The following is an 89,454-nucleotide window of genomic DNA, read 5'->3' as shown; positions in this document are numbered from 1 at the left end:
CAGAAGTGCACTAATGATTCTCAGTTCATGAAGCCTCTTATGGTATATATACTGTAAAATATTAAATTTTCAAGGTTCATGCGGAGATTCAAACATAGAAAACACTATGTTTTGACCCCGACATCATAATAATTATAATAAAGACTTCTCTGAAAGCTGTAAAAATCTACGTTGAATTTTACAGCTTTTTTGCATATAATACATATAATATAAGTAGCAGAAATAATATGAGATCAAGGAAGGAGCTGAAAGAATATGGCCAATATTTTACCAGTATCTGATTTGAGAAATTATAATGAAGTCCTGAAGAACTGCCGCAAAGGGGAACCAGTGTATTTGACCAAGAATGGCAGAGGGCGTTTTGTGGTTATGGATATTGAAGATTATGAGCGTGATCGTGCAGAGAAAAAACTTCTGATAAAACTGCAGGAAGCTGAAGAAGAAGTGAAAGATGGCGAAGGCTGGCTGGATCTGGATGAATTGAAAGCACTTGTGGAGGAATAAGATGTTAAAACTGCGGATCAATCCGATTGTTGCAGAGGATCTAAAGAATATCCGAGATTACATTGCTGAAGATAATGAGGAATATGCTGTAAAGACTATAAACGAAATTTACGGTAAATTTGAAAATCTCCGGATGTTTCCGGGAATGGGATCAGATCTTTCTAAGAGAGTCAGCTTTCGGACAGACTATAAATATGCGATATGGGAAGATTACGTGATCATCTACAAGGTAAGCAATGAGTATTTAGATATTTATCGTGTGGTCAACAGATATCAGGATATTACAAGAATTTTTGAGTGATAGCAAATGGAAAAGAGCAAAAATGACTATTCTGAATAAGAAACAAACAGAGGTCCTGGATTTTGGTTTAGCAGCCAAAGTCCGGGGCCTCTGTTTTGCCTAAAAATGATTAGAAAACTTGGAAATACGCTGGTGTTAGATGGCAGTACTGGCAGCAGGAACAGGAGATGTAAAGGATGAAACAAAAATCCTCTGGAGGACTAAAGTCCAATTTATAACCCACATGTCCTGCTATAATTTGTTTATAAAATGTAAAAAGAAGAACAGATTATGGGAAATTGTGGTGTTAGCAACTGAGAGAATCCGGGAAGGGAGAATGCAGAGCTCACTTTGGTTGTGCGAGGCTGTGGCGAGATATTCAGGTGGAAACGGGGATTAAGGACAAACAGGTATGGAATACACCTCGACTTCAATATCGTCAAAACTGATAAAATGACGAGGTTAAAATTGATTATGGCGATGCTCTGTGATAAGATGAAAATAAGTTAAGTTTGAGACCTTGCAAGGAGATTTCATGAGAACTTTTGATTACAAGAAGAGATATGAAAAGTTATTGCAACCCGATATAGTTGCCTTAGTGGCCCAGATTCATGAGTATAAAGGGAAGCAGATGTCATTTGGAGAAGCAAAAGCAGATGCGCTTAGTCAGTTGCTGGAAGTTGCTAAAATTCAGAGTACGGAGTCTTCCAATAAAATTGAGGGTATTTATACTTCAGAGGATCGTCTGAAAAAAATCGTCCGTGACAAGACGATGCCGAAAACGAGAAGTGAGAAGGAAATTGCGGGGTATCGGGATGTGTTAAATACGATACATCAAAACTATGATTATATACCCGTGAAATCATCAATCTTCCTTCAGCTTCACCGCGAGTTGTATAAATTCGCAGGGAGTGCGGGAGGCGGTTTTAAGTCGGCAGATAATGTGACCGTGCAGGAGGATGGACTGGGGAATAAAATGATACGTGTTCAGTCGATTCCGGCATGGGAAACACCGGTATATATCGATACAATCTGTGATGCATTCCAGGAAGCCTGTCAGGATCCACAATATGATCCGCTGATTCTGATTTCTATGTTCATTTTGGATTTTTTATGTATTCATCCATTTGACGATGGAAATGGACGTATGAGCCGCTTGCTGACTTTGCTTTTGTTATACCGGGCGGGATATATTGTGGGAATGTATATCAGTATAGAAAAACTGATCGAACAGACAAAAGAAACGTATTATGAAACTTTACAGGAAAGTTCTTTTCACTGGCATGAAGAGGAAAATGATGATGCGCCCTTTGTTCGTTATATGTTGGGGGTGATTGTCGAAGCTTACCGTGATTTTTCCACCAAGGTACAGTTTTTAGCCGCCAGTGGTATGTCGAAACCGGAGCGTGTCCGTGAGATTGTCCGGAGCTCCATGGGAAAGATGACAAGGGCACAGATTATGGAGAAATGTCCGGATATCAGTCGTGTGACGGTAGAGCGGGCTTTGACAGATATGGTGAAAAAAGGTGAAGTATTAAAAATCGGAGGCGGTCGCTATACCGCCTATGCATGGAACAGGGAGAACGAATAAGATGATTACAGGTGAATTAAAAAATAAAATCGATGGTTTATGGGAAATCTTCTGGACCGGAGGAATTACTAATCCTCTGGATGTGATTGAGCAGATGACATATCTGATGTTTATCCGGGATCTGGATGACACAGATAATCTGCACATCAAAGAAAGTGCAATGCTTGGACTTCCGTATGAGAGTATCTTTGCAGAAGAAGTCCAGATTGGAGAGCGGAGCATAGCCGGAAATCAGTTGAAATGGAGTGTGTTCCACGATTTCCCTGCTCAGAAAATGTACAGTACTGTGCAGGAATGGGTGTTCCCGTTTATTAAAAATCTTCATGGGAACAAAGAGAGCGCCTATGCGAAATATATGGATGATGCAATCTTTAAAATACCGACACCGCTGATGCTGGATAAAATTGTGACTGCCATGGACGAAATATATGATCAGATGGCGCAGTTGAAAAAGGCGGATACAAGAGGCGATGTCTATGAGTATTTACTGTCAAAGTTAGCAACAGCAGGGGTAAACGGGCAGTTCCGCACCCCGAGACATATTATTAAGATGATGGTGGAACTGATGGATCCGAAACCAAATGAAGTGATCTGCGATCCGGCCTGTGGAACATCTGGCTTTCTTGTGGCTGCCAGCGAATACCTGAAAGAAAACAAAAAAGAAGAAGTATTTTTTGATCGAAAAAATAAAGAGCATTATATGAATCATATGTTCCACGGTTTTGATATGGACCGGACTATGCTGCGTATCGGAGCCATGAATATGATGGCGCATGGAGTGGACAATCCTTATATTGAGTACAGGGACAGCCTTTCTGATCAGAATCCGGACAGGGAAAAGTACAGTTTGATTCTGGCAAATCCCCCATTTAAGGGAAGCCTTGATTATGATATTGTATCTCAGGATTTGCTGAAAGTTGCCAAAACGAAGAAAACGGAACTTCTGTTTTTAGTACTGTTTTTGAAAATGCTGGAAACAGGCGGAAGATGTGCCTGCATCGTACCGGATGGCGTTTTGTTTGGCTCTTCGAAAGCTCATAAAGCAGTTCGAAGAGAACTGGTGGAAGAAAACTGTCTGGAGGCGGTGATCTCCATGCCTTCCGGTGTGTTTAAGCCTTATGCCGGGGTATCCACAGCAATCCTGATTTTTACGAAAACAGGACACGGCGGAACGGATAAAGTGTGGTTCTATGACATGAAGGCGGATGGCTTCAGCCTGGATGATAAACGGAATCCGGTCAGTGAAAATGACATACCGGATATTATTCAGAGGTTCCGGAACCGGGAGCAGGAAACAGAACGGAAAAGGACGGAACAGTCTTTCTTTGTGGGCAAACAGGACATCGTTGATAATGAGTATGATCTCTCCATTAACAAGTACAAGGAAGTGGAATATGTGCCGGTAGAGTATCCGTCTACACAGGAGATTATGGTGAATCTGCATGAGCTGGAAATGGAAATTACGAAAAATCTGGCGGAGTTGGATGAAATGTTAGGAGATTAGAATCTATAAGGGGATGAAACAAACTTTTGAAGACATATCTGATATACTTTGATGAAACTGGTGATGATGGAATTACAACAGCTTCAAGTGATCATTTTATTTTGACAAGTATTTACATGCCTGCTGAAAATTGGCAGAATAATTTTGATATAATTAGAAAATTAAGAAAAGATTTGAAAGAGCAGTATGGATTTCATGCAAGTGAGGAGATGCATACAAAACATTTTTTGACAGACAAAAATCCATACAGAAAGTATAATTGGACTAAAGAGGAAAAGCAAGAAATCATCATTGCATTTACAAAAATGATTGGTGAATTAAATTTGAAGATCATAAATGTGATAATTGATAAAACCAAAATAAAAAAGGAAGATTATCCTGTGTTGGAAAATGCTTTGAAATATAATATTCAGAGAATAGAGAATGACTGCAAAGGAGAGTGGAATTATCTCATTATTACAGACAAAGGCAGAACTGCTCCGATGAGAAAGACAGCAAGAGCTATTCGAGTATATAATCCTATACAATCACAGTATTCATATGGATATAGAAACCAACCGATCAAAAATTTGATCGAGGATATCATGGAAAAAGATTCTTCAGAGTCTTATTTTATACAGATATGTGATTTTATATCGTTTTTCGTTCATTTGTATTATTCGTGCTATGAAAAGAATAAAGAACTTCCAAAGCGTGTGGCAAATGTGATTGACAAAAATTTTGTGGGAAGAGTCATGGCAACATTGAAACAGACAGAAAAGATCAATCTAAAAGCGAATGAAAAGCATACATATGGTTTTGTGATTTACCCAAAATAAAACACCACCTACATCGCATTCGCGGTTTCAGTGGTTCAACAATATTATATGAAATAATCATCATTTAGTCAAGAAATTATAAAAACAAATTCAGGCTTGTGGAGATAAAGCATGGAAAAATGTAAAATAGGAGATATCTGTAAAATTGTATCTGGAAGTACTCCGAAAACTAACATAGAAGAGTACTGGGATGGAGACGTAAATTGGATAACACCAGCAGAACTCAATGAAAATACGTACATCATTAATGAAAGTGCTCGTAAAATCACTGAACTGGGTGTGCAAAAAACGGGACTTACACCTTTGCCAGAAGGAACTGTAATACTTTCCTCGCGTGCCCCAATTGGTAAGGTTGCAATCACAGGATGTGAAATGTATTGTAATCAAGGATTTAAAAACCTTATATGTTCCGAGAAAATTAATAACAGATATTTATTTTGGTTTTTAAAAAGCAAAACGGATTTCCTAAATTCCTTGGGACGGGGAGCCACATTTAAAGAGCTCTCAAAACAGATAGTAGCATCCATTGAAATAAATTTACCGAATATGGAAGAACAACTGAATATAGTAAAAAGAATGGAGAAAATATCTGAAATTATTCAACTACGCACACAAGAGGTAAAACAGTTGGATAATCTTGTGAAATCCCGATTTATCGAGATGTTTGGGGATCCAGAACAGAATCCGATGGGATGGCCGGTCACTAGTATTACAGAGATTATTGGCGGTAAGGTTAGCAATGGGTTCTTTGCAAAAAGAGATGAATATCAGGCTGATGGCAATGTGCAAGTGCTTGGTGTAGCTAACATTGTTAATAGAATGTACTCCAACCTTGAAAACCTGCCCAGAACTGATGCAACACAAATTGAGGAAGAAAAATATGGGGTAAAATATGGCGACATGCTTTTCTGTAGATCATCGCTTGTAGCAGAGGGAATTGGAAAGGCATCAATAGTTCCAAAAGATGCACCAAATAATGTGCTTTTTGAGTGTCATGTAATTCGACTGCCTCTAGATCTTAAGAAATGTGTTCCTGAATTTGTACAAGTGTTATCTACCACTGGTTTTTTCAGACGGCAGATTATTGCACAATCTAAAACTGCGACAATGACTACAATTGGGCAGGATGGGGTACTGAAAACAACAATTATTCTGCCCCCCATTGAGTATCAGCGGGAGTTTTTACGATTCGTTGAACAGACCGACAAATCAAAATCACTTATACAAAAGAGCCTTAATGAATTGGAGACTTTGCAGAAGGCTTTAATGCAAAAATATTTTGGCGGAAATTAGATGTTGCTGTAAGAATACGAGGACAGACCATGAAAAATTTTGAACAGACGGGCATTAAACCAGTTGTATTTGAAGAAATTAAAAAGATCGCAGAGAAATATGAGGTAAAAAAAGTAATTCTGTTTGGTTCAAGAGCCAGAGGGGATTACCATAGAGCAAGTGATATTGATCTGGCGGTTGAGGGCGGCAGAATTACAGACTTTATACTTGACGTAAAAGAGACGACCTCTACGCTGCTTAATTTTGATATTGTGGATCTGAAGGAAACGGCTCCGGGAGAATTTCTGGAAGCGATTGAAAAAGAAGGGGTGATTCTTTATGAAAAAATTTGATAACTTTTCTTCAAATCTTCAAGTTCTGCAGAAGGCGGAGCAAGAAGATCTTGAGAATGAATTTATTATAAGTGGAATTATTGATAAGTTTTTTATTCAGTTTGAATTGAGCTGGAAAGTGCTGAAAGAATTGCTTCGATATGAAGGGAAAACTGCAGCAAATTCCGGTTCGCCGAGAGAAATATTGAAAGCTGCATATGAAGTATATGATTTTATAGATGAAGATATCTGGCTCGATATGCTGAAATCAAGAAATGATATGACTCACATATATGATGGAAATGCGGCAAAAAGACTTGTCGACAGTATTCTGCACAGGTATATTCCGGAATTTGTAAAACTACGTGTGAATATTATGGAGCGATACCGAGATGTGCTGCCTCTAATTTGAGATACTTTCTTCGAAAATGGAGAAGTTTTCGGGAGACCCTGGAGCAATGGCAGAAGAGTTACAATAGAAGTAAACCAGAAGATAAAGAGAAATGAGGTGATTTTCATGACCAACTTTGATTTCCTTAAGAAAGAACCACAATTTGATTCTTTCGCCGATGTAGCTATTTCGGCTGAAAAAATATTGCATATTGATATGGAAGCCAGTGTTCTTAACTGTCGCCGGGCCATGGAGTTCGCTATCAAGTGGATGTATTCCGTAGACGGTTCCCTTGTTATGCCGTATCAGGATACGTTGGTCAGCTTGATGAGCACGGAAGAGTTTCGGGATATTGTGGATCCGGATCTTTGGAAAAGAATGGATTTTATCCGCAGACTGGGAAACAATGCGGCTCATAATGGGAAGAAGATCACCCTGGATAAAGCAAAATTGTGTCTGGAAAACCTGTATATCTTTCTGGATTTTGTGGCGTATTGTTACGCGGAAGATTATACAGAAGGGGAGTTCCATGCAGAGCTTCTTGAAGAACATAAACAGCCTGTTTTAGAAGAAGTGCCGCGAATTTCGGACATTGATCTGAAAGCGCTCATTGCAGAAAATCAGGCATTGAAAGAGCAACTGACTGCAAGACGTGAAGAGCAGAAACAGACTTATGTGCCGAAACCTCTTGATTTGTCCGAGTATAAGACCAGAAAGATTTACATCGATACCATGCTGATGGATGCGGGATGGACGGAAGGAAAAAACTGGATCAATGAAGTGGAACTGCAAGGCATGCCGAATAAATCTGAGGTAGGTCATGCGGATTATGTGCTGTATGACGATGCCCACAGACCGCTTGCGGTAATTGAGGCAAAGCGTACCTGTGTAGATGTGGCAAAGGGGCGGCAGCAGGCAAAGCTCTATGCGGATCTGTTGGAAAAACAGTATGGCAGAAGACCGGCTATTTTCATGACGAATGGATTTGATACAAGGATTACTGACGGGCAGTATCCGGAACGAAAAGTATCCATGATCTATTCCAAACGGGATCTGGAAAAATGGTTCAATCTGCAGTCTATGAAAACAAGTCTGAAGTATATTACTGTGAATAGGAACATTGCGGGAAGATATTATCAGGAAGGTGCGGTCAAGGCGGTTTGTGACAGCTTGGGAAAGAATCGCAGGAAAGCCCTGCTGGTTATGGCTACGGGCTCCGGGAAAACAAGAACGGTTATCTCTTTGTGTGATGTGTTGCTGCAGCATGGCTGGGTAAAAAATATTCTGTTTCTTGCAGATCGTAATTCTCTGGTCACACAGGCAAAAAGAAGTTTCGTGAACCTTCTCCCGGATTTATCGGTGACAAATCTGTGCGAGGAAAAGGATAATTATCAGGCGCATTGTGTTTTTTCTACTTATCAGACCATGATGAACTGCATTGATTCTGTAAAGGATGAAGAGGGAAAACTGTTCACATGCGGGCATTTTGACCTGGTAATCTGTGATGAAGCCCACCGATCTATTTATAATAAGTATAAGGATATTTTCACCTACTTTGATGCTCCGCTGGTAGGTTTGACAGCTACACCAAAGGATGAAATTGATAAGAATACTTACAATATTTTTGAGTTGGAAAATGGTGTGCCTACGTATGGATATGAACTGGCGCAGGCCGTCAGGGACGGTTATCTGGTTGATTTCCTTTCTGTAGAATCTTCTCTGAAATTTATTGAACGGGGAATTGTGTATGATGAATTGTCAGAAGAAGATAGGGAAGAGTACGAAGCTACGTTTAAAGATGAGAATGGGAAACTTCCGGAAAAAATTGATTCTTCTGCGTTGAATTCCTGGCTGTTCAATGAAGATACGATAAAAAAGGCACTGCATATTCTTATGACAGAAGGAATTCGTATCAACTATGGTGAAACTTTGGGAAAAACCATTATCTTTGCCAAGAATCACGACCATGCAGAAAAAATTCTGGAGGTTTTCGGGAAAGAATATCCGAATCTGCCGGGATATGCAAAGGTCATCGATAATTATATGACTTATGCGCAGAGCGCCATTGATGAATTTTCGGAACCGGACAAGCTTCCTCAGATCGCTATTTCTGTAGATATGCTGGACACAGGAATCGATGTACCGGAAGTATTGAATCTTGTCTTTTTCAAGAAAGTCATGAGTAAAGCGAAATTCTGGCAGATGATCGGACGAGGGACCCGTCTGTGTCCCGGTCTGCTGGATGGAGAGGACAAGCAGAAGTTTTATATTTTTGATTTTTGTGGAAATTTTGAATTTTTCCGGATGAACAAAGGAAAAGCAACAGCCAATATGATGGCGCTGCAGGGAGCAATTTTTAATCTGGAATTTCAGATCACTTACAAACTGCAGGATATGGAATACCAGATAGAACGATTGATTGCCTATCGAAATTCATTGATACAGCATATGAGTAAGAAGGTGCAGGAGCTGAACCGGGAAAATTTTGCAGTCCGGCAGCACTTAAAATATGTGGAGTTGTATTCGGATCAGTCCAACTATCAGAATCTGAGCTATGAGGATACGCTGCTTGTAAGGGAAGAACTGGCTCCACTGATCCTGCCGGATGGAGATGAGGCAAGTGCAGTACGGTTTGATGCATTGATGTATGGAATAGAGCTGGCATATCTGATTGGAAAAAAATATGGAAAAGCCCGAAGTGATCTGCTGAAAAAAGTAAGCGCTATTTCTACAGTGGCAAACATACCGGAAATTATGGTACAGGCAGAGCTGATCAATCAGATCCTCCATACGGATTATCTGGATCGTGCAGGGATCAGCGAATTTGAGCATATCCGGGAAAGCCTTCGTGGCCTGATGAAATATCTTCCTAAAAAGAAAGTGCGTTATGATACAAACTTTGAAGATGATCTTCTGTCTATCGAATGGAAAGAGTCAGAACTTGAGAATGATGATCTGAAGAATTATAAGGCAAAGGCAGAATATTATGTCCGTCAGCACCAGGATAATCTTGTCATTGCGAAATTGAGAAAGAACAAGCCAATGACTCAGGATGATATCAAGGCATTGGAAAAAATTCTGTGGAGTGATCTGGGGACGAAGGATGAATATGAGGCGGAATATGGGGACAAGCCTCTTGGAGAATTTGTTCGTGAAATTGTGGGGCTGGATATGAACGCAGCAAAAGAAGCATTTTCTGAATACCTGAATGGGGCGAATCTGGACAGCAGGCAGATTTATTTTGTGAATCAGATTGTGGAATATATCGTGCATAATGGATTGATGAAGGATTTGTCCGTGCTTCAGGAATCTCCGTTTACAGATCAGGGAAGTGTTGTGGATATCTTTACAGATCTGAATGTATGGATGGGGATAAGGATGGTTATTGATGAGATTAATGCTAATGCGAAGGTGGCTTGACAGAACAGTTAAAGGCAATGTATTTATGAAAACAGTAAAAGTAGTTGCAGCGATCATTATAAACAACAACCAGATCTTTGCCACCCAGCGTGGCTACGGAGACTATAAGGGCGGCTGGGAATTCCCAGGAGGGAAGATCGAAGCAGGAGAGACGCCGCAGGAGGCGCTTATTCGCGAGATAAGGGAAGAGCTGGATTTGGAAATCAAAGTCGGAGAATTTCTCGAGAAAATAGAGTATGATTATCCCGGTTTTCATCTGTCTATGGACTGCTTTATCTGTACAATTAAGTCAGGGAAACCTGTGCTGCGCGAACATAAGGCGGCAAAATGGCTGACAGTAGAGACAATAGATAGCGTATCCTGGCTGCCGGCGGATCAGAACTTAATCGAGACAATCAAAAAATACAGAAACAATCAACTATAATATCAACTGCCATTACATACTATCCTGAGGAGAACACGCCATGATTGAAGTTGAAATCAAACTCCCGCTTATAGATCCTGAAGAGATTAAGAGCCGCCTCTTAGAATCCGGCTTTCAGGAACTCCGGTATATCGAAGAGAGGGATACTTATTTTGATAATGAAAAGGGCGATATCCGGGCAAATGATGAGGCGCTTCGTGTCCGCGAGACGAAAGACCACCGTACAGGAGAGGTACGGGCGCAGATCAACTTCAAGGGAAAGAAGCTGGACGCCCGGACGATGACCCGGAAAGAGCTGGAGACCGGAGTGGAGGACGGCGCAGTCTGCAGAGAGATTCTGAGGGAAATCGGGTATGAACCGGTGGCTCCGGAAGTGGTTAAGAACCGGCTCATGCTGAAGAAAGAGTCTGTGATGGCAGTGACGGCCTGTTTGGATTCGGTGTGCGGGCTGGGGGATTTTCTGGAACTGGAGATTCTGGTTGAGGGAGAATCAGAGAAGGATGACGCGCTCGCACAGATTGAGACGATTTTGAACGAACTGGGCTGTCAGGTGTCTGACACAGTACGCACATCTTATCTGTCAATGCTGCAGAAGAGGATTGCGCAAACGGCGCAGGAAAGGAACGGTTATGGCCGGGGATAAAAGGATGTAAGCGGATCTGGAGATTATGTGGGACTGGCTGCATGCGTATAAAGTGGTTTTTTATGATACGTTCTGGCAGGTTCAGGGGCTGAAAGAGTACGAGCGGATTTACGGAATTACTTTTCGGTAGGAACTTGTGAAAAGAGAAATCAGCTCTGAGGATATGGAGGAGATAACCGGGATTTTCCGTATGATTCTCAAGGAATATGATAAGAGACACGGCAGGATGACTGAAAAAAATGTAAAGCCGTATGTCAATGCTATGGAATATTGGTGAATTTTCATCTATAATGAGCCTAACGGACAGTATTATAAAATTCTACAGAAAAGGAGAAAAAGCGATGGATAATAACAAACGTCCGGATGATATGATCCGTATTACAACAAATGAGCTGGCTGAGGCTTTCATTGAAGAGCAGGTCAGCGCCATTCAGGAGCAGGTGGGAGAAAAGAAGGTTCTTCTGGCGTTATCCGGAGGAGTGGATTCCTCTGTCGTGGCTGCGCTTTTAATCAAAGCGATCGGTAAGCAGCTTGTATGTGTCCACGTGAACCATGGGCTTCTGCGAAAAGGAGAGCCGGAGCAGGTTGTTGAAGTGTTCCGCAACCAGATGGATGCCAACCTTGTGTATGTGGATGCCATTGACCGTTTCCTTGACAAACTGGAAGGCGTGGAGGAGCCGGAGAAAAAGCGCAAGATTATCGGCGCCGAGTTTATCCGCGTGTTTGAGGAAGAGGCAAGGAAGCTGGAAGGGATCGAGTTCCTGGCTCAGGGAACGATTTATCCCGATATCCTGGAGAGCGACGGCGTGAAAGCGCACCACAATGTGGGCGGCCTTCCGGAAGATCTGCAGTTCAGCCTGGTAGAGCCGCTGAGACTGCTGTTTAAAGATGAAGTGCGGGTTGTGGGAACAGCGCTGGGACTGCCGGACAGCATGGTTTACCGTCAGCCGTTCCCGGGCCCCGGACTTGGCGTAAGATGCCTGGGCGCTATCACAAGGGACCGTCTCGAGGCAGTTCGCGAGTCGGACGCGATTCTCCGTGAGGAGTTCGCGAAGAATGGTCTGGAAGGCAAAGTATGGCAGTATTTCACTGTGATTCCTGACTTCAAGTCCGTGGGCGTGAAAGACGGAAAGAGATCATTTGAATGGCCGGTGATCTTAAGAGCCGTAAATACGAGGGACGCGATGACGGCCACAGTGGAAGATGTACCGTTCTCTCTGCTTCAGCACATTACGGACCGTATCACAAAGGAAGTGCCGGGAGTCAACCGTGTCTGCTTCGATCTGACGCCGAAGCCGACCGGAACGATTGAGTGGGAGTAAAATATAATCTCCTTGTAAATCCCCTTGAAAGCCTTACGTTACAGGGCTTTCGAGGGGATTTTCCCGTATTACAGTGACATCGCCATCAAACCGGCAAACGTTTTATAAACTACCGGGGCATATGCACCCAGAAATTTTCTGGGATATGGATTGGCATAGTAATCCGTGGTCAGAAACTCCTGTTTATCAATTTCGGATTTTACTTTCTGAAATACGGCAGTACCCTTCTGAACCCTGTCTTTCACATAATCGAGAATCTGTTCTTTTTCAGGAGCGCTTAAGGATTCCATGTGCTCGAAGTCTTTCCGGAAGGTGAATGTATCGAAACCGCCGTTATAGTTTATGATCGCCAGAGCGTCGTCAAAAGCATCCTGGAGCTGCTGTTTAGTAAACATGATTATTGATCCTCCCCGCTGTTCTGTTCTCTGTATTCTGCGATGGCCCTTCTCATGAGTTCGTTCAGTTTCGCCGTAGGCGTGGTTCTCATCTCATGGCAGATCGCCTTGAATGTATCGTATTCGTCCTTCCAGGCACGAAATCCAACCAGCTGTTTTTCACGTTCTTTTTTCTCGCGTTCTTTCATAAATCTGATCTCCTTTTCTGATACGGGATAAAAGCTGATCCGGCGCAGTGGACTCTGTACACTGACGTCAGATTAAACTGAGAGTTAACATGTATATCTTTTATATAGCATAAAGTTAACTTTATGTCAACAACTGCTGAGGCTGAAAGTGAATGAAACGGTACACTGGCGAAACGTCCTCCACTGACATATATTATACGGAATGCTAAAATAGCAGGATATGCACAGGAATGACAGAATATATCAGAACATCTTTAGAAACGAATTTGTTTTTCGGAAGAATTATGAAGGAACACGCACTATTTCTTCAGGCCGCATTTCCGGCGGGAGAGACGGGATACAGCAGCACGGCGGACCGCTACCGCAGCGAATTTGAAAAGGTTCTGTGGCAGACAGTACATCTCGCGGGCGGGCTGCGGAAACTGCGCGGACGGCAGACTGGAAAGGCAGGTCGGTCAGCTGAATCGGCGGGTTATACAAATGTTAAGCGGGCTGATCATGTTTAAAAAGCGGGTTCTGAGGGAAGTCCTCTCGTGCAGGCTTTACACAGCCAATTATCTGCTTATGATTGAGTATATTATCCGGAAAGCGAACCATTACCTTCGGATTCTGGAAGAGAAAAAGAATCTGAAAAAGGGCGCCTCACGAAAGTGAGAGCCCTTTTTCCTGCCACTGAAACATACAGCGTACGGTTTCTCTGTCCTTTTCCTTCTCTTCTTCTGACAAAGCGGAATACGGGATCAGCGAGTGATGAATCCGCAGAACGGGATCTTTTGCTTTTCCGTCTGCGGGAACGCCGTAACTCCAGTCGTTTAAAAAGTGATATCTGCACCAGCGGATATGTTCAAGCTCTGCAAACAGCTCAAGGTAAGGAAGATAGGTTTCCTCTTTCGTACTGTCGGATCCGGTGAATTTCTGAAGCATCTGCATTCGGATTTCGTGATAATCCATAGAGCTGACGTTGGAGTATTTCGTGAATGCATTCAGTTTCCTCCATTCCCTCTCCCGGGATTCTTCATCGGGGGAAGCTGATCCGTACAGAACCGCATAGTTTAAATTCAGCTGTTTTGCCTGCGAGAAAAGCTCCTCGTTCAGGACGTTTTCAAGCTTCCGGCCCTCTTCTTCAGCGTCGAGCACGCGGATATTGCCGCTGCGGAACAGCTGCTTTAAAAGCGCGCCTTCCCTGCTGAAAATATCGATCTGTGCCTGAGGGACAAGCGCCAGAAGGTCATTGAGAAATTCAACTTCGTTTTCCCGGTCAGTAACCAGAATGCGGTCCGCCTGCCTCAGACATTCCGGCGCCTGATACCATTCTTCACCGTGGAAAAGGACGGGATCACCCATTTTCTTAAGACCGGGATGACAGGCTGCAAATTTTTCCCCGGCATAGAACATGTGATACTCGATCTCCTGATCCGGGTGGAAGATGTTCTTCTGGAGTCCTTCGGTCAGAAGAGACTGTCCGAGTTTCCCGCCGCCGATCAGCACAACTTTAAGCCGGTTGTCTTTGCGCTCTGCTTCTTCAAGGAGAGAATACTTTTTCCAGTAGACTCTTGCCTCCGCCTCCTCATACTGGAAGAAATGAAGATTTTCATAATCGATATCCTGCGGGCGCAGGGAGGAGGACTTTATGTATACCTGTTTTTCTGCCAGTTCATCCGGATATTTCCGGTAGAAATCATAATTTTTCTTTTCATCTTCAAACATGAGAATATATCTGTCCGCGTGAACAAGCCGCCCTTCGGGGCCGCGTATTCCTTTCCTTTTCAGCTGGGCCAGCATATCGTCTGCATCCGGGCCGTCTCCGTAGACCGCGATGCTTCCGCCGCGCAGATACCGCAGTTCGTTGCGCATCTTCTCGCGCAAAGTCATAAACGCGAGGATCACTCCGCTTGCGGTTGCAAGAGGCGCAAGCCAGCGGGCAATTTCGACATAAAGATTCGGCGGTGTGTCGCCGTAGCCCATGACATACATGGCGACGCCTTTAAAGGCTGCATTTAAAAAGGTCTCTTCGCCGCTTATCAGATAACCGTAAATGGTCAGCCCGAGAGGCAGAAGAAAAACAACTGCCTTAACCAGTTTCTTTACACTCTCTTTTTTCATTTGCTTTTTTATAACAGTTCTATAGGCTTTGCGAATGGCGCGGACTGAACTGTTACGTTTCCCCCGTCATATGTTTCTGTATCCCCGGCGGGATCAGTTCAATCTCATTATACCATAAGGGAATCCTTAATTTACACAGAAAAACAGGTATGTTAAAATAATTTTATCAAGTACATACTGTGTGGGATCAGGAGGTGTGTTATGCATCGCGATGTATTTATCAGTTATCACAGAAATTCTTCCGCAGAGCTGGTCGAAAATATTGTATCTGCGCTGGAAGAGAGGGGGATCAGATGCTGGTATGCGCCCCGTGATGTGGAATCAAAATATGCCGGAGATATCGTCCGGGCAATTGAAGACTGCCAGATTTTTCTACTTATCATGAATGAGTATTCGACCCATTCTGAGCATGTGCTTAATGAAATTAATTATGCTTTCAACCGGTTCCATCAGAAGGAGAACATCCGGCTTCTTCCGTTTCGCACAGACAAAAATGAACTCTCGGATGATGTGAAATACTATCTCGGCCGGATTCACTGTCTGGACGGTTCGGAGCCGCCCGAGGAAGACCGGATTGAAGCGCTTATCTCCCGGATCTCCTACTGGCTCCAGAGCGGAGACCGGGATGACGTTGAGCGTGGCGACGGGCATGGCGAGGAGCGGAATCTGTCTTCCGGGGAGGAGGCGTTCCCTGCGGTACGGAATATCCGAAGCACGTCTCTCGTCCACAACACTAATTTTGTCGGAAGAACGGAAGAAATTGAGGAAATATACAAACTTCTTCATACGGGAAACAACAAGCTGTTTCTGTCCGGCCCGGGAGGAATCGGAAAAAGCGAGCTCTCCAGACAGTATGCGCTTAAATTCGGCGGCGAGTACAAGACCATTGTGTGGTTTACTTATAATACAGGGATTGAAGATATGGTGGTTTCCGACCAGTTCCTCTTTATCCGCGGGCTGGAGAACGAAAACCAGGATCTGACGACGCCGGAGGCAAGAGAGGCCTGTTACTTTAAAAAGATGAATTATCTGAAAGATCACTGTGGCAGAGATACGCTTCTGATCGTCGATAACTTTGATTCGGAAGATGAAAGGCTTGATGAATTTCTGGCAGGGGAATACTCTGTGATTTTTTCCACCAGGATCAGCAGGGAGAAGGAAGGGTATCAGGAACTGGCCATACGCCCCTTCAACCGCCGGGAGGATCAGCTGGCGCTCTTTCAGAAATTTTATAAAAGACCGTTAAGAGACGGTGAGGAGGAGATCCTTTTCCGCCTTTTTGAAAAGATCGGCTTTCACACTTACGGAATTGAGCTGCTTGCGAAGCAGATGCAGGCATCCCGTACATCACCGGAAAATATGCTCGATTATTTTGAAGGAAAGTCAGCGCCCTCCGGAAAGCGTTCCAGGCTGGTGATGGAACACATTATGGATGTGATGACACAGATTTTCCGGCTGAGCAATCTCTCGGATGAAAAGTTTTCCATTCTGAAAAATATGGTGCTGCTTCCGGTGGAGGGAATCGATACAGAACTGTTCTTTGATCTGACAGAGCTTGAAGATTTTATGCTTATTGATGAACTGATTGACAGCAGTTTTATACAGTACAATTACATTACGGACGTTATTTCCCTCCATCCGCTTATCGCAAATACGATTTGCAGAACCTGTCCGGATTTTGCCGCTGAATGTCAGATATATATCCGAAATCTGACGGAAAGGCTCTCTTCGTTTACTCATTTTAAATACAGTGAAAAGCAGATCCTTCTGTCTCTTGCGGAAAATTATTATCTGAAGTGGTGCGATCCGAAAGCATCCGGCAGTATACCGTTTATGGAAAGGCTGGCTGAGGCATACGCGGAGTATTTTATGCGGGACAAGAGCATCGCAATTATGGAAAGGCTGCTTACTCTCGATCCGGATCCGATCCGTGCGAGCTGGTATCATTATTATATTTCCAATCAGAGGCGGTGTCTCGGACAGTATGAGGAGCTGTCAAAGGAGGCGGCACGGTCGCTTGAAATCATAGAAAAGGTTCCGGAATCGCCGGAAATGAGACAGCAGCTCTCCCTGTCATACTCTATGATGGGATGGGCGAAATATCATGAAAACCGTCTGGAAGAATCTGCGGATTATTTTGAAAAATCACTGCAGCTTCGCAGAGAAATCCTGCCGGACAGCGATGTGCTGATCGCATGGGCTTACTACAACAGCGCCAGCGTCCTGTGCAGAACGGAGGAGATACAGAAGGCGGTTCAGTATTACGAAGAGGCGATCCGGCGCTTCCTTCTCATCGATGAGACCGGCATCTGCGTTCCTGCATATATCGGAATTGCGGAGGCATATCTTTCCCAGGGCGACTGCGGGAAAGCAGAAGAGGCGCTTGAGCAGGCTTTCACTTGTGAATATGAGTATTACGGGGAGGAAAACTGCCGGAAATACTGGCTCTATGAGGTGAAATCCAAGATTCTTGAAAAACAGGGCAAAAAAGAACAGGCGGAAGAATACGCAAGGCTTTCCAAAGAGGAATACGCGAAAATGGTATCCGTTTAACTGTCCGGGGGTAAGTGCGGGTTATCTTTCCCTGCTTTTTTCAAAGGAGACAGGGATGCCTGTCTCGGAATATATTCAGAGAGAAAAGATTCGGTTATCCTGTAATTTGTTGAAATAATCGGGAAAATCAGTTCATTTTCAACAAGGAGCAGCCATATCAGTGAGCATATCACAGATGCGGCCGCTCCTTATTATGGCTCAAATAATATAAATTTACAAGAGAAAAACGGTATGGTAAGATAAAGAAAGCAGCCGGCAGGATGTTACATTAACAGGAGGCAAATTTACTATGAAATTTATGATTGCGTCAGACATTCACGGGTCTGCTCTGTACTGTGAGCAGATGATAAATGCGTACAGAAAGGAGGGGGCGGAGAGGCTTCTTGTTCTCGGAGATATTCTGTATCACGGACCGAGGAACGATCTTCCTGAAGGGTATGCGCCGAAGGAAGTGATTGCGATGCTTAATCCGCTGCGTGACGAGCTGCTCTGCGTGCGGGGAAACTGTGATACGGAGGTTGACCAGATGGTTCTGGAGTTTCCGATTCTTTCGGACTACTGCTTTCTGGCGCTTCCGCAGGAGTCATCTGAAAGTGACATATGCACGGTTCTTGCCACACATGGACATGTCTGGCATCAGAAGCATCTCCCTCCGATGAAACAGGGCGATATCCTCCTGACAGGGCATACGCATATTCCGGCATGTGATGAAATCACAGGTCCGGACGGCAGAAAATACCGTTACTTAAATCCGGGATCCGTCTCGATTCCGAAGGAGGGATCGGCGCACAGCTATATGATTTATGAGAACGGTACATTTTACTGGAAGAATCTGCAGGGGGAGGAATACATGACATGGAAGACAGATTCGCGCTTCTGATCGATGCGGACAACGTCTCCGCAAAATATATCAATCCGATACTGGATGAGCTGTCAAAGTACGGCAACGTGACGTACAAGAGGATTTACGGAGACTGGACGCGCCCAAACAATGCAAGCTGGAAGGAGGAACTCCTTCAGAATTCGATTACGCCGATTCAGCAGTTCAGTTATACCCACGGAAAGAATGCGACGGATTCGGCTATGATTATCGATGCTATGGATATGCTCTATACAAGTGAGCTGGAAGGGTTCTGCCTTGTGTCAAGTGACAGTGATTTTACAAGGCTTGCCAGCCGTTTAAGAGAGAGCGGGAAAACGGTGATAGGTATGGGAGAGGACAAGACGCCGCTTCCGTTCCGCAAGGCGTGCGATATCTTTACGGAGCTGGAGCTTCTGCTGGAGGACAATACGGACAAGGATGTCCGGGAGGAGAAGTCAGCGGCCCATCACAGCCACGGAAGGGAACAGAAGAAAGCGACCGCTGTGTCGAAGGATCAGATAGAGGAATCTGTAGTCAAGATCATTACGGAGAATCAGAATGACGACAGAGAAACCGGTCTTGGCGAGGTGGGGAGCCGTCTTGTCAAACTGTATCCGGACTTTGACGTCCGCCGGTATGGGTACAGTCTTCTGTCCAAGTTCCTGGAGACGCTGCCGAAACTGAAGCTTACGCAGGAAGGGACGAAGGTGACGGTCACTCTGTATGAAGACAAGAGCAGGAAGGAGATGTTGGAAGAGTATATTCTGCAGCAGATTCAGAGCGGCGGACGGTACGGGATCGCGCTGAGTTCTCTCGGAAACCGGATCCGCATGAAATTCGGAGACTTCAAGGTGAGGGATTATGGTTTTTCTCAGTTCAAGCAGTACATCCAGAGTTTCCCGGATGTGGAGCTGGTGGACGACGGAGAGCGGACGAGAGCTGTATATAGTAAGAGAGAACAGTAAACAAAGAGCGGTAAAATCAGAGCAGTTAAAAACAGTGAAGGAAGTACAAACGAAAGAAGACCGGTCAAAAGAGCGGGAGAATAAGCATGGACGCAGGAAGGGCAGATGCAAAGAAGGAAGGAAATTCTATTTGCACCTGTCCTTTTTGCTCGAACCCTCTTGCAATCTGACTGAAAAAAAGGAGTGTACTGTAAATTTTTTGTAAATTCATCTGTCTTGTCACATGTGCTGTCAGGTGATATAATTGGCTTCATAAGTGCGGTCCGGGAATATTCGCTGTACCGGTGCGGGCTGCACGGAAAAAGAGGTATACATATGACAGTCAGAGAAGAGATTGAGCGGTTGAAAAAAGAGAAAGATGCGGTAATCCTCGCTCACTACTATGTGAGTCCGGAAGTGCAGGAACTGGCAGATTATACAGGGGATTCGTTTTATCTGAGCCGGGTTGCAGTCGGATTAAAGGAGAAGACGATCGTCTTCTGCGGAGTGTCCTTTATGGGAGAGAGCGCGAAGATACTGAATCCGGAAAAGACGGTTCTCATGCCGGATATGCGGGCGGACTGCGCGATGGCTCATATGGCGGATGCCGAGACGATCCGGAAAGTTCGCGGAGAGTACGCAGACCTTGCCGTGGTGTGCTATATCAACTCGACGGCAGAGCTGAAGCGGCTTTCGGATGTATGTGTCACATCGGCAAACGCTGTGCAGATCGTAAAGGCGCTTCCGAACCGGAATATTTACTTTATTCCGGATAAAAATCTGGCGCGCCATGTGGCAGAGATGGTTCCCGAAAAGCATTTTATTTTTAATGAAGGATTCTGCCCGGTGCATGAGCAGATCAGCGCGGATGAAGTGAGGAAGGCGAAGAAAGAGCATCCCAAAGCCGAAGTGCTTGCCCATCCCGAGTGCCCGAAGGCTGTGCTTGAGCTTGCCGATTACACGGGGAGTACGTCGGGGATTATCACGCAGGCGCAGAAAAGAAGCGCGGAAGAATTTATCATCTGTACGGAACAGGGCGTTCTCTTTGAACTTGAAAAGAAATGTCCGGAAAAGAAGTTTTATTTTACTGATACAGTACCGGTGTGCCGGGATATGAAATTTATCACGCCGGAAAAGATTCTCCATGTGCTGAAAACGGGGGAGAATGAAGTGACAGTGGAAGATCAGAAGAGCGGGGAGGCAAAAAGGCCTCTGGAAAAAATGCTTGCGCTGGCGCAGTGAAGAAGGTGACGGAAATGAGAAACGAATATGCGGATGTGGTGATTGTCGGGACGGGAGTGGCCGGTCTGTTTGCGGCGCTCAATCTCCCCGAAGACCGGAACATCCTTATGATAACAAAATCTGATACAGAGAGCAGCGACTCTTTTCTGGCCCAGGGCGGAATCTGCGTGCTGCGGGATGAGAGCGATTATGACAGCTATTTTGAGGATACAATGCGTGCGGGCCATTACGAGAACCGTGAGGAATCGGTGGACATTATGATCCGGAGCTCACGTGAGGTAATCCGGGATCTGATCGGGTACGGAGTACAGTTTGAACGGAGGGCGGCGGATGAGCGGCCTGTACCGGGTGTGCCGTCTGCGCCGGGAGAACGGTCTGTACCGGGTGTGCCGTCTGCAGCGGGGAAAACATCTGTACAGGATGCAGCCGGAGAAGGATTTTTAAAGGACTATGCGTTTACAAGGGAGGGAGCCCACTCCAGGCCGAGGATCCTTTTTCATGAGGACATTACCGGAAAGGAGATTACAAGCCGGCTGCTTGCCAGAGTAAAAGAGCTTGGAAATGTCACAATCCGGGAGTATACTGTTATGACGGATATCATTGAGGAAAACGGACGGTGCTGCGGAATTGTGGCGAAAAACAGCGACGGCAGCATCAGCAGAATCAGAGCGCAGGATACCATTCTGGCATCGGGCGGAATCGGCGGGCTGTATCAGCACTCTACCAACTTTCCGCATCTGACGGGGGATGCGCTGCGAATTGCGAAAGAACACGGTGTCCGGCTGGAACATCTGGATTATGTGCAGATTCATCCGACGACACTGTATTCGTCAAAACCGGGACGAAGATTCCTTATCTCAGAATCTGTGCGGGGCGAGGGCGCTGTTCTTCTCGACAGAGACGGAAACAGGTTTGTGGACGAGCTTCTGCCCCGGGATGTGGTGACGGAGGCGATCCGGAAGCAGATGGAAAAAGACGGAACCGATCATGTATGGCTGTCCATGAAACCTATACCGGAAGAGAAGATACGGAAGCATTTCCCCAATATTTACAGGCACTGTCTGGAAGAAGGGTATGATGTGACAAAGGAGTGGATTCCCGTTGTGCCGGCCCAGCACTATTTTATGGGGGGAATCTGGGTGGACAGTGACAGCCGTACATCAATGGAGCATCTGTATGCGGCGGGTGAAACGAGCTGCAACGGTGTCCATGGCGCGAACCGGCTGGCCAGCAACTCCCTGCTTGAGAGTCTTGTGTTTGCAAAGCGGGCGGCCGGGAAGATTGCGGAGGAGCAGTGTGCTGCGTGCAGGACAGCGTAAGTGTGCAGGACAGGTAAGCGTGCAGGACAGCGTAAGTGTGCAGGACAGGTAAGCGTGCAGGACAGCGTAAGTGTGCAGGACAGGTAAGCGTGCAGGACAGCGTAAGTGTGCAGGACAGTGTAAGCGTGCAGGACAGCATAAGCATGCAGGGCGGTATAAGCGGACAGGAAGAAAATGACGGGGCACAGAATCAGGAATCGTACAGACTGTGCGGTGAAAATATAGAAAGGGAAGCGTGATAAGAGATGAATAAGATTACAATGACACTTCAGGCAGATCATCTGATACTGGAGGCTTTAAAGGAAGATATATCGAGTGAGGATGTGAGCACAAATGCCGTTATGAAGCAGGCGGTGAAAGGCGAGGTTGAGCTGATCTGCAAACAGGACGGAGTCGTAGCCGGACTGGATGTATTCCGCAGAGTGTTTGAGCTGCTGGACGCGAAGACGGAGGCGGTATTTTACTGTCAGGACGGGGATGAAGTGAAGGCAGGACAGCTCATGGGAAAAGTGACCGGGGATATTCGCGTGCTTCTCTCGGGAGAGCGCGTGGCGCTCAACTATCTTCAGCGGATGAGCGGGATCGCCACGTACACGCATTCGGTCGCGGAGCTGTTAAAGGGCAGCAGGACAAAGCTTCTCGATACGAGGAAAACCACGCCGAATATGAGAATCTTCGAGAAATACGCGGTCCGTGTGGGCGGCGGATATAACCACAGATATAACCTGTCAGACGGAGTCCTTTTAAAGGACAATCACATCGGGGCAGCGGGCGGCGTCGTGCAGGCGGTCAGAATGGCGAAAGAGTATGCGCCGTTTGTACGTAAGATTGAGGTAGAAGTGGAAAATCTGGATATGGTCCGCGAGGCGGTGGAAGCGGGCGCGGATATTATTATGCTCGACAATATGTCCACAGATGAGATGCGGGAGGCGGTTCGTATTATCGCAGGAAGGGCGCAGACAGAGTGCTCGGGAAACGTTACGAAAGAGAATATCGGACGGCTGACAGAGCTGGGAGTGGATTATATTTCGAGCGGAGCTCTGACGCATTCCGCATCCATACTTGACATTTCAATGAAAAACCTTCATGCTGTAGAGTGAGAAGGGCAGAACTGCAGGGCGGATGCGCATGACAGGTAAAAACTATTCTGCGTGTCTGCTTTTTTGATACTTCCGTTGATTTTATCAGGAAAGGAGGAGAGCCGATGACTGGTTCGGACAGAAGAGACGCAATCGTGGCGAAGATTAAGGAAAGCGATGCGCCGGTGGCGGGGAAAGATCTTGCAGCGTCGTTTCATGTGAGCCGCCAGGTGATCGTGCAGGATATTGCGTTGATTCGCGCGGCAGGACATGATATTATATCCACGAACAGGGGCTACATTATCAATGAGCCTTCCTCGGTAAGCCGCGTCTTTAAAGTAAGACATACAGATACACAGCTCGAAGACGAATTAAACTCTATAGTAGATTTGGGCGGTATAGTTTGTAATGTCATAGTAAACCATAAAGTTTACGGAAGGCTGGAGGCTGACCTCAATATCACATCGCGGAGAAAAGTGGCTGAGTTTGTATCGGATATACACAGCGGAAAGTCCAGTCCTCTTAAAAATATTACATCCGGTTATCACTACCACCGGGTGGAGGCGGACAGCGAGAAGACGCTGGATCTGATTGAGGAAATGCTCAGGGAGAAGGGGTATCTTGTGCAGCAGGAAGTTTCTGTACAACATAGGGACAACGGAGATGCAGAATGGAAGAAATGACGAATTTGAGCGGACTGCTTGAGTCAGTCCTGAATATAGATTTTATCCGTGCGGTTATGAGTAATCCGCGCGGAAAAGAGGGGATAATAAAGGTGAAAATCAGGCCGCTTGAGAAAAGGGGCGAATTGTATTTTCAGCTGGAATCATTTACAAAGACACAGGCGTTTCATGAAAACCTGAAAGCGGACAGGGCGCGTGAGAAGATCCTTGAATATATGGGAGAGTTCCGGCAGATGCAGATCGAGACCAGGGGGGGAAGAGTACACGGTTCTTGTCAGCAAAAAGGGAAAAGTGACAGTAAAGCGCAGGAAAAGAAAGTGTGAGGTCTGCGCGGCTGACCGTTCTCATGACAGGAAGAAACGCTATATTCTTGAAGAAGGCGTGCCAGTGCCGTTCCTTCGGGATCTGGGGGTTATGACAGAGGAGGGAAAAATCGTCCGGACCAAGACGGACAAATTCCGGCAGATCAACCGGTTTCTGGAATTTATCGAAGATATTCTGCCGAAGCTTGACAGGGGGCGCGAGCTTCAGATCATTGATTTTGGCTGCGGAAAATCTTATCTGACGTTTGCCATGTATCATTACCTTCATAATTTGAAGAGGTATGACATACGGATTACAGGGCTGGACCTGAAAGAAGAGGTGATCAGGCACTGTCAGAAACTTGCCGATGAGTACGGGTATGAGAAGCTGAAGTTTCTCGTCGGGGATATCGCAGACTATGACGGCGCAGGTAAAGTCGACATGGTGGTCACTCTCCATGCCTGCGATACGGCGACAGATTACGCGCTTGCGAAGGCGGCGGGCTGGGGCGCGGAAGTGATCCTTTCCGTTCCGTGCTGCCAGCACGAGCTGAATGCACAGCTTCAGCCGGAAAGCGGGAAAACGCAGCCGTGCAGTAGGGAGTCACAGTCAGACAGAAGGCAGGCTGCCGCGTGGGAGACTCTTGCGCCTGTGCTTGAGTACGGGCTTCTGAAAGAACGGTTTGCGGCTCTTGTGACAGACGGACTCAGGGCGAAATATCTGGAAAGCCTGGGATATGAAACGCAGGTCCTCGAATTCATAGATATGGAACACACACCGAAAAACATTCTCATCCGAGCGGTGAAAAGCAATAAAAGAAACGAAAAAAGCTCTATTGAAATTGATAAATGCAAAGAATTCCTGCGTGTAGATCCTGCGCTTGGGAGACTGCTCGCAGATAAAGCGGATAAATCGAACAAAGGGGAGACTATAACAGAATGAAAAGAAGAATCATCAAGGCGGGGGTGCTGTTTGTTATTTTTATTGCTGCGCTCGTGGTCAGCAGCCTGGTGATCAACAGGGGAACGGCCGACGAGATTGTGGACATGGGATCGCCGACGCTGCCGCGGATTTCCTTTACAACGGGAGGTGTGAAGGTGAACCCGCTTTTTGGCTACACGCAGGACATGGATATTACGGCGATGCGTGACACGATCACTCCGCTGGAAGCGGACGGCTCGCTTCTTATGAATATAGAGGAGGGGACGGACCAGGTCAGCTCGATCCGGTATGAAGTGTACTCTCTTGACGGGGAGGAGAAGTATAAAGAAGGTGATGCGGAGATGACCGGGGACGGCTCGGCTGTTGCACTCGCCCTCGGAAATATCCTGTCTGATGATGTACAGGAAGCTGTGCTCAAAGTGATTCTCACAACGGAGGATGAGACAGTCAGCTATTATACGAGAATCGAGAGGCCGGATGATATTGCAACTTCAGAGTGCCTTTCGTTCGCGCAGGATTTCCACACCAAGGCGATAAGCGGTGACACGTCCGCGGATCTCGGCACCTATCTGGAACCCGGCGAGGAGAGTGATAACACGACGTATCAGACAGTCAACATCCATTCCGACATCACGCATATTCTGTGGGGGGATCTTGCTCCGGAGCTTGTAGATGAGGCTGAGTGGAGCATTAAGGAAAGCAATTCGGTCTATACATCCCTTCTGGCAAGATATCAGGTGTCCTGCCAGGATGAAAACGGGGAGACAGACCTCTACAATATAAAGGAATTCTTCCGGGTGAGGTATGTAGAAGGGACGATCTACCTGCTTGACTACAACCGGAATATGGAGAAAGTATTCCAGGGAACGGGAAGCGATTTCGATGAGGACGGCATTCTCTTCGGCATTTCTTCGGATGATATCCAGTATGAAACAGAGGGGGATGGCGCTGTCACCGCGTTTGTCAAAGAGCGTGAGCTGTGGCTTTATGACAGGGACACGGATGAGCTCACGCTGGTGTTCAGTTTCGCGGATCAGGAAGGGAGAGATGAGCGCAGCAAAAATGACCAGCATGCTGTGCGTGTCCTGGATCTGGACGAGGACGGAAATATTGTATTTGCAGTCTATGGGTATATGAACCGCGGTTTCCATGAGGGCGAGGTAGGCGTAGGAATTTATTACTTTAACAAGGATAGCAATCTCGTGGAGGAGCAGGCGTTTATTCCGAGTACAAAGTCGTTCGCCATAGCGGAAGCTGAGCTTGGCCGGATGGTATATTACAATCACGGAAGTTCCATGCTGTATGTGCTTGCGGACGGCACGCTCTACCAGATTGATCTGGAACATGACGAGCAGACGGTTCTTGCGGAAGGACTTACGGAAGAGCAGTATGCGGTGTCGGACGACGGAAGCTGCATGGCATACCTGACAGCCGCTGCGGAGGATGCGCCGGAGCAGATTACGGTTATGGATCTGAGCAGCGGGGAGCAGTATGCTGTGGAAGCTCCGGAAGGCATGACGGTGCGTCCGCTTGGGTTTGTAAACGGAGATTTTGTGTACGGAAAAGTCAATCCGGACGACACCGGGACATCGGCTGCTGGGGAGGAGATCACTCCCATGTATGAGATTGAGATACGGAATTCGAAAAATGAAGTGGAAGCGTCCTACAATTTCACGGAGCAGAATATTTACACAACGGATATTCTTATTGAAAATAACCTTCTGACATTTGAGAGAGTTGTCCGTGACGGCTCATCCTACAGCGCGGCGGCGCAGGAGTACGTGACGAACAATCAGGAGAGAGCGGAGACGGCCGTAACGCTGGAAACATACAGCACGGATACAATGCAGACACAGATGATGCTTGTATTTGAAGACGGAATAGAAAATACGGAACCGACCATACTGAAGCCGGAACAGATTGCGTCCGGCGAACCGATCACGATCACGCTCGGGGATACAGACAGCGGACGGAAGTTCTATGTCTATGGAATGGGTGAGCTGGTCGATATTTATGACCGTGCCGGAAGCGCGGTTCAGAGAGCGGCGCAGGTATCCGGAGTGGTGATCTCCTCGGATCAGGCATATGTCTGGGAGAGCGGAAACAGGGATCTTGTCTATTCTGCAGAAGCGTCTGCCTTCTCGAAAGAAGGAGACGAGACATCACTGGCAGCGTGCGAGCGGTATATGGAGCAGTACGATGCTGTACAGGTAGACCTGACCGGATGTACGCTTGACCAGGTGCTTTACGTCATCAACCGGGGCTGCCCGATGATCGCGTTTATCAGTTCGGACCATGCGGTGCTCCTGACAGGATATACGATGACAGATATCACGTATATCGATCCGGACACCGGCGGAGAATACACGGTAGGACAGGGCGAGATGTCCGTGATGACAGAGGCGGCCGGGAATATGTTCCTTGGATATATCAGATAATAATACGCCGGGAATGGCTTTTGGCTGTTTCTTTATCCTTTCAGCAGTCCGTCAATCAGCCGGGACGCCTCGCTCCGGCTGATTGTGTCCGGGTCCCAGGCGATGTCCGCGCCCTTTTTGCGGATAAGATTTGTGAGAAATGCGATCTGCTTGGGGGTGGCGGGCTGTTCTTTCTTTATTCTGTATGTAAGCTGGACCGGCTGAAAGAGTTTCGGGTAGTCCGCTTCAAAATAGTGTGCGAGTGTCTGATAGAGCTTGGCTGTGGCGAGCGCGTCGTGGTAGGCTCTGTGTGCGGATTTGTTTTCAATGTGGTAGTGCTCGCACAGACTTCCCAGGCTCTTTGAGCTCAGGCTGCTGTGAACCTTCTGCGCGATCTTCAGCGTATCGATTCCCATTTTTTCAAAGGGCAGTCCGTCAGCCGCGGCGCTGCATTTCATAAAACTGTAGTCGAATGTCACATTGTGTCCGATCAGGACGTCATCTCCGCAGAAGTCGAGAAAGTCCGGGACAACCTGGCAGCGGGGACGCGCTCCTTCGACCATCTCGTTTGTGATTCCCGTCAGATTGGTGATGGCGGCGGAAATCGGGAAACGGGGGCGGATAAATTCCATGAACCGCTCCGCGACTTTCCCGTCCCGCACTTTCAGGGCGCCGATTTCTATGATTTCATTTTCCCGGGGATTCAGCCCGGTTGTCTCTACGTCAAATGCAATGTATGATTTCAAGCTCATTTCTGCTCCTCTTTCTGAATTTGTTTTCGATATTCACTGGGAGACATGCCATACAGCTCCTTAAACGCCCGGGAAAGGTAGTCTGCTGACTGGTATCCCACCAACTCTGCTATCTGAGAGATTTTATAGTCCGTATTCAAAAGGTAATTCCGGGCATGCTGCAGCTTAATATTGCGAAGAGCCCATCTTGCTGTCATATAAATGAATTGTATTTCCAAAGTTTCTGAGCAGCCTTCCGAAAAATACATGGATCATATGGATGGCAATTTCATTGGCAAAATTATCTTCGATATTTGTCTCGTCAAAAATCTTCTGAATCATCTCTTCCCATTCCTGCCGGTTTTCTATCTTAAACGAAATGTAGTTTCCGTGCTTCTCTCCATAAAGCGCATTGATAAAAAAGGCCGAAAGAAGTGTTTTCGTATCCAGCAGAGAAGAAGACACCTGATCAAATGTTGTTGTCCGAATGTTGATACTGAGAATCAGACTGTTTTCCCCTGCCAAAATGCTGTGCTTAGAATGAGGTGCGATGATTTTCAGATCACCTTCTTCAAGCTTCTCGTTTTCTCCCGCAAAATTCAATATCCCGTTTCCGCAATATACATATACAACTTCAAAAAAATTGTGAAAATGCATATAAGGATTGATATAGGGAAGGTTCACCACGGTAAATACATCTTTGGACACGGGAATGATATTGGTTTCCTGGATAATGTCATGTTCGGGCCCGGACAATACAAGATCCACGTGAACGATCTGAGAATAAGCATGCCCCATGAATGCTTCCTTTTCCAATCGCCGGAATGAGGGACGGAATTTTAAAGGAACAGTAGACAGCTTTTTCTGATCGTACAACCGTTTTAAAACATCCGGAAAGTCAAGACGGGTATGATATTTTTTAAAATAATCAGCCGCACACTCTGCCACCATATCCAGACGGGCATTTACAATATGCCCCATCATTTTTCCTCAATTATCTTTATCTCGCAAATATTATCACAAATATTTTGACAAATTATAACACGGTATGCCTGACAAGACAAGAACAGCCTTTGCATAGCTGTTTAAATAAAGTCGGATTCAGGGAATATAAAGTCATTCTTTCGCCGACATCCATATGCTATCTTATTTGCAGTGTTAAGAATCTGAAACAGAAAGGAGACAATAACAATGAAAACTGCTGAAATTAAAGTGCGCGATCCCTATATTCTGCCATATAAAGGCAAATATTATCTGTTTGGCACCAGAAGCATGACGGCCTGGGGTCCCGCCGACGGTTTTGACTGCTATATCAGCGAGGATCTGCAGGAATGGAGCGATCCCATAGAAGTCTTTCGCAAACCGGAAGATTTTTTTGCCACAGAAAAATACTGGGCGCCAGAATGCTTCTGCTACCGGGACGCATTTTATCTATTTGCCACTTTTGCGTCAGAGTCCGTGAGAACCTGCATGTATATTTTGAAAGCCGAGCGGCCGGAAGGACCTTACTCCGTTTACAGCGAACAGGTCACACCGCCGGGATGGGCAAGCATAGATGGAACACTTTACGTGGAGGAAGGCGTACCTTATCTTGTATTCTCCCGTACCTTTGAGGATGTGCCGGACGGTCAGTTCTGGTATGTGCGTCTGACTCCCGATCTGAAGAAAGCTGACGGCGAACCTCAACTTCTTTTTAAAGGAACAGATGCCCCCTGGGTGACACCAATCCCCTTTGCCAAGTCTGATCTGGGGATTGACGGAGATGTGTATCTGACCGACGGCCCCTGCATGATCCGCCTGGCAGATGGATCTCTTGGTATGGCCTGGTCCGCATGGGGAGAACAGGGATACGCCGTAGGGCTCGCCATCTCCGAATCCGGCTCTCTTTCAGGCCCGTGGCATCAACAGGCTGAGCCTGTGTACCCGGAAAATGGAGGGCACGGCATGTTTTTCAAGACTACAGAGGGCAAACTTCTTTTTGTGATGCACTCACCCAACATACACTACCAGGAGACGCCTGTTTTTAAAAAAGTGGAACTCACTGGAAATACTGTCCGGTTCTTAACGGACTAATACTGGGAGGCCGATATGAATAAAGAATTTGAGGGGAAAAATGTATTGATCACCGAAACCATCCGGTCCATTATCCTTGATTTTGGAAAAATTGATGTCCTTGTTCAGGCAGCAGGGCTTCTTCAAGGTAAACCGGCGCTGGAAATTACAGAAAATGAATGGGACCGAATGCTGAATGTCAACGCAAAGGGCATGTTTTTTATCATGCGGGAAACAGTACGGTATTCCATGCAGTTTCATGGCGGAGCTGTTATTAACCTGTCCTCAATGGCCGGAATCCGCGGCATGCGTAAAGGGATGGAAGCCGCCCATTACAGCGCTTCCAAAGGCGCGGTAACGGCGCTCACTATGCAGGCAGCCACAGAATGGGCGGATAAAGGCGTGCGGGTCAACTGCATCGCTCCCGGAGGAATCAAAACAAAAGCGATGGAGGAACTGAAATTTGAAGGTGCGCTTAATCCGGTTCCGCTTGGAAGACTGTCGGATCCTGAGGACATTGCCCACGCTGTCCTTTTCCTTTCCGGGGAAAAATCAGCCATGATCACGGGGCAGACTCTTATCATCGATGGAGGAAGTTCCAGCGTCGGATATTGATGTAAGGAGAAGATTAAATGAGAAGATGTAAGATTACTGTATTAAAAACATTATTGTTTGAAGAACTTTCAGCCCGATACGGCGATCATCCTGTAACCGAAAAATGTCCCGTATTTAAAGAAGGGCAGACTTTTATCACCGGAGGCATTTTCGGCAACGAAATGCCGGAAGGGTTCTGTGCGATGGCCTGGCAGGCTCTCGTTATGCCGGTAAATGTACTGGTGGGAGGCGGTAAGGTTCTGGGCCTGGACGAACGGCATATCGCCTGCTGTGCCGATGGCGTACGCCCCGCCATTTTCCTTCTGGAAAGAGTAGAGGACAGGGAGGAAGAAAAATGAAGACGATCGTAATCGGAGGCGGAGGACGGCTTGGCCAGAAAATCGTAAAACGTCTGCTTGATGGCGGTCATCAGGTTACTGCCGTCGTAAGGTCAGGGAACTCTCCGGACTTCAGAGCCCGGGTTCTTAAAAAAGACCTGTTTCTTTTGGATAAAAAGGATCTGGAAGAAGCTGATGTCGTCATCAGCGCTTACGGGAGCGGCTTTCAGGCTGATCCCGCAGAGAACAGACGGGCTATCTCTCATCTGGCCCGTCTCACCCGGGGATCCGGTATCCACCTGATCATCGTAGGCGGTGCCGGTAGTCTGTTTGCCGATAAGACTCACCGGGTTTACATTTATGAGACTCCTTCTTTTCCGGACTTTCTTCGGGAGATTTCAAGGAATCTTAAGGAAGGGCTGGACGAACTGTACCGCTCAGAGGATGTGCTCTGGACTATGTGCTGCCCTTCTGAAATATTCGATTATGAAGGATCCTACACCGGTCAGTATCTGATCGGAGAGAGTGATGAACCTCTTATAAATAAAGACGGACAGAGCTATATCTCCTATGAGGATTTTGCCAAAGTAGTCGTGGATATCGCGGAAAAAGGGCTTTATAAAAAGAAACGGAACCCGGCTGTTCGGCACAATCAGTTTTGCAGCCACTGCCATCGGAACTTTCCTGGTAGGTATTTCCTATAATCTTCCGGACTCCGCATATATGGTATTCTTTGCAGGCATTTTTATCACAAAGCTTGCCACCTATGGTATTCAGATGCTTTGCTTTCAGCTCTGCGCCACCTGGTTTAACAAAAGCCGGGGACGGGTTCTTGGTATCGTCACCATTGCTGCGCCTTTGAACTCAGCTACATCTACGACTCTGCTCACTCTGGGGCAGAATGCGCTGGGCTTTCAGTTTACCTATTTTATCGTAGGCGCTATCCTCGTAGCAGCTACTGTTCTGACTTTTATCTTCGCCGTGACCACTCCTGAAGAAAAGGGATTGACTGTAGACGGTCTTCTGGACGGCGTGAAAAAGGAAGAAAATACCGTTACCCGCCAAAAGCCCCGGCTGACTATGAAGGATATCCTCACAAATCCCAATACCTGGAGACTGACAATTACATTTGGCATTTTCTCCGGAACTATTGGCCCGGTCATGGGATTCTTTATCTCCCGTATGAACGAGGTAAACGTGGCCACTCCCACCGCCCTTACCATCCTGACTTTTGCGTCCCTTCTGGGTATCGTACTGAGTTATGTTTATGGATGGATCGATGATAAAGTAGGCACCTTTTTCTCCTGCCGTATTTTGAGTATCGGTTACGTCCTTATGATGGTCTGCTTCTATTTTGGCAGTGCGGACAACTTTATTCTCATCATCCTGGCGGGCGTATGCATGGCTTCCATGACCGGCGGAACACCGAATCTGCATCCTTCCGCCATTATGAAAACTTTCGGCGCGAGAGAATACCAGAACGCCAACTGTTACATCACCATCGGCGTATCCTTAATTTCCTCTTTCGGAATGCAGCTTATGAGTGTTGTCACCGATGCCACCGGATCTCTGGATATGAGTTATGTAATCTTTGGCGTCCTTGCCACCGTTGCCACTATAAGCATCTGGAATACAAAAATCGTAGTTAAAGAATAAAGTTTTCATCAATACTCCTCAGCAGGGGCGGCTCCATTTCCTGTTTGGCAGACCAGACAGCGATGCGGGCCTCCCCTGCGTTTGCAACCGCGGCTTCAATCTTGATCTTTTTTAATGGAGAAATATTATATAATTGTAAAGAAAATAAAAATTTTATAAAAATAAATCATTTACATGTCGGGGCGGGATGATTATACTATATTCGTATGTTAAATAATTTCCTTATCAAAGGAAAAGGAGGGCAAAACATATGATTACATTCATTATCGGCCTCGTGATCCTTTTTGTGGGCGCTGCGCTCTACGGAAAGTTCTGCGAGAAAGTATTCGGTCCTGATGACAGGAAAACTCCTGCCTACGAAAAACAGGACGGCGTGGACTATGTCCCTATGAGGGGCTGGAAGAACAGCCTGATCAACCTGCTTAACATCGCAGGTACAGGTCCGATCCTCGGACCGATTCAGGGTATCCTGTTCGGACCGATTGCATTTATCACGATTCCGATCGGAAACATTATAGGCGGAGCAATGCACGATTATTTTTCAGGAATGATCTGCCTGCGCGACGGCGGTACGCAGATGCCGGATATGATCCGCAGGTACAGCAACAAGGGTGTGTACACGTTTTATCAGATCTTCTGCAGTCTTCTGCTTCTTCTTGTAGGCGCGGTGTTTATCTACACGCCGGGAGATATTGCGGCGACGCAGGTGTTCGGGTTTGACGGCGCTGTGGATTCGGTGTCCACATGGGTGATCTACGGCGTTATTTTTGTATATTACCTGATTGCTACAGTATTTCCGATTGACAAGATCATCGGACGGATCTACCCGATCTTCGGAGCGATTCTTCTCTTCTCCGCAATCGGCGTATTTATCGGAATCTTTGTTAAAGGATATCCCCTTATAGATCTCTGGGATGACTGGAACGCAGGCGCTGTTCTGTATGGCGACTACTTCAGCGCAAACCACTTTATCCCGATCTTCTTTATCACGGTTGCCTGCGGTATCCTTTCCGGTTTCCACTCCACACAGACGGCGATCATTTCCCGTACAATGAAGAGTGAGAAGCAGGGACGCATGACATTCTACAACATGATGGTAATCGAAGGATTTATCGCTATGGTATGGGCTGCAGGCGCAATGGGCGTTTACAACCTGGGACTTCAGGAAGCGAACGCATCACTTGCAACAGCGACGATCGGTGTTGTATGTAAAAATATCCTCGGCCCGGTTGGCGGAATTATCGCACTGCTCGGCGTTATTGTGCTTCCGATTACATCGGGTGATACCGCGCTGCGTGCGCTGCGTCTGACTATCGCTGACTCCTTCCATCTGGATCAGAAGTCTGTGAAGAAAAGACTGGGACTTGCGGCAGTAATCTTTGTCCTTGTGGCAGTGATTCTCGTATTTGCAAAGAGCAACGCAGACGGATTCAACATCCTCTGGAGATACTTCGCATGGTCCAATCAGAGTCTGTCTCTGTTCGCATTCCTGGCGATTACGGTATGGATGTTTGAGACAGGAAGGGCGAAGTACGCATGGATGCCGCTTATCCCGGGAACATGGTATGCGTTTGTCACGGTTACATATATCGCGAACGCGCAGATCGGATTCAACATTCCGTGGTTCGGTGCTTATATCATCGGTATCGTTGCGGCTGTTGCTTACGCGGCTGTTCTGATCTGGTACGGTAAGAAGCGTTCGGAAATGAAAGCAAAGAAACAGTAATCAGAAAAACAGAGAGAGAAATACCGTAAAAATACAAGAAAAAACGGCCCTGCACCGCTTTCAGAAGAAGAGCGGTACGGGGCTGTTTTGCTGAGGGACAGATAAAACGCAGCCGGGAATCAGAAAAAAGAATCAGAAAAAGAAATCAGAGAAATTCTTTCAGCTTTTTCATCAGATCCTCCTCTGTCCGGATGATCCTCTGCGCCAGTCCGGAGACGCTTTTCTCCGCGTCGTCAAACCGGTTCGCCTTCTCGCCCAGCGTTTTGATTCCCATGCTGCAGCCGTCGATCAGAAGTTTTGCGATCTGAGTGTTGCTGCTGTCCGCAGTCAGCTTGATTTCTGTCGTAAACCAGGATAACGTGCTGGCCATAATCCCCGGAGATTTTTCGGGATTTCCGGAACTTTCAAGAAGCGCGGCGGCCTCTTCTTCCAGACACCTGTGTTTCTCTGTGTAATCGTCAACCAGGTTCTGAAGCTCTGAATCCCGGATGAATCCGGACACCTGCTCAAAGGCGGCGGCCGCCATCTGGCAGCCCAGACTGCATTCTTCCAGAAGCTTTCTTGTAGATTCGTTCATTTTGATGTACTCCTTTTTTGTCAGAAGATGTGTGTGTTACGGTTTAAAGTTTCTGCGTTTTTTCGCAAAATATGCGGATTTCCGTGAAATGTGTACATTGATTTTTCCCTTGTTTTACAATATAATGAACCAGAACCGGAGCAATCCCGACAAAACTGCGGGATGTTCACAAAAGATCGGATAACGGTTCGCAAAAGTAAAAAAGGGGGTAAGAACCAAAATGCTGAAGGGAAAGACAGTCCTGCTCGGCGTGACAGGCAGCATTGCGGCGTATAAAACCGCGTATCTGGCAAGCGCACTGAAGAAGCTGAACGCAGACGTCCACGTCCTGATGACAGAGAATGCGACCAACTTTATCAACCCGGTCACATTTGAGACGCTCACCGGCAATAAATGTCTGATCGACACATTTGACCGGAACTTTGAGTTCAGCGTGGAGCATGTTTCTCTCGCGAAAAAGGCCGATGTGGTCATGATTGCGCCGGCCAGCGCAAATGTGATCGGGAAGCTGGCACACGGGATCGCGGACGACATGCTGACGACGACGGTTATGGCGTGCAGATGCAAAAAGCTGATCGCACCGGCCATGAATACGGCCATGTATGAGAACCCGGTCGTACAGGACAACCTGAAGATCCTGAAGAACTATGGATACGGAATGGTCAGCCCTGCTGTGGGCTACCTGGCCTGCGGCGACACAGGGGCCGGAAAGATGGCGGAGCCGGAGCTTCTGCTTGAGTACATTCTTCAGGAGATTGCGTGCGAGAAGGATATGAAAGGCCTGAAGGTGCTTGTGACGGCAGGGCCGACGCAGGAATCTATTGATCCGGTGCGCTATATCACGAATCATTCTACCGGAAAGATGGGCTATGCGATTGCACGCGTATGTGCGCGGCGCGGCGCATGTGTGACGCTTGTGACAGGTCCGTCGGCGCTGAAGCCGCCGGAGTTTGTGGAAGCGGTGGCGGTAAAATCTGCCCGGGACATGTTTGAGGCGGTTACGCAGAGGTCCGCTCATCAGGATATTATCATCAAGGCTGCGGCTGTAGCGGATTACCGGCCGAAGCACGTGAGCGGCGAAAAGATGAAGAAAAAAGACTCGGAGCTCTCGATTGAACTGGAACGTACAGATGATATTCTGGCATATCTGGGAGCGGAAAAGCGGGAGGGACAGTTCCTCTGCGGCTTTGCCATGGAGACAGAGAATCTGCTGGAAAATTCCAGACAGAAACTGAAGAAAAAGAACCTGGACATGATTGTCGCCAACAGTTTGAGGGTTGACGGAGCCGGGTTCGGAGGAGACACAAACGTAGTGACGATCATAACGGAGAAAGAGGAAGTTTCACTCGGGAAAATGTCAAAAGAGGAGACAGCCTCGCAGATCATTGATCGGATTATGGCAATGAGATAAGAATTTCATTTCTGCGCCAAAAGTATTGTATCCCCAAAGGGGAATGATAACAGGGAGGCATCATCATGAACAATTCAATAACGAAGAAACCTGCAGGAAGCAGATACAGCACGATCAGTATGGTCCAGGTGGCTATATTCGGTGCAGTCATATGCATCATGGCCTTTACCCCCAATCTGGGCTATATCTATCTTGGATTCACAAGGGCGACGATCCTTCACGTGCCTGTGATTGTCGCTTCACTGCTCATGGGGCCGAAGAAAGGAGCTGTTCTCGGATTCCTTTTCGGTCTGACAAGCTTTATCAACAACACGATAAACCCGACCCCCGCGTCCTTTGTGTTCACGCCGTTTTACAGTATCGGTGAAGTCAGCGGCGGAATCGGCAGCATCATTATCTGCTTTGTCCCGCGTATTCTGGTGGGCGTAGTACCGTATTTTGTATATAAACTGGTTATGAAGTTCGCGAAAGAAGAGACGCGCAGAAAAGGCGTGTCCAATATCGGACTCATCCTTTCGGGCGTGCTGGGCTCTCTTGTCAATACGCTGCTCGTCATGAATCTGATCTTCGTGTTTTTCGGCGAGGCGTATGCTTCGGCCAACGATGTGGCGGCGACGGGCGTGTCGGCAGTGTATATGTATATTCTGTCGATTATTGCGATCAACGGAGTGCCGGAGTCGATCGTGGCGGGCGTGCTTACGCTCTGCATCGGCAAGGTTCTCCTCAGAAAAAATGTAAAGGAAAGGCTGGGCTTTAGATCATGATTCTGGCGATAGACATCGGAAACACAAATATCGTACTCGGGTGCATGGACGGTCCGAACTGCGTCTTTGTTGAACGTCTCTCCACGGTCAGGACTAAGACGGAGCTTGAATATGCGCTCGATCTGAAAAACGTGCTTGATCTCTACCATATTAAGCGGTCGGATATTGAGGGCGGCATCATCTCATCCGTGGTGCCCCAGATTACGACTGTGGCGAAGATTGCGGTGGAGAAGATTATAAGAAAAGAAGTCCTTGTTGTGGGCGCGGGAATCAAGACCGGACTTAATATCCGGATCGACAATCCGGCACAGCTCGGCAGTGACCTTGTGGTGGACTCTGTGGCGGGAATTGCAGAGTACCCGGTGCCGCTTCTGATCTTTGATCTGGGTACGGCCAATACGGTGTGCGTAATTGATGAGAACAAGAACTATATCGGCGGAATGATCTACCCGGGGATCGGCGTGTCGCTGGATTCTCTGACAGCCAACGCTTCGCAGCTTGGCGGCATCAGCCTGGAGGCGCCGGAGCATATCATCGGGAAAAATACTGCGGAGTGCATGAAGAGCGGGACGATCTACAGCTCGGCCGCCGCGATTGACGGGATCATTGACCGGCTTTCCGAAGAGCTTCATGGAGATGTGACCGTAGTCGCAACAGGAGGGCTGGCCGAGAAAATCGTGCTCCACTGCCGGCGGAAGATTGTGCTGGATAATGATCTGCTGCTGAAAGGGCTGGCGGTGATTTATCGGAAGAACAGAAGATGATAATGCCGGGCGATTTGGCAGAAAAATGAAAGCCCTCACATGACAGAGGATATCCCTCGGGGACACACTTGCGTTCGGGACACAGCGCAGCGGTACTAAGCGCGCAGAGGACGCGCGCCAAGTGCCGGCGCTGTTTTACGGTCCCCTGCGGGACATCCTCTGTCATGTGCCGGATATTTCCAATCGGAGGTTTCACCTGGCAAATCGACAGTAAAAATGAAGAGAGATCGGAGCGTTAACCAACCGGGCAAAACGTCGGTGTACAGTGGTTAAGGCTCCGATCTCTTTTTATGTCAGATGCTGTTCAGCCATCCTTTTACAATGCTGATATCCCGGTCTACTGCCTGTGCAATCTGTTCTTCTGACATTCCCATTTTCTTCAGACTGAGGGCGGTGCGTTTCTTTTCCTGTTCAATACCACGTTCGATTCCGTCTTCGTATAATTCTTCCAACGCTTCACACATGTCAAGTTTTTCCTCCTTCCCTGATGCAATATCCTGCTACGCCTTTTTCAGCAGCCGATCTGATCTTAGAAAGGCGCTGACAGCGTAATAACTTTCACTGTCCAGATTTGAAAAATATGCCTTATGCTCCAGCATATATTTTTGAAGATCGTTTTTGTCTTTCCTGTATTTTAACATACCGAATACCTGCTGTAAATCGGTCCGGAACTGATCGGTATTTTCCAGTTTCCCGGCATCTGCATCATTCCATACAGATCCTGCGCACCGTTCCACTCCTTTACATCATAATAGAAGATCAGTGTGATAACCGGTAAAATCCTGTCGTCTTTATGAAATCCGGACAGGAATTCTTCTTTGGATATTTTCTGATTTTCCTGTCGGTTTCTGTGCAGGCGGCCGATTCGGCGAACCTGCTCCGCGTAGCTGAAACTGTCATATACCATGTTTCGCACCGGCATGGCATAGTGGATTTTATCCTGGCTTTCTACTGCCAGTACGGCAAGATCCGCTCCGGCATTCCATCTCATGGTGATATCCCGATATCTTCCGGAGGAGATGGACTTTTTGTCTTTGTCCAGAAGGATTACAGAAGACTCTCCTTTGAGCTGATCGAGATCGTCAGGGCGGACTGCCTGTTTGCCTCCAAAAACAGTTCCGTTAAATAAATCTGCAAATCTTTCTTTGCTGCTCAGCCATTGATTGACTGCAACGTTTGCATTTCCCATAAGCATTTCCTCCCATTTTTAATTGCTGCAGTTTCATGATACATTCATTGTCGGGTAAATGCCTCGATGTGAAGCTCCGAAAATGAGAATTCATCAGAATGAAAATAATAGTGATAAGATCCTCTGAGTAGATAGAGAATAACACAAAGAAGAGGGAAATACAACAGTGAATTGACAGTCAAAAACAAAAAGAGACCGAAACTTTAACGACTGCGGAAACGGACAGGATGATTAAGGTAATCAATCATCTGTACTTATAGCGTTAAAGTTCCGATCTCTTTTTTATATTTTCCTTCCGATTTGGCGGTGAAAACTTCTGATTGGAAGCACCCAGCGCGGGACAATGGGTATGCGAGTGATACCCGTTGTCCCGCGCGGCCTCTTGCACATGTTTTTATCCGTCAAATCAGGAGAACTCTCTTTACAGCGCGTCCCCTCTCTTGATATATCCGGGTTTTTCCGGCGCTGCGATCACTCTCTTGCCGCGGACAAGTCTTGCATGTTTGTCGATCACAAGATTCTCAGCGTGAACGCCTCTTCCGATGGTAACGTCAGCAGAAACAACACAGTTTCTTACGACAGCTCCCGGTTTGATCGTGCATCCGCGTCCGAGGATGGAGTTCTCTACGGTTCCCTCGATCAGACATCCGTTTGAGATGACGGAGGATGTTACCTTGCTGCCCTCGAAATACTGAGTCGGGCAGGAGTCGTTCGTGCGTGTGTAGATCGGCCACTTATCATCGAACAGGTCAGATGCATGCTTGAGGTCGATCAGATCCATGTTTGCCTGGTAATAGCTGTTGAAATCCGCGATTGCCGCGAAGTAGCCTCTGTGAGACATGGCGCGGATATCAAGCTCTGTACACTCCTCGTTGATAATATCGAAGAAGGTGTACATGGAGGACATCTTGTGAGCCTTCTTTACAAGATCAATGAACAGCTCTTTGGACATAACGTATGTATCCATAAAGATGTTTCTGTTCTTTGCGTTTCCGTGGTTTGGCTCAATGGAAAGAACACCTTTCTGCTTGTTGATGTTCAGCGTATTGCAGTTTAAGAACGCCTCTTTTGCGTTGTCAACCGAGTGATACATCATCGTGATGTCTGCGCCGGACTCGATGTGGTCTTTTAAGAACTCACTGTAGTCTGCGGTGTAGATCATATAGCTCGGAGCGATGACAACGTACGGGAACGCAATGTCCTCGATGCAGTCCATGTTTTCCATGTAAGCGGCGATATCTGTGCTGTATACGTCGCCGATCTGGTTGTGCTCAGCGTAGAGGATCTGAAGATTGCCGCGCTTGGAGTTGATGTTATAGTGGCGGCCTGTTCCCAGGTGCTCTGTCAGGGAACGGGGTTTCTGCCGTACATAAACCTGAATGTAGTCAATTCCGCTGTTGCTCATATTTGAGATCGGAAAATCAATCGTGCGGTATCTTCCGAGGAAGGAGAATGCTCCTACCGGACGGAAGCTCTGAAGACCGTCTACCCGGATGTGATTTCCGGCAAAATTTATAATTCCAAATGCCTTGCTCATCTTATTCATCCCCCTTTACACGTTTTGCGACAAGTTCAATGTTCTCGCTGCCGGCGCTTCCGACAACTGCGTTTTTGCCGATCTTGATTCCGTCAGCGACAAGCGCTCTGGTTACGACGGCACCTTCTGCGACCTCTGCGCCGGGCATAAGCACGCTGTCAATTACCTTTGCGCCGGGAGCAACCTTTGATCCGGTAAACAGAACAGAATTTTTCACCTCGCCGTCGATTACGCAGCCCTGCGTGATAAATGCGCGGTCGATCACTGCAGCGGCTCCCACATACTGCGGCAGGGCAGTTACGTCCTCGGTGTAGATCTTCCATGTAGAATCATTTAAGTCAAGCTCATTGTTTTTGTCGAGAAGATCCATATTGGCTTCCCAGAGAGAATCGATTGTTCCCACGTCTTTCCAGTACCCTTTGAACTTGTACGCGTACAGGTTTCCGCCGTTGTTTAACATGGTCGGAATGATATCCTTTCCGAAGTCGTGGCTGGAATCCGGATTCTTCATATCTGCTGTCAGCATTTTGCGGAGCTGTTTCCAGTTGAAGATGTAGATGCCCATGGATGCGAGATTGCTCTTCGGGTGCTCCGGTTTCTCTTCAAACTCAACGATACGGCCGGTAGACTCGTCCGTGTTCATGATACCGAAACGGCTTGCTTCCTTCATGGGCACTTCGATGACGGCGATGGTTGCGTCTGCGTTGCACTCTTTATGGTAGGCAAGCATCTTGGCATAATTCATTTTATAGATGTGGTCACCGGAGAGAACAAGAAGATATTCCGGTGAATATGTATCGATGAAATCGATATTCTGTGAGATGGCGTCCGCTGTGCCTCTGTACACATCCAGATTTGCGTCAGATTTCTCACGCGGCGGCAGAACATAGACGCCGCTGTCTTTTGCATCCAGACCCCAGCGCCGACCCGCTGCAACATAGCTGTTCAGAAGAATGGATTCATACTGTGTCAGAACTCCGACTACATCGATTCCGCTGTTAGCACAGTTGCTGAGGGGAAAATCAATAATGCGGTATTTTCCGCCGTATGAAACAGCCGGTTTCGCGACTTTCTTTGTCAGGTCATGCAGACGAGATCCGCGGCCGCCGGCTAAGATCATAGCTAACATGTTATTTTGTTTCATAAAATGAGCCCTCTCTTTCATTAATACTACTATTTCTTTATTATACAATTTTTTGTTGAATATTGCTACAATTTTGTGCTAAAAAGGTGAGAAATACAGGAAAAATATATGATAATCTGAAAGGGGCGGACGTGTTCGCAAAAAAATGCATAAAGTTATGATTGACAATAAAAAAGAAAGCCTTATACTATATTGTTAGTTACCGAACAAATTAAAGTGAGGAGAGAGTATGCGGTATGGAAATTCAGGATGCACGCAGCTCTGCCCATGATGTGGGCAGGCTGATCAGCAGGATTTCACACCAGCTTAAGCGTCAGATGTGCGCGCCGGAAGAGGAGGACAGTCTGCGGACGAATATGCAGCGGGTTGTCCTTCATTATATCTTATTTCAATCTATGAAGAAGGAAGTCTATCAGAGGGATGTGGAGAGGGAGTTTCAGATCAGACGTTCCACCGCCACAGGTATTTTGCAGCTGCTGGAGAAGCACGGGTTTATTATGCGGGAACCGGTGAAGCGGGATGCGCGGCTTAAAAAGCTTGTTCCTACAGATAAGGCGGAGGCGGTAAGGGAACATATCCTTGGAAATATCCGATATGTAGAGAATCTTCTGAAAAGCGGGATAGAGGAGGAGAGGCTGCTCGTCTGTGTTGAAGTACTGGAACAGATGTCCGAAAATTTGTCAGGTGATGAGAAAAGAAGAGAGGAGATAACAGACCATGAATAAGAAATTACTCCGTTCTGTGCGGGAGTACAAACGGCAATCATTTCTGACTCCGGTGCTTGTGGCGCTGGAAGTGCTGATGGAAGTTCTGATTCCGCTTCTGATGGCGAATATCATCGATGTGGGAATTATGAACGGGGATATGTCTTACATTATGAAAATGGGTCTTCTGCTTGTTCTGATGGCAATGGTGGCATTGTTCTTCGGAGCAAAGGCCGGTCAGCTTGCGGCGATTGCATCAGCGGGGTATGCGAAAAACCTCCGGCATGACATTTTTTACAAGATACAGGATTTTTCTTTTGGAAATATCGACCATTTTTCGACGCCGGGACTTGTCACCAGGCTCACAACAGATATTACCAATGTGCAGATGGCGTATATGTTCACGATCCGTCTGCTTGCCAGAGCGCCGATCATGATTGTGCTGTCGCTGATTATGACGATGACGATCAGTATGCCGATTGCCATTATGATGCTGATCACGATCCCGATTCTGGGGGGCGCGCTTATTTTTATCGCGAAGAAGGCGCATCCGCATTTTATTCAGGTGTTTGACGAGTATGATATACTGAACAATTCCGTTCAGGAAAATGTGAATGCGGCGAGAGTGGTGAAGGCTTATGTGCGGGAAGATTATGAGAATGAGAAATTCGGAAAGATATCAACCGTTGTTTTCAACCTCTTTACGCGCGCCGAAAAGATTGTAGCGTGGAACTCCCCGGTAATGCAGTTTACGGTGTACACGGTTGTCATCGTTATGGTGCTGATCGGCGGCGAGAGCATTATCCGGGGGACGATGCTCACAGGAGAGCTGACCAGCGTTATTGTATATGCGCTTCAGATTCTGATGTCACTGATGATGGTGTCCTTTGTGTTTGTCATGATTATGATCGCAGAGGCGTCTACGGACCGTATAAGCGAAGTGCTTGATGAGGTTCCCGAGATGGTGGATGTTGAGACTGCCGAGAAAGAAGTGGCAAACGGAGACATTGATTTTGAGCATGTGAATTTCAGCTATTCGGGGAAAGGCGGAAATCTGTCGCTTAAAGATGTGAATCTTCATATTAAAAGCGGACAGATCATCGGAGTTATCGGAGGTACGGGAAGCGCCAAGTCAACGCTCGTACAGCTTATCCCGAGACTATATGATGTCACGGAGGGCTGTGTGAAGGTGGGCGGAGTTGACGTGCGCGATTATAACCTGAAAGCGCTGCGCGACCAGGTTTCCATGGTACTCCAGAAAAACGTGCTATTTACGGGAAGCATATATGAGAACATCCGCTGGGGAGACGAGAACGCGACCGATGAAGAGGTGCAGAGAGTCTGCCGTCTTGCCCAGGCGGACAGCTTCATACAGGAATTTCCGGCAAAATATGACACAATGATCGTGGAGGGCGGAAATAATGTGTCGGGCGGCCAGAAACAGAGGCTTTGTATCGCGAGGGCGCTGCTCAAGAAACCGAAGATCCTGATCCTTGACGACTCTACCAGCGCGGTAGACACGAAGACGGACGCGCTTATCCGTCAGGCATTCAGAGAGGAGATTCCCGATACTACCAAGATCATCATTGCTCAGAGAATTTCATCGGTTGAGGATGCAGATATGATTATTGTTATGGACGACGGTGAGATTAACGGCATCGGTACATCTGAGGAGCTTCTTAAGACGAATGATATCTACAGAGAAGTTTATGAATCACAGATGAAGGGAGGCGCTGACAATGAGTAAGCAGGAAAAGCCCCGCATCAACGCCGGGACAATAAAGACAGCGAAGCGCCTGCTCCGGTATGTGACCGGTACATATAAAGTACAGTTTATCGTTGTAATTTTCTGTATTCTTATGAGCTCGGTTGCGTCGATTTCAGTGTCGCTTTCGCTGAAGTACCTTCTTGACGATTATATTATTCCCCTGATCGGTCAGGAAAATCCGAATTACAGCGAACTGTATATGGCGCTTACCGTGCTGGGAATTATATTCCTTCTGGGCGTAATTGCTACATTTGTATACAGCAGGATGATGGTGGTGATCGGACAGGGTGTGTTAAAGCGTGTCAGGGACGAAATGTTTGAACACATGCAGAAGCTTCCGATCCGTTACTTTGACCAGAATACAACGGGCTCTATCATGAGTCTTTATACCAATGATACGGATACGCTGCGGCAGATGATTAACCAGTCGATTCCGCAGGTGCTGATGTCAGCTTTTACGATTGTCGTTACATTTATTTCCATGCTGATGTTAAGCCCTATTCTTACGGCACTGGCGGTTCTGATGATCGTTGTGATGACTTTTGTGTCAAAAGTTGTTGCGGGAAACAGCGGGAAATATTTTATCCGGCAGCAGGTCGATCTGGCGGCAGTTACAGGATTCGCGGAAGAGCGGATGAACGGGCAGAGAGTTGTCAAGGTGTTTAACCATGAGAAGATATCGGAAAAGGAATTTGATGAACTCAATGAGAAGCTTTTTGAGAGCGCTGCAAATGCTCATACATTCGCGAGTATTATGGGACCGATTATCGGAAACCTGGGGAATCTTCAGTTTGTGCTCACGGCAGTACTGGGCGGTTTTCTCTCGGTGGCCGGAATCGGAAACATGACGCTTGGAACGATCGCTTCCTACCTTCAGTTCACGAAGAGTTTCACGCAGCCGTTTATGCAGATTGCGCAGCAGTTTAACTCCATTATCATGGCCCTGGCCGGTGCGGAGCGTATCTTCAATATGATGGATGAAGAGCCGGAGAAAGACGAGGGCTATGTCACTCTTGTCAATGCGAAGAAAGACGCGGACGGGAATATCGTGGAGTGCAGAGAGCGCACGGGTATGTGGGCGTGGAAGCATCCGCATCAGGCAGACGGCACGATCACATATACAGAGCTTAAGGGCGATGTGCGGTTCTACGATATGACATTTGGCTATACGCCGGACCATATGGTGCTGCATGACCTGACGCTGTACGCGAAGCCGGGACAGAAACTTGCGTTTGTCGGTTCCACCGGAGCCGGGAAAACGACAATCACCAATCTGATCAACCGTTTCTATGATGTAGATGATGGAAAGATCCGTTATGATGATATCAATATTAACAAGATTAAGAAAGCAGATCTTAGAAGATCGCTTGGGATCGTGCTTCAGGATACGCATCTGTTTACGGGTACAATTAAAGAAAATATCCGTTACGGAAAGCTTGACGCTACGGATGAGGAAGTAGTGAACGCGGCGAAACTGGCGCATGCGGACGGATTTATCCGGATGCTTCCGAACGGGTATGACACTCACTTGAGCGGTGACGGCGAGGAGCTGTCCCAGGGGCAGAGACAGCTGCTGGCGATTGCCAGGGCTGCGATTGCGGACCCGCCGGTTCTGATTCTGGATGAAGCGACATCCTCTATTGATACAAGGACGGAGAGCATTGTTCAGAAAGGAATGGATAACCTGATGAAGGGGCGGACGGTGTTTGTTATCGCCCACAGGCTTTCAACGATCCGCAACAGTGATGCGATCATGGTGCTTGAGCATGGACGTATCATTGAGAGAGGAACCCATGAGGAGCTGCTGGCGCTGAAGGGGACGTATTATCAATTATATACCGGAAAGCTGGAACTTTCATAAGTTTTGGGGACGTAGTAAAGTTAAATTCTGCTACGTCCCCAATTGAATTTTACTGTGTCCCCAAATGAAGATACCCCTGTCCCTTTTTGGTGTATAGCATGTCCCAAAGTCTGCATTTGTTCTGCAATTGTCTGCGTTTTCACGGTTAATTCTGCTCGTTTTGCTCGTGTTTTGAATCAGCATCTTTAGAAGGGGTAGAAATTAGAAGAGGAAATATGTTGATTTTACGAGGTTTCTTTTTGTGCGATTGATGAAGATGTGAAGAAATGCTAGAATAGGGACAGGCCTAATGTGAAAAAGGGACAGGGTGAAGTTGAATTGGGGACGTAGCAGAATTTAACTTTACTACGTCCCCGATCAAAGGAGGAGACATGCTCAGAATATTATTTGTAATACCTTATGTGGAGGTTGAACAGCAGGTAGAGCTGGCTTTTCGGGAGATTGAAACTCTGAAAGAAGAAAAGATCAGCTATGAGATACGCCAGGCAGAAATCAGCGGTGAAGTGGAGGTTGAAGAAGGGGCGGCGGATATCGTGATAGTCAGAGGCTTTGCAGCAGAGCGGATACGGACGAGTATCCCGAAAATCGAGCTGCTTGTCTCGCCTTTTGACATGATGAGGGCGGTCAGAGAGTGTGTGAAACTTTATCACGCGAGAAAAATTGCTTTTGTCGGCACTTCAAGTATGATCTACGGAGCGGATTCCCTGGACGAACTTATGGATGATGTACAGGTAAGCACTTTTTGCGTGCGCTCATCCGATGAACTGGAGAACGCAATAGATATGCTGCAGGCCGACGGTGTGGAAGCTGTCATCGGAGGACGGACACTGGGATTTGTGGCGGGGCAGAGAAATGTGCCTTACATTCTTTTGAGATCCGGGAAGGAGAGTATCTACCAGGCGGTGGAAGAGGCGGTAACTGCCACAAAGATTTCCCGAAGGGAGAAGGAAAAAAGAGAGTATCTCCAGGCGATTATGGATTACTCTTTTGAAGGAATTATTTCCACGGATCTGGACGGTGTGATTCTGTCGGCCAACCGGTATGCGTGCGAACACCTCGGCAGAGAAACGGGAACAGGCAGCAGGGATACGGCGTTCCCGATGATCGGGAGAAGGCTGGATCAGTTCCTGCCGGATCTGTCTCTTAAAGACCGGAACAGCGACGTCCTCTCAAAGCTGATTACGGTTGGAAAAAGCCGGTATATGGTCAACTGCGTGCGGCTGGCCGGTAAATTTGGAGTGGGGGGGGGGGTAGAAGCAACTAACGGCTTTATCGTCACTTTCCGGGATATTGAAAAGATTCAGGAGGATGAGGGGCGGATCAGAAAGCAGCTCCACAGCAAGGGGCTGTTTGCCAAATACCAGTTTGACAATATTATCGGCTCCAGCGTGGTGATGAAAAAGACGATCCGGATCGCGGAAAAATATGCGCGTTCGGAATCCAACGTATTTATTCACGGGGAAACCGGAACCGGCAAGGAGCTTTTTGCCCAGAGTATCCACAATGCAAGCAGCAGGCGCAACAATCCTTTTGTCGCGGTCAACTGCGCGGCGCTTCCGGAAGCTTTGCTCGAGAGTGAGCTGTTCGGATATGTGGAAGGCGCGTTCACCGGCGCGGTGAAAGGCGGAAGGGCAGGACTTTTTGAGCTGGCGCACAACGGAACGCTCTTTCTGGACGAGATCGGGGAGATGGCGCCCAATCTTCAGGTCAGACTTCTGCGTGTGATTCAGGAGAAGGAGATCATGCGGCTTGGCGGAAATCAGGTGATTCCCGTTGACGTGCGCATTATTGCGGCTTCAAACCGGGATATGCAGGCCGCTGTCCGCGACGGGCTTTTCCGGCAGGATCTGCTTTACCGGATTGATGTGCTGCGGCTGGAGCTTCCCCCGTTAAGAAAACGGGGAAGAGACATTCTGGAGCTCATGGAGTACTATATCCGGTATGAACAGAACCGGACATACTGTACGCTTAAGGATCTGGATGAGGAGGCAAAAGCACTGATGCTGTCCTGCCCCTGGCGGGGAAATGTCCGGGAGCTTCGCAACTTCTGTGAGCGTCTGTGTGTGCTCTGCGAGCATCCGGTGGCAGAAGCGGAGGACATCGCCCTGGCGGGTGGAGTGCAGATGAAACAGGGGCTGAGCGGAACAGGAAGAGACGGGGATCTGGCTGGCGGAACCGCATACCGGAAGAAGAACAAAGACGTCGAGGAGGCGGAGCGGATCCGTCAGGCTCTGAAAGAACACGGAGGAAGCAAAAAGGACACAGCGGCGGCCCTGAATATCGATACGAGCACCCTTTGGAGGAAAATCAAAAAGTACGGGCTGTAGTATTGCCGATATAAGGCAAATATACCGTATAAGGCAAATATACCGCGGATATGCGGAAAACATATGGAAGGTGCAATGCATGATGCAATGCGTTGCACCTTCTTTTTGTCCATTTTTAACAAAAAAACCGCGAAAAACCGGGAATTTTTGACCTGGCACACTTTTTGCTTTTGCTTTAGGCATATAACAAATTCTGACAGGAGGATCAGTAGACTATGGACTACACAAATTTATTTGCAGGTGCAGCGGGAAAAAAATCCAGAGTCGGCGTTATCGGCGCGACACGGGGATATGGCTATACACTGCTGGCGCAGATCCTGCATGTGGAGCTTATGGAACTGCGCGCCGTGTGCTCCAGACACCCGGAAGAGTGTGTGGATGTCCTGAAGGAAATCGGATATGACACAGACAAGGTCGCGGTGTGTGAGAATGTGGAGCAGATCCGGGCCGCGGCAGAAGATGCGATTATCATTGTTGCCGATTACCGGATGGTCATGGACTGCGGCGTGACGGGCATTGTAGAGTGTACCGGAAACACGGCGGTCAGCTGTGACGCGGCGGTGACAGCGCTGAAAAAAGGCATCAATGTCTACATGGTTTCGAAGGAGACGGACAGCGTATGCGGACCTGCGCTTCATCAGCTTGCGGCAAAGAACCACGCGGTATACGCGCTTGTCAACGGAGACCAGCCACGCAATCTTGTTGATCTGATATCCTGGGCAAAGGTGCTCGGGCTGGAGATCATAGCGGCAGGCAAATCAAGCGAGTATGACTTTGTATGGGACAGGGAGACGGGAAAGCTTTCTTATACAGACGGAAGTGTCGAAGGAGAGGATATGCCTGAGCTTCTCGGCTGCTGGCGTTATGCCGGAGTACAGACTCTGGAGGAGAGAAAAAATCTGCTCGGCAAATATACGGAAGTGGTTTGCGCCGACCTGTGCGAAATGAATCTTGTATCAAATGTGACAGGGCTTGTCCCTGCGGCGGCCAGCCTGGACTATCCGATCGCGAAACCGAGTGAACTGGCAGATATCTTCATTCCCGAGGAGGACGGAGGAATACTGAAAAAGACCGGTGTGGTAGATGTATTCCACAATTTAAGAGGCACGGATGAAGCCAGTTTTGCGGGAGGCGAATATATCATTGTCAAGTGCGAAAACGAAAAGATGTGGGAGCTTCTGGAAGGCAAAGGACATGTGATAGGGAGAAACAGGAAATATGCCTGCATCTACTGGCCGTATCACCTGATGGGGCTGGAGAGCCCGATTACAATTCTTCTTGGAGACCTTCTGGGAATCGGAACCCGCGCGGACTGCAGACAGGTATCGGTACTCTCGGGAGTGGCAAGAGAAGACTTAAAGGCAGGGACGGAATTTAAGGTAGAAGGACATCACCACGAAATCGTATGCCTGGAGCCGGAACTTCTGGAGACCGGAAAAATACAGCAGAAACTGGCCCCCTATTATCTGCTGGGCGGTACGAAGCTGGTGCGGGATGTGAAGAAGGGACAGCCTGTGACGATCGAGGATGTGGATCTTACGGGGCTCGCGATTTATGAACTTTATGTACAGGGACTGAGCCTGTAATTATAAAGTAACAAAAAACAAAAGGAACGGAGGAGTAGCAATGAAAAAGAGATTGGTAGGACTTATGATGGCGGCAGTGATGGGAAGCGCGATGGTGCTGGGAGGATGCTCGGGTTCTTCGGGGAGTTCCGGATCAGATTCACAGGACAGCGGGACTTCCGGAGAGGAAGAGGCTTCCGGATGGACGCTTGACCAGCCGGTAACGATCATCTGCCCGTACGGCGCAGGCGGCGGACAGGATATCGCGGCCAGACTGTTTGCGAAATACGCGGCAGAATACGCGGGTGTGAACTTTGTGGTCGACAACCAGACAGGAGGTTCGGGAACAATCGGAAATACTGCCATCTCCATGGCAGAGCCGGATGGCTATACGCTGGGCATGTTCTGTAATGTAAATCTGTACGACCAGTTCCTCGTGGACGGCGTGACATATACGGAGGATTCCTTTATCCAGGAAGCGATTTTCTCACAGGATCCGACCGTAATTGTGGCGAATGCGAGCCTCGGCGTGTCCACAATGGACGAGCTTGTAGCGCTGGCGGAGGAAAATCCGGGCGAAATCACATGGGGCGGACCGGAGTTTACAGCCCAGACATATCCGAGAATCTATGTTGAAAACGCGACAGGGGTTGAATTTGGAAAAATGATCTTTGACGGCGGAAATGAGTCTCTTGTAGCAGTAGCGGGCGGCAACTGTGACGTGACAAGCCTTTTCGCGTCTGAGTTTGCGGCTATGTCAGATAATGAGGATCTTGTTGTCCTGGCCACAACCGGTGAAGAGCGTCTGGATTCCATGTCAGACGTACCGACGATGATCGAGCAGGGCGTAGACGCTACCTTTACACAGTGGAGAAGCATTGTGCTTCCGGCAGGCGCTTCTGATGAAGTGATCGCTTATTATGATGACCTCTGCGCGCAGGTGCTTGCAGATGAGGACTTCCAGAAAGAGATGGCAGACAGCGGATTTAACTTTGTAAACTACTCAGGACATGAAGACTGCACAGAATTTATGGAAGCAGATTTTGAAGCAAGCAAGGATACTATTATCGCAGCAGCCGGCTAATAAAAATCACTGCCGGTCTGAGGGGGCGGAAGCATTTAAATGAGAGGTGAAATCATATGAAACTGAAAAAATGGGACCTGCTTGTTTGTATTGGATTTGCGCTTGTCCTGATGATCTTCGTATCGGATCTCGGGAACACAAACGAGGCAGCCCGTACATATCCGATGGTTATGATCATCGCCAGCTTTGTCTGCATTGCGTTTCTCATTATACAGTGGATCAGAAAGAGAAAGACGATCCTTGAAGAAGACGCGGGCGGGATGGAGAAAAAAAGGGTGCTGTATATTGTTGTCTACTGTGTGGCGGTACTGCTTTATATCCTGCTGATTGACAAGCTGGGCTATGTGGTGTCTACGGTGCTCTTTGGAATTTATTCCCTGATTTATCTCGGGAACCGGAATAAACTGGCTATTATTGTTATTCCACTGGCGGCGGCTGTGGTGCTGTATCTGATGTTTTCGAATATCCTGTTTGTACAGCTCCCGTCAGGAATACTGATATAAAGGAGGGGATCGTGTGAATGAGATTTTAATTGGGCTGACTACTGTGCTTCAGCCGTTTAACCTGGTCCTTTGCGTCGTGGGGACCATGGTGGGAATTGTGTTCGGAGCCCTGCCGGGATTCTCGGCAACTATGGCCGTTGCGGTGTTTATCCCGTTCTCCTATGTGCTGGAGCCGTCGGGAGCGCTGCTTCTTCTCTCGGGACTGTACTGCGGCGCGGTCTACGGGGGCTCTATCCCGGCGATCCTGCTGGGAATCCCGGGAACGCCGGCGTCTGCGCCGACGGCTATGGAAGGCCGTGCCATGGTGAGAAAAGGAGAGAGCGGCCGTGCTCTGGCGGTTTGTACTACTGCTTCATCTTTTGGTGGAGTTGCCAGCTCTCTGGCACTGCTTTTCCTGGCCCCGGTGCTGACCGTGATCGCCCTGAGAGTAGGGCCGCCGGAGCAGATGATGATCGCCATCTTCGGATTGAGCGTGGTGTGTCTTCTCGTGGAAGGAAACGCGGCAAAAGGGCTTTTGGTCGGATTCTTCGCCCTGCTTCTGGCGACGATCGGCCAGGATCCGCAGGTCGGATACCAGAGATTTACTTTTGGCAACCTGAACCTGTATGCGGGCGTTTCCCTTGTGCCGATCCTGATCGGCCTGTTCTCCTTCCCGGAGGTTTTGGGGATGCTGGAGTCGGACGGCCAGGGCTACAATGAAGTCAATAAAGCCGGGAAGCTGATCGTGGATTTTAAAGATTACTGGAACAACAAGTTCTGTCTGGTCCGCTCGACGATTATCGGTATTATTATCGGCATTATCCCGGCGGCGGGGCCGGATATCGCGGCATTCCTCTCCTACAACCAGGCAAAGAAAGCGTCCAAGCATCCGGAAGAGTTCGGCAAAGGTACAGTTGAGGGTATTATCGGTTCCGAGGCCGCGAACAACGGCGTTACCGGCGGATCTCTGATCCCGCTTCTGTCTCTGGGTATTCCGGGAAGCGCGCCGGCTGCGCTGTTCTTAAGCGCAATGTACATACACGGACTGCAGCCGGGCTCCCAGCTGTTTACAACGAACGCGGATACGGCATATTCGCTGATGGTAGGATTTGTGATTATCAACATAGTGATGTTTTTCCTGGGGCTGCTCTTCTGTAAGGTCGCGAATTTTATTCTTGTGATTCCGAAGAGCGTGCTTGCGACACTGATCGTTATTCTTGCGACGGTAGGCGCCTACGCGACGAACAAGAGCATGTTCGATGTGATTCAGTTCTATATCGCAGGAGTTGTAGGGTACATTATGGTGAAGAACGACTACCCGCTGTCGCCTGTGGCGCTGGCTCTGCTGCTTGGAAGCATGCTGGAGACATCCATCAGCCAGACAATAGTTATGTACCCGAACAATATTCTTGAGATGTTTACAAGGCCATACACAATTGTGTTTACACTGCTTGTAGTCGTATCCCTGTTGTGGCCGGTTGTGAGAAAACAGATCAGTAAGAAGGGGGCAAAGACAATATGAAATATCTGCTGAGCGCGGACCGGGTGCTGGCCGGTTCCAGGCTTGATGAGATCAGAAACGGGGCGGTTGTGACAGAGGATGAGAAGATTCTCTTTGCCGGGGATCTGGAGATCGCCCGGGAACAGTATCATGACGCGAAGGAGATGCGTTTCCCCGGAAAGACGCTGATGCCCGGACTCTTTGAGTGCCACGGCCATCTGGCGATGGATGCCAGAGTAGAAGGCCACCTTGCCATGATGGAGCTCGGCGCCTGCGAACATACGGTGATGGCGATTAAGAACTTAAAAGACGATCTGATGGCCGGAATCACAACAGAGAGGTGCCTCGGTGACCGCCATTACATCGATGTGACACTGAAAGAGCAGGTAAAAGAGGGCAAAGTGGAAGGTCCGGACCTGCTTGTGTGCGGAATCGGCATGAGAGGCGTTCACGGACACGGGTTTGTGGGTGTGCCTCACTCCGGTGTGGAGGAGTTCCGCAGAACTGCCAGAGAAAACATGCACCGCGGTGTGGATGTGCTGAAAATCTTTGTGACACCGGGAGCGCCGGCGCCCACACCGGAATCCTTTATCCCCTGCTTCCTCTCTTATGATGAGATCAGCACGGTTGTGGAGGAGGCGCACCGGATGGGAATCCGGACTGCGGCTCACTGCATCGGCGGACTCGGACTGGACTACTGCGTAAAGGCAGGGGTGGATGTAATCGAGCATGTGTACAGCATCACGCCGGAGCAGGTGAAGATGGTGGAAGAAGAGCATAAAGGCTGGATCGACATGACGTCGGGAATTGTGCTGGACGCAGAGCGCGAGCCGTATCTTCCGGATTCGCAGGTTCAGAAGATGCGAAGCGCGAGAGAATATTCCCGCCAGTGCTTAAATCTTGTTTACCAGAGCGGGAAGATCCCTTATACCATCGGAACCGATGCGAACCACGCGCTGCTCTGGAGAGAGCTGGTCTACGCAGTTGAAGGCGGATCACCGGCGCTGGATGCGCTGAAAGCGGTTACTGTGACTGCGGCTCAGATGTGCGGCGTGGAGAAACAGAAAGGACAGCTCACTGCCGGATGGAATGCGGATGTAATCGCCGTGGAAGGCAATCCGCTGGATGACGTGACAGTGTTAAAGGATGTGTCCTTTGTGATGAAGGCCGGAAAGATCTGCAGAAACGACAGCGGTCAGGCGGCCGGACCGAGAAGCACAATTATTGATTAATCTAAAATACTTTTGAAATATTGAAAATTCCTTCTGTATCAGTTATAGTTGATGTGACTTTTACAGGAGGAATTTTTTTATGGGTGGTTTGGAATTAAGACAGCTGTCTTACGGACAAGTGACCGTGAGGGAGCCGTTTCTTATGAAAAGTATGAAACTTGAGAGGGAATATCTGCTCTCTCTGGATGCGGACAGGCTCCTCGCGGGATTTCGGGAGACGGCGGGGAGAAAGGCGGCTGCGATGCGCTATCCCGGCTGGGAGAGCACGGAGATCCAGGGTCACACGATGGGACATTACCTGACGGCGCTCTCGCAGCTGTGGGCGTACGGACGTGATCCGGAGGTCTTAAGCCGGGTTAAAAAAATCGTAAATGAACTGGCATTATGCCAGAGGGAGGACGGATATCTGTGTGCGTTCCCGGAGTCGCTGTTTGACAGAGTGGAGAGAAAAGAGCCGGCCTGGGTGCCCTGGTATACAATGCACAAGATCATTTCCGGTGTGACGGCTGCTTACTGTCTCTGCGGGATTCAGAAAGCGTATGATGTGATGCGGCCGCTGGCAGACTGGGTGGCGGGGCGTGCGCTCTCCTGGAGCGCGGAAGTCCGTGATACGGTTCTGGCTGTTGAGTACGGCGGCATGAACGACTGCATGTACGAAGTATACAGACTTACCGGAGATCCCCGCCATGCACAGGCAGCGCACCAGTTTGACGAGATGCCGCTTTTTGAGGCGATGGAAGAAGGAAGAGATATTCTGGACGGACTTCATGCGAACACGACGATTCCAAAGATACTCGGAGGACTGAAGCGGTATGAAGTGACCGGAGGAAAAGAGCCGTTTTATCTTAAGATGGCGCAGCGGTTCTGGGATATGGTGACAGAGCACCACACATATATCACAGGCGGAAACAGTGAGTGGGAGCATTTCGGAAAGCCGGATATCCTGGACGGGGAGCGGACAGCCTGCAACTGCGAAACGTGCAACACCTACAATATGCTGAAGCTTACTTCTCTTCTCTTCCGGCTCACCGGAGAGAAAAAGTATGCAGACTATGACGAGCGCGCGTACCTCAACGCCATCCTTTCCTCCCAGAATCACGAAACCGGCATGACAACTTATTTTCAGCCCATGGCAGCAGGATATTTCAAAGTGTATTCGCGTCCATATGACAATTTCTGGTGCTGTACGGGAACCGGCATGGAAAACTTTACAAAACAGTGTGAGGGGATCTGCTATGCCGGGGAAGATACGCTGTATATCAACCGTTTCCTCTCCGCGGATATCGAGTGGAAAGAAAAAGGCATCCGGCTTGAAATGCGCTCGGATCTTCTGAGTGAACAGTCGGTGTCTATCCGCGTGACCGAGAGAAATGGCAGCCTGGAAGCAGAGAAAACAGAAAGCGGGAAGGCAGAAAGCGGGAAGCAGGAAGAATCAAACGCAGAAGCCGGGGGGCCAGGAATAGCGGCGGCAGACAGCAGAAAGCCTTGGAAACTGGCGGTAAGGGTGCCTGCATGGACTGCGGGAGAGCCTGAGATAAAAATCAGCGGGAATACTTCTGCCATGGCAACTGTGCGGGAACAGGGCGGATATCTTCTGATCGAGGGGCTTGAGAGTGCGGAGGATGAGGTTGAACTTTCGTTTCCGATGCGCGTGAGCGCCCATACGCTCCCGGACAATCCGCACGCTGCGGCGTTCACTTACGGCCCTTACGTGCTGAGCGCAGATCTGGGGACGGAGGATATGGAAGAGACGACGACAGGTGTGGATGTGACGGTTCCGGCGGGGAAAACGGGGATCAAAGACTGTCTTCTGTACGATTGCACAGACTTCTGCGGCATCGGAAAGATAAAAGATGCCGCTGAGGAAGACCTGGCAGCTGCTGCATCCTGCATGGCAGAAAAGATGAAACGGCGTCCCAAAGCGAAGCGCGCTGAAAAAGCAGACAGCCAGCCGGCAGAGCAGGGGCTTCACGAAATGGAGTTTACGCTTACGGACGCGTCGGGAGAGGAGCTTGTGTTTGCGCCGCATTTCCTGAAAAACCGGGTGCGGTACGGCATTTACTTCTATCTCTTTGAAAAGGGAAGCTGGGCATACGGAGAGTACCGGACGGAAAAAGCGCGGAAAGAGTATATCATGAGTCACCGGGCGGAGGTGATCCCCCTCGGAAACGACCAGTACGAACTGGCGCATGGAATCAGGGGAAATGCCACGGAGGCGGTAAACGAATCCGGAAAGAGGGGGCGCAGCGCAAAGCCGGGAGGATGGTTCTCGTATGAGATGCAGATACCGGAGAAAGCCTGTGTTCTTCACATGACTCCCGGGGAAGGCGCATCCTTTGAGGTGACAGCGGACGGGGAACTCTTAAGCCTCATCAGGCTGGGAGAGATGCAGAAATCGGAAGATCCGGAAGGCGCGGAAAGCATGAAAAGCAAGGGAGATCCGGAAAGCGCGGAAAGCATGAAAAGCAAGGGAGATCCGGAAGGCGCGGAAAGCGTGCAAAGTCCGGAGATGGAAATTGCGGTCCCTGCAAAATACGCGGGACAGAGAGTGAGAATCGAATTTCGAAATACAGATCCGGAGAAAGATATGCAGCTCTTTAACGAGCTGAGCCTTTCTGTGAAGGAATAAAGCAACAGGGCAGCGGTCCGCTGCCCTATTATTATGAACTATGATTATGAACGATGAACTACTCAAAGTGTTCTCCGGAAGCTTCCAGGTCGTTCTCCAGCTCGTCGGGCACATATTTCCGGAAAATATATACGAAAATATTGGAAGTCAGGTAGCCGATCAGCCCCGCTCCGCAGCAGAGAAGAAGCCCTGCCAGAGGCGGGAAGGTGAACAGAAGAAGGAAAATCGTCACATAGATTGCGATGAGAAGCAGGGAACACGGAAAATGCCGGATTGACATAATCAGTGCGTTTTTGATATTCTCAAACACAGGGTTTTCAAACTTCGCCTGCACGGGGAAGATGTAAACCGCAAGAAGCAGCAGCGGAATGAGAAACACGGAGCAGCTTGCAAGCATAACGCTTCCCATCGTGCCGCCGACCGCCATGCCGATGCGCAGATCGCAGAAAAACACGGCTGCCGTTACAAGCAGGATGAGCCAGATGATGGTGGACTGGCGGAAATTCTCACGGAACGACTTGCGGAAGTTCCGCGTTACATAGCCTTCGCCGGTGCGGATACGCTTCATGCAGCTGTAGTAGAGCGCTGTGGTGGACGCGCCGATCGTGACGATCGGGAGGCTGTGTATCAGCCACAGGAAATGCAGCGTTACAATGTCGGCGACAAAATATAAGAAACGTGAAAACATACTGTCATAGGAAAACAGGTTCATATCAGACTCCTCTCTGGCGGATTATTCTGTACTGACGTTACAATACATTATAACTGCTTCGGGCGGAAAAACCAGATGTAATTATAGACAAAAATATTTAGATAAAACTGTAATATTTTAATAAAAACTAAAATAACTCTTGCCTTGAGGCCGGTCATAGTGTAGACTTGGGGTCAGCACAGCGCCATGTGCGTATGGCCAGCACATGTGCCGGATAAGGAGGAGAAAGATGAATAACAGCAATTATCGAAAGACATCCTGGAATGAACCGTTTATCGCGCAGCGGGCGGATCCGTATGTCTATCGCCACACGGACGGGACGTACTATTTTACGGCGTCGGTCCCGGATTATGACAGAATCGTTCTGCGGAGCGCAGAGACGGTGGAAGGGCTCAGAGACGCGGAGGAAGTCACGCTCTGGCACAAACATGAGAGCGGAGAGCAGAGCATCCATATATGGGCTCCGGAGATTCACTGTCTGGACGGAAACTGGTATATCTACTATGCGGCCGGGGACAAAGACAATGTGTGGGAGATCAGGCCGTATGTGCTTCGCTGCACGGGAACTGACCCGATGAAAGACACATGGGAAGAGATGGGAATGATGCGCGCGGCGGACGGAGACGAGTTTTCTTTCCATGCATTTTCGCTTGATGCCACCGTGTTTGAGCACAAAGGCGGGCATTATTATATATGGGCGGAGAAAACGGGAGTCGGCAGGCAGGTGTCAAACCTTTACATTGCCCGTATGGAAAGCCCGAATAAACTTGCGACAGCGCAGGTGCTTCTCACGACGCCCGACTATGACTGGGAGAGAGTGGACTTCTGGGTTGATGAGGGGCCGGCAGTGTTAAAGCACGACGGAAAGATCTTCATGACTTTTTCGGCGAGCGCAACCGGCGCGTGCTACTGCATGGGTATGATGTATATCGATGAGGATAAAGATGTGCTTGATCCCCACGCGTGGACAAAGATGAGATATCCGGTGCTTAAGACGGATGAGGAGAAGGGAATCTACGGACCGGGACACAACTCTTTTGTGAAAGCGGAAGACGGTGTGACTGATCTGTGCGTGTATCACGCCAGGCCATATGACGAGATCGTGGGAGATCCGCTCTATGATCCGAACAGACATGCCATGGTGATGAAGGTATGCTATGACGAGAATGGATTCCCGGTATTTTCCTATGACAACAAATTTATTAAATAAAGTATTTTAGATAAAACTAAAAGAAGTTAAAATATATTGTGATATATGCACAAAAATAATGCGAGAAAATTGTGAATAACATTGAAAATAGATGTTATATTTAGAAAAAAATAAAATATATTGATTAATCTAAACGATGATGCTATTATGTACCCACAACATCCAATGTGTCGATAAAGGCATGAAGAAAAAAGGAGGAAAAATTTATGAAACTGAAAAAACTCATTTCAGTCGGCGTTGTTGCGGCTACACTGGCGACCACTGTTCTTACAGGGTGCGGAAGTTCTGATTCCAGTGAGGCGGAAGACGGAAGAAAGAACCTGTCGGTGTTTATCTTTGCGAACGACCACGAGTCCGCGGTGTACAAGGATATGATCGCGAAGTTCCAGGAAGACCACAAGGATACGATCGCGAATATTGATATCCAGATCACAACACAGGAAGAGTATTCCAAGACTCTGACCGGTATGATGACAGCGGGAGACCTTCCGGATGTGTTCTATGTAGGACCGGAGTCGGTAGAGCAGTTTGTTGAGAACGGCTACATCGCAAACCTTCAGCCGATCCTGGATGAGAAGGGAATCTCCACAGACGGGCTTGTTGCCCAGGAGGCGCTGGACAGCTACCGTTATGACGGCGAGAAGGCAGGTTCAGGAGACCTTTACGCTCTGCCGAAAGATGCTTCCGTGTTTGCATATGCTTACAACAAAGACATGTTTGATGAAGCCGGAATCCCGTATCCGGATCCGGAGAACCCGTATACATATGAAGAGTTCGTTGAAGTGTGCAAGCAGTTCACAAAAGATACGGACGGTGACGGCGAGATCGACCAGTGGGGATGCGGTATGGCGAATGCCTTCATGCTTCAGCCGTTTGTATGGTCCAACGGAGCTACATATCTGACAGACGATTACAAGACCGTGAATATCGACACACCTGAGTTTAAAGAAGCGCTTCAGAAATATGTAGATCTTACACTTGAGTACGAAGTAACACCGACGGTTGAGCAGGATGCTTCCCTTGGTGTATATCAGAGATGGCTGGCCGGACAGGAAGCGTTCTATGCATGCGGTACATGGGATGTGGCAGCGTTCATGGACAAAGAGACATTCCCGTTTGAGTGGGATCTGTGTGCATATCCGACACTGTCAAGCGGAAAATCCATGACATGGCTCGGAACAGTAGGCTTCTGCGTATCTGCAAACAGCAAGAACCAGGAAGAGGCAACAGAGCTGATCTCCTACCTGTGTACAAATGAAGAGGGACAGAAAGAGCTCTCCGGAATCACAGGCGGACAGTCCATTCAGCTTCCGAACATCAAGTCTCTTGCAGAGGGCGAGTTCGTAACAGCAATCAGCGACGGAACACTTGCATTCCCGTCAAATGTAGATGTGTTCTTCAACTATCTGAACGGAACAGATAAGTATGAAGGAAGATTCCAGGAGACAACATACACTCCGAACGCAGAGTGGCACGATATCTTCCTGGAGGGACTTGACAATGTCAAGAACGGCTCTATGACAGTGGATGAATACATTGCGGAAGTACAGCCGAAGATGCAGGAATCTCTTGACGAGGCGTGGGAAAGCGTAGAGTAAGTTGTAACTGAGAGCCGGCGGAAAAGCCGGCTCTCTTGAAGAGAGGCGGGGAGAGAAGTCCGGTCATGGCTTTCCGGAATTTCTTCCTTTCTCTGTCAGGAGGTATAGGGTATGAGCGAGACAAAAGTGAAACCAGTAAAGAAAAAGATGAATAAAGCCCAATTTAAGGAGCACTGCTGGGGACTGGCATTCGTGTCGCCCCCGTTCATCGGATTTCTGATCTTTATGGCCTTCCCTATCGTGTTTGCGTTCGTTGCCAGTCTGACCAAGTGGAACGGCATGAACGACATGATGGCCAATTTCGTGGGAGCGGAAAACTATATCAAACTTCTCGGCGATGAGAAATTCTGGAAAGTGCTTTTCAACACAGTGATTTACATGATCGGTATTCCGATCGGAATGATCCTTGCGCTTATCATCGCGGTGGGAATGAACAGGAAGATCCGGGGAATCAAAGTTCTCCGTACATTATATTATGTACCGGTTGTGTCATCCCTTGTCGCGGTTGCAATTCTGTGGATGTGGGTGTTCAACTATGATTACGGTCTGCTGAACAGCATTATCAAGGCGCTGACAGGCGCGCATGGCCCGAACTGGCTGGGAGATGAATTCTGGGTAAAAGTGTCCCTGATTATCTTCATGGTCTGGAAAGGTCTCGGAGGATCGATCATCCTCTATCTGTCAGGACTGCAGAGTATCCCGAGAGACTACTATGAGGCGGCGAAGATCGACGGCGCCAGCGGATTCAACCTGTTCAGGCATATTACGATACCGCTTGTTTCTCCGGTTACATTCTACCTGCTTATCACAGGTCTGATCGGCGGATTCCAGGTGTTTGTGGAAGTCCTTGTCATGGTTCCGAACGGAGGTCTGAATTACAGTGCGGCGACAGTTGTCTTCTATCTGTATGACAAAGCGTTTGGCAACAACCAGATGGGTTATGGTTCAGCGATGGCATTTATCCTTGCGATCTTTATCTTTATCGTGACTGCGATAAACTTCAAGGTACAGGATAAATGGGTGAAAACGATCGAGTAGGAGGTGGAAATATGGCTAATCTTGACGAAAAGAGTTCAGAGGTTAAAACGAAAAAGGCCAAAATAGTGGATGGAGTCATCTTTACACTCCTTCTGATCGGCGCGATTATAATGGTATTTCCCCTGATCTACATGTTTTTGAGTTCATTCATGACAAAAAACCAGATACTGTCGGCAAACTTCAGCATTATCCCGGATCCGTGGAAATTCGGAAAATACGCGGAAGTACTTCAGAAGCCGGAGTTTTTAAGAGGTCTTAGGAATACATTGACCGTGGCCTTCCCGGTGCTGATCGTGGGCGGATTTACTTCTTCCCTTGCGGCATTCTCCTTCAGCAAGCTGAAGTTTAAGGGAAAGAACGGCATCTTCCTGGGGCTGCTGGCTACGATGATGATTCCTTTCGCGGTCGTAATGATCCCGCAGTACGTGATGTTCACGAAGATGGGCTGGACGAACAGTCTTCTGCCGCTGATCATCCCGGGACTGTTCGGAAACGTCAGTATTATCTTCTTCCTGAGACAGAATCTGACGAGTGTTCCGGACTCCATCGTGGAGGCTGCGAAGATCGACGGATGCAGCTATTTCAAGATGTACCGCAGCATATTCCTTCCCCTTATGAAGGGAGCGCTGATGACTCAGCTGGTACTGTGGTTTATGGGAATCTGGAATGATTATCTTGCACCGACGATTTTTATTCAGGATGAAGAGTGGTTCACCCTGCAGGTCGTAATCCGGTCCTTTAACGCATATTACGCCGTTAACAGTGATTACCCGCTTATCATGGCGGCGTCGGTGCTTGCAATCCTGCCGACCCTGCTCCTGTTCTTTTTCTTCCAGAGATACATTATTGAATCTATGGCTGTTTCCGGAGTCAAGGGCTAACGGCGCACGGGGCTGCTGTTCAGACTGACTGACAGCAGCCCCTTTTTGTACAGGCGACGAGCCAAAGTCCGAGACCTTGGCGACCGCTTACAATCCCGGAATGTGCCTTTTGGCACTTCCGGTGATTGTCTGGAGAAAAGGAGGATGAAAATGAAATGGAGAGGACACTTCGGCTGAACGACACAGACGTAAGCGAAAATCCGGCTGTGTGGTCCCATGATCCGTCCATGATGTGGGACCCGGAAAGCCGCAGGTACTATTCTTACAGTACCGATGTGTACCGTCCGGAGTCAGGGCTCTGTGAAAAGAGAGGTATTCCGGTCCGGAGTTCGGACGATCTGGTACATTTTAAATATGAAGGAACTGTGCTCTCGCAGAAGGCTGCGGAAGAAGGCGCAGACAATGGAGATTACCCGGAGACGGAAGGATTCTGGGCACCGTTCGCGGAGTATGTACATGGAGAATACAGGCTGTACTATTCCGCAACAAAGGCATTCGGAAGCTCGGAGTCGAGGATCTGGCTTGCCGTGGCGGACGGCCCGCTGGGACCTTTCGAGAACAGGGGCGTCGTGGTCGATACATGGGGCACGGACGATACGTATCCGAACGGGATTGACCCGCACATTGTGCGGGACGGAGGAAAATGTTTCCTTGTTTACGGTTCCTTTTTCGGAGGGATCTATATAAAAGAGCTGGATGAGAAGACCGGGCTTCCGGCGGATAAAGATCCCCGCAGCCTGGGAAAATGTATCTCCCGGAAACCGGATGACGCGACGTCGGACGGACCCGAAGGGGCGGCAGTGATCTATGTGCCGGAGACGGGGTACTTCTACCTGTTCCAGTCCTACGGGTGGCTGGGAGACGACTACGATATCCGGGTGGGGCGCAGCCGGCATGCCGAAGGCCCTTATACGGACGTGGACGGAGCGGACCTTCGAGGAGAGTCCATGGGACTCAAACTCGCGGGAAGCTACTGCTTCCGGGCAGAAAATCCCTGTGTAAAAACAGATGAAAACGCAGACGGAAACGCAGATAGAAATGCAGATGGAAATGCAGACAGAAACACGGACGAAAACGGCTGGGAGTGGGGAGGAATCAGAGGCCCCGGACACGGAGTGCCCTTTTATGATCCGGTGTCGAAGAGGTACTTTTTCGTCCATCATTTCCGCGACGGAGCTTCTGTGAACCGCGTCTATGACGAGGAAGAACAGCGCGCGAGCTATACGGTGCACTATATGATGGTGCGTCCTATGTTTTTTGTGGATGGATGGCCGGTATTCGGGCCGGAGCCTTACCAGGGGGAAAAGTTTGAGCCGCTTTCCCCGGAGGAGGCAAAAGGCACCGGAGAGGGACTGACATTCGCCGCGGCTGACAACCGCATGACGTTTTCCGGCGAGACGGAGATGGAAGACGCAGAAGGATGCACAGGAAACTGTGTCATATACAGATGCCCGGATTTTGAAAACGGAGGAACCGTGACGGTGGTTACGGGAATTGATAATTCGGGTCTTGCATATTGGAAAAAATTCATGTATAGTATTGTTTAGGTTAATCTAAAATAGTAAGGTTATCCGGAAAGTAGGAAGTAGCGATGTTGCACATTAAGAGTTTGGATGAAGGGCTTCCGGTCTTTAAAGCGCTGGGTTCTGAACTGAGAATCAATCTTGTGAAGCTGCTCCTGGAGAACCGCGAGATGAACATGAATGAGCTGGCCTCCGCTCTTGGGATTACGAACGGCGCACTTACCAGCCACGTTAAGAAGCTGGAGGAGAGCGGCATTATCCAGGTTTTGGCGGAGCGCGGCGGCCATGGCAATCAGAAACTCTGCAGGGTTGCGGTAGACAAGATCCTGTTTGAGGTAGAAGATGATGAGTTCGAGGATGAGAATAATATTTACAACACAGAGGTAAGCATCGGGCATTATTCGAATTACGAAGTATATCCAACATGCGGACTGGCGACAGACCGGGCGATTGTCGGAGAGGTGGACGACCCGAGATATTTTGCTCATCCGGACAGGATCAAGGCGCGGATTCTCTGGTTTACAAAAGGGTATATCGAATATCTTATTCCGAATCTGCTCCCGAGCGCGACGAAAATCGACCAGATTACGCTCTCGCTTGAGATCAGTTCGGAGGCGCCGGGCATAAACAACGACTGGCCGTCAGACATCTCGTTTTTTCTCAATGACGTGAAAATCGGGACATGGACGAGCCCGGGAGACTATGGCGATGTACAGGGGATTTTTACCCCGGACTGGTGGTTCCCGAACTGGAACCAGTACGGACTTCTGAAGATGATCGTCATCAACAGGAAGGGAACCTTTGTGGACGGACTGAAAATATCTGATGTAAATATCAGACAGTTCAATCTGGACTACAAGAGTACAATACGGTTTAAATTCCAGGTCGAGGAAGACGCGAAAAACGTCGGAGGACTGACGATCTTCGGCAGCGGTTTTGGAAACTATAATCAGGATATCAAAGTCCGGATTGCCTACAGTCCGATGTAAATGGCCGGAAGTGCCTGACGGCATATTCCGGAATTGCAGGCGGACTGCCAAAAGGCGGCCGGACAAACGGAAAAATGTGAATACGGCGGCTCAATACCTGCGGGAAACTGCGGGATTGAGCCGTCTTTTTGGTTTCGGAGGTAAAAGTGAAGAAATTATCGGTATGTGCGCTTTTGCTCCTGTCTCTGACGATGACGGCGTGCGCAAAACAGGAAAAATTAAAAGCCGGCGAACCGGTGGAAAAGGAGTTTTCCGAGGTGTCGGTGCACGACCCGTCTGTCGTAGAGGGAGAGGACGGAAGTTATTACATTTTCGGATCACATCTGGCAGTGGCAAAGTCAGATGATCTTATGAACTGGACATATGTAAACCAGGGAGTAAAGGATGACAATGAGATTATTCCGGATGTGTATTCTGTAATGAAAGACGCTTTTGAGTGGTCTCACAGCAATACGTTCTGGGCGCCCGATGTGGTGAAGTTAAACGATGGGAACTATCATCTCTATTACTGCAACTGCCAGGGTGACACGCCGGTCTCCTGTCTGGGAACCGCGGTTTCGGACAGTGTGGCAGGGCCCTATGAAAATGAAGGGCTCATGCTCAAATCCGGAATGGACGCCTCGGAAGAGGACGAGGACGGCAACCTGTATCAGGCGGCGACAGACCCGAATACGGTGGACCCCAACGTGTTTTATGACGCGGAAGGACGGCTGTGGATGATCTACGGCTCCTACTCGGGCGGTATTTTCATAAAGGAGATGGACCCGGAGACCGGGCTTGAACTGGAGAGCGGTTACGGGGAGAAGCTTCTGGGCGGAAATCACTTAAGGATCGAGGCGCCCTATGTTATCTATAATGAAGATACAGGGTACTATTATCTGTTCCTGTCTTTTGGCGGGCTTGACTCTGACGGAGGATACAATATCCGTGTGTGCCGGTCTGAAAATCCGAACGGCCCGTATGTGGATTCCATGGGACAGGAGATGACCGACTGCAAGGGACCGTCGGGCTCCACTTTCAGCGATGTGACGGCGGAACAGTACGGAACAAAGCTGATGGGCGGCTACCGGTTCGAGTGGAAAGAAGGCGAGGAGGGAGAAGAGCGGAACGGTTATCTCTCGCCGGGACATAACTCCTGTCTGTACGATGAGGAGTCGGGCAAATATTTTATTATTTATCACACCCGGTTTGAAAACAGCGGCGAGGAACATCAGGTGAGAGTGCATCAGATGTTCTTCAACGAGGACGGCTGGCCGGTGATCGCTCCGTACCGGTACGCGGAAGAGACAGCGGAGCCGTGTGAGGAAGACAGCCTGACAGGAACATACAAGCTGATCAACCATGGAAGAGATATCTCGGCCGAGGCGAAGGTGTCGGAAGAGATTGTGCTTAAGAAAAACGGAGAGATCAGCGGAGCGGCTGAAGGAACATGGAAGCTCACCGGGGATTACGGCGCGGAGATCACCATAGACGGAGACACTTACAAAGGTGTATTTCTGAAACAGTGGGATGAAGACGGAAAGAAATACGTGATGACATTTACCGCACTCTGCTCCGAGACCGGAGTCTCCATATGGGGAAGCGGCCTGAACGCGATATAACGGGCGGGCTTTCAATGTGACAAAAAATGTGACAAACAGGGGAATGCCCGCTGCATCGGCGGGCGGAAAAAAAGAAGCAGCAGGAGGCATACAGCAATGACAAAAATGGTAATCAACCCGAACAGAAAATTAAGCAGGATCAACAAGGAGATATACGGACACTTTTCCGAGCATCTCGGAAGATGTATCTATGAAGGAATCTACGTGGGAGAAAATTCACCCATCGAAAATGTAAACGGTATGCGTACCGACGTGGTGGAGGCGTTAAAGGCGATCCGCGTGCCGATTCTGCGCTGGCCCGGAGGATGCTTTGCGGACGAGTATCACTGGAAGGACGGAATCGGCCCGAAGGAAAACCGGAAGAAAATCGTCAACACGCACTGGGGCGGCGTTGTGGAGGACAACAGCTTCGGAACCCATGAGTTCTTTGAACTGTGCCGTCAGCTCGGATGCGAGACTTATATCAACGGAAACCTCGGAAGCGGCACAGTGCAGGAGATGCAGGAGTGGGTCGAGTACATGACGTTCGAAGGCGTTTCGCCCATGGCAGAGCTGAGGGAGAAAAACGGAAGCAAAGAGCCGTGGAAAGTGGATTTCTTCGGCGTGGGAAATGAGAACTGGGGCTGCGGCGGAAACATGAATCCGGATTTCTACGCAAATGAATACCGCAGATATCAGACATATGTGCGCGATTATAAGGCGGATCACCACATTCAGAAAATCTGCTGCGGAGCCAATGTAGATGACTACGAGTGGACAAAAGATGTTCTGGCTACATGCTACAGACATTCGCTTCCGGCACAGCACGGATTCATGGACGGTCTTTCCCTTCATTATTATGTGCATCCGGAAGGATGGGAGATCAAGGGAAGCGCTACGGACTTTGACGAAAAAGTATGGTACAAGACGCTGTACAAAGCGCTGTTTATGGATGAGCTTATCCGCCGCCACGGGGCAATCATGGATGAATATGATCCGGAGAAGAAGGTCGGCATGATCGTGGATGAGTGGGGAACATGGTTTACATGCGAGCCGGGAACAAATCCGGGATTCCTCTATCAGCAGAACACGATGAGGGATGCGCTCGTTGCCGGAATCACTCTGAATATCTTCAACAAACACAGCGACCGTGTGAAGATGGCGAACCTTGCGCAGATCGTAAACGTGCTGCAGGCCGTGATCCTGACAGAGGGCGACAAGATGATTAAGACGCCGACATATCACGTATTTGACATGTACAAATACCATCAGGATTCGGATCTGGTTGACAGCAGCATTGAGACAGAGACAATCGGTGTGGACGATGAGTGGAGAGTGCCGAACCTTACAGAATCTGTATCCGTTGACGCGGACGGCGTAATGCACATCACGGTGACAAACCTTTCCCTGGAGGAGAGCTACAGCGTGGACGCGCATATGGTGGACTGGAATGTGAATGAAGTGAAAGGCGAGATCGTGACAGATGAGATGCGTGCGATGAATACCTTTGAAGATCCGGAGCACGTTACGGTGAAAAAATATGACGGAGCTGAGGTGACGGAGAGCGGTGTGAAGTTCACCATTCCGCCGTGCAGCGTTCTTCATCTGGAACTGAGGTAAGAGACGAAGAGAGGTTGAAAAGAATGCCGGACACACAGAGAATATGCCGGAAATGCCTCCTGCGGGACATGCCGGAGGAGGCGTATTTCCAGAACATGTACACATATATTGCAAATCTTTCCGAGGATGACAGAGCCTCTGACGCAGAATATGAGCGAAGGCTGGTTCTGTGCAGGGAGTGTGATCAGCTCCTTAACGGAATGTGCCGGGTGTGCGGGTGCTTTGTGGAGATGCGCGCGGCGATTGCCGTGCGGCACTGCCCGGGTGTGGAAAAGAGATGGTAGAGCCGGCAGGAACTTTATAAAATGAAAATTTGCGGACGTGCTGTAAGAATCTGGCGCGTCCGTTTTCTTTTCCGGGTATTGCTTTACGGCGTCAGAGGGCTGCCTTGAAAAAGCACGGCAGCATGTACTATAATTAATAGCGTATAAGCTGTCCCGCTGTGTTTCAGGCACACAGGGAGCTAAAGGAGACGGTCTGCCATGAAAAAAATTTTGAAAGAATGCTATGGAAAGCTCTCGCTTGCGAAAAAGATTACGTTTCTGAATATCGGGATGATTGCTTTTGTCCTGGTTTCTTTTACTCTGATTCTGCAGGTATTTTTTGAAAAGGCGGTTTTGGACATAGTAACGGAATCTTATGTGCAGAGATTTGAAACTGTGTCTGATAATTGTGCGGATATTCTCCTTGACGCGGAAAGGATAACAAAGGTGCTTTTTACAGATGAGGATGTGGAAAACTGGTTCCAGAACGGCAGGGAGACTGGAATAGCACAGAGGCTTCAGCAGAGGATGAAGGTAGAAAGCCGCCTTGACTATCTGGAGGCCCTGTATCCGGAGAATCAGTTCAGCAGCATTTCTGTCTATACGACAGGCGGAGAAATGGTCAACACAAATTCTATCCGGTCCCGTGCGGCGGCTTATTTGAATCTGCTTGAGGAAATTCAAAAGATGCCCGAGAAACCTGCATGGCTGGATTTATATGAATATGAGGACGAGGAAGGCCCCGGAGACGGCATTGCCTATATGCGGCCGTACAGGGAATACTCATCGGGACAGGTGAAAGGATATATAGTGGTTGAATATAATTCCGAACTGCTTCAGAAGATTTTTACTCCTTTAAAATATCAGGCGGAAGGACAGTATCTGATTACGGATACGAGCGGGAACGTAAAGCTTGCGTCTGAAAATACGGAACAGACGGCGCAGAATATTGCTGACAGAGATTTTTTTCAGTGGGTGCTCCAAAAGAATAACGATGAAGGAAAGTCGTTCCAGATCGGAGGGGAACGGTGCCTGGTTACGGCAGCAGAGATTGGAACGCTGGACTGGATGATGATCGGCGTCACGCCGGTCAGTATGCTTCTGGAACCGGGAAAAATCATGACGGTTGTACTTTATGTGGTCGGGGTTTTTGCGGTGGCTGCTGCCGCGCTGCTCAGCTTTTTTGTCGCGCATACGGTGGCCAGGCCGCTTTCGGAACTGGCGGATACAATGAAGCGTTTCGGGAAAGGAGATCTCCATGTCAGTGTTCCGGTGCGCTCCGGTGATGAAACCGGCGTGCTGGCGGATGCATTCAACAAAATGACAGTGCAGATTGAGACGCTCGTACAGCAGGTTTACCGGGAGCAGCGAGATAAACGCAAATACGAGTTCGCTGTTCTCCAGGCACAGATTAACCCCCATTTTCTTTATAATACGCTCAGCAGCGTCAGCGCGCTGATCAAGATGAACCGGCCGGATGACGCGTTCCAGATGATCCACGCTATCGGGCAGTTCTACCGGACAGCATTAAGCAGCGGGAAAAATCTGATCTCGCTTCGGACGGAAGTGGAAAATATAGAGAGTTATATTCAGATACAGAAGATGCGGTACAGGGACAAAATTATTTTTCAGATTGAGTTTGACGAAGCAATTATGGATGTCCCGATTGTAAAGCTGACACTTCAGCCGATTGTCGAGAATGCGATCTATCATGGTGTAAAGAATGTCCCTCATCAGGGAAAAATTTCTGTTTGCGGAGCGGGAAACGGGGCGGACGTGGTAATTCGAATCTCAGACAACGGAGCCGGGATGAGTGCGGAGCGGGCAGAAGAAATTTTGTCCGAAGAAGAAAAATCCAGGGAAAAATCATTCGGGCTGTACAGTATACGCCAGAGGCTCCGACTCTATTTCGGAGAGGAGGCTGGCATTTCAATCCAAAGTAAACCCGGGGAGGGAACGGAAGTGATTGTAAAAATACCGGGACAGGGAAAGGCGGGACACAATGAGATCAGTACTGATCGTTGATGATGAATATCTGCAGAGAGAACTGGTAAAAAGCACGGTTTCATGGGAACAGCTTAATTTGTACATAGCGGGAGAAGCGGAGGATGGGCAGGAGGCCCTGGAAAAAGTACAGTCCATAAGGCCGGACATCATTATTATGGACATTAATATTCCGTTCTTAAACGGAATTGAGGTTTCCAGAGCGGTAAAGGAAATGGATCCGGATATACAGATCATTATTTTGACCGCATACGGCGAGTTTGATTATGCCAGAGAAGCGCTCAGATTCGGAGCGGTAAATTTCCTTCTGAAGCCGCTGGATCCAAAGGAGCTGGAAAAAGAACTCCTGAATGCCTGTGCCAGAATCGATGATATTCGAAAGCAGTTTTTCATAGAGAGTTTTGCGGGCATTGCAGAGCGGACGGCAGAAATGCACTGGGAAAAATACGGGTACAGAGACGATGAAAACATCTGCCTGTTCTTTGTGCGTTTCGCTGACCAGCAGGCAGTGGAAACATATGCTCAGGATATCGCGGATCTGATCGAAGAACAATTTGAAAAAACAGAGATGATCGACATGCAGACGGACAGACTCTTCCTTACCGCAGGACGGGAAGGGGCGGAGGAGTTCCGTTTTAAAGTTCAGGCAGCGTGTGCGTGTATTGAGGAGGAGATCGGCGGGAGCGGAAGCTTTTTCGGAAGCACCAGCAATATCCACAAAGGCATTCTGCAGCTTCATGAAGCATATAAGGAGGCATATGAGGGGCTTGCTGACGGCAGAAGGCTCGGGAAAATCTGTCCTTATGAATCAGGGAGCGTGACAGAGTGTCTTGGAAGAATCCCCTACCGGGCGCATGACTTCAGGTTTCTTTTAAGAAGCAGAAAATATGAGGAGGCGCAAAAACAGGTTGAAGACTGCTTTGAAAGCTTTGCGTCGGAGAATATCCCGAGACAGGTAATCGCATATGTCACGACGGACATTCTCGTAAATTTTTTTATGTATCTTGTCGAAACGGGGGAAGATATTGTGGAAGAGAATGAGCGGGAAAAACAGATTCTGACTGAACTTGAGCATCTGACAGATATCCGGGAACTGAGGGAACAGGTGACCGGAATGATAAAGAGAAGTGTCAGCCAGATGGGGGAGCGGCTGGTTCCTTCCGGAAAGAAGAAAGTTGACGAAGCGAAAAAATATATTGATGAAAATTACTGGCAGAATAATCTGACACTGAATCTGATTGCCGAAAAGACGGAAGTAAACCCCAGCTATTTAAGCAGCATTTTCAAAAAGGAATATGGATATTCGTTAAGCAGATATCTGATTATGGTGAGGATGGAAAAGGCACGGCAGATGATGGAAGAAGACCCGAATATTACGGTTACTCAGGCTTCAGAGCTTTCAGGTTATTCGGACGCCTATTATTTCAGCCGTTCCTTTAAACAGCAGTATGGAATGAGTCCGTCAGCATATCTGGAGAAACTGAAATGCAGATAGTTTCTGTACACTGACGCTGCTGTTGACAATTACGCAGAGAAAATGAACACCAGGCCGATGTATTCGACACATCAGGCCTGGTGTTTGCTTATCCAAAAAAATTCAGGGTCATCCAAAAAATCTTCATTCACAGAGCGGACGAAACTTTCTATAATGAACCCATCAAAACGAGCAGGGGGAAGAAAACAATGGATAAAAGTAAAATCCCGTTCCGGCAGATTCATCTTGATTTTCACACAAGCGAAAAAATTGAAGGTGTCTGCGCTGATTTTGATGCGGAAAAATTTGCCCGAACTCTTGAGGAAGCCCATGTAGATTCCATTACACTGTTTAGCTGCTGCCATCACGGAATGCTTTATTATGATTCGAAAAAATATCCGCAGATGGTTCATCCGCATCTTGTCCACAGAGATCTTTTGAGAGAGCAGGCAGAAGCGTGCCACAGACATAATATCCAGGTAAATCTCTATACGACAATCCGGTGGAATAAGCCTGCCGCAGACGCGCATCCGGAATGGGTGTGCATTGATGAGAACGGAGCGCTTCAGGACTATAAGGGAAAAGGATTTTTTGAGGCCGGATTTTACAAAAATCTGTGTGTAAATACGGGATACAGAGACTTTCTGAAAGATCAGTTCAGCGAAGTACTTTCCTCCATTCCCGCGGAAGGAGTATGGTATGACGCCGCGTTTGTGACAGAGTGCTGCTGCCCTGCATGTCAGAAGAAAATGAGGAAGCTTGGGATGAACCCGGCGGAAAAAGAAGACAGGAAAAAGTTTGCCCTCATGACGTACTATGACATGGTGGAAGATCTTACCGCTTTTGCAAAGTCCTTCAACCCGGATTTCCGTGTGTGCTATAACAAAGGGCATGTGGGTTATCTGGACAAGCCGGTTTTAAAGGATTATTCCTATTTTTCCTTTGAATCGCTGCCGGGAGCCGATTGGGGCTATCTGGATTTCCCGGTATCTGCCAAATATATGAGGAATTTCGGAAATGAATGTCTGGGTCTGACAAGCCGGTTTCACACGGAATGGGGAGACTTCCATGCGTACCGCAACAGGGCGGCGATGGAATACGAGGTCTTTTCCATGCTGGCTAACGGCTGTAAGTGTACAATAGGTGATCAGATGGATTACTGGGGCGAGCTGAACCCTTTTATGTACAGGCAGATCGGAGAGGTATATGCATCGGTAGAGGAGAAAGAACCCTGGTGTGAGGGTGCGGTGCCTGTCACGGAAATCGGCGTGTTTACCGCGGAGGAATTTTATGCGACGGGCAAAGCGGGGGAGATCCCCGGATCTTCGGAAGGCGCGGCCCGTATGCTGATGGAATTAAGCCAGCAGTTTGACTTTATTGACAGTGAATCCGATTTTGACAGATACACATTGCTCATCCTCCCGGATGTCATCCCGGTGGATGAATGCTTTGCGCGAAAACTCAGAAAATATATAGCGGGCGGCGGCAGAGTGATCTGTACATTTGAGTCCGGGCTGGATAGAGACAAAACCGGATTCATGGTGCCGGAACTGGAAGCGGTTTATCTGGGAACAGCGCCGTACAGTCCGGATTTTATCAGCCCACGGGAGCATCTTGCGGAAGGGCTGGCAAGTTCCGAACATGTCATGTATGACTGCGGAACATATGTGAAGGCCGGTGAAAAGGCAGTGTTTGTCCAGGATGCGGTCCGTCCGGTCTTTAACAGGACCTATGAGCATTTCTGTTCGCATCTGCACTCACCGTCTTCAAGGGAGGCGGCTTATCCGGCTGTTATAGAAACGGAGAATACGGCATATTTTATTCATCCGATTTTCAGGACGTATCAGACATCTGCTCCGCACTGGTACAAGATTTTGTTCAGGAATGAACTGAAGAGGCTTCTTCCGCTGCCGCTTGTGCAGCATGACGGGCCGTCAGGGGTGATAACAAACCTTCTGGAACAGAAAGAACAGAATCGTCTGATTCTTCACGTACTGTATTATATACCGGAGAAAAAATGCAGCAAACTGGAAATTGTAGAGGATATCGTGCCGATTTACAATTTGAAAGTGGCGCTGCGGTGTGAAGGAAAAGTAAAAAGTGTGAAATGTGTTCCATCACAGAATGAAATAGAGTTCAGAAGGGAGGGAAAAACGATCATATTCAATATTCCGAAGATAGAAGGACATCAGATGTGTGCGGTGGAACTGGATAATAACTAAGATGAAAGGGAGAAAAGTATGAAAAAAAGAATTATCAGCGTATTACTTGCAGGAGTTATGGTGTGTTCGATGGCAGGTTGTTCGGGCAGCAGCGGCAGCGGTTCAGACAGCGGAGAGAGCTCGGATTCGTCTGAGAGCAGCGGCAAAGTGAAAATCACATTTATGAGCCGCGACAGCGGAGATACGCCTATCGCAAAGGTGTATGAGGATCAGATCGCCAGATTTATGGAAGAGAATCCGGACATTGAAGTGCAGAATGATTCTATATATGAAGAAGCTGCGTACAACAATAAGCTGAAAGTCGCAATTTCCACAGGAGAGACGCCGAACATTTTCTACTATCCTGCGATCGCGGGCTTAAAAGAATGGGCGGAGAGCGGAGTGCTTCTTGACCTGACAGATGCTCTGGAGGCAGATCCGGAATGGAGGGACAGCTTCCTTGACGGAGCGCTCGATACTTACCGTTTGGATGATTATGGTGTGGAAGGTATTTATGCGCTTCCAAATGAGCTGAACGTGGATGCAATCTTCTATAATAAGGCACTGTTTGAACAGGCCGGAATCACTGAAACGCCCGAGACAATGGATGAGCTGTATGACGCGATAGACAAGCTGAATGCCGCGGGGATTACGCCTTTTGGAGTGGGAGGCAAAGATACCTGGGTAATGGGGCATATATTTAATAATATTCTTGCAAAGAGGATCGGCGGAGACGGCATCCGGGCTTTGGGTACCGGAGAAAAGTCATGGACAGACTCCGACGTGCTGGAATGCCTGCAGATTACCAAAGATCTGAAAGATGAGAAAAATGCTTTCATGGAAGGATTCGAGGGGATTGATGTGAACACGCAGATGAGTCAGTTCCTTTCCGGTGAAGTCGCAATGATCTCTCACAGCAGCCCGATTATTCCGGAGATGTTTGCGAGCGATTCACAGATTCTGGACGATATTTCCTTCTTCCCGTTCCCGTATTTTACAGACAAGGAAGAGTATAAGGATACACGCGTTGTATATACATCCGGCTGGATGCTGTCAGGAACAATGTCAGAAGAAGAGGAGGAAGCGACTCTGAAACTGGTGAAGTATATGACAACCCCGGAAGCGATTCAGGAACGTATGGATGCGGCAATGAGAGTTGCCCCGTATAAAAATATTACAGCTCCGGAAGACGCGCCGCAGATTTTCAAGGATATGGTTGCCTACACAGATACAATCACAGATTCTATTGGTGAATACTTTGATTATGATACATGCTCTACGCTTGTTGATGTCTCCAGAAACGGGATTCTGAATATGATGCTTGGAACGTCGGCGGAAGATACCGCGGCGGCAATACAGGCGGATATTGATGCCAACAGGCCGCAGTAGTCTGACAGAAAAATGGGGCCGCTTAAGACAGAGCGGCCCCATCATGTTGAGGAGTGATTTATATGGAAAAAATCAGAAGAAATAAAAAATATATCTGCATATTTCTATTTCCCGCACTGGCAGTCTATCTGTGTTTTGAAGTGATTCCGGTTATAATGTCCATTTATTTTTCTTTTCATGAATGGCCGGGAATCCAGTCGGTTCCGTTGGAATTTGTAGGGCTTGACAATTTTGTTAACCTGTTTCAGAATCCGGTATTTTTAAAATCGCTTCAGAATGTACTGATTTATGCGGCAATAAGCGTGGTTCTCCAGGTGCCTATCGGTTTTGCCCTCGGGTTTCTTGTTCATAAATTTATGCATTTCAAGCGGTTTTTTAAGGCATCGTTTTTTATTCCTATGATCCTTTCGGTATCGGCGGTATCACTGCTTTGGAATTTTATCTATTTTCCGACGGATAAGGGGATACTGAATACAATTCTTATTCATCTCGGACTGGAAAATATGACGCAGCAGTGGCTGGTAAACCCGGATACTGCTCTGATTGCGTTGATTGCGGTCAGTACATGGACCAGTGTCGGCTACTATATGATTATCTGCCTGGCAGGACTTACGGCAGTGCCCGAGTCAATTATAGAGGCGGGGGAGATAGACGGAGCGACGGGACTTAAGAAGATTGGATATCTGTACATACCGATGCTCTGGGACTCAGTAAAAATGTCTGTCATCATGGTAATTACAGGTGTATTGAAAATCTTCGATACCGTATATATACTTACGCCTTCCGGAGGCACAGACAATTCAACGATTGTGCCGGCACTCCTCATGTACAACGAAGCGTACCGGTACGGGCACTATGGTACGGGAAGCGCTATCGCCACTGTTATTTTTGTGCTGAGCGCGGTTGTCTCTGTTGCCAGCCTGAAACTCATGAACCGGCGGGAAAGCGTGGAGTATTAGGAGGAAGAGTGTATGAACAGGGCAAAAAAGAGATATTCTATCGGACATATAATCGGGTTTATTGTTTTTCTGGCCATAGCAGTGATTAATGTATATCCGCTTGTGTTTTCTATTTTCTGTTCACTGAAAGGAAATCTGGAAATTTTTGAATCTTTTGTATCACTGCCGAAGGAGTTCAGATATGAAAACTATATTACCGCCTGGAATGTGGGCAATATCGGAAGATACTTTCTGAATACGATTATACTGGCAGCAGGTACAATTATATTGACAGGTGTTTTTGGCGCTATGGCGTCCTATATTTTGTCAAAATTTCATTTCAAAATAAAATCGGGCATTTATCTGCTTTTTATTTCAGGAATGATGATACCGATTCAGGCTGTTTTAATCCCGCTGTCGTATGTGTTCGGAAAGTTCGGCATGATGAATAATTATGGGATGCTGATTCTTTTATATTCTGCGTTCTGTTTCCCTATGACTGTCCTGATTCTGACCGGATTTATGAACAGCATACCGACAGAACTGGAAGAGGCGATGATTATAGACGGCGCAGGGATACATCAGGTGTTTTTCAGGATGATTATGCCATTGTCCATGCCGGGTATCATAAGTGCGTCGATATTTAATTTTATCCAGGTTTGGAATAACCTTCTCTTTCCGCTTATTTTTATCACGGATAAGGAAAAAGGAACGATTTCTATGGGGCTTCTGTCCTTTTTCGGAGAATACAGTACAGACTACAGCGCATCGATGGCAGGAATCTGTCTGACCACAATTCCTGTGATCATCGCATATGTACTGTTCCAGGACAGAATTGAGAACGGACTCATGAGCGGAGCTGTCAAAGGGTAATTCCGACGGCAGGACCTTTGCAAAATAAGCGGTATTTCGCAGGGCGGCATGGCTTTTCGGCCATGCCGCCCTGTCTGCTACTATACATTCCTGAAATTATCTATTATAATAGATGAATGTAAAATGAATCACCGGAAGGCAGGCCGGAGAAATACGAAAGATGGGCAGGGAGAATACAGATGGCAATTATTAAAGAATACAGAGGACATATCCGGAACTGGGAAGAACTTTGCGAAAGACTCGGGATCAGGACAGATCTGACCCGGGAGGAGAGGGAGAACGAGATTCTGCTCCGCGCGTATGAGACGTGGGGGCATGAGATGGCGGATCACATGCATGGCATGTTTGCGTTTGCAATCTGGGATGAGGAGAAGGAGGAGCTGTTCTGCTTAAGAGACCAGTTCGGAACGAAACCGTTTTATTACTATGAGACGGCGGACGGCCGGCTTCTTTACGGCACGACGATTCGCGGCATTATGGAGCAGCCGGGATTTGTCAAAGAGCTGAATGAAGAAATGCTTCAGATCTATCTGAGCCTGACTTATGCGGCCGGGGAGAATACGTTTTTCAGAGGACTTAAGAAACTGATGCCCGGCAGATATCTTGTGTGGAAGGATGGAAAGCTTAAAATTACGCGGTACTGGACGCCCACGTTTAAACCGGATCACAGCAGGACACTGGAAGATTGGGCGGATGAGATTCACGAGACATTAAAGGAGATCATGCCTGAGGTGAAGACTCCGGACGAGACGGCAGAGTCGTTCCTCTCCGGCGGCGTGGACTCTTCGTATGTGCTTGCCATGTCGGATGTGGAGATGACAGATTCCTGCGGATATGAGGAGGCGAGATTCGACGAGTCAGGGCTTGCGAAGCAGACGGCGGATATTCTCGGCCGGAAAAATTCCCGGTGTCTGATCACGCCGGAAGAGTATTTTGAGATCGTTCCGTATGTGATGTACAATATGGAGCTCCCCCTTGCGGATGCGTCGGCGATTGCCTTTGCCATCGCATGCCGGGAGACTGCGAAGCACACAAAGCTGTGTTATTCCGGAGAAGGAGCGGACGAGTTCTTCGGCGGATACAACATGTACCGCAACGCGGAGCGCTACGGGGAGAACTTAAAGACGTTCTATGTGGGAAATACGAACATCATGAAAGAGGATGAGAAAAAGCGCATCCTGAAAAAATATGATCCGGACGTGCTCCCCATCGAAGTGGCGCGGAGCATCTACGAGGAGACGGAAGGGCTGGATCCTCTCACAAAGATGTCGGATGTGGATATTCAGATCTGGCTTGAGGGAGATATCTATCTGAACGTAGATAAGATGAGCCTGGCAGCAGGGCTTGAGATCCGCATGCCTCTGACCGACCGGAGAATTTTCGGCATTGCTTCGAGAATGCCTTCGGAATACAAGGTAAATGAGGAGCAGAACAAGGTGGCGCTGCGCACGGCGGCGGCGAAAGTGCTTCCGGAGGAGATTGCATTCCGCAAAAAGCTCGGATTTATCGTGCCGATCCGTATCTGGATGGCAGATGACAGATATAATCAGGATGTCCGTGCAAAATTCAGAAGTGATATGGCGGAAAAGTTCTTCAATGTGGATGAGATTAACGCCATCTTTGACGATTATGTGGGCGGAAACTCTGACAACTGGAGAAAAGTGTGGACAATCTATACGTTCCTTGTATGGTATGAGGAATATTTTGTAAAGAGGTAATATCCGGGAAAAGAACTGAAAGAAAGGCGGCAGCAGGATGATTATAGACACACATGCACATTATGACGACGAACAGTTTGACACGGACAGAGAAGCGCTCCTGTCCGATATGGAAGCCGGGGGAATCGGCCTGATTGTAAACGCCGGTTCCACGGTGGAATCCTGGGGGAAGATACAGAAGCTGACAGAGCGCTGGCCTTTCGTTTACGGCGCTGTCGGCATCCACCCGGATGAGGCGGGGACGCTTGATGAGGAGCGCATGGCAGAGATGGAACGGCTCCTTGACCTGGAGAAGATCGTGGCTGTGGGAGAGATCGGCCTCGATTACTACTGGGACAAGGAGAGTCATGAGCTTCAGAAGAAATGGTTTATCCGCCAGCTTGAACTGGCCCGGGCGAAAAATATGCCCGTGATCATTCACAGCAGGGAAGCGGCGGCGGACACGATGGAGATCATGAAAGAACACGCCCGGGGGATGAGGGCGGTGATACACTGCTACTCCTACTCTCCGGAGATGGCCTGCGAGTATGTAAAGATGGGATACTATATCGGAGTGGGCGGAGTTGTCACTTTTAAGAATGCAAAGAAACTAAAACAGGTCGTAGAAGCGATTCCTCTTTCGTCTATTGTGCTGGAAACGGATTGCCCGTATCTGGCGCCGGAACCGTACAGGGGGAAGCGCAACAGTTCGCTTTATCTGCCGTACGTGGCGGAGAAGATCGCAGAGATCAAAGGAGTGACCCTTGAGGAAGTGATCCGCCGGACGGAAGAAAACGCGCGTGCGCTGTATGTCCTGCCGGTGTAGGACGGACGCAGAGCAGAGAGAAAAAGGAGAAGGAAGAAGATTATATGAAAGAGCCTACGCTTGGAAATCCACAGAATACAATCGCCGTTCTGCAGAAATACAATTTTGTGTTTCAGAAGAAATTCGGACAGAATTTTCTTATCGACACCCATGTGCTTGACAAGATTATCCGTGCGGCCGGAATCGGTCCGGATGACTGTGTGCTCGAGATCGGCCCGGGCATCGGCACGATGACGCAGTACCTTGCGTGCGCTGCCCGGAAAGTGGTGGCGGTGGAGATTGACCGTGCGCTGATTCCGATTCTGGAGGATACTCTGGAGGGATATGACAATGTGACGGTGATCAATGACGATGTTCTGAAAGTGGACGTTGCAGAGCTGGCAAAGCGCGAGAATGACGGGAAGCCGGTAAAAGTTGTGGCGAATCTGCCGTACTATATCACCACGCCGATTATCATGGGGCTGTTTGAGAACCATGTGCCGGTGGAAAGCATTACTGTGATGGTACAGAAAGAAGTGGCTGACCGGATGCAGGTGGGGCCGGGAACAAAGGACTACGGAGCCCTCTCTCTTGCGGTGCAGTACTATGCCAGGCCGTATATTGTGGCAAATGTGCCGCCGAACTGCTTTATGCCCAGGCCAAAAGTCGGCTCTGCTGTGATCCGGCTGGACCGTTATGAGGAACCTCCGGTGAGGGTGGACGATGAGAAACTCATGTTCCGGATCATACGTGCCTCCTTCAACCAGAGGAGAAAGACGCTTTCCAACGGGTTGAAAAATTCTCCGGAGCTTGCTTTCTCGAAAGAGGAGATCGACGCGGCGATTGAAAGCCTCGGAAAAGGCCCTTCTGTGCGCGGGGAGGCACTGGCGCTGGAAGAGTTTGCGGCGCTGTCAAACATACTCGGAGCAGGAGGAAACGACAGAGATAAAACGGTCTGAAAGCCGGAGAAAGGAGCAGGGTATTGTGCCGGAGAATTGTGCAAAATGGCGGTTCGCAGGCTCGTTAATAAATATTTAATATACAATTTATTGTATAATGTGTAAATTTTTAGTATAATAAAAAGGTCATACAGAGAAAAAAGATAATAGGAAAGAGAAGGAGGAGACGCCTATGGTGAGAAACATCGACAATATTTTTTACGACATTACTCCACAGATCGAAGAACTGGCGCTCAAATGTGAAACGAATAATGCCATAGACAAGGAACTGTACACGAAGTACGAGGTGAAACGCGGACTGCGTGACCTGAATGGGCGGGGGGTACTGGCAGGGCTGACAAATATTTCAGATGTCTGTGCTTCCAAAGTGGTTGATGGAAAGACAGTTCCATGCGAAGGCAATCTTTATTACCGGGGATACAACATAAAAGATCTGGTCAAGGGATTTCTGGATGCAAAGCACCCCGGCTTTGAGGAAACGGCATATCTGTTGCTTTTCGGAGAACTTCCAAACAAAACGGAATTAAGAAATTTTCAGGAAATGCTTGCGGAACGTCGGCTGCTTCCGCCGAATTTCGTGCGCGATGTCATCATGAAGGCCCCGAGCCGCGATATGATGAACAGTATCACGAGAAGTATTCTGCAGCTTTATTCCTATGATGATAAAGCGGACGATACGAGTATACCCAATGTACTGCGTCAGTGTCTGAATCTGATCAGTCAGTTCCCGATGCTGATGGTTTACGGATATCATGCATATAACTACAGAAGGGGCGAGGATCTTTTCATCTACGCTCCAAAGCCGGAGCTGTCGATGGCGGAGAATATTCTGATGATGCTTCGCGAAGACCGCAAATATACGAAACTGGAAGCGAAGATTCTTGATATGGCACTTGTGCTTCATATGGACCACGGCGGCGGAAATAACTCTACCTTTACAACGCACGTGGTAACATCTTCCGGAACAGACACGTATTCTACAATGGCTGCGGCTATGGCGTCTCTGAAGGGACCGAAGCACGGCGGAGCGAACATCAAGGTTACGCAGATGTTTGAGGATATGAAGAAGAATCTGACGGACTGGAATGACGATGATCAGATCCGTGCGTATCTGGAGGCGCTTCTCGACAAGAAGGCATTTGACAAAAAAGGGCTCATCTACGGTATGGGACATGCAGTTTACTCGATTTCTGACCCGCGTGCAGATATCTTCAAGCGTTTCGTAAAACAGCTTGCCAGAGAAAAAGGACATGAAGATGAGTACGCTCTCTATGAGAAGGTGGAGCATATGGCCCCCGAGATCATCGGCGAGAAACGCCGCATGTACAAGGGTGTAAACGCAAATGTAGACTTTTACAGCGGCCTTGTGTACAGTATGCTGGATCTTCCGCAGTCACTTTACACGCCGATTTTCGCGGCTGCGCGTATTGTCGGCTGGAGTGCGCACAGACTGGAAGAACTTGAAAATGTAGACAAAATCATCCGTCCGGCGTACAAGCCGCTTGCTCCTTACAGAGAGTACATAAAATTAGATGACAGGTAGTGAGTAACATGAGAGATGAGTTTTATTTCCCGTCAAAGGACGGCAACACAGAAATCCATACAATGGAGTGGAAGCCGGAAGGCGAAGTGAAAGCAGTCCTTCAGATATGCCATGGGATGGTGGAATATATCGGGCGTTACGATGAGTTTGCGCAGTTCCTGTGTGAACGGGGATACTACGTCGTGGGAAATGATCATCTCGGACATGGCAAGTCCGTGCAGGCGAAGTCAGAGTATGGGTTTTTCAGTGAAAAATACGGAAATGCATGTGTGCTCGGCGATATACACACCCTGCGCCAGCGGATTATGAAGAAGTATCCGGATGTTCCGTATTTCATGCTGGGGCACAGTATGGGGTCTTCCCTTCTGCGGCAGTATATTCAGATGTACGGAAACGGGCTGAGCGGTGTTATCCTGATGGGGACAGTGACGGATCACATGAAGTTAACGCTTCTTTTCGGGAAAAGGCTCTGCCGGTTGATGGCTGTCTTCCGCGGATGGCATTACCGGAGCGGACTCGTAGACCGGATGGCGATGGGGGCTTTCAACAGAAAGTTCAAACCGGCGCGCACGAGGGCGGACTGGGTTACGAGCGACAGGGAACGCCTGGATGCGTATGTGGCAGATCCGCTATGTTCCTTTATGTTTACGGTAAACGCCTATTACAATATGTTTGCCGGCATGATCAGTATGCAGCGGAAAGAGGGAGTTTACATGATTCCCAAAGGGCTGCCCGTGCTGTTCGTGTCAGGTGCAGACGATCCGGTGGGCGGTTTCGGAAAAGGAGTCCGCAAGGTCTTTGAGAAATATCAGAGGGCCGGGATTCAGGATGTGTCGCTCCGACTCTATACGAGGGACCGGCATGAAATACTCAATGAGACAGACAGAGAGCAGGTGTTTGAGGATCTGCTGAACTGGCTGGAGGCTCACGGACAGAAAAAAGAATAATATGCTGTATGAAAAACAGCTGAGAAAATTAAAATGGCTGCCCGGCAGAATTTCTGCAGGGCGGCCATTTTTGGGGAGCGGGCCTTTTGAGCACCAGTGGTTATTGCCCTTGCATGCAGGCGCTGGTATAATTACAGAAAACAGAAACGCGAAAATATCGCAAATTAATTTTTTCAGCAGGAAGGAGAATAATCATGCGCAAAAATCTTGGACCCAATCCATACATATATCCTCAGCCGGTGCTTATAGTGGCGACTTACGGTGAAGACGGAACAGAGGATGCGATGAATGTGGCATACGGGGGGATTATAAATTCTGACCGGCTCCAGATCAACATCGGAGTCCGCCATAAAACGTCGGATAACATTAAGGCAAAAAAGGAATTTACAGTTGGAATCGCGGATGTGAAGAATCTTGTGGCGGCGGACTATGTTGGAATCGTATCCGGGCATGACGAGCCGGACAAGATGAAGAAATCAGGTTTCCACACTGTGAAAAGTGAGTTTGTGGATGCGCCTGTAATCGAGGAGCTGCCGCTTACTCTGGAGTGTCGGGTGGAAGAAATGAATCAGTATGACAAAACACTGCGAATTGTGGCGAAGATCGTCAATGTGAGCGCGGATGAGCGGATTCTGACTGCGGATGGAAAGATTGACACGGACAGACTGAACGCGATCTCATATGATGCTGCGAACCATGCGTATCTCCGGATAGGCGAGAGAGTGGGAACAGCGTTTGCAGACGGAAAACAGTTAAGATAGTTAAAGCAGGTGATCAGGGAAAGACACGGTATCAGGCGTGCACAAAATACGCACACCTGATACCGGCGCATCTTTGTTACGGGTGACTGCTTCATCCAAGAAGTGCATCTGGCAGAACGCGCAGCACATCTTCGGTTCCGGCGAAGGCCGTCCTGCAGAGAATGGACAGTCTCTCGCAGAAATTGCTCATTTCCCGTATATTTCCGGGCCAGGAATACCGGCAAAGGAGTTCCATCGCATCGTAGGTAAGACCGGACAGCACACATCCGGTAGTCTCGTGAGCCAGTGCGAGGAAACGGTTCAGCAGGAGCTGAACATCTCTGCCGCGCTCCCGCAGCGGCGGAACACGGAACTCAAGTACGTTCAGCCGGTAGAGGAGATCCTGGCGGAAACTGCCCTCTGCCACGGCTTCTTTCAGGTTTCTGTTCGTCGCGGAGATGATCCGGACATCTACGGATATGGCTGTGTCGCTGCCGAGTCTCGTAATTTTCTGTTCCTGAAGCACGCGCAAAAGATGGCTCTGCATACTGGGCGAGATATCCCCGATCTCATCGAGAAAAAGTGTCCCTTTGTGGGCGACCTCAAACAGCCCTTTCTTTCCTCCTTCCGGCGTTCCGCCGAATGTACCGTCAGCACAGCCGAACAGCTCTCTCTCCAGGAGGTCTTCCGGGAGAGCGGCACAGTTGACAGTCACGAAAGGATAGTCCTTCCTCGGACTGGCGTTATGAATGCTCTGAACGAAGAGTTCCTTCCCTGTCCCTGTCTCGCCGTAAATCAGAATATTTGAGTCGGAGTGACTGAAATTCTGTGCGTCCGAGATTATGTTATCCATTACCGTGCTCTGGTGGAAGATATCGGAAAAGTGATATTTTGCCTGATAGCCGGAGCAGTGGAGCGACTTCCTGATCAGGTCTTCTTCATCCTGGATGCGGGCGGTATTCTGGAAGGTCAGCACAGCCTTTACTCTCCCCGGTTGATTGGCGACAGGTACACAGTTGACCATCAGACGGTACTGTCTGTAAGTGTGCAGCTCTGAGCGCAGTTCTATCCCTTTTTCGATGACGTCTGTAACCCGCAGATCCGGGAAAAAGTCGCTGATGTTGCATCCGACGAGAGCGCATTTCCCGGTTTCCAGTATGGAATCGCAATAGCTGTTGGCCATTGTGATCTTTCCGTTTCTGTCAATGGCGATAATTCCCTGGAAAGAACAGTTCATAATTTCGGAGAGTGTACTGCTTTTCGCCATTTCCCGGCGGGCGATTCCGACGGCGGCTTTTGCCTCGGAGATGGCATTGTTCACCGCACGGCGGCCGGATTCGATGAGGACGGCGGGAATATTGTATTTTTTTGCGGCCTCGACCGCGGCATATCCTCCGATCACAGCTGTATTTCCGTCAGATACAGCTTTCTGAATAACTGCATCCACTTCTGTTTTATCAGAGACAGGGTATGGGGTCAGTCTGACAAATGTGAAATTCGTATTCACCGTGTCGGTTTCGTATATCATATTGTAAGCGCCGATGACGGCAATGTTCTTTTCCTTCGGATACATTTTCAGACACCGGCTGACTGCGCTGACGAGATCCAGGCCGGTGACTTTAAGTTCCGCGCAGACAAAGCCGAGTTCTTCCATTGTACGGGCTGTAAACCCGCGGGCAATGACTACGTCCGCATCTGCGGCTGCTGTTTGCAGCGGAGGATTAGAGGGATTCTGAATGACCTTGTATTCCAGCTCATCTCTGTCCGGTCTCTCACGGAAAACCTGCTCGATCGTTGGCAGTATTTCCGGATATGGCGTGAAAAAAACCATGCGTATCATAAGAATAATGCCCCCTTTATAAAAATTAGCAATATTTTAGCACTGTGTTCAGGTTACGTTTTCTTTTATGTGTTCTTAGCACGTTATAGATATTGCAGCATCCATGATTGCAAATCTAACAGTTGCAAAATATTGCTTTATGCAATCTTTTGAAATGAAATAAAATGTTTTGCAATCATAAGATGAATTTTGAGATAATTGGATCTTAGCACTTTCTTAGCAAAATATAACAAAAAATTAGCGCTAAAACAACATGTAATTCACAAAAATTTTATTGATTATTACTCAAAAAATTTTGTACTTCAAAGTTGGCACATAGATTGCTTTATATTCGATTATCTAAATAAAATTTTTAAAGGAGGAAGAAAACATGAAAAAAAGGAGTGTGGCATTCTTGCTGACATTAGCAGTGACAATGGGGGCTGTGACCGGATGCGGCGCACTGTCTGTAGGGGGATCAGGTACTGACAGTTCTTCAGACAGCAGCGGTGACAGCGGCTCAGATGCGGCTGCCGATTATCCGACCGGAACCGTAGAGGTTATCGTTCCCTACGCGGCAGGCGGCGGCGCTGATATTGCAACCCGTCTTGTCTGCTCCTACCTTGAGCAGGAACTGGGACAGACATTCGTTATCAACAACGTATCCGGCGGAGGCGGAACAATCGGTCTTACAAATCTGGTAGACGCAAACCCGGACGGTTATACAATCGCTTACTTCTCATCCACAGACTCCAACGGAGATGCGCTTTTTGACGGCGTTACCTATACAAAGGATGACTTCGCTCCGATCGCGCAGTTCTCCGCTGACCCGCATGTCATCGTTGCAAGCAATGCTTCAGGCATCACAGATGTAGACAGCCTTCTTGCAGCAGGACAGGACGGAAGCACCACATGGGGAATCGGAGGAGCATGGAGCCACTGGGATTTCCTGAAGATGGAATTCGAGGAAGCAACCGGAACAAACTTTATGCGTGTCGCGTTTGACGGCGGTGTGACAGCCATCAACAACGTAGCCAGCGGCGACTGCGACGTGGCAACTCCGTTCATCAGCGAGGCAACGGCACAGATCAATGCGGGCAACGTACAGCCGATCGCTGTTACAAGCGCAGAGAGACATCCTCTTCTTCCCGATGTGCCGACACTTGCCGAGTCCGGAATCGAAGGACTGGAAAACTTCAACTCTGTGATGTGGAGAGGTTTTGTAGCTCCCGCGGGAACACCGGAGGAAGTGCTTCAGGTACTGTCCGATGCGATCGGAAAGGTATGTGAGAATGAAGAGTTCATCGCTGCGGCTGAGGAAGCCGGAGTTACAGTTGACTTTATGGGAATCGACGAGTTCACAGGCTACTATGAGGAGAACCACAACAGCATCAGAGAGATGATCGACAGTGCTGATTTTGAGTAAATCTCATCATAATAAGTATGGAACTCCGACATCCGTGAGTTATCTGATAAGTTAGGAGGGAAACTATGAATTCAAACCAGATGAAACGGAGCACGTCCGACGTCATATGCTGTCTCGCGATCCTGCTCTTTCTTGTAAGCCTGACGGTACAGCTGGGCGAGATTCCGGAAGAATCGGTGACCTATCCGAAAGTGCTGCTGATTATCAGTTACATCATGACGGGAGGCCTTCTGATCTACAGAATCGTAAAATACAAAACTTCAGAAGTATATGAAACCCATATCAGACAGCAGTGGAAGATTCTTGTGGCATACTTCGTGCTTGTGCTTGCCTATCTGTTCCTGCTGGACAAGATCGGTTACATTTTTGACACAGTACTGTTCGGTATTGTATCGCTGATCATGCTGAAGACGAAAAACAAAGTGGTTGTCGTTCTTCTGCCCGTGATCCTGACACTTGTTATCTACTATGTATTCAGTCTTTTCCTGTCGGTGATCCTTCCGAGAGGAAGCTGGATCTCACTGAATCTGTAATTAGGAGGAATTTTTGTTATGGAAAATATATTGATCGGCTTAACCAGTGTCTTTACGCCGATGAACCTCCTGATCTGTCTGGCAGGTTTGGCAATCGGTATTGTGTTCGGAGCGCTGCCCGGATTCTCCGCTACGATGGCGGTGGCAGTGTTCGTACCTTTTACATACGGCATGGAGCCAGGGCAGGGACTTCTGCTCCTCTCCGGCCTGTACTGCGGCGGTGTGTACGGCGGATCCATCCCGGCGGTGCTCGTCGGTATTCCCGGTACGCCGGCTTCGGTGCCCACATCGCTGGAAGGAAAAGCCCTGGTGAAAAAGGGCGAAGCCGGACGTGCGCTGCACCTCGTTACACTGGGCAGTGCGTTCGGAGGTTTCTGGTCCAGTATCGCGCTTCTTCTCTGCGCGCCGCTGCTTGCAAGAATCGCCATGATGGTAGGCGCGCCGGAGCAGATTTTCGTCGCGATCTTCGGTCTGTCGGTTGTTGTTATGCTCTCCCAGGACAACCTGTTTAAAGGATGTCTTGTGGCGATCGTCGCGCTGATCGTTGCGTGCTTCGGACAGGATCCGGTCAACGGGTTCCCGAGATTTACATTCGGCAACTCTGCCCTGACCGGCGGATTTGACGTAAACGTCGTCCTCATCGGACTGTTCTCCTTCCCGGAGCTGTTCAAGATGCTGGAAGACCCCATGGGCAAGATGGCGGACGCCGGAAAAGTCGGCTCCATGAAGCTCAAAGCTGCAACAATTAAATCAAACGTAGTTAACGCGGTCCGCTCCACGATCTGGGGTATCGTAATCGGTATCATCCCGGCAGCCGGCCCGGATATCGCTGCTTTCCTGTCCTACAACGAGGCAAAGAAAGCGTCCAAACATCCGGAAGAGTTCGGGAAAGGTGCGGCTGAGGGTATCATCGCGTCCGAGTGCGCGAACAACGCCGTTACCGGTGGTTCCCTGATCCCGCTGCTGACTCTCGGTATCCCGGGATCCGCTCCCGCGGCCCTGTTCCTCGGCGCCATGATCGTACACGGCGTACAGCCCGGACCGACGCTGTTCACAGAGCATGCAGATACGGTATATACGCTGATTATCGGTTTCGCAGCGATTAACATACTCCTGTACTTCGTAGGTCTTGCGGTCTGCAAGTGCGGAAGCCTGATCCTGAAGATCCCGAAATCGATCCTCTGTACAACGATCGTAATCCTTGCTACAGTAGGTACGTTCTCCATCAACAAGAACATCTTCGATGTATTTGTCGGATTCGGCGCAGGTGTGCTCGGCTACATCATGCTGAGAAACAACTTCCCGACATCGCCCATCGCCCTTGCTCTTCTGCTTGGACCGATGATGGAGAGATCCGCGTCCGTTACAGCGACGCTGTACCAGGGACACATCCTCGATATCTTTACAAGACCGCTGACACTGATCCTGTTCCTTTTCACGATCTTCTCCTTCGCTTTCCCGTTTGTGAAAGCATATCTGCAGAAGAGAAAAGCAAAGGCAAACGCGCAGTCTTAGGTCTCAGGAG

At 48.4% G+C, this 89,454-nt stretch carries 82 protein-coding genes; 69 read left to right on the top strand and 13 right to left on the bottom strand.

Annotated features, from left to right (window positions below):
- Nucleotides 1-255: 255 nt before the first annotated feature.
- The 13 genes from LKD70_RS09775 to guaA all read left to right on the top strand — a co-directional run bounded on the left by LKD70_RS09775 (nt 256) and on the right by guaA (nt 12,501).
- A complete protein-coding gene (locus LKD70_RS09775) occupies nt 256-504 on the top strand; it encodes a type II toxin-antitoxin system prevent-host-death family antitoxin (RefSeq protein ID WP_227707846.1) in 249 nt (82 codons plus the stop codon).
- A 1-nt stretch (nt 505) separates the two neighbouring features.
- Nucleotides 506-805 carry a type II toxin-antitoxin system RelE/ParE family toxin gene (locus tag LKD70_RS09770; protein WP_227707845.1) on the top strand — a complete coding sequence of 100 codons (300 nt, stop codon included), beginning with the start codon at nt 506-508 and terminating at the stop codon, nt 803-805.
- 139 nt (nt 806-944) lie between these two features.
- Nucleotides 945-1,184, top strand: a complete 240-nt coding sequence (locus LKD70_RS09765; protein ID WP_227707844.1) for a hypothetical protein — start codon at nt 945-947, stop codon at nt 1,182-1,184.
- 135 nt (nt 1,185-1,319) lie between these two features.
- Nucleotides 1,320-2,375 (top strand): Fic family protein, encoded by a 1,056-nt coding sequence (locus LKD70_RS09760; protein ID WP_227707843.1) that lies wholly within the window; start codon nt 1,320-1,322, stop codon nt 2,373-2,375.
- Nucleotide 2,376: 1 nt separating this feature from the next.
- Nucleotides 2,377-3,879, top strand: coding sequence for a class I SAM-dependent DNA methyltransferase (locus LKD70_RS09755; RefSeq protein WP_227707842.1), 1,503 nt, complete (start codon nt 2,377-2,379; stop codon nt 3,877-3,879).
- 26 nt (nt 3,880-3,905) lie between these two features.
- On the top strand, nt 3,906-4,697 hold the full coding sequence (locus LKD70_RS09750) for a DUF3800 domain-containing protein (RefSeq protein ID WP_227707841.1): 792 nt from the start codon (nt 3,906-3,908) through the stop codon (nt 4,695-4,697).
- Nucleotides 4,698-4,808: 111 nt separating this feature from the next.
- Nucleotides 4,809-5,990, top strand: a complete 1,182-nt coding sequence (locus tag LKD70_RS09745) for a restriction endonuclease subunit S (RefSeq protein ID WP_227707840.1) — start codon at nt 4,809-4,811, stop codon at nt 5,988-5,990.
- Between the two features lie 29 nt (nt 5,991-6,019).
- Nucleotides 6,020-6,322, top strand: coding sequence for a nucleotidyltransferase family protein (locus tag LKD70_RS09740; RefSeq protein ID WP_227707839.1), 303 nt, complete (start codon nt 6,020-6,022; stop codon nt 6,320-6,322).
- On the top strand, nt 6,309-6,713 hold the full coding sequence (locus tag LKD70_RS09735; RefSeq protein WP_227707838.1) for an HI0074 family nucleotidyltransferase substrate-binding subunit: 405 nt from the start codon (nt 6,309-6,311) through the stop codon (nt 6,711-6,713). Before LKD70_RS09740 ends, LKD70_RS09735 begins: the two co-directional genes overlap by 14 nt.
- A 105-nt stretch (nt 6,714-6,818) precedes the next feature.
- Nucleotides 6,819-10,112: a DEAD/DEAH box helicase family protein gene (locus LKD70_RS09730; protein ID WP_227707837.1), complete on the top strand. Its 3,294-nt coding sequence runs from the start codon at nt 6,819-6,821 to the stop codon at nt 10,110-10,112.
- Nucleotides 10,113-10,137: 25 nt separating this feature from the next.
- Entirely contained in the window at nt 10,138-10,536 is a 399-nt protein-coding gene (gene mutT, locus LKD70_RS09725; protein WP_227707836.1) for an 8-oxo-dGTP diphosphatase MutT, read from the top strand.
- Nucleotides 10,537-10,576: 40 nt separating this feature from the next.
- Complete coding sequence (gene cyaB / locus LKD70_RS09720) at nt 10,577-11,179, top strand: class IV adenylate cyclase (protein WP_227707835.1); 603 nt, start codon at nt 10,577-10,579, stop codon at nt 11,177-11,179.
- 368 nt (nt 11,180-11,547) lie between these two features.
- Complete coding sequence (gene guaA, locus LKD70_RS09715; protein ID WP_265104797.1) at nt 11,548-12,501, top strand: glutamine-hydrolyzing GMP synthase; 954 nt, start codon at nt 11,548-11,550, stop codon at nt 12,499-12,501.
- Nucleotides 12,502-12,569: 68 nt separating this feature from the next.
- Here guaA and LKD70_RS09710 read toward each other — a convergent pair whose 3' ends face one another.
- Nucleotides 12,570-12,896, bottom strand: coding sequence for a hypothetical protein (locus LKD70_RS09710; RefSeq protein WP_227707834.1), 327 nt, complete (start codon nt 12,894-12,896; stop codon nt 12,570-12,572).
- 2 nt (nt 12,897-12,898) lie between these two features.
- Entirely contained in the window at nt 12,899-13,084 is a 186-nt protein-coding gene (locus LKD70_RS09705; protein ID WP_227707833.1) for a hypothetical protein, read from the bottom strand.
- A 230-nt stretch (nt 13,085-13,314) separates the two neighbouring features.
- Between LKD70_RS09705 and LKD70_RS18785 the strand changes: the two genes are divergently transcribed.
- Together LKD70_RS18785 and LKD70_RS09700 are read left to right on the top strand one after the other, a co-directional pair.
- Nucleotides 13,315-13,590 (top strand): DUF2935 domain-containing protein, encoded by a 276-nt coding sequence (locus LKD70_RS18785; RefSeq protein WP_407690945.1) that lies wholly within the window; start codon nt 13,315-13,317, stop codon nt 13,588-13,590.
- Entirely contained in the window at nt 13,484-13,738 is a 255-nt protein-coding gene (locus LKD70_RS09700) for a DUF2935 domain-containing protein (RefSeq protein WP_407690946.1), read from the top strand. The genes LKD70_RS18785 and LKD70_RS09700 overlap by 107 nt, the downstream gene beginning before the upstream one ends.
- On the opposite strand, the gene LKD70_RS09695 is transcribed toward LKD70_RS09700, so the two are convergent.
- A complete protein-coding gene (locus LKD70_RS09695) occupies nt 13,727-15,187 on the bottom strand; it encodes a RyR domain-containing protein (RefSeq protein ID WP_227707832.1) in 1,461 nt (486 codons plus the stop codon). The genes LKD70_RS09700 and LKD70_RS09695 overlap by 12 nt on opposite strands.
- 201 nt (nt 15,188-15,388) lie before the next feature.
- Here LKD70_RS09695 and LKD70_RS09690 point away from each other — a divergent pair, with 201 nt between their 5' ends.
- The 11 genes from LKD70_RS09690 to LKD70_RS09645 all read left to right on the top strand — a co-directional run bounded on the left by LKD70_RS09690 (nt 15,389) and on the right by LKD70_RS09645 (nt 27,552).
- Nucleotides 15,389-17,740 carry a toll/interleukin-1 receptor domain-containing protein gene (locus LKD70_RS09690; protein ID WP_227707831.1) on the top strand — a complete coding sequence of 784 codons (2,352 nt, stop codon included), beginning with the start codon at nt 15,389-15,391 and terminating at the stop codon, nt 17,738-17,740.
- A 289-nt stretch (nt 17,741-18,029) separates the two neighbouring features.
- A complete protein-coding gene (yfcE, locus tag LKD70_RS09685; RefSeq protein ID WP_227707830.1) occupies nt 18,030-18,620 on the top strand; it encodes a phosphodiesterase in 591 nt (196 codons plus the stop codon).
- Nucleotides 18,596-19,567, top strand: a complete 972-nt coding sequence (locus LKD70_RS09680) for an NYN domain-containing protein (protein WP_227707829.1) — start codon at nt 18,596-18,598, stop codon at nt 19,565-19,567. Before yfcE ends, LKD70_RS09680 begins: the two co-directional genes overlap by 25 nt.
- Nucleotides 19,568-19,882: 315 nt before the next feature.
- Complete coding sequence (gene nadA, locus LKD70_RS09675) at nt 19,883-20,788, top strand: quinolinate synthase NadA (RefSeq protein WP_227707828.1); 906 nt, start codon at nt 19,883-19,885, stop codon at nt 20,786-20,788.
- A 14-nt stretch (nt 20,789-20,802) separates the two neighbouring features.
- Nucleotides 20,803-22,107 carry an L-aspartate oxidase gene (locus tag LKD70_RS09670; protein WP_227707827.1) on the top strand — a complete coding sequence of 435 codons (1,305 nt, stop codon included), beginning with the start codon at nt 20,803-20,805 and terminating at the stop codon, nt 22,105-22,107.
- Between the two features lie 35 nt (nt 22,108-22,142).
- Nucleotides 22,143-22,346: a hypothetical protein gene (locus LKD70_RS09665; protein ID WP_227707826.1), complete on the top strand. Its 204-nt coding sequence runs from the start codon at nt 22,143-22,145 to the stop codon at nt 22,344-22,346.
- A gap of 6 nt (nt 22,347-22,352) precedes the next feature.
- Nucleotides 22,353-23,207: a carboxylating nicotinate-nucleotide diphosphorylase gene (gene nadC, locus LKD70_RS09660; RefSeq protein WP_227707825.1), complete on the top strand. Its 855-nt coding sequence runs from the start codon at nt 22,353-22,355 to the stop codon at nt 23,205-23,207.
- 104 nt (nt 23,208-23,311) lie between these two features.
- The gene (locus LKD70_RS09655; protein WP_227707824.1) at nt 23,312-23,869 is read left to right on the top strand and encodes a transcription repressor NadR; all 558 of its coding nucleotides are present in this window, start codon (nt 23,312-23,314) and stop codon (nt 23,867-23,869) included.
- Nucleotides 23,857-24,192: a hypothetical protein gene (locus LKD70_RS18780; protein WP_407690944.1), complete on the top strand. Its 336-nt coding sequence runs from the start codon at nt 23,857-23,859 to the stop codon at nt 24,190-24,192. Before LKD70_RS09655 ends, LKD70_RS18780 begins: the two co-directional genes overlap by 13 nt.
- The gene (locus tag LKD70_RS09650; RefSeq protein ID WP_407690943.1) at nt 24,161-25,114 is read left to right on the top strand and encodes a class I SAM-dependent methyltransferase; all 954 of its coding nucleotides are present in this window, start codon (nt 24,161-24,163) and stop codon (nt 25,112-25,114) included. Before LKD70_RS18780 ends, LKD70_RS09650 begins: the two co-directional genes overlap by 32 nt.
- Nucleotides 25,111-27,552: a C39 family peptidase gene (locus LKD70_RS09645; RefSeq protein ID WP_227707823.1), complete on the top strand. Its 2,442-nt coding sequence runs from the start codon at nt 25,111-25,113 to the stop codon at nt 27,550-27,552. The genes LKD70_RS09650 and LKD70_RS09645 overlap by 4 nt, the downstream gene beginning before the upstream one ends.
- A 32-nt stretch (nt 27,553-27,584) precedes the next feature.
- Here LKD70_RS09645 and LKD70_RS09640 read toward each other — a convergent pair whose 3' ends face one another.
- The 3 genes from LKD70_RS09640 to LKD70_RS09630 are packed head-to-tail and all read right to left on the bottom strand — an operon-like array spanning nt 27,585 to nt 29,246.
- The gene (locus LKD70_RS09640; RefSeq protein ID WP_227707822.1) at nt 27,585-28,283 is read right to left on the bottom strand and encodes a 3'-5' exonuclease; all 699 of its coding nucleotides are present in this window, start codon (nt 28,281-28,283) and stop codon (nt 27,585-27,587) included.
- Complete coding sequence (locus LKD70_RS18775) at nt 28,280-28,480, bottom strand: helix-turn-helix transcriptional regulator (protein WP_227707821.1); 201 nt, start codon at nt 28,478-28,480, stop codon at nt 28,280-28,282. Before LKD70_RS18775 ends, LKD70_RS09640 begins: the two co-directional genes overlap by 4 nt.
- Nucleotides 28,449-29,246: an AraC family ligand binding domain-containing protein gene (locus LKD70_RS09630; RefSeq protein WP_227707820.1), complete on the bottom strand. Its 798-nt coding sequence runs from the start codon at nt 29,244-29,246 to the stop codon at nt 28,449-28,451. Before LKD70_RS09630 ends, LKD70_RS18775 begins: the two co-directional genes overlap by 32 nt.
- A gap of 207 nt (nt 29,247-29,453) precedes the next feature.
- Here LKD70_RS09630 and LKD70_RS09625 point away from each other — a divergent pair, with 207 nt between their 5' ends.
- The 6 genes from LKD70_RS09625 (at nt 29,454) to LKD70_RS09600 (ending at nt 34,628) form a co-directional block, all read left to right on the top strand.
- Complete coding sequence (locus LKD70_RS09625) at nt 29,454-30,335, top strand: glycoside hydrolase family 43 protein (protein ID WP_227707819.1); 882 nt, start codon at nt 29,454-29,456, stop codon at nt 30,333-30,335.
- Nucleotides 30,336-30,350: 15 nt separating this feature from the next.
- Nucleotides 30,351-30,929: an SDR family NAD(P)-dependent oxidoreductase gene (locus LKD70_RS09620; RefSeq protein ID WP_227707818.1), complete on the top strand. Its 579-nt coding sequence runs from the start codon at nt 30,351-30,353 to the stop codon at nt 30,927-30,929.
- A gap of 17 nt (nt 30,930-30,946) precedes the next feature.
- Nucleotides 30,947-31,267 (top strand): TIGR04076 family protein, encoded by a 321-nt coding sequence (locus tag LKD70_RS09615; RefSeq protein ID WP_227707817.1) that lies wholly within the window; start codon nt 30,947-30,949, stop codon nt 31,265-31,267.
- The gene (locus LKD70_RS09610) at nt 31,264-31,950 is read left to right on the top strand and encodes an NAD(P)-dependent oxidoreductase (protein WP_227707816.1); all 687 of its coding nucleotides are present in this window, start codon (nt 31,264-31,266) and stop codon (nt 31,948-31,950) included. The genes LKD70_RS09615 and LKD70_RS09610 overlap by 4 nt, the downstream gene beginning before the upstream one ends.
- On the top strand, nt 31,844-32,902 hold the full coding sequence (locus LKD70_RS09605; protein WP_320442599.1) for an MFS transporter: 1,059 nt from the start codon (nt 31,844-31,846) through the stop codon (nt 32,900-32,902). The genes LKD70_RS09610 and LKD70_RS09605 overlap by 107 nt, the downstream gene beginning before the upstream one ends.
- A gap of 250 nt (nt 32,903-33,152) precedes the next feature.
- On the top strand, nt 33,153-34,628 hold the full coding sequence (locus LKD70_RS09600; protein ID WP_227707815.1) for a carbon starvation CstA family protein: 1,476 nt from the start codon (nt 33,153-33,155) through the stop codon (nt 34,626-34,628).
- 145 nt (nt 34,629-34,773) lie between these two features.
- Here LKD70_RS09600 and LKD70_RS09595 read toward each other — a convergent pair whose 3' ends face one another.
- Nucleotides 34,774-35,205 (bottom strand): hypothetical protein, encoded by a 432-nt coding sequence (locus LKD70_RS09595; protein ID WP_227707814.1) that lies wholly within the window; start codon nt 35,203-35,205, stop codon nt 34,774-34,776.
- Between the two features lie 220 nt (nt 35,206-35,425).
- On the opposite strand from LKD70_RS09595, the gene coaBC reads away from it, so the two are divergent.
- From coaBC to LKD70_RS09580, 3 genes are all read left to right on the top strand, one after another.
- The gene (gene coaBC, locus LKD70_RS09590) at nt 35,426-36,616 is read left to right on the top strand and encodes a bifunctional phosphopantothenoylcysteine decarboxylase/phosphopantothenate--cysteine ligase CoaBC (RefSeq protein WP_227707813.1); all 1,191 of its coding nucleotides are present in this window, start codon (nt 35,426-35,428) and stop codon (nt 36,614-36,616) included.
- A 65-nt stretch (nt 36,617-36,681) separates the two neighbouring features.
- Nucleotides 36,682-37,380, top strand: coding sequence for an ECF transporter S component (locus LKD70_RS09585; RefSeq protein WP_227707812.1), 699 nt, complete (start codon nt 36,682-36,684; stop codon nt 37,378-37,380).
- Nucleotides 37,377-38,144: a type III pantothenate kinase gene (locus tag LKD70_RS09580; protein WP_227707811.1), complete on the top strand. Its 768-nt coding sequence runs from the start codon at nt 37,377-37,379 to the stop codon at nt 38,142-38,144. Before LKD70_RS09585 ends, LKD70_RS09580 begins: the two co-directional genes overlap by 4 nt.
- 293 nt (nt 38,145-38,437) lie before the next feature.
- Here the strand turns inward: LKD70_RS09580 and LKD70_RS09575 are convergent, their stop codons facing one another.
- The 4 genes from LKD70_RS09575 to LKD70_RS09560 form a co-directional block, all read right to left on the bottom strand.
- Nucleotides 38,438-38,608, bottom strand: coding sequence for a hypothetical protein (locus LKD70_RS09575; protein WP_227707810.1), 171 nt, complete (start codon nt 38,606-38,608; stop codon nt 38,438-38,440).
- Nucleotides 38,609-38,778: 170 nt separating this feature from the next.
- Complete coding sequence (locus tag LKD70_RS09570; RefSeq protein WP_227707809.1) at nt 38,779-39,333, bottom strand: hypothetical protein; 555 nt, start codon at nt 39,331-39,333, stop codon at nt 38,779-38,781.
- A gap of 421 nt (nt 39,334-39,754) precedes the next feature.
- The gene (gene glgD / locus LKD70_RS09565) at nt 39,755-40,870 is read right to left on the bottom strand and encodes a glucose-1-phosphate adenylyltransferase subunit GlgD (protein ID WP_227707808.1); all 1,116 of its coding nucleotides are present in this window, start codon (nt 40,868-40,870) and stop codon (nt 39,755-39,757) included.
- A gap of 1 nt (nt 40,871) precedes the next feature.
- On the bottom strand, nt 40,872-42,014 hold the full coding sequence (locus tag LKD70_RS09560) for a glucose-1-phosphate adenylyltransferase (RefSeq protein WP_227707807.1): 1,143 nt from the start codon (nt 42,012-42,014) through the stop codon (nt 40,872-40,874).
- 236 nt (nt 42,015-42,250) lie between these two features.
- Between LKD70_RS09560 and LKD70_RS09555 the strand changes: the two genes are divergently transcribed.
- The 10 genes from LKD70_RS09555 to LKD70_RS09510 all read left to right on the top strand — a co-directional run bounded on the left by LKD70_RS09555 (nt 42,251) and on the right by LKD70_RS09510 (nt 57,167).
- Nucleotides 42,251-42,739, top strand: a complete 489-nt coding sequence (locus LKD70_RS09555; protein ID WP_227707806.1) for a MarR family winged helix-turn-helix transcriptional regulator — start codon at nt 42,251-42,253, stop codon at nt 42,737-42,739.
- Nucleotides 42,732-44,465, top strand: a complete 1,734-nt coding sequence (locus LKD70_RS09550) for an ABC transporter ATP-binding protein (protein WP_227707805.1) — start codon at nt 42,732-42,734, stop codon at nt 44,463-44,465. Before LKD70_RS09555 ends, LKD70_RS09550 begins: the two co-directional genes overlap by 8 nt.
- On the top strand, nt 44,458-46,347 hold the full coding sequence (locus LKD70_RS09545; RefSeq protein ID WP_227707804.1) for an ABC transporter ATP-binding protein: 1,890 nt from the start codon (nt 44,458-44,460) through the stop codon (nt 46,345-46,347). The genes LKD70_RS09550 and LKD70_RS09545 overlap by 8 nt, the downstream gene beginning before the upstream one ends.
- Before the next feature lie 371 nt (nt 46,348-46,718).
- Nucleotides 46,719-48,674, top strand: coding sequence for a sigma 54-interacting transcriptional regulator (locus tag LKD70_RS09540; protein ID WP_227707803.1), 1,956 nt, complete (start codon nt 46,719-46,721; stop codon nt 48,672-48,674).
- A gap of 215 nt (nt 48,675-48,889) precedes the next feature.
- On the top strand, nt 48,890-50,260 hold the full coding sequence (locus tag LKD70_RS09535) for a homoserine dehydrogenase (RefSeq protein ID WP_227707802.1): 1,371 nt from the start codon (nt 48,890-48,892) through the stop codon (nt 50,258-50,260).
- Nucleotides 50,261-50,300: 40 nt separating this feature from the next.
- Entirely contained in the window at nt 50,301-51,323 is a 1,023-nt protein-coding gene (locus tag LKD70_RS09530; RefSeq protein WP_227707801.1) for a tripartite tricarboxylate transporter substrate binding protein, read from the top strand.
- A gap of 56 nt (nt 51,324-51,379) precedes the next feature.
- Nucleotides 51,380-51,826: a tripartite tricarboxylate transporter TctB family protein gene (locus LKD70_RS09525; protein ID WP_227707800.1), complete on the top strand. Its 447-nt coding sequence runs from the start codon at nt 51,380-51,382 to the stop codon at nt 51,824-51,826.
- Nucleotides 51,827-51,839: 13 nt separating this feature from the next.
- Nucleotides 51,840-53,327: a tripartite tricarboxylate transporter permease gene (locus LKD70_RS09520; protein ID WP_227707799.1), complete on the top strand. Its 1,488-nt coding sequence runs from the start codon at nt 51,840-51,842 to the stop codon at nt 53,325-53,327.
- Nucleotides 53,324-54,538, top strand: a complete 1,215-nt coding sequence (locus tag LKD70_RS09515) for an amidohydrolase family protein (RefSeq protein WP_227707798.1) — start codon at nt 53,324-53,326, stop codon at nt 54,536-54,538. Before LKD70_RS09520 ends, LKD70_RS09515 begins: the two co-directional genes overlap by 4 nt.
- A 79-nt stretch (nt 54,539-54,617) precedes the next feature.
- Nucleotides 54,618-57,167 (top strand): beta-L-arabinofuranosidase domain-containing protein, encoded by a 2,550-nt coding sequence (locus LKD70_RS09510; protein ID WP_227707797.1) that lies wholly within the window; start codon nt 54,618-54,620, stop codon nt 57,165-57,167.
- A gap of 58 nt (nt 57,168-57,225) precedes the next feature.
- Here the strand turns inward: LKD70_RS09510 and LKD70_RS09505 are convergent, their stop codons facing one another.
- A complete protein-coding gene (locus tag LKD70_RS09505; protein ID WP_227707796.1) occupies nt 57,226-57,879 on the bottom strand; it encodes a YesL family protein in 654 nt (217 codons plus the stop codon).
- 229 nt (nt 57,880-58,108) lie between these two features.
- Here LKD70_RS09505 and LKD70_RS09500 point away from each other — a divergent pair, with 229 nt between their 5' ends.
- The 21 genes from LKD70_RS09500 to LKD70_RS09400 all read left to right on the top strand — a co-directional run bounded on the left by LKD70_RS09500 (nt 58,109) and on the right by LKD70_RS09400 (nt 84,172).
- Entirely contained in the window at nt 58,109-59,089 is a 981-nt protein-coding gene (locus LKD70_RS09500) for a glycoside hydrolase family 43 protein (protein ID WP_227707795.1), read from the top strand.
- Between the two features lie 206 nt (nt 59,090-59,295).
- Nucleotides 59,296-60,687 (top strand): ABC transporter substrate-binding protein, encoded by a 1,392-nt coding sequence (locus tag LKD70_RS09495; protein WP_227707794.1) that lies wholly within the window; start codon nt 59,296-59,298, stop codon nt 60,685-60,687.
- Nucleotides 60,688-60,798: 111 nt separating this feature from the next.
- The gene (locus tag LKD70_RS09490; protein ID WP_227707793.1) at nt 60,799-61,725 is read left to right on the top strand and encodes a carbohydrate ABC transporter permease; all 927 of its coding nucleotides are present in this window, start codon (nt 60,799-60,801) and stop codon (nt 61,723-61,725) included.
- An 11-nt stretch (nt 61,726-61,736) separates the two neighbouring features.
- Nucleotides 61,737-62,606, top strand: coding sequence for a carbohydrate ABC transporter permease (locus LKD70_RS09485; RefSeq protein ID WP_227707792.1), 870 nt, complete (start codon nt 61,737-61,739; stop codon nt 62,604-62,606).
- A 155-nt stretch (nt 62,607-62,761) separates the two neighbouring features.
- Complete coding sequence (locus LKD70_RS09480) at nt 62,762-64,153, top strand: arabinan endo-1,5-alpha-L-arabinosidase (RefSeq protein WP_227707791.1); 1,392 nt, start codon at nt 62,762-62,764, stop codon at nt 64,151-64,153.
- A gap of 44 nt (nt 64,154-64,197) precedes the next feature.
- Entirely contained in the window at nt 64,198-65,118 is a 921-nt protein-coding gene (locus tag LKD70_RS09475; protein ID WP_227707790.1) for an ArsR/SmtB family transcription factor, read from the top strand.
- 146 nt (nt 65,119-65,264) lie between these two features.
- Complete coding sequence (locus LKD70_RS09470; RefSeq protein ID WP_227707789.1) at nt 65,265-66,719, top strand: glycoside hydrolase family 43 protein; 1,455 nt, start codon at nt 65,265-65,267, stop codon at nt 66,717-66,719.
- A 96-nt stretch (nt 66,720-66,815) separates the two neighbouring features.
- Nucleotides 66,816-68,318 carry an alpha-N-arabinofuranosidase gene (locus LKD70_RS09465; RefSeq protein WP_227707788.1) on the top strand — a complete coding sequence of 501 codons (1,503 nt, stop codon included), beginning with the start codon at nt 66,816-66,818 and terminating at the stop codon, nt 68,316-68,318.
- A 23-nt stretch (nt 68,319-68,341) separates the two neighbouring features.
- Nucleotides 68,342-68,602: a DUF6171 family protein gene (locus tag LKD70_RS09460; protein WP_227707787.1), complete on the top strand. Its 261-nt coding sequence runs from the start codon at nt 68,342-68,344 to the stop codon at nt 68,600-68,602.
- Nucleotides 68,603-68,800: 198 nt separating this feature from the next.
- A complete protein-coding gene (locus tag LKD70_RS09455) occupies nt 68,801-70,606 on the top strand; it encodes a cache domain-containing sensor histidine kinase (RefSeq protein WP_227707786.1) in 1,806 nt (601 codons plus the stop codon).
- Nucleotides 70,584-72,080 (top strand): response regulator transcription factor, encoded by a 1,497-nt coding sequence (locus LKD70_RS09450; RefSeq protein WP_227707785.1) that lies wholly within the window; start codon nt 70,584-70,586, stop codon nt 72,078-72,080. Before LKD70_RS09455 ends, LKD70_RS09450 begins: the two co-directional genes overlap by 23 nt.
- Before the next feature lie 188 nt (nt 72,081-72,268).
- Entirely contained in the window at nt 72,269-74,281 is a 2,013-nt protein-coding gene (locus LKD70_RS09445) for an alpha-amylase family protein (RefSeq protein ID WP_227707784.1), read from the top strand.
- 18 nt (nt 74,282-74,299) lie between these two features.
- Nucleotides 74,300-75,649 carry an extracellular solute-binding protein gene (locus LKD70_RS09440; RefSeq protein WP_227707783.1) on the top strand — a complete coding sequence of 450 codons (1,350 nt, stop codon included), beginning with the start codon at nt 74,300-74,302 and terminating at the stop codon, nt 75,647-75,649.
- Between the two features lie 62 nt (nt 75,650-75,711).
- Nucleotides 75,712-76,608 carry a carbohydrate ABC transporter permease gene (locus tag LKD70_RS09435; RefSeq protein WP_227707782.1) on the top strand — a complete coding sequence of 299 codons (897 nt, stop codon included), beginning with the start codon at nt 75,712-75,714 and terminating at the stop codon, nt 76,606-76,608.
- Between the two features lie 12 nt (nt 76,609-76,620).
- Complete coding sequence (locus LKD70_RS09430; protein ID WP_227707781.1) at nt 76,621-77,460, top strand: carbohydrate ABC transporter permease; 840 nt, start codon at nt 76,621-76,623, stop codon at nt 77,458-77,460.
- A 179-nt stretch (nt 77,461-77,639) separates the two neighbouring features.
- Nucleotides 77,640-79,178 carry an asparagine synthase (glutamine-hydrolyzing) gene (gene asnB, locus LKD70_RS09425; protein ID WP_227707780.1) on the top strand — a complete coding sequence of 513 codons (1,539 nt, stop codon included), beginning with the start codon at nt 77,640-77,642 and terminating at the stop codon, nt 79,176-79,178.
- Between the two features lie 37 nt (nt 79,179-79,215).
- A complete protein-coding gene (locus LKD70_RS09420; protein WP_227707779.1) occupies nt 79,216-79,983 on the top strand; it encodes a TatD family hydrolase in 768 nt (255 codons plus the stop codon).
- Nucleotides 79,984-80,027: 44 nt separating this feature from the next.
- On the top strand, nt 80,028-80,921 hold the full coding sequence (rsmA, locus tag LKD70_RS09415; protein WP_227707778.1) for a 16S rRNA (adenine(1518)-N(6)/adenine(1519)-N(6))-dimethyltransferase RsmA: 894 nt from the start codon (nt 80,028-80,030) through the stop codon (nt 80,919-80,921).
- A gap of 172 nt (nt 80,922-81,093) precedes the next feature.
- The gene (locus LKD70_RS09410) at nt 81,094-82,464 is read left to right on the top strand and encodes a citrate/2-methylcitrate synthase (protein ID WP_227707777.1); all 1,371 of its coding nucleotides are present in this window, start codon (nt 81,094-81,096) and stop codon (nt 82,462-82,464) included.
- Between the two features lie 8 nt (nt 82,465-82,472).
- Nucleotides 82,473-83,411, top strand: a complete 939-nt coding sequence (locus LKD70_RS09405) for an alpha/beta fold hydrolase (protein ID WP_227707776.1) — start codon at nt 82,473-82,475, stop codon at nt 83,409-83,411.
- A gap of 194 nt (nt 83,412-83,605) precedes the next feature.
- Nucleotides 83,606-84,172 carry a flavin reductase family protein gene (locus LKD70_RS09400; protein ID WP_227707775.1) on the top strand — a complete coding sequence of 189 codons (567 nt, stop codon included), beginning with the start codon at nt 83,606-83,608 and terminating at the stop codon, nt 84,170-84,172.
- Nucleotides 84,173-84,263: 91 nt separating this feature from the next.
- Here LKD70_RS09400 and LKD70_RS09395 read toward each other — a convergent pair whose 3' ends face one another.
- The gene (locus tag LKD70_RS09395) at nt 84,264-85,991 is read right to left on the bottom strand and encodes a sigma 54-interacting transcriptional regulator (protein WP_227707774.1); all 1,728 of its coding nucleotides are present in this window, start codon (nt 85,989-85,991) and stop codon (nt 84,264-84,266) included.
- A gap of 370 nt (nt 85,992-86,361) precedes the next feature.
- Between LKD70_RS09395 and LKD70_RS09390 the strand changes: the two genes are divergently transcribed.
- From LKD70_RS09390 to LKD70_RS09380, 3 genes are all read left to right on the top strand, one after another.
- A complete protein-coding gene (locus tag LKD70_RS09390; RefSeq protein WP_227707773.1) occupies nt 86,362-87,396 on the top strand; it encodes a tripartite tricarboxylate transporter substrate binding protein in 1,035 nt (344 codons plus the stop codon).
- 65 nt (nt 87,397-87,461) lie between these two features.
- Nucleotides 87,462-87,929, top strand: coding sequence for a tripartite tricarboxylate transporter TctB family protein (locus tag LKD70_RS09385; protein WP_227707772.1), 468 nt, complete (start codon nt 87,462-87,464; stop codon nt 87,927-87,929).
- Nucleotides 87,930-87,947: 18 nt separating this feature from the next.
- A complete protein-coding gene (locus tag LKD70_RS09380; RefSeq protein ID WP_227707771.1) occupies nt 87,948-89,444 on the top strand; it encodes a tripartite tricarboxylate transporter permease in 1,497 nt (498 codons plus the stop codon).
- Nucleotides 89,445-89,454 lie beyond the last annotated feature (10 nt).

The sequence above is a fragment of the Ruminococcus turbiniformis genome, assembly GCF_020687545.1.
Taxonomy (GTDB): Bacteria; Bacillota; Clostridia; order Lachnospirales; family Lachnospiraceae; genus Mediterraneibacter; species Mediterraneibacter turbiniformis.
Note: the sequence above shows the minus strand (reverse complement) of the source record. Positions and strands in the feature narration are given on the sequence as shown.

What these genes read in the sequence shown, in the direction of transcription:
- LKD70_RS09775 (WP_227707846.1), top strand. Translation starts at nt 256, where the DNA reads ATGGCCAATATTTTACCAGTATCTGATTTGAGAAATTATAATGAAGTC.
- LKD70_RS09770 (WP_227707845.1), top strand. Translation starts at nt 506, where the DNA reads ATGTTAAAACTGCGGATCAATCCGATTGTTGCAGAGGATCTAAAGAAT.
- LKD70_RS09765 (WP_227707844.1), top strand. Translation starts at nt 945, where the DNA reads ATGGCAGTACTGGCAGCAGGAACAGGAGATGTAAAGGATGAAACAAAA.
- LKD70_RS09760 (WP_227707843.1), top strand. Translation starts at nt 1,320, where the DNA reads ATGAGAACTTTTGATTACAAGAAGAGATATGAAAAGTTATTGCAACCC.
- LKD70_RS09755 (WP_227707842.1), top strand. Translation starts at nt 2,377, where the DNA reads ATGATTACAGGTGAATTAAAAAATAAAATCGATGGTTTATGGGAAATC.
- LKD70_RS09745 (WP_227707840.1), top strand. Translation starts at nt 4,809, where the DNA reads ATGGAAAAATGTAAAATAGGAGATATCTGTAAAATTGTATCTGGAAGT.
- LKD70_RS09740 (WP_227707839.1), top strand. Translation starts at nt 6,020, where the DNA reads ATGAAAAATTTTGAACAGACGGGCATTAAACCAGTTGTATTTGAAGAA.
- LKD70_RS09735 (WP_227707838.1), top strand. Translation starts at nt 6,309, where the DNA reads ATGAAAAAATTTGATAACTTTTCTTCAAATCTTCAAGTTCTGCAGAAG.
- LKD70_RS09730 (WP_227707837.1), top strand. Translation starts at nt 6,819, where the DNA reads ATGACCAACTTTGATTTCCTTAAGAAAGAACCACAATTTGATTCTTTC.
- mutT (WP_227707836.1), top strand. Translation starts at nt 10,138, where the DNA reads ATGAAAACAGTAAAAGTAGTTGCAGCGATCATTATAAACAACAACCAG.
- cyaB (WP_227707835.1), top strand. Translation starts at nt 10,577, where the DNA reads ATGATTGAAGTTGAAATCAAACTCCCGCTTATAGATCCTGAAGAGATT.
- guaA (WP_265104797.1), top strand. Translation starts at nt 11,548, where the DNA reads ATGATCCGTATTACAACAAATGAGCTGGCTGAGGCTTTCATTGAAGAG.
- LKD70_RS09710 (WP_227707834.1), bottom strand. Translation starts at nt 12,896, where the DNA reads ATGTTTACTAAACAGCAGCTCCAGGATGCTTTTGACGACGCTCTGGCG.
- LKD70_RS09705 (WP_227707833.1), bottom strand. Translation starts at nt 13,084, where the DNA reads ATGAAAGAACGCGAGAAAAAAGAACGTGAAAAACAGCTGGTTGGATTT.
- LKD70_RS18785 (WP_407690945.1), top strand. Translation starts at nt 13,315, where the DNA reads ATGACAGAATATATCAGAACATCTTTAGAAACGAATTTGTTTTTCGGA.
- LKD70_RS09695 (WP_227707832.1), bottom strand. Translation starts at nt 15,187, where the DNA reads ATGAAAAAAGAGAGTGTAAAGAAACTGGTTAAGGCAGTTGTTTTTCTT.
- LKD70_RS09690 (WP_227707831.1), top strand. Translation starts at nt 15,389, where the DNA reads ATGCATCGCGATGTATTTATCAGTTATCACAGAAATTCTTCCGCAGAG.
- yfcE (WP_227707830.1), top strand. Translation starts at nt 18,030, where the DNA reads ATGAAATTTATGATTGCGTCAGACATTCACGGGTCTGCTCTGTACTGT.
- LKD70_RS09680 (WP_227707829.1), top strand. Translation starts at nt 18,596, where the DNA reads ATGGAAGACAGATTCGCGCTTCTGATCGATGCGGACAACGTCTCCGCA.
- nadA (WP_227707828.1), top strand. Translation starts at nt 19,883, where the DNA reads ATGACAGTCAGAGAAGAGATTGAGCGGTTGAAAAAAGAGAAAGATGCG.
- LKD70_RS09670 (WP_227707827.1), top strand. Translation starts at nt 20,803, where the DNA reads ATGAGAAACGAATATGCGGATGTGGTGATTGTCGGGACGGGAGTGGCC.
- nadC (WP_227707825.1), top strand. Translation starts at nt 22,353, where the DNA reads ATGAATAAGATTACAATGACACTTCAGGCAGATCATCTGATACTGGAG.
- LKD70_RS09655 (WP_227707824.1), top strand. Translation starts at nt 23,312, where the DNA reads ATGACTGGTTCGGACAGAAGAGACGCAATCGTGGCGAAGATTAAGGAA.
- LKD70_RS18780 (WP_407690944.1), top strand. Translation starts at nt 23,857, where the DNA reads ATGGAAGAAATGACGAATTTGAGCGGACTGCTTGAGTCAGTCCTGAAT.
- LKD70_RS09645 (WP_227707823.1), top strand. Translation starts at nt 25,111, where the DNA reads ATGAAAAGAAGAATCATCAAGGCGGGGGTGCTGTTTGTTATTTTTATT.
- LKD70_RS09640 (WP_227707822.1), bottom strand. Translation starts at nt 28,283, where the DNA reads ATGAGCTTGAAATCATACATTGCATTTGACGTAGAGACAACCGGGCTG.
- LKD70_RS18775 (WP_227707821.1), bottom strand. Translation starts at nt 28,480, where the DNA reads ATGACAGCAAGATGGGCTCTTCGCAATATTAAGCTGCAGCATGCCCGG.
- LKD70_RS09630 (WP_227707820.1), bottom strand. Translation starts at nt 29,246, where the DNA reads ATGATGGGGCATATTGTAAATGCCCGTCTGGATATGGTGGCAGAGTGT.
- LKD70_RS09625 (WP_227707819.1), top strand. Translation starts at nt 29,454, where the DNA reads ATGAAAACTGCTGAAATTAAAGTGCGCGATCCCTATATTCTGCCATAT.
- LKD70_RS09620 (WP_227707818.1), top strand. Translation starts at nt 30,351, where the DNA reads ATGAATAAAGAATTTGAGGGGAAAAATGTATTGATCACCGAAACCATC.
- LKD70_RS09615 (WP_227707817.1), top strand. Translation starts at nt 30,947, where the DNA reads ATGAGAAGATGTAAGATTACTGTATTAAAAACATTATTGTTTGAAGAA.
- LKD70_RS09610 (WP_227707816.1), top strand. Translation starts at nt 31,264, where the DNA reads ATGAAGACGATCGTAATCGGAGGCGGAGGACGGCTTGGCCAGAAAATC.
- LKD70_RS09600 (WP_227707815.1), top strand. Translation starts at nt 33,153, where the DNA reads ATGATTACATTCATTATCGGCCTCGTGATCCTTTTTGTGGGCGCTGCG.
- LKD70_RS09595 (WP_227707814.1), bottom strand. Translation starts at nt 35,205, where the DNA reads ATGAACGAATCTACAAGAAAGCTTCTGGAAGAATGCAGTCTGGGCTGC.
- coaBC (WP_227707813.1), top strand. Translation starts at nt 35,426, where the DNA reads ATGCTGAAGGGAAAGACAGTCCTGCTCGGCGTGACAGGCAGCATTGCG.
- LKD70_RS09585 (WP_227707812.1), top strand. Translation starts at nt 36,682, where the DNA reads ATGAACAATTCAATAACGAAGAAACCTGCAGGAAGCAGATACAGCACG.
- LKD70_RS09580 (WP_227707811.1), top strand. Translation starts at nt 37,377, where the DNA reads ATGATTCTGGCGATAGACATCGGAAACACAAATATCGTACTCGGGTGC.
- LKD70_RS09575 (WP_227707810.1), bottom strand. Translation starts at nt 38,608, where the DNA reads ATGTGTGAAGCGTTGGAAGAATTATACGAAGACGGAATCGAACGTGGT.
- LKD70_RS09570 (WP_227707809.1), bottom strand. Translation starts at nt 39,333, where the DNA reads ATGGGAAATGCAAACGTTGCAGTCAATCAATGGCTGAGCAGCAAAGAA.
- glgD (WP_227707808.1), bottom strand. Translation starts at nt 40,870, where the DNA reads ATGAGCAAGGCATTTGGAATTATAAATTTTGCCGGAAATCACATCCGG.
- LKD70_RS09560 (WP_227707807.1), bottom strand. Translation starts at nt 42,014, where the DNA reads ATGAAACAAAATAACATGTTAGCTATGATCTTAGCCGGCGGCCGCGGA.
- LKD70_RS09555 (WP_227707806.1), top strand. Translation starts at nt 42,251, where the DNA reads ATGGAAATTCAGGATGCACGCAGCTCTGCCCATGATGTGGGCAGGCTG.
- LKD70_RS09550 (WP_227707805.1), top strand. Translation starts at nt 42,732, where the DNA reads ATGAATAAGAAATTACTCCGTTCTGTGCGGGAGTACAAACGGCAATCA.
- LKD70_RS09545 (WP_227707804.1), top strand. Translation starts at nt 44,458, where the DNA reads ATGAGTAAGCAGGAAAAGCCCCGCATCAACGCCGGGACAATAAAGACA.
- LKD70_RS09540 (WP_227707803.1), top strand. Translation starts at nt 46,719, where the DNA reads ATGCTCAGAATATTATTTGTAATACCTTATGTGGAGGTTGAACAGCAG.
- LKD70_RS09535 (WP_227707802.1), top strand. Translation starts at nt 48,890, where the DNA reads ATGGACTACACAAATTTATTTGCAGGTGCAGCGGGAAAAAAATCCAGA.
- LKD70_RS09530 (WP_227707801.1), top strand. Translation starts at nt 50,301, where the DNA reads ATGAAAAAGAGATTGGTAGGACTTATGATGGCGGCAGTGATGGGAAGC.
- LKD70_RS09525 (WP_227707800.1), top strand. Translation starts at nt 51,380, where the DNA reads ATGAAACTGAAAAAATGGGACCTGCTTGTTTGTATTGGATTTGCGCTT.
- LKD70_RS09515 (WP_227707798.1), top strand. Translation starts at nt 53,324, where the DNA reads ATGAAATATCTGCTGAGCGCGGACCGGGTGCTGGCCGGTTCCAGGCTT.
- LKD70_RS09510 (WP_227707797.1), top strand. Translation starts at nt 54,618, where the DNA reads ATGGGTGGTTTGGAATTAAGACAGCTGTCTTACGGACAAGTGACCGTG.
- LKD70_RS09505 (WP_227707796.1), bottom strand. Translation starts at nt 57,879, where the DNA reads ATGAACCTGTTTTCCTATGACAGTATGTTTTCACGTTTCTTATATTTT.
- LKD70_RS09500 (WP_227707795.1), top strand. Translation starts at nt 58,109, where the DNA reads ATGAATAACAGCAATTATCGAAAGACATCCTGGAATGAACCGTTTATC.
- LKD70_RS09495 (WP_227707794.1), top strand. Translation starts at nt 59,296, where the DNA reads ATGAAACTGAAAAAACTCATTTCAGTCGGCGTTGTTGCGGCTACACTG.
- LKD70_RS09490 (WP_227707793.1), top strand. Translation starts at nt 60,799, where the DNA reads ATGAGCGAGACAAAAGTGAAACCAGTAAAGAAAAAGATGAATAAAGCC.
- LKD70_RS09485 (WP_227707792.1), top strand. Translation starts at nt 61,737, where the DNA reads ATGGCTAATCTTGACGAAAAGAGTTCAGAGGTTAAAACGAAAAAGGCC.
- LKD70_RS09480 (WP_227707791.1), top strand. Translation starts at nt 62,762, where the DNA reads ATGGAGAGGACACTTCGGCTGAACGACACAGACGTAAGCGAAAATCCG.
- LKD70_RS09475 (WP_227707790.1), top strand. Translation starts at nt 64,198, where the DNA reads ATGTTGCACATTAAGAGTTTGGATGAAGGGCTTCCGGTCTTTAAAGCG.
- LKD70_RS09465 (WP_227707788.1), top strand. Translation starts at nt 66,816, where the DNA reads ATGACAAAAATGGTAATCAACCCGAACAGAAAATTAAGCAGGATCAAC.
- LKD70_RS09460 (WP_227707787.1), top strand. Translation starts at nt 68,342, where the DNA reads ATGCCGGACACACAGAGAATATGCCGGAAATGCCTCCTGCGGGACATG.
- LKD70_RS09455 (WP_227707786.1), top strand. Translation starts at nt 68,801, where the DNA reads ATGAAAAAAATTTTGAAAGAATGCTATGGAAAGCTCTCGCTTGCGAAA.
- LKD70_RS09450 (WP_227707785.1), top strand. Translation starts at nt 70,584, where the DNA reads ATGAGATCAGTACTGATCGTTGATGATGAATATCTGCAGAGAGAACTG.
- LKD70_RS09445 (WP_227707784.1), top strand. Translation starts at nt 72,269, where the DNA reads ATGGATAAAAGTAAAATCCCGTTCCGGCAGATTCATCTTGATTTTCAC.
- LKD70_RS09440 (WP_227707783.1), top strand. Translation starts at nt 74,300, where the DNA reads ATGAAAAAAAGAATTATCAGCGTATTACTTGCAGGAGTTATGGTGTGT.
- LKD70_RS09435 (WP_227707782.1), top strand. Translation starts at nt 75,712, where the DNA reads ATGGAAAAAATCAGAAGAAATAAAAAATATATCTGCATATTTCTATTT.
- LKD70_RS09430 (WP_227707781.1), top strand. Translation starts at nt 76,621, where the DNA reads ATGAACAGGGCAAAAAAGAGATATTCTATCGGACATATAATCGGGTTT.
- asnB (WP_227707780.1), top strand. Translation starts at nt 77,640, where the DNA reads ATGGCAATTATTAAAGAATACAGAGGACATATCCGGAACTGGGAAGAA.
- LKD70_RS09420 (WP_227707779.1), top strand. Translation starts at nt 79,216, where the DNA reads ATGATTATAGACACACATGCACATTATGACGACGAACAGTTTGACACG.
- rsmA (WP_227707778.1), top strand. Translation starts at nt 80,028, where the DNA reads ATGAAAGAGCCTACGCTTGGAAATCCACAGAATACAATCGCCGTTCTG.
- LKD70_RS09410 (WP_227707777.1), top strand. Translation starts at nt 81,094, where the DNA reads ATGGTGAGAAACATCGACAATATTTTTTACGACATTACTCCACAGATC.
- LKD70_RS09405 (WP_227707776.1), top strand. Translation starts at nt 82,473, where the DNA reads ATGAGAGATGAGTTTTATTTCCCGTCAAAGGACGGCAACACAGAAATC.
- LKD70_RS09400 (WP_227707775.1), top strand. Translation starts at nt 83,606, where the DNA reads ATGCGCAAAAATCTTGGACCCAATCCATACATATATCCTCAGCCGGTG.
- LKD70_RS09395 (WP_227707774.1), bottom strand. Translation starts at nt 85,991, where the DNA reads ATGATACGCATGGTTTTTTTCACGCCATATCCGGAAATACTGCCAACG.
- LKD70_RS09390 (WP_227707773.1), top strand. Translation starts at nt 86,362, where the DNA reads ATGAAAAAAAGGAGTGTGGCATTCTTGCTGACATTAGCAGTGACAATG.
- LKD70_RS09385 (WP_227707772.1), top strand. Translation starts at nt 87,462, where the DNA reads ATGAATTCAAACCAGATGAAACGGAGCACGTCCGACGTCATATGCTGT.
- LKD70_RS09380 (WP_227707771.1), top strand. Translation starts at nt 87,948, where the DNA reads ATGGAAAATATATTGATCGGCTTAACCAGTGTCTTTACGCCGATGAAC.